This is a genomic window from Undibacterium sp. FW305-107 (assembly GCF_058788535.1).
In genome coordinates, this window is sequence record NZ_JBYTAV010000004.1 from 1 (window position 1) to 115343 (window position 115343).

Annotated in this window: 100 protein-coding genes; 58 read left to right on the top strand and 42 right to left on the bottom strand. The window is 50.4% G+C overall.

Going from position 1 to position 115343, the window contains the following annotated elements:
• Positions 1–133 precede the first annotated feature (133 nt).
• Complete coding sequence (gene fahA / locus AC3WQT_RS09620) at positions 134–1465, bottom strand: fumarylacetoacetase (protein ID WP_492703656.1); 1332 nt, start codon at positions 1463–1465, stop codon at positions 134–136.
• Entirely contained in the window at positions 1466–2785 is a 1320-nt protein-coding gene (gene hmgA, locus AC3WQT_RS09625) for a homogentisate 1,2-dioxygenase (RefSeq protein ID WP_492703657.1), read from the bottom strand.
• A 152-nt stretch (positions 2786–2937) separates the two neighbouring features.
• On the opposite strand from hmgA, the gene AC3WQT_RS09630 reads away from it, so the two are divergent.
• A complete protein-coding gene (locus tag AC3WQT_RS09630) occupies positions 2938–3843 on the top strand; it encodes a LysR family transcriptional regulator (protein ID WP_492703658.1) in 906 nt (301 codons plus the stop codon).
• 131 nt (positions 3844–3974) lie between these two features.
• Positions 3975–5111, top strand: coding sequence for an alpha-hydroxy acid oxidase (locus AC3WQT_RS09635; RefSeq protein ID WP_492703659.1), 1137 nt, complete (start codon positions 3975–3977; stop codon positions 5109–5111).
• A 16-nt stretch (positions 5112–5127) separates the two neighbouring features.
• On the opposite strand, the gene AC3WQT_RS09640 is transcribed toward AC3WQT_RS09635, so the two are convergent.
• Positions 5128–6405, bottom strand: a complete 1278-nt coding sequence (locus AC3WQT_RS09640; RefSeq protein ID WP_492703660.1) for a carbohydrate porin — start codon at positions 6403–6405, stop codon at positions 5128–5130.
• Positions 6406–6691: 286 nt separating this feature from the next.
• Positions 6692–7174 carry an Hsp20 family protein gene (locus AC3WQT_RS09645; protein ID WP_492703661.1) on the bottom strand — a complete coding sequence of 161 codons (483 nt, stop codon included), beginning with the start codon at positions 7172–7174 and terminating at the stop codon, positions 6692–6694.
• Positions 7175–7428: 254 nt separating this feature from the next.
• Here AC3WQT_RS09645 and AC3WQT_RS09650 point away from each other — a divergent pair, with 254 nt between their 5' ends.
• Positions 7429–7980, top strand: a complete 552-nt coding sequence (locus AC3WQT_RS09650) for a thymidine kinase (RefSeq protein ID WP_492703662.1) — start codon at positions 7429–7431, stop codon at positions 7978–7980.
• Between the two features lie 52 nt (positions 7981–8032).
• On the opposite strand, the gene AC3WQT_RS09655 is transcribed toward AC3WQT_RS09650, so the two are convergent.
• Positions 8033–9631: a cytochrome C gene (locus AC3WQT_RS09655; RefSeq protein WP_492703663.1), complete on the bottom strand. Its 1599-nt coding sequence runs from the start codon at positions 9629–9631 to the stop codon at positions 8033–8035.
• A 256-nt stretch (positions 9632–9887) separates the two neighbouring features.
• Between AC3WQT_RS09655 and AC3WQT_RS09660 the strand changes: the two genes are divergently transcribed.
• The 5 genes from AC3WQT_RS09660 to AC3WQT_RS09680 all read left to right on the top strand — a co-directional run bounded on the left by AC3WQT_RS09660 (position 9888) and on the right by AC3WQT_RS09680 (position 14496).
• Complete coding sequence (locus AC3WQT_RS09660) at positions 9888–11399, top strand: ATP-binding protein (protein ID WP_492703664.1); 1512 nt, start codon at positions 9888–9890, stop codon at positions 11397–11399.
• Between the two features lie 4 nt (positions 11400–11403).
• The gene (locus tag AC3WQT_RS09665; RefSeq protein WP_492703665.1) at positions 11404–12096 is read left to right on the top strand and encodes a response regulator; all 693 of its coding nucleotides are present in this window, start codon (positions 11404–11406) and stop codon (positions 12094–12096) included.
• A gap of 113 nt (positions 12097–12209) precedes the next feature.
• Positions 12210–13604 carry an ABC transporter substrate-binding protein gene (locus AC3WQT_RS09670; RefSeq protein WP_492703666.1) on the top strand — a complete coding sequence of 465 codons (1395 nt, stop codon included), beginning with the start codon at positions 12210–12212 and terminating at the stop codon, positions 13602–13604.
• Between the two features lie 92 nt (positions 13605–13696).
• On the top strand, positions 13697–14089 hold the full coding sequence (locus tag AC3WQT_RS09675) for a MerR family transcriptional regulator (RefSeq protein ID WP_492703667.1): 393 nt from the start codon (positions 13697–13699) through the stop codon (positions 14087–14089).
• A gap of 2 nt (positions 14090–14091) precedes the next feature.
• A complete protein-coding gene (locus tag AC3WQT_RS09680) occupies positions 14092–14496 on the top strand; it encodes a carboxymuconolactone decarboxylase family protein (RefSeq protein ID WP_492703668.1) in 405 nt (134 codons plus the stop codon).
• On the opposite strand, the gene AC3WQT_RS09685 is transcribed toward AC3WQT_RS09680, so the two are convergent.
• Together AC3WQT_RS09685 and AC3WQT_RS09690 are read right to left on the bottom strand one after the other, a co-directional pair.
• A complete protein-coding gene (locus tag AC3WQT_RS09685; protein WP_492703669.1) occupies positions 14493–14951 on the bottom strand; it encodes an Lrp/AsnC family transcriptional regulator in 459 nt (152 codons plus the stop codon). The genes AC3WQT_RS09680 and AC3WQT_RS09685 overlap by 4 nt on opposite strands.
• Before the next feature lie 87 nt (positions 14952–15038).
• Entirely contained in the window at positions 15039–15614 is a 576-nt protein-coding gene (locus AC3WQT_RS09690; RefSeq protein WP_492703670.1) for a DUF3455 domain-containing protein, read from the bottom strand.
• 398 nt (positions 15615–16012) lie between these two features.
• Here AC3WQT_RS09690 and rlmF point away from each other — a divergent pair, with 398 nt between their 5' ends.
• The 4 genes from rlmF (at position 16013) to AC3WQT_RS09710 (ending at position 20582) form a co-directional block, all read left to right on the top strand.
• Positions 16013–17008 (top strand): 23S rRNA (adenine(1618)-N(6))-methyltransferase RlmF, encoded by a 996-nt coding sequence (rlmF, locus tag AC3WQT_RS09695; protein ID WP_492703671.1) that lies wholly within the window; start codon positions 16013–16015, stop codon positions 17006–17008.
• 225 nt (positions 17009–17233) lie between these two features.
• Positions 17234–18478 carry a nitronate monooxygenase gene (locus tag AC3WQT_RS09700; RefSeq protein WP_492703672.1) on the top strand — a complete coding sequence of 415 codons (1245 nt, stop codon included), beginning with the start codon at positions 17234–17236 and terminating at the stop codon, positions 18476–18478.
• 296 nt (positions 18479–18774) lie between these two features.
• Complete coding sequence (locus AC3WQT_RS09705) at positions 18775–20181, top strand: ammonium transporter (protein ID WP_492703673.1); 1407 nt, start codon at positions 18775–18777, stop codon at positions 20179–20181.
• On the top strand, positions 20178–20582 hold the full coding sequence (locus AC3WQT_RS09710) for a hypothetical protein (RefSeq protein WP_492703674.1): 405 nt from the start codon (positions 20178–20180) through the stop codon (positions 20580–20582). Before AC3WQT_RS09705 ends, AC3WQT_RS09710 begins: the two co-directional genes overlap by 4 nt.
• 74 nt (positions 20583–20656) lie before the next feature.
• On the opposite strand, the gene AC3WQT_RS09715 is transcribed toward AC3WQT_RS09710, so the two are convergent.
• Together AC3WQT_RS09715 and AC3WQT_RS09720 are read right to left on the bottom strand one after the other, a co-directional pair.
• Positions 20657–21667, bottom strand: coding sequence for a DUF2804 domain-containing protein (locus AC3WQT_RS09715; RefSeq protein ID WP_492703675.1), 1011 nt, complete (start codon positions 21665–21667; stop codon positions 20657–20659).
• 60 nt (positions 21668–21727) lie between these two features.
• Positions 21728–22300, bottom strand: coding sequence for a hypothetical protein (locus AC3WQT_RS09720; protein WP_492703676.1), 573 nt, complete (start codon positions 22298–22300; stop codon positions 21728–21730).
• 242 nt (positions 22301–22542) lie between these two features.
• Here AC3WQT_RS09720 and AC3WQT_RS09725 point away from each other — a divergent pair, with 242 nt between their 5' ends.
• The 6 genes from AC3WQT_RS09725 to AC3WQT_RS09750 all read left to right on the top strand — a co-directional run bounded on the left by AC3WQT_RS09725 (position 22543) and on the right by AC3WQT_RS09750 (position 29871).
• Complete coding sequence (locus AC3WQT_RS09725; protein WP_492703677.1) at positions 22543–23844, top strand: TolB family protein; 1302 nt, start codon at positions 22543–22545, stop codon at positions 23842–23844.
• 104 nt (positions 23845–23948) lie between these two features.
• Positions 23949–24722 carry a FadR/GntR family transcriptional regulator gene (locus tag AC3WQT_RS09730; RefSeq protein WP_492703678.1) on the top strand — a complete coding sequence of 258 codons (774 nt, stop codon included), beginning with the start codon at positions 23949–23951 and terminating at the stop codon, positions 24720–24722.
• A gap of 210 nt (positions 24723–24932) precedes the next feature.
• Positions 24933–25844 carry a 5-dehydro-4-deoxyglucarate dehydratase gene (kdgD, locus tag AC3WQT_RS09735; protein WP_492703679.1) on the top strand — a complete coding sequence of 304 codons (912 nt, stop codon included), beginning with the start codon at positions 24933–24935 and terminating at the stop codon, positions 25842–25844.
• A 24-nt stretch (positions 25845–25868) separates the two neighbouring features.
• Positions 25869–27446 (top strand): aldehyde dehydrogenase (NADP(+)), encoded by a 1578-nt coding sequence (locus AC3WQT_RS09740; RefSeq protein ID WP_492703680.1) that lies wholly within the window; start codon positions 25869–25871, stop codon positions 27444–27446.
• A 147-nt stretch (positions 27447–27593) separates the two neighbouring features.
• Entirely contained in the window at positions 27594–28967 is a 1374-nt protein-coding gene (locus tag AC3WQT_RS09745; protein WP_492703681.1) for an MFS transporter, read from the top strand.
• Between the two features lies 1 nt (position 28968).
• Entirely contained in the window at positions 28969–29871 is a 903-nt protein-coding gene (locus AC3WQT_RS09750; protein WP_492703682.1) for an SMP-30/gluconolactonase/LRE family protein, read from the top strand.
• A gap of 103 nt (positions 29872–29974) precedes the next feature.
• Here AC3WQT_RS09750 and AC3WQT_RS09755 read toward each other — a convergent pair whose 3' ends face one another.
• From AC3WQT_RS09755 to AC3WQT_RS09775, 5 genes are all read right to left on the bottom strand, one after another.
• Positions 29975–31858 carry a glycoside hydrolase family 28 protein gene (locus AC3WQT_RS09755; RefSeq protein WP_492703683.1) on the bottom strand — a complete coding sequence of 628 codons (1884 nt, stop codon included), beginning with the start codon at positions 31856–31858 and terminating at the stop codon, positions 29975–29977.
• Positions 31859–31891: 33 nt separating this feature from the next.
• Positions 31892–34609, bottom strand: coding sequence for a pectinesterase family protein (locus AC3WQT_RS09760; RefSeq protein WP_492703684.1), 2718 nt, complete (start codon positions 34607–34609; stop codon positions 31892–31894).
• Entirely contained in the window at positions 34609–35430 is an 822-nt protein-coding gene (locus AC3WQT_RS09765; RefSeq protein ID WP_492703685.1) for a rhamnogalacturonan acetylesterase, read from the bottom strand. Before AC3WQT_RS09765 ends, AC3WQT_RS09760 begins: the two co-directional genes overlap by 1 nt.
• 73 nt (positions 35431–35503) lie before the next feature.
• Positions 35504–38197, bottom strand: coding sequence for a TonB-dependent receptor plug domain-containing protein (locus AC3WQT_RS09770; protein WP_492703686.1), 2694 nt, complete (start codon positions 38195–38197; stop codon positions 35504–35506).
• Between the two features lie 248 nt (positions 38198–38445).
• Positions 38446–39147 (bottom strand): FadR/GntR family transcriptional regulator, encoded by a 702-nt coding sequence (locus tag AC3WQT_RS09775; RefSeq protein WP_492703687.1) that lies wholly within the window; start codon positions 39145–39147, stop codon positions 38446–38448.
• Between the two features lie 400 nt (positions 39148–39547).
• Between AC3WQT_RS09775 and garD the strand changes: the two genes are divergently transcribed.
• Both garD and AC3WQT_RS09785 read left to right on the top strand, forming a co-directional pair.
• The gene (garD, locus tag AC3WQT_RS09780) at positions 39548–41125 is read left to right on the top strand and encodes a galactarate dehydratase (protein WP_492703688.1); all 1578 of its coding nucleotides are present in this window, start codon (positions 39548–39550) and stop codon (positions 41123–41125) included.
• Between the two features lie 56 nt (positions 41126–41181).
• Positions 41182–42003 (top strand): NAD-dependent epimerase/dehydratase family protein, encoded by an 822-nt coding sequence (locus tag AC3WQT_RS09785; RefSeq protein ID WP_492703689.1) that lies wholly within the window; start codon positions 41182–41184, stop codon positions 42001–42003.
• A 50-nt stretch (positions 42004–42053) separates the two neighbouring features.
• Here the strand turns inward: AC3WQT_RS09785 and AC3WQT_RS09790 are convergent, their stop codons facing one another.
• The 4 genes from AC3WQT_RS09790 to AC3WQT_RS09805 all read right to left on the bottom strand — a co-directional run bounded on the left by AC3WQT_RS09790 (position 42054) and on the right by AC3WQT_RS09805 (position 47049).
• Positions 42054–43088 carry a bifunctional nicotinamide-nucleotide adenylyltransferase/Nudix hydroxylase gene (locus AC3WQT_RS09790; protein ID WP_492703690.1) on the bottom strand — a complete coding sequence of 345 codons (1035 nt, stop codon included), beginning with the start codon at positions 43086–43088 and terminating at the stop codon, positions 42054–42056.
• Between the two features lie 33 nt (positions 43089–43121).
• Complete coding sequence (locus AC3WQT_RS09795) at positions 43122–44825, bottom strand: NAD+ synthase (protein WP_492703691.1); 1704 nt, start codon at positions 44823–44825, stop codon at positions 43122–43124.
• Between the two features lie 26 nt (positions 44826–44851).
• Positions 44852–46042, bottom strand: coding sequence for a nicotinate phosphoribosyltransferase (gene pncB, locus AC3WQT_RS09800; RefSeq protein WP_492703692.1), 1191 nt, complete (start codon positions 46040–46042; stop codon positions 44852–44854).
• Between the two features lie 143 nt (positions 46043–46185).
• On the bottom strand, positions 46186–47049 hold the full coding sequence (locus AC3WQT_RS09805) for a cysteine hydrolase family protein (protein WP_492703693.1): 864 nt from the start codon (positions 47047–47049) through the stop codon (positions 46186–46188).
• A 427-nt stretch (positions 47050–47476) separates the two neighbouring features.
• Here AC3WQT_RS09805 and AC3WQT_RS09810 point away from each other — a divergent pair, with 427 nt between their 5' ends.
• The 5 genes from AC3WQT_RS09810 to AC3WQT_RS09830 all read left to right on the top strand — a co-directional run bounded on the left by AC3WQT_RS09810 (position 47477) and on the right by AC3WQT_RS09830 (position 50839).
• Entirely contained in the window at positions 47477–48028 is a 552-nt protein-coding gene (locus AC3WQT_RS09810; RefSeq protein WP_492703694.1) for an RNA 2'-phosphotransferase, read from the top strand.
• Positions 48029–48589 carry a protein-tyrosine phosphatase family protein gene (locus AC3WQT_RS09815; protein WP_492703695.1) on the top strand — a complete coding sequence of 187 codons (561 nt, stop codon included), beginning with the start codon at positions 48029–48031 and terminating at the stop codon, positions 48587–48589.
• Complete coding sequence (gene ybiA, locus AC3WQT_RS09820) at positions 48586–49140, top strand: riboflavin biosynthesis intermediates N-glycosidase (RefSeq protein ID WP_492703696.1); 555 nt, start codon at positions 48586–48588, stop codon at positions 49138–49140. Before AC3WQT_RS09815 ends, ybiA begins: the two co-directional genes overlap by 4 nt.
• A 172-nt stretch (positions 49141–49312) precedes the next feature.
• A complete protein-coding gene (locus tag AC3WQT_RS09825) occupies positions 49313–50194 on the top strand; it encodes a CmcJ/NvfI family oxidoreductase (RefSeq protein ID WP_492703697.1) in 882 nt (293 codons plus the stop codon).
• Between the two features lie 12 nt (positions 50195–50206).
• A complete protein-coding gene (locus AC3WQT_RS09830; RefSeq protein ID WP_492703698.1) occupies positions 50207–50839 on the top strand; it encodes a 2-hydroxychromene-2-carboxylate isomerase in 633 nt (210 codons plus the stop codon).
• A 13-nt stretch (positions 50840–50852) separates the two neighbouring features.
• Here the strand turns inward: AC3WQT_RS09830 and AC3WQT_RS09835 are convergent, their stop codons facing one another.
• Both AC3WQT_RS09835 and AC3WQT_RS09840 read right to left on the bottom strand, forming a co-directional pair.
• Entirely contained in the window at positions 50853–52250 is a 1398-nt protein-coding gene (locus AC3WQT_RS09835) for an MFS transporter (protein ID WP_492703699.1), read from the bottom strand.
• Complete coding sequence (locus tag AC3WQT_RS09840) at positions 52247–53053, bottom strand: alpha/beta fold hydrolase (protein ID WP_492703700.1); 807 nt, start codon at positions 53051–53053, stop codon at positions 52247–52249. Before AC3WQT_RS09840 ends, AC3WQT_RS09835 begins: the two co-directional genes overlap by 4 nt.
• A 209-nt stretch (positions 53054–53262) precedes the next feature.
• Here AC3WQT_RS09840 and AC3WQT_RS09845 point away from each other — a divergent pair, with 209 nt between their 5' ends.
• Positions 53263–53844, top strand: coding sequence for a TetR/AcrR family transcriptional regulator (locus tag AC3WQT_RS09845; RefSeq protein ID WP_492703701.1), 582 nt, complete (start codon positions 53263–53265; stop codon positions 53842–53844).
• A gap of 76 nt (positions 53845–53920) precedes the next feature.
• Here the strand turns inward: AC3WQT_RS09845 and AC3WQT_RS09850 are convergent, their stop codons facing one another.
• From AC3WQT_RS09850 to AC3WQT_RS09865, 4 genes are all read right to left on the bottom strand, one after another.
• Positions 53921–55756, bottom strand: coding sequence for a family 2A encapsulin nanocompartment cargo protein cysteine desulfurase (locus tag AC3WQT_RS09850; RefSeq protein ID WP_492703702.1), 1836 nt, complete (start codon positions 55754–55756; stop codon positions 53921–53923).
• Positions 55731–56660, bottom strand: a complete 930-nt coding sequence (locus AC3WQT_RS09855; protein WP_492703703.1) for a family 2A encapsulin nanocompartment shell protein — start codon at positions 56658–56660, stop codon at positions 55731–55733. Before AC3WQT_RS09855 ends, AC3WQT_RS09850 begins: the two co-directional genes overlap by 26 nt.
• Positions 56661–56768: 108 nt before the next feature.
• Complete coding sequence (gene epsC / locus AC3WQT_RS09860) at positions 56769–57725, bottom strand: serine O-acetyltransferase EpsC (protein ID WP_423005480.1); 957 nt, start codon at positions 57723–57725, stop codon at positions 56769–56771.
• Between the two features lie 31 nt (positions 57726–57756).
• Positions 57757–58245, bottom strand: a complete 489-nt coding sequence (locus AC3WQT_RS09865; RefSeq protein WP_492703704.1) for a rhodanese-like domain-containing protein — start codon at positions 58243–58245, stop codon at positions 57757–57759.
• Positions 58246–58479: 234 nt separating this feature from the next.
• On the opposite strand from AC3WQT_RS09865, the gene AC3WQT_RS09870 reads away from it, so the two are divergent.
• On the top strand, positions 58480–60789 hold the full coding sequence (locus AC3WQT_RS09870) for a sensor histidine kinase (protein WP_492703705.1): 2310 nt from the start codon (positions 58480–58482) through the stop codon (positions 60787–60789).
• Between the two features lie 34 nt (positions 60790–60823).
• Here the strand turns inward: AC3WQT_RS09870 and AC3WQT_RS09875 are convergent, their stop codons facing one another.
• Positions 60824–62095 carry an O-acetylhomoserine aminocarboxypropyltransferase/cysteine synthase family protein gene (locus AC3WQT_RS09875; RefSeq protein ID WP_110254869.1) on the bottom strand — a complete coding sequence of 424 codons (1272 nt, stop codon included), beginning with the start codon at positions 62093–62095 and terminating at the stop codon, positions 60824–60826.
• Between the two features lie 405 nt (positions 62096–62500).
• Between AC3WQT_RS09875 and AC3WQT_RS09880 the strand changes: the two genes are divergently transcribed.
• The 3 genes from AC3WQT_RS09880 to AC3WQT_RS09890 are packed head-to-tail and all read left to right on the top strand — an operon-like array spanning position 62501 to position 64398.
• The gene (locus tag AC3WQT_RS09880) at positions 62501–62980 is read left to right on the top strand and encodes an outer membrane lipoprotein (protein WP_492703706.1); all 480 of its coding nucleotides are present in this window, start codon (positions 62501–62503) and stop codon (positions 62978–62980) included.
• Between the two features lie 15 nt (positions 62981–62995).
• Positions 62996–63613 carry a hypothetical protein gene (locus AC3WQT_RS09885; protein WP_492703707.1) on the top strand — a complete coding sequence of 206 codons (618 nt, stop codon included), beginning with the start codon at positions 62996–62998 and terminating at the stop codon, positions 63611–63613.
• Positions 63614–63633: 20 nt separating this feature from the next.
• Complete coding sequence (locus tag AC3WQT_RS09890; RefSeq protein WP_492703708.1) at positions 63634–64398, top strand: hypothetical protein; 765 nt, start codon at positions 63634–63636, stop codon at positions 64396–64398.
• A gap of 81 nt (positions 64399–64479) precedes the next feature.
• On the opposite strand, the gene AC3WQT_RS09895 is transcribed toward AC3WQT_RS09890, so the two are convergent.
• Both AC3WQT_RS09895 and AC3WQT_RS09900 read right to left on the bottom strand, forming a co-directional pair.
• Positions 64480–65346 (bottom strand): polysaccharide deacetylase family protein, encoded by an 867-nt coding sequence (locus tag AC3WQT_RS09895; protein WP_492703709.1) that lies wholly within the window; start codon positions 65344–65346, stop codon positions 64480–64482.
• A gap of 173 nt (positions 65347–65519) precedes the next feature.
• Positions 65520–66059 (bottom strand): ester cyclase, encoded by a 540-nt coding sequence (locus AC3WQT_RS09900; RefSeq protein WP_492703710.1) that lies wholly within the window; start codon positions 66057–66059, stop codon positions 65520–65522.
• A gap of 142 nt (positions 66060–66201) precedes the next feature.
• Here AC3WQT_RS09900 and AC3WQT_RS09905 point away from each other — a divergent pair, with 142 nt between their 5' ends.
• A complete protein-coding gene (locus AC3WQT_RS09905) occupies positions 66202–67128 on the top strand; it encodes a LysR family transcriptional regulator (RefSeq protein ID WP_492703711.1) in 927 nt (308 codons plus the stop codon).
• On the top strand, positions 67125–67556 hold the full coding sequence (locus tag AC3WQT_RS09910) for a cupin domain-containing protein (protein WP_492703712.1): 432 nt from the start codon (positions 67125–67127) through the stop codon (positions 67554–67556). The genes AC3WQT_RS09905 and AC3WQT_RS09910 overlap by 4 nt, the downstream gene beginning before the upstream one ends.
• A gap of 3 nt (positions 67557–67559) precedes the next feature.
• Here AC3WQT_RS09910 and AC3WQT_RS09915 read toward each other — a convergent pair whose 3' ends face one another.
• Positions 67560–68201: an ABC transporter ATP-binding protein gene (locus tag AC3WQT_RS09915; RefSeq protein WP_492703713.1), complete on the bottom strand. Its 642-nt coding sequence runs from the start codon at positions 68199–68201 to the stop codon at positions 67560–67562.
• Positions 68202–68289: 88 nt separating this feature from the next.
• Positions 68290–68799, bottom strand: a complete 510-nt coding sequence (locus AC3WQT_RS09920; protein ID WP_492703714.1) for a hypothetical protein — start codon at positions 68797–68799, stop codon at positions 68290–68292.
• Between the two features lie 238 nt (positions 68800–69037).
• On the opposite strand from AC3WQT_RS09920, the gene AC3WQT_RS09925 reads away from it, so the two are divergent.
• Positions 69038–69559: an SH3 domain-containing protein gene (locus tag AC3WQT_RS09925; protein ID WP_492703715.1), complete on the top strand. Its 522-nt coding sequence runs from the start codon at positions 69038–69040 to the stop codon at positions 69557–69559.
• 92 nt (positions 69560–69651) lie between these two features.
• Here AC3WQT_RS09925 and AC3WQT_RS09930 read toward each other — a convergent pair whose 3' ends face one another.
• Positions 69652–71703, bottom strand: coding sequence for a right-handed parallel beta-helix repeat-containing protein (locus tag AC3WQT_RS09930; RefSeq protein WP_492703716.1), 2052 nt, complete (start codon positions 71701–71703; stop codon positions 69652–69654).
• 406 nt (positions 71704–72109) lie between these two features.
• Here AC3WQT_RS09930 and AC3WQT_RS09935 point away from each other — a divergent pair, with 406 nt between their 5' ends.
• Genes AC3WQT_RS09935 through AC3WQT_RS09945 form a run of 3 tightly spaced genes read left to right on the top strand, consistent with a single transcriptional unit; the run spans position 72110 to position 74163 of the window.
• Positions 72110–72412: a hypothetical protein gene (locus AC3WQT_RS09935; protein ID WP_492703717.1), complete on the top strand. Its 303-nt coding sequence runs from the start codon at positions 72110–72112 to the stop codon at positions 72410–72412.
• A gap of 57 nt (positions 72413–72469) precedes the next feature.
• Positions 72470–73234 (top strand): hypothetical protein, encoded by a 765-nt coding sequence (locus AC3WQT_RS09940; protein WP_492703718.1) that lies wholly within the window; start codon positions 72470–72472, stop codon positions 73232–73234.
• 35 nt (positions 73235–73269) lie between these two features.
• Positions 73270–74163, top strand: coding sequence for a DKNYY domain-containing protein (locus AC3WQT_RS09945; RefSeq protein ID WP_492703719.1), 894 nt, complete (start codon positions 73270–73272; stop codon positions 74161–74163).
• A 28-nt stretch (positions 74164–74191) separates the two neighbouring features.
• Here AC3WQT_RS09945 and AC3WQT_RS09950 read toward each other — a convergent pair whose 3' ends face one another.
• On the bottom strand, positions 74192–74692 hold the full coding sequence (locus AC3WQT_RS09950; protein ID WP_492703720.1) for a globin domain-containing protein: 501 nt from the start codon (positions 74690–74692) through the stop codon (positions 74192–74194).
• Between the two features lie 282 nt (positions 74693–74974).
• On the opposite strand from AC3WQT_RS09950, the gene AC3WQT_RS09955 reads away from it, so the two are divergent.
• The 9 genes from AC3WQT_RS09955 to map all read left to right on the top strand — a co-directional run bounded on the left by AC3WQT_RS09955 (position 74975) and on the right by map (position 82397).
• Entirely contained in the window at positions 74975–76339 is a 1365-nt protein-coding gene (locus AC3WQT_RS09955) for an aminotransferase-like domain-containing protein (RefSeq protein WP_492703721.1), read from the top strand.
• A 518-nt stretch (positions 76340–76857) separates the two neighbouring features.
• Positions 76858–77487, top strand: coding sequence for a GGDEF domain-containing protein (locus tag AC3WQT_RS09960; protein ID WP_492703722.1), 630 nt, complete (start codon positions 76858–76860; stop codon positions 77485–77487).
• 47 nt (positions 77488–77534) lie between these two features.
• Complete coding sequence (locus AC3WQT_RS09965) at positions 77535–77954, top strand: globin family protein (RefSeq protein WP_423007713.1); 420 nt, start codon at positions 77535–77537, stop codon at positions 77952–77954.
• Positions 77955–78167: 213 nt separating this feature from the next.
• Complete coding sequence (locus AC3WQT_RS09970) at positions 78168–79133, top strand: sensor histidine kinase (protein ID WP_492703723.1); 966 nt, start codon at positions 78168–78170, stop codon at positions 79131–79133.
• Positions 79130–79735, top strand: coding sequence for a response regulator transcription factor (locus AC3WQT_RS09975; RefSeq protein ID WP_492703724.1), 606 nt, complete (start codon positions 79130–79132; stop codon positions 79733–79735). Before AC3WQT_RS09970 ends, AC3WQT_RS09975 begins: the two co-directional genes overlap by 4 nt.
• A 69-nt stretch (positions 79736–79804) precedes the next feature.
• On the top strand, positions 79805–80350 hold the full coding sequence (locus AC3WQT_RS09980) for a CPBP family intramembrane glutamic endopeptidase (RefSeq protein WP_492703725.1): 546 nt from the start codon (positions 79805–79807) through the stop codon (positions 80348–80350).
• 184 nt (positions 80351–80534) lie between these two features.
• A complete protein-coding gene (locus AC3WQT_RS09985) occupies positions 80535–81389 on the top strand; it encodes a DUF72 domain-containing protein (RefSeq protein ID WP_492703726.1) in 855 nt (284 codons plus the stop codon).
• A gap of 31 nt (positions 81390–81420) precedes the next feature.
• Entirely contained in the window at positions 81421–81633 is a 213-nt protein-coding gene (locus AC3WQT_RS09990; protein WP_110254862.1) for a ParD-like family protein, read from the top strand.
• Positions 81630–82397: a type I methionyl aminopeptidase gene (gene map, locus AC3WQT_RS09995; protein ID WP_492703727.1), complete on the top strand. Its 768-nt coding sequence runs from the start codon at positions 81630–81632 to the stop codon at positions 82395–82397. The genes AC3WQT_RS09990 and map overlap by 4 nt, the downstream gene beginning before the upstream one ends.
• A 15-nt stretch (positions 82398–82412) precedes the next feature.
• Here the strand turns inward: map and AC3WQT_RS10000 are convergent, their stop codons facing one another.
• Both AC3WQT_RS10000 and AC3WQT_RS10005 read right to left on the bottom strand, forming a co-directional pair.
• Positions 82413–84530: a metallopeptidase domain-containing protein gene (locus tag AC3WQT_RS10000; protein WP_492703728.1), complete on the bottom strand. Its 2118-nt coding sequence runs from the start codon at positions 84528–84530 to the stop codon at positions 82413–82415.
• Positions 84527–86470: a prolyl oligopeptidase family serine peptidase gene (locus tag AC3WQT_RS10005; protein WP_492703729.1), complete on the bottom strand. Its 1944-nt coding sequence runs from the start codon at positions 86468–86470 to the stop codon at positions 84527–84529. Before AC3WQT_RS10005 ends, AC3WQT_RS10000 begins: the two co-directional genes overlap by 4 nt.
• Before the next feature lie 352 nt (positions 86471–86822).
• Between AC3WQT_RS10005 and AC3WQT_RS10010 the strand changes: the two genes are divergently transcribed.
• The 3 genes from AC3WQT_RS10010 (at position 86823) to AC3WQT_RS10020 (ending at position 91736) form a co-directional block, all read left to right on the top strand.
• On the top strand, positions 86823–87737 hold the full coding sequence (locus tag AC3WQT_RS10010) for a helix-turn-helix domain-containing protein (RefSeq protein ID WP_492703730.1): 915 nt from the start codon (positions 86823–86825) through the stop codon (positions 87735–87737).
• Positions 87738–87914: 177 nt separating this feature from the next.
• Positions 87915–88817: a hypothetical protein gene (locus AC3WQT_RS10015; RefSeq protein WP_492703731.1), complete on the top strand. Its 903-nt coding sequence runs from the start codon at positions 87915–87917 to the stop codon at positions 88815–88817.
• Between the two features lie 276 nt (positions 88818–89093).
• Positions 89094–91736: a TonB-dependent receptor plug domain-containing protein gene (locus tag AC3WQT_RS10020; RefSeq protein ID WP_492703732.1), complete on the top strand. Its 2643-nt coding sequence runs from the start codon at positions 89094–89096 to the stop codon at positions 91734–91736.
• Positions 91737–91787: 51 nt separating this feature from the next.
• Here AC3WQT_RS10020 and AC3WQT_RS10025 read toward each other — a convergent pair whose 3' ends face one another.
• From AC3WQT_RS10025 to glmS, 4 genes are all read right to left on the bottom strand, one after another.
• On the bottom strand, positions 91788–93989 hold the full coding sequence (locus AC3WQT_RS10025) for an OsmC domain/YcaO domain-containing protein (protein WP_492703733.1): 2202 nt from the start codon (positions 93987–93989) through the stop codon (positions 91788–91790).
• Between the two features lie 190 nt (positions 93990–94179).
• Complete coding sequence (locus tag AC3WQT_RS10030; protein WP_492703734.1) at positions 94180–98550, bottom strand: dsDNA nuclease domain-containing protein; 4371 nt, start codon at positions 98548–98550, stop codon at positions 94180–94182.
• A 326-nt stretch (positions 98551–98876) separates the two neighbouring features.
• On the bottom strand, positions 98877–99218 hold the full coding sequence (locus AC3WQT_RS10035) for a YciI family protein (protein ID WP_492703735.1): 342 nt from the start codon (positions 99216–99218) through the stop codon (positions 98877–98879).
• A 61-nt stretch (positions 99219–99279) separates the two neighbouring features.
• Positions 99280–101097 carry a glutamine--fructose-6-phosphate transaminase (isomerizing) gene (gene glmS, locus AC3WQT_RS10040; RefSeq protein WP_492703736.1) on the bottom strand — a complete coding sequence of 606 codons (1818 nt, stop codon included), beginning with the start codon at positions 101095–101097 and terminating at the stop codon, positions 99280–99282.
• 155 nt (positions 101098–101252) lie between these two features.
• Here glmS and AC3WQT_RS10045 point away from each other — a divergent pair, with 155 nt between their 5' ends.
• A complete protein-coding gene (locus AC3WQT_RS10045) occupies positions 101253–101723 on the top strand; it encodes an Lrp/AsnC family transcriptional regulator (RefSeq protein ID WP_492703737.1) in 471 nt (156 codons plus the stop codon).
• Positions 101724–101744: 21 nt separating this feature from the next.
• Here AC3WQT_RS10045 and AC3WQT_RS10050 read toward each other — a convergent pair whose 3' ends face one another.
• From AC3WQT_RS10050 to AC3WQT_RS10060, 3 genes are all read right to left on the bottom strand, one after another.
• Positions 101745–102569, bottom strand: a complete 825-nt coding sequence (locus AC3WQT_RS10050; RefSeq protein WP_492703738.1) for a substrate-binding periplasmic protein — start codon at positions 102567–102569, stop codon at positions 101745–101747.
• A gap of 55 nt (positions 102570–102624) precedes the next feature.
• Positions 102625–103449, bottom strand: a complete 825-nt coding sequence (locus tag AC3WQT_RS10055; RefSeq protein WP_492703739.1) for a substrate-binding periplasmic protein — start codon at positions 103447–103449, stop codon at positions 102625–102627.
• 79 nt (positions 103450–103528) lie between these two features.
• On the bottom strand, positions 103529–104197 hold the full coding sequence (locus AC3WQT_RS10060) for a Crp/Fnr family transcriptional regulator (RefSeq protein ID WP_492703740.1): 669 nt from the start codon (positions 104195–104197) through the stop codon (positions 103529–103531).
• 144 nt (positions 104198–104341) lie between these two features.
• Here AC3WQT_RS10060 and AC3WQT_RS10065 point away from each other — a divergent pair, with 144 nt between their 5' ends.
• From AC3WQT_RS10065 to AC3WQT_RS10075, 3 genes are all read left to right on the top strand, one after another.
• Complete coding sequence (locus AC3WQT_RS10065; RefSeq protein ID WP_492703741.1) at positions 104342–104932, top strand: HD domain-containing protein; 591 nt, start codon at positions 104342–104344, stop codon at positions 104930–104932.
• A 219-nt stretch (positions 104933–105151) separates the two neighbouring features.
• Positions 105152–105907 carry a class II aldolase/adducin family protein gene (locus AC3WQT_RS10070; protein WP_492703742.1) on the top strand — a complete coding sequence of 252 codons (756 nt, stop codon included), beginning with the start codon at positions 105152–105154 and terminating at the stop codon, positions 105905–105907.
• Positions 105904–106722, top strand: a complete 819-nt coding sequence (locus AC3WQT_RS10075; RefSeq protein ID WP_492703743.1) for an SDR family oxidoreductase — start codon at positions 105904–105906, stop codon at positions 106720–106722. Before AC3WQT_RS10070 ends, AC3WQT_RS10075 begins: the two co-directional genes overlap by 4 nt.
• Before the next feature lie 74 nt (positions 106723–106796).
• On the opposite strand, the gene AC3WQT_RS10080 is transcribed toward AC3WQT_RS10075, so the two are convergent.
• Entirely contained in the window at positions 106797–107846 is a 1050-nt protein-coding gene (locus AC3WQT_RS10080) for a porin (protein WP_492703744.1), read from the bottom strand.
• 359 nt (positions 107847–108205) lie between these two features.
• Here AC3WQT_RS10080 and AC3WQT_RS10085 point away from each other — a divergent pair, with 359 nt between their 5' ends.
• On the top strand, positions 108206–108943 hold the full coding sequence (locus AC3WQT_RS10085) for a hypothetical protein (protein ID WP_492703745.1): 738 nt from the start codon (positions 108206–108208) through the stop codon (positions 108941–108943).
• Positions 108944–109015: 72 nt separating this feature from the next.
• Here the strand turns inward: AC3WQT_RS10085 and glmU are convergent, their stop codons facing one another.
• Entirely contained in the window at positions 109016–110374 is a 1359-nt protein-coding gene (glmU, locus tag AC3WQT_RS10090) for a bifunctional UDP-N-acetylglucosamine diphosphorylase/glucosamine-1-phosphate N-acetyltransferase GlmU (RefSeq protein WP_492703746.1), read from the bottom strand.
• A gap of 191 nt (positions 110375–110565) precedes the next feature.
• Here glmU and AC3WQT_RS10095 point away from each other — a divergent pair, with 191 nt between their 5' ends.
• The 5 genes from AC3WQT_RS10095 (at position 110566) to AC3WQT_RS10115 (ending at position 115191) form a co-directional block, all read left to right on the top strand.
• On the top strand, positions 110566–111204 hold the full coding sequence (locus AC3WQT_RS10095) for a PepSY-associated TM helix domain-containing protein (RefSeq protein WP_492703747.1): 639 nt from the start codon (positions 110566–110568) through the stop codon (positions 111202–111204).
• Between the two features lie 61 nt (positions 111205–111265).
• Positions 111266–111784 (top strand): DUF2271 domain-containing protein, encoded by a 519-nt coding sequence (locus AC3WQT_RS10100; protein WP_492703748.1) that lies wholly within the window; start codon positions 111266–111268, stop codon positions 111782–111784.
• A 53-nt stretch (positions 111785–111837) separates the two neighbouring features.
• Positions 111838–112647 (top strand): DUF4198 domain-containing protein, encoded by an 810-nt coding sequence (locus tag AC3WQT_RS10105; protein ID WP_492703749.1) that lies wholly within the window; start codon positions 111838–111840, stop codon positions 112645–112647.
• Between the two features lie 22 nt (positions 112648–112669).
• Positions 112670–113686 (top strand): FAD:protein FMN transferase, encoded by a 1017-nt coding sequence (locus AC3WQT_RS10110; RefSeq protein WP_492703750.1) that lies wholly within the window; start codon positions 112670–112672, stop codon positions 113684–113686.
• Positions 113687–113715: 29 nt separating this feature from the next.
• A complete protein-coding gene (locus tag AC3WQT_RS10115; RefSeq protein ID WP_492704144.1) occupies positions 113716–115191 on the top strand; it encodes a sulfite reductase subunit alpha in 1476 nt (491 codons plus the stop codon).
• Positions 115192–115343: the final 152 nt, after the last annotated feature.

Genomic DNA, 115343 nt, shown 5'->3' on the forward strand with positions numbered 1-115343 from the left:
TTATCTCCCTCTGTCTTCGAACGTCATTACGCCGTAAAAACTCCTATTTCTTTGTCCTGATTTACTTGACCACTACAATCTTGTTCTATCGACGGCCAGTCTCAATCACCGAGCGCTGATTAAAAAACGGCTATCAAGTCCTGGCCGGCAACAAAGTCCCCACCACCTCACCAAACCCGATTCGCGCACAACCCTCTTTTTGCGCCCAGCCACGCATGACGATGGCATCTCCATCTTCCATGAAAATACGCTGTTCACCATTACTCAAAGTCAGTGCCTTCTTGCCGCCTTCAGTGAGTTCCAGCAACGAACCAGCCTCTTCTGCCAATGGGCCAGATTGCGTACCCGACCCCAGCAAATCACCAGGATTGAGATTGCAACCGTTGACGGTATGATGGGTAATCAGCTGCGCAATCGTCCAGTATGAATGACGGAAATTCGACAAGGACAAACGCTCGGCAGGCACGCCTGCTGCACGCATTTTTTCTGTCTGCAACAAGACTTCAAGCTGCACATCAAAGGCACCGCTGTCACGCAAATCAGGGTCATCCAGATAGGCCATGGGCTGTGGGTCTTCTGCGTCGCGGGTCCAGGCATGGCGATACGGTGCAAGTGCTTCCAGTGACACTACCCAGGGGGAAATAGTAGAGGCAAAATTCTTGGCAAGGAATGGGCCTAGCGGCTGGTATTCCCAGGCCTGCACATCGCGGGCTGACCAGTCATTCAACAGGCACAGACCAAAGATATGCGATTCTGCCTTGTCCATATTGATGACATCGCCCAGCGCATTGCCGGGGCCGACGAAGATGCCGATTTCCATTTCATAATCCATGCGTTTGGCAGGACCAAACACCGGCGTCTCGGAAGTAGGTGGTTTGGTCTGAGCTACCGGGCGTCGGAATTGCTGACCGGAGACGCCGATAGATGACGCGCGGCCATGGTAGCCAATAGGCACCCATTTGTAATTTGGCAGCAAAGGATTATCCGGGCGGAATAATTTACCAACCGCCGTTGCATGATGGACAGAGGTATAAAAGTCAGTGTAATCACCGATCTGCGCAGGCAAGGCAAACTCTGCCACGCTTTGCGCCAGCAAGCAGGCTTGCAATGCACCTTGCAGGTTTGCACCTTCACGCAAGACACGCGACAGGGCCAGGCGCAAGGCTGACCAGACTGGCGCACCCAGGCCCATCAGGGCATTCAGGTTACTGGCATTGACGGCATTACTGAAATGCCCGCCCTGCAATTCGGTATAACCGGCAAAGGCATGGGCTGCATGCGCGGCTGCCAGATCAAGTATCTGATCACCGATGGCAATACCAATGCGAAATGCCTGGCTGCTGCCCTGGCGACGAAACACGCCATACGGCAGATTTTGCAGCGGGAAATCCGTGCCAGCCTGGTTGGCCGATGCTACCCAGCTGCGCAAGGCGACATCATGGGTTTCGTTGAGTTGTACCGTCATTTATTTTTGCTCCGGATTAAAATTTTTCTTGATACCTTGCCAGCACTGGTAATAGTCAGCCTGCAATTGCGCAGCTTCCATGGCAGCGCGGGTAGGTTTGATGATATTACGCGTTTCTATCATAAAGGCCATCGTATCATCGACTTTATGTGGTTTGCTGGTATCTGCCGCAGATGCCTTGTCAAAGGTTGGAGCATCGGGGCCATGGCCACTCATGCAATTGTGCAGGCTGGCACCGCCGGGACGGAAACCGGTAGATTTGGCATCATACTGACCATGGATAAGACCCATGAATTCACTGGCGATATTGCGGTGGAACCAAGGTGGGCGGAAAGTGTTTTCTGCCGCCAGCCAGCGTGGTGGGAAAATCACAAAGTCTATGGTATCCACACCCGGCGTATCGCTGGCTGCCTGCAAGACCAGGAAAATCGATGGATCAGGATGATCGTAACTGATGGAGCCTATGGTATTGAAGTGACGCAAATCATATTTGTAAGGTGCGAAATTGCCATGCCAAGCCACCACATCCAAAGGTGAATGGCCTATCTTTGCCGACCACAGATTGCCACTGAACTTGGCCAGCAATTCAAAATCACCTTCCTTGTCTTCATACCAGGCAACCGGGGTCTGGAAATCACGTGGATTGGCCAAACCGTTGGAGCCGATGACGCCAAGGTCAGGCAACTTCAATATGGAACCAAAGTTTTCACAGACATAGCCACGCGCTTCACCATCTGGCAGATGCACCTGGAAGCGCACGCCACGCGGTATCACGGCAATTTCTTGCGGCTCTATGTCCAGCAAACCCATTTCGGTGCGAATGTGCAGGCGGCCTTGCTGGGGGATGATGAGCAGTTCAGCGTCAGCGTCATAAAAGAACCGTGTCGTCATGTCACGGTTGGCCGTGTAGATATGGATGGCACAACCTGTCTGGGCATCGGCAGAGCCATTGCCCGCCATGCTCATCCAACCATCGATGAAATCAGTTGCTTCTGCCGGTATCGGCATGGGGTCCCAGCGCAACTGGTTTGGCGTAGTCGGCGTCGCGCCAAAATCATTTGTCATGCGGCCATTACTGGCTTGCTGGAAGGGCTGGTGCATGGCGGCCGGGCGTATGCGGTATACCCAGGAACGACGGTTCACATGGCGCGGGGCAGTAAAGGCCGTGCCTGAGATTTGCTCGGCATACAGGCCGTAGGCACATTTCTGTGGAGAATTCTGACTCTTGGGTAAGGCATCCGGCAATGCCTCGGTTGCGAATTCATTGGCAAAACCGGTCTGGTATTGAAGCTGGACTTCTCTTGCGTCGTGCTTGCTCATGGCGTTTCCTGCAATCTGAGTTTTGTACAGATGCACTTTAATGCAAAGTCTCCCGTTTTACGATATAAATACAAAAATGTAGGACATTCATAAGATCAATAATACTGCGCAATAATGTTGGACAATAAGCTGGACAATAAGAATGGAATATCATGCTGGAACCCAAAGACATAGACTTGAACTTGCTAGTAGTCTTCCAGGAAGTCTACCAAGACCGCCAGATATCTTCTGTCGCCCGCAAGCTGGGTTTGTCGCAGCCAGCAGTCAGCAATGCCCTGGCGCGGCTGCGGCGCAGTTTTGATGATGAATTATTTGTACGTACGGCAACAGGTATGCAACCCACGGCGCTGGCAGAACAACTGGCAGAACCCGTGGCGCTGGCATTGACCCATATCACCCAGGCCCTGAACCGTCAGGAAAACTTTGACCCGGCCAGCAGCAAACGCCATTTCACCATCGCCATGACCGATGTCGGTGAAGTGTATTTCATGCCTATACTGGCGGAACACTTGCATACTCAGGCCCCCCAGGTACAGTTGTCTACCGTACGCGCCAGTGATATTGATTTGAAAACAGAAATGGAGTCAGGCCGGGTTGATCTTGCCATAGGTGCGTTTGATCATTTGTCAGATGCCTGGTACCAGCGCCGTCTGTTCCGGCAAAACTATGTCTGCATGTTCCGGCAAAGCCACCCACTGGCGGCAGACAGGCTGGAGATGAAGGATTTTCTGGCCGCACGTCATTTGATTGTTGCGTCCAGAGAAAACCCTTATGCCAAAGTCAATCAAAGCCTGGAAAAGGCAGGCATCAGTGCGGCCAGCCATTTGCGTGTCCCCCATTTTGTTGCCGTTCCATACATAGTCAGTTGCAATGATTTGCTGGTAACAGTGCCTCAAAAGCTGGCTGAACGCGCAGCAATCCCTTTTGGCTTGCGCTATGTCAAACCACCTTTACGTTTGCCTGCCCTGCAAACCAATATGTTCTGGCACAGACGCTACAATCAGGATGCAGGTAATCAATGGATGCGCAGCCTGATATCTGATCATTTTCTTGAGTGAATGCGCGGTTTTCTTGCCTGCGATGAGAATGATGCTGAAAATCCTTCATCATAAGTCTGAAAGCTTTTCCGCCATGGCAAGTTGCTTATCCTCTACACTTGCCTGATTGTTTAATTAGCCGGAGTAAACCCATGCCTGTCATTACCTGTGTAGAAGACCTGCGCCTGCTCGCCAAGAAGCGCGTCCCAAAAGCATTTTATGATTATGCAGATAGCGGCTCTTACACAGAATCGACTTACAAGGCCAATAGCAGTGACCTGGCTTCCATCAAGTTGAGGCAGCGGGTTGCCATCAATGTTGAACACCGCTCTACCCGCACCACCATGATAGGCCAGGAAGTCAGTATGCCGGTAGCAATAGCGCCAACTGGCTTGACAGGCATGCAATGGGCCAATGGTGAAATGCTGGGTGCGATAGCGGCAGAGAAATTTGGCGTGCCATTCACCTTGTCTACCATGAGCATCTGCTCGATAGAAGATGTGGCCAGCGTCACCAGCAAGCCTTTCTGGTTCCAGCTGTATGTCATGCGCGACCGTGGTTTTGTGAAAGAAATGATACAACGCGCCAGGAATGCCAAATGCTCAGCCCTGGTACTGACACTGGATTTGCAGATTCTGGGACAACGCCACAAAGACTTGAAAAACGGCATGTCGGTACCGCCAAAACTGACGCTGGCAAATATTCTTGATCTGGCGACCAAGCCTGCCTGGGCCTTGCGCGCCTTGTCTGGCCGCAAGACCTTTGGCAATCTGGTCGGTCATGTCAAAGGTGGCGACGGCATACTGACGCTTAGCCAATGGACTGCCAGCCAGTTTGACCCGACCCTCAGTTGGGACGACGTTGCCTGGATCAAAAAAGAATGGGGTGGCAAGCTGATCCTGAAAGGCATACTCGACGTAGAAGATGCCAGGCTGGCGGTAGCCGCCGGTGCCGATGCCATCGTCGTGAGTAACCATGGTGGTCGCCAGCTTGACGGCGCGATGTCTTCCATACAGGCCCTGCCAGCGATTGTTGATGCAGTTGGCCATCAAACTGAAGTCTGGTTTGATGGTGGCATACGAACAGGTCAAGATATCTTGAAAGCCACCGCACTCGGTGCCAAAGGCAGCATGGTAGGCCGTGCCTTTTTATATGGCCTGGGTGCCATGGGCGAAGCCGGTGTCACCAAGATGCTGGAAATCTTGCAGAAAGAGCTGGATGTCAGCATGGCTTTGACCGGTACCAGGGATATTCGTGAAGTGAATGCCTCGAACATCATACGGTCTTAAAAGCGGTCTTAAATTTTCAGAACGCCACTTCCGTCCTTAAGCTCAGTACCCAGGCTTTTTTCAGACTGGCATCCATATTCGGATTGAAGACACATTGCACCACTGGCTGTATTACCAGCCAGGGGCGCACTTGCATTTTATAAGTCGCCTCTACGATAGATTCAAAATTATCGGCCTTGTTGAGCTTGCGGTATTTTTCACTGGCGCGGGCATAGGTCATTCCCAAGGCCAATTGATCCTCTGCATGTCCATCGAAAAAGCCAACATAATTCAAGCCCAGATTAACTGACCAGTCAGATTGATTGATATCTTTTTGTGCCGCACCAAAGCGCAAGAAACCTTGCAAGCCCTGGCCAGGATGGCCCGCTTTTGGCAGCAGCGTGCGTTCAGTCAAGACATACCAGCCATAATTCTTGCGTTGCAAACGCCTGCCATTTGCATCCACACTGCTGAGGTCATCAAAGCTGGTGCTGTAACGCCACATACCTATGGCAGTCTTGTTGAGCGCCTTGTCGTCACCACCAGGTTTTTCGCCAAAATGCCCTGCCTCTGCCATGAGCAGAACACCATCACCCTTGTCAAACCTAATATGGCTGCCGCGTGGATTGGCAGGGTCACCAGGCACACCATCGAGCACGGCCATTTGCACATAGCTATTCTTGTCCGCCGACCTGTAGCGCAGACGTGTACCAAAAGAAGCCATGGGGTAGATAGGCGGGCCATTCTTGCCAGTCTGCCCGACTGAGATATTCATGCCCATGGCAGGTTGCAGAAATACACCTGAACTGTCGGTGACATAAAATTCTGAATCGATGGCATATAAGCCGACCAGCACAGCCAGCCTGTCATCGAGCATGTTCTTTTCCAGCCACAGTGCAGAAAACTGGGCAGTATTGGTCCTGACTTCGATATTATCAACGCCAATGAAGCTGCCGGTTTTTTGCAGGTTTGGTTTGCCACCGAGTTCACTATGGTATTGGGTATAAGCAGTCCAGCCTTCCCATCCCATCAGTTTGCCCAGGTCAAGGCGTATCCTAGCATCGGTATACGACAGCCATCTGGTGCCGGTGGCGATACCACCATCCTGATTGCGCACGATGTCGCTACGATGCGTGAAATCCAGACTGATACCCTGGTCCAGCCAGGCCTGGCGCTGGCCATTCCAGTCGCCGGTGAGGGTAGTCAGATTCAAGTCGGTGCCGTCTTCCGCTGCATGAGCGGATATATGAATGACACAGTTCAGACATAGCAGCAGTCCCATCGAGAAAATGCCAGACTTCAGGGTCTTTCTCATAGGCAGCTCTATAAAATTATTCTGGGCATCAGGAGATCACTTTGTATGCACTTGGTCACCATCAGGTCATAAAAGTATGCTCTTTTATTTTTGATGTGACATGCGCCAAGCCCCTGATTTTCGGCGCTATTCTACCCAAAAATGAAAGACTTGCCTGTAAAAATTTTGTAAACCCTGAACGATATTTTTTTGAGGTGCAGATAATAAAAAAGCATGGGCAAGCCCATGCTTTTTTATTTCATTTTTGAGGCCAGATCCATGCATCAGCATGGATCATGTTGCCTGATTAAGCGACCTGGCGCTGCAATTGATTTTGCGCCTGGTTTTGTGACTCTACCAGTTGCAGATTATCGCCATCAATCAGGATGCGGCGTGGTTTATGTGCTTCTGGAATTTCACGTACCAGTTCGATATTCAGCAAACCATTGTCGAGACGGGCGCTGATGACTTTAACATGATCGGCAAGACGGAAACGATGTTCAAAATCGCGTGAGGCAATGCCACGGTGCAGGAAGTTACGTGTGCCTTCGGCCTTTTGACGGCGACCAACAATTTTCAGAGTATCGCGTTCGGTTTCGATGTCGATTTCGCTGCGGTCAAAACCTGCAACTGCCATGGTGATCGCATACTTATCTTCCGCAATCAGTTCAATATTGTAAGGGGGATAGCTGGGTGCAGTTTCAGCACGTTGAGCATCATCAAATAACTGGGCCAGACGGTCAAAGCCGATAGCGGAACGATACAGAGGAGCGAAGTCAAAATTACGCATGATAATATCCTTATAAATTGAAGCGATATAAATTAAAAGTTTAGAAACTATTTTTGAAAATCTTACTACGGTGATGCCTGTTACTTCTGGTTTGCAGACCTCAGCTTCGAGCATCTGCTGAGTAGAAAATGGCGCTGGTGCCAAGAGTTTCAAGACCCCGATATCAAATTTTTTTTCTTAAATAAAATTTATTCATTTCAGATTATTCTCCGCAGCAATATTTACAACAGTCCAAAGAAAAACAGGAAACAGGCATGGCCAAGCTTTACTTCAGATATTCAGCAATGAATGCAGGAAAATCCACAGCGCTTTTACAAGTCGCCCACAACTACGAAGAGCAGGGACAAAAAGTCCGTCTCTACACAGCAGCCATCGATAACCGTTATGGCGCAGGCAAAGTCACTTCCCGTTTGGGCCCACAAAGGCAGGCTGAAGTTTTTGATGCGCATTTTGATTTTTTGGCAGAAACACCCAAGGTCAGTTGCGTGCTGGTGGATGAAGCACAATTCCTGTCGGCTGATCAGGTAAGGCAATTACATCAGTTGGCGCAAGTACGCGGTGTACCTGTTATTTGCTATGGATTGCGCAGTGATTTTCTGGGTGAGCCATTTACCGGCTCCAGTTATTTGCTGGCACTGGCGGATGACATAGAAGAATTAAAAAACATCTGCGCCTGCGGTAAAAAAGCCACGATGAATATCCGCGTTGATGAAAATGGCAGACGCATGAAAACTGGCGAGCAAATAGATATTGGTGGGAATGAGCGCTATCAACATGTATGTGGCCGCTGTTTTTACGCTGGCTAAAATAAAAGAGCAGACCCCAGAGCCTGCTCTTTTCACCTCATCCAAACCGGCTTTACAGCACCTTCAAAAACTCCGTCAAATCATTAATTTCCTGCGGAGTAAATCCTATATTAAAACGCTTGTCATAAAACTTCACGACATCACTTATTTCTACCATGCCACCATTATGGAAATAGGGTGACCGGGCTTCTATGGCACGCAGGCTGGGTACTTTGAAGCGACCTATATCTTTCCATTTACCAGTCGCCATGGCGCTGCCGGGATCAGTGGTTTCGACTATTTCACCAGTCAGTTTATTCCTGAGCGTGTACAAGGGTATGTCTGGTGTGCGCAGGCTGGCATCTGATACACCGGTATTGAACAGACGTGGTACTGAATGCGAACCCACGTTTCCTACACTATGGCAGCTGGCACAAGTCCCACGCTGCAAGGGCAAGCGCAATTCATCATTGAAGCCAGCAACACGGGTGATATTAAAAGGCTTGTTATTAAATATTTGCTCGCCCCTGGCAATGGAACCTCTTGCAAGATTGATCGCCGTTGGTGGCTGGGGCGGCTGTGGCGGACGTCCCTGAACGGGTGGGTTAGGTGGCGTTGGCCTGTCGAGACCACGCCAGGCCGTAAACATGGTCATGACATTGCGGTCGAATGGAGCACCTGTGACATAGTCACCAACATCCAGGTCATTGATACCGAAATAGAAATTATTTTTTGCCAGTTCAACAGGGCCACCTTTGGCGCCCGCATCAGTCAGATTTCCCGCGACCAGACTGGTGATCTGCGCAGTAAATAATGTCTTTTCAAAATCGACGATGCTACGTTGTTCAGCCACAGTCAAACCTTGTGCCGCTTGCGCATGACCAGTGACTGCGCTATTCGATTGATGCAACAAGTCAAAATCGGTGGAAGAAAAACATTGTAATGGGCGAGTATTGCGTATGCACAAATTGGATCTGGCATCGATGAAGGTTTCACGACCATCCCACATGACTGTGCTCAGGAATTTCAGGTTGGTGGTTGGCAAAGGACGACGGAATAGCGATATCTCTTTGGCGCTGGCATAGCCATAAGGATCATCTACCTTGACCAGGGTAAACTCGGCATCGGCAGGCACTGGCAAGCCCACCCTGATGAGGCCTTTGGTCAGCAACATATTGTATGCCAGGCGTTTTTGATCTATGGTTGCCACCAGGGCATTGGGTGAGTTCGCACCATCCACCAATCTGAAAACTGGATCATCACCATTGGTCTGTGCGAATCTGTCTTTTAAATTGTCAGGACTGATACTCCAGCCCTGGCTTTCCTGATGACAAGTGGCACAACTGCGGCCATTGCCAAAGGCTTTGAAGAAGGCGTTATTTTTATCTATGCTGCCAGTGGTGGAAACGGTCAGAACTGCGCCCTCCTCATTCGCGAAAGGCACCAGCGAAGGCGGATCAGCAGGCGGTGCTGCTGGCGCAGGTGTAATAAGACTTGATGATGTGGCAAGCAGCGGTACAGCTTGCACCGCTGCGCTATTGTTCGACCCTGCCGTGCTGGTATCACCGCCACAGGCAGCCAGACTCATCAGGACGAATATGGCGCCACTTATCTGCACCCTGCGATACATTCCATGCATGTCTGGCAAATTCAATTCTGTATATGATTTCATTTGAAGTCCCTCTTGGAGTTTGATTTTTTCTACTCTGGAAGCCCGGCATTCTCTGCACTAAGTTCTGAGACTGGATAGAGGATGATTTTTGAATGTGAAGAAAAAATGAAGAAAAGGGCTTTTTTAAAAATAGCTGGCACAAAATTCACAAAAATATTTTTTTTAATGATTCTCGTCTTTACTTCATGATTCCTCCATAATTGGCTGGCATCATGGCAAATCAATACAATTCAATACAGTCTGGGAGCCTTGAAGTATGCGTCTGACCATCGCCCGCAAGCTTGCTTTGGCAATTACGGCAATTGTGATTATCAGCATAGGCACGCTGGCCTGGGTCACCAGTCAAAACCTGAAAAGTGGCTTTATTGCCTATCTCAGTGATCTGGAGCGGCAAGACCTGGTCAGGCTCAGTAATTTGCTGGCAGACGATTATCGTCAATATGGCAATTTTGACCGCTTCCAGGCTAACCGCCGCCCCATGCGTGACTTGCTGGATCAGATACGCAGCAAGCCACGTCCAGAAAATGAGGATGCACCTCCGCCACCACCACCGAGAAGAAGACAACGTGAAGGCGAAGCTGAAGATCACAATGACCAGCGCCCGCCTCCCCCGCCACGGAGCCAGGACAGACCGCCACGTGATGCACCACCTGAACAAAGACCGCCAATAGATCCGATGAACTTTGGGCAAAGACTGTCACTGATCGATAAGGATGGACATGCACTGATAGGCCCAGGCGACGCTCCTGGTGGCAGCATCGTGCCTATCATGCTAGGCAATGAGAGAATAGGGATGCTGAGGCTTGCCCCCTTGCGACAAATCTCAAATGCCAGCGCCATGGATTTTGTCAGTGTGCAAATACGTCATACCTTATGGCTGGCGCTGACGTTGATACTGGTATCGCTGATATTTTCGCTATGGCTGGCGAGACATTTATTACGGCCTTTAAAATCGCTGCATCAGGTGACTGCAAAAATTTCCAAGGGTCAGCTCGACGCCAGGGCAGAAATGATCAGTCAGGATGAACTCGGTGACCTGGCGCGTGATATCAACAGCATGGCGCAAAATCTGGAAAGGAATGAAGCACAAAGAAGCAAGATGCTGGCTGATATCTCACATGAATTGCGTACCCCGCTGACCGTGATCCAGGGTGAGATAGAGGCGCTGATGGATGGGGTGCGCCATATCACGCCTGCGGCACTGGAATCTTTGCATGCGGAGGTACGTCACCTGAACAAGCTTGTGGATGATCTGCGTCAGTTAACTTTAGCCGATGCCGGTGACCTGCACTATCAATTCCAGGCCATGGATTTGCGCCCCATGCTGGCAGACTTGTTGCAGCGCTTTGGCTTGCGCATAGAGCAAGCAGGTCTGCGCCTGGAAAGCCAGTTGGGTGACATGCCAGCCTGGATCAATGCCGATGGTGGCCGCCTGACCCAGGTACTTAGTAATTTGCTGGAAAACAGCATACGCTATACCGATAGTGGTGGTGTTATTTTATGTACGCTGATACGCAATGGTGCCTTACTGGAGCTACGCCTGGAAGACAGTGCACCTGGTGTACCAGATGCCAGCCATGCCCTGTTATTTGACCGTTTATACAGGGCCGACAGTGCGCGTGACCGCGCCAGTGGCGGCAGCGGTCTGGGGTTGGCGATTTGCAAGGTCATCGTTGAAGCACATGGTGGACGTATCAGCGCCTCTGCCTCACAATTGGGTGGTGTGAAAATACTCATGCAATTGCCTTTTATCAAGACACCAAATTAATCCCATGGATACCAAGGCCCACATATTCATTGTTGAAGATGACTTGAAAATCGCTGCCCTGCTCAAGGATTATTTGCTGGCAGCTGGATATCAGGTCAGCCATGAAACTAATGGCAGACTGGCGCTGGAACAACTGCGGCTGTCAGCACCCAACCTGATCTTGCTTGACCTGATGTTGCCTGAACTGGATGGCATCAGCATTTGCAATGAAGTGCGCAAATTCAGCCAGGTGCCCATCATCATGCTGACTGCGCGCGTTGAAGAAGTGGATCGCTTGCTGGGCCTGGAAACCGGGGCAGACGACTATGTCTGCAAACCCTTCAGTCCGCGTGAAGTGGTGGCGCGTGTCAAAGTACATTTGCGCCGCAGCATGGCTGGTCAGGATAAGCAGTCCACGGCTTCGCAGTCACGTTTTTCTATCGACAAACAACAACTGCGCATACTGGTGGATGCCCAGCCCTTGAATCTGACACCAGTAGAATATCGCTTGCTGGCCGAATTCATCAGCCATCCTGAACGTGTGTTCTCACGCCAGCAATTACTGGACTTTGCCCATGAAGACCAGCGCGACATCAATGACAGGACAGTAGATACGCACATCAAGAACATACGCAAGAAGATACAGGGAAAACTGCCGGGTAATGAATGCCTGCATTCTGTGTATGGCGTGGGTTATCGCTTTGAACTGCCGCTGTAAATTATTCTGAACACTCAAAAAGAGGCAAAGCGGCGTTTTTGCGAGCCAATACGCCGCTTGCCTGCATAATGGAAAAGCGAGAATAATGTTTTGACTGTTACCCTTGTTAAAACATGACTCTGCACATCGTCACCTTAAAAAAACTCTTCCATATCGACCCGGCCAGGACTAATGCGGTCTGTCATCCGCTGAGTTCCCTGTTGTATCAAACCCTGTTACGCATCAATCGTTCAGGTGATAGCCCTGTTGCTGACCTGGCCAGCAGTTGGGCACATTCTGCCGATTACAGAATATGGTCGTTTGCCATGGCACCTGCCTGCTTCCGTGATGGCAGCCCGCTACTGGCTTCGCATGTAGTGAACAGCTTTGCCCGTCACATCTGGCCATCATCCACCTCCATCTTTGCCGGGTTGTTGCGTGACTTGATTGTGGGTGCCGCAGATTGCAAGGAAGGTGACATCCCGGCGGGCCTGCATGCCGATGATGAGCAGCATCGTGTACTCATACAATTAAAACAGCCCTATTGCCCTTTACTGGAAATCATCGCTCATCCCGTCATGGGGATTTGCCTTTCAAGTGACAGCAATGAAATGACAGGATCTGGCCCTTTGTCTATATCGTCCGCCAGCAGTACAGAAATACAGCTGGAACCTAATCCTGCTTATGCAGGTCTGCGCAAATTGCCAGAGCGAATCTGCATACAGCTTCATGATAAATTTGATGATGTGCTGCTTGCCATGCAAAACGGTAAAGTGAATGCAACCTTACTTGAACGCAAGCATCAACTCAGACTCGATGCCATGCCAGGCATGCATTCCACCAGATTGCGTGACCGCTGGTCAGGCATGTTGATCCTGAACGCGGCAGGCGTATTCAATGAGCAGGCCATGCGCAAGGATTTTCATGCACTGGTACAAAAACAAGCACAAGAAAAGCTTGGCAATTTTTACTACACTGACTTTATTCCAAATGACATTTTGGATGTGCCTGCGGCACCAGTTAGCAACATAACGCGGGAAGAATTTCACCAGCGCTGGGCCGGGCGTTTTTCCGCAAAGCCAGTCCGCATCCTGTATGCCACCGGGCGTGGGGCCTTGACCATAGCACTTGATTGCGCCATTGAGGTATTGAAAGCCTGTGGCATACACTGTGAATTGATACATACGACAAATGCGGAGCAAGTCTATGATTTCGTTGCCAAAGGCGCGTTTGATATAGTCGCACGCGGCTGGATACAAGACTTTGATGATGCTGACGAGTATTTTGGTGTCTATAAAAAACAAGCGCCGCAAGTTGAGGCACAGGCTGCTTATCAGCGCTTTTACGACACTGTAGCGGCGAACCGGCACTTGGCAGATGTGCATGCCAGATCAACTGCCTACGCGCAAGCTGTAAAAGCACTGGATGAAGAATATCTGTGCATCACAGTCTGCCGCGATCATCACCGGATTTTTCATGACAGCAATCTGCATTTGCAGGCGCTTTGCCGCGATCCTTTCGATTTATAAGTTGCAGCCATCATTCCTGCTTGAAGATCACGTCCAAAAAATAAATCCTGTATGCTTGACTTGGAGTGCACTCTAACTTCTATGATCAAACCGTGACCAAACAATTTATTTCCATAAGCGAACTGGCTGCCCTGACAGGCTTGTCTGCGTATACCTTGCGCTTCTATGAAAAAGCCGGGGTATTGCAGGCCGCAAAAAGGGCAGATAACGGCCACAGACGTTACAACAGCCAGGATGTCTTGTGGCTGGAGTTTGTCCTGCGCCTGAAGCGAACCGGCATGCCGCTTGCGGACATACGTGAGTATGCACGGCTCAGGGCAGATGGGGAAATGAGTTTGCAACAGCGGCTGACGATGCTGGAACTCCATCGTCAGCGCCTGGCCACCACCATGTCTGAGCTTGCAGCAAATGCCAGCGCCCTGGATGACAAGATTCAGGTTTATCAGGAAATGATACGCAAGTCTGGCAAGAAAAAGAGGGTCTGATCATGGATCAAAACAGAAGTGAACTTACTAGTGAACGTTACCAGCGCGGCTGGGAGAAATTGAGAGAGATAGATGGCGAAGCAGGAGAAAAAGTCATTGCATCGCTGGCTGATATCGCCCCCGACTTTGCCCGTTACGTGATTGAATTCCCATTCGGGGATATTTATTCACGCCCGCAACTGGATTTGAAATCACGAGAAATTGCCGTGGTAGCAGCGCTCACAGCACTTGGAAATGCTACTCCTCAGCTCAAGGTGCATATACAGGCAGCCTTGAATGTGGGATGTACGCGGGATGAAGTGATTGAGGTCATCATGCAGATGGCGGTGTATGCTGGCTTTCCAGCCGCCTTGAATGGCTTGTTTGCAGCGAAAGAAGTGTTTGCTGCGCTGGATACAGTCGATTAAATCGGCAGACAATAACTTTGCTTGACGGTATCCATGACGACCGTGGTGTGGAACTTGAGGATATTGTCGTTAGTGAAAAACACGGCGCGGGTGAAGCGCTCATAGGCAGCCATGTCTGTGGTTTGCACGATGAGCATGAAGTCAAATTCACCCGCCAGATAAAAACATTGCTGAACCTCTGTCAGGGCTTGCATGTCTTGTTTAAAGCTGTCAATGACATCGCCCAGGCCTTTTTTGAAAGCTACTTCAACCATGACGGTCAAAGGATAACCAACCGCCTGGGGGCTGACTATCGCGACTTCAGCGCTGATCACGCCTTCATCGCGCATTTTGCGTATGCGCCGCTGCACGGCCGTGGCAGACAAGCCTATGTCTGCCCCTATCAGCTCTGCTGAATGGCGGCTATTCTTTTGCAGGTAGCGCAAAATGGCGAGATCGAAGCCATCCAGTATCATTGCTTGAGGATAACAAGTTCATAAAGGGAGACCTATTATGAACCCATATGGAAATCAAATCCTTAACTGGTAGCAATAAAGCGGCAATTAATTTGCTTTAAAGAAATAATATGTGGCTTTATAAGGCGTACGTGTTTCTGCGCCGATCTGGAAATCCGAGCATCCCGTCAAAGGAGCTTTGCCGCCGACAGTGACTACACGCTGTATGCTCGTCACCTTGGAAAAAGTCCCCGTTGCAGAGCTGGACTTCGCTTTCAACAGTAACCAGGGAATGGCGTTGGTATCAACGCTGTCACTCTTGGCGACCACTTCAGCCACTACCTTGCTGCCATCAGCAGCTTCCCAGGTTGGACCTTCATAGTGTTTGCCCAGTTTAGGGCTGGTCGGGTCGTGGCTGGCGTACAGCTCGGCTTCTGGTGAGCGGAATACCCATTCAAACTTCTTGGGGCCGCCTTTATTGGCTCTGCAGTCATAAATCTGCACGCCGGTTGCCGCCATTTGAAAGGCCAGCACTTCACCAGCAGGCGCTTTCAGACTGACTGGCACGCTAACGACCTGCACAGCAGGCACCACAGGGCCAGCTGTATGTTTAACAGGCGCGGTCGAGCAGGCTGACAGGATGGCGGCAGTGGTAATGCTGCCAACGATAGCGATTTTCTTCATTTCTTATACCTTTCAATAAGATGTTCAAGGCGCTCACTCACCGCGACCAACAGATAATTTGATATATCCAGGTGCTCAGGCTTGCATCAAGCACTCGCACGATCATACTCTGCAATGGCACATGCCATTGCTATCATTAGCTGCTGGGGGGAGTGTAAATCTGGATCGGGCAGATTTTAGCAATGCTGTTTTAAAATAAATAAAACACTTACTGAATTTTACATCCTCGTCACAGAAGCACCAGCCCTACTTAAGTATGGCTCGCCATAATGCTGTTTATTCTTGCTCCATATAAATTTGCCTTATGGTTTAACAAACAGCAATGCGTCCTTCATGGGACAATAGGGCTTAGATACCCTGCCTGCATCAGGCATGACGAATTTGTGGATTCAGGCTTCATGAGCAACAAAAACAAGAAGGAAACAAGAAATCAGGGTGGCAGGCCATTGCTGCATGCGCGCAATCGCCATCAGGGGCGCTATGATTTTCCTGCCCTGATCAAGGCAGAGCCTGCGCTTGAGCACGTCCTCATCACCAATCCTGCTGGTGAGACAAGTATCAATTTTGCCGACCCGCTGGCAGTCAGGCTGCTCAACAAGGCGTTATTGCAAAGTAGTTATGGCGTGTGCGATTGGGATATTCCCCCGGAAAATCTTTGCCCACCGGTGCCGGGTCGTGCTGATTATCTGCATTATCTGGCTGATTTGCTGGCTGGCAGCAACCAGGGACGTGTACCGAAGGGTAAGCAGATACTGGCTTTGGATATTGGTACAGGTGCCAGTTGCATCTATCCCTTACTCGGTACCATTGAATACGGCTGGTCATTTTGCGCCAGCGACATTAACCAGGCTTCTTTGGCAAATGCCCAGAACATACTAGACCGCAACCCCAGCCTGGGCAAACAGATCCAATTGCGTCATCAGACGAATGAATTATCCCTGTTCAAAGGCATAGTAGCTGATGATGAATGGTTTGATGTCAGCCTATGCAATCCACCATTTCATGCATCCGCCGAAGAAGCAAGGGCGGGCAGCATACGCAAATGGGAGAATCTGAATAAAAACGGCAAGCCAGAGCAAACTGAACCGGTGCTGAACTTCAGTGGTCAGGCGGCAGAACTCTGGTGTAAAGGTGGGGAGCTGGCTTTTATCGAGAAAATGATCAGGGAAAGTGCAGCTATACCCACAAAAGTCTTATGGTTTTCTACCCTGGTATCAAAATCAGCCAATTTGACCGCAATCCATACGGCATTGAAGCAAGTCAAAGTCTGTGATGAGAAAACCATTATCATGAGCCAGGGTAATAAAGAGAGTCGTCTGGTCGCCTGGACTTTCTTGAATGCAAGCCAACAAGCTGCCTGGGTTAAATTACGTTGGTCAAATGGCAAGAGATAAGGCCTGCACCTGGGTATTTGCCTCTCTTACAGAATATAATCTTAGCTATAGCGCCTAGCCCTGGCTTACAATCTCGTTCGACTGTCGGTTTGCAGCCTGGAATCAACAAGAAATAACAAGAAGTATGCAATATGTATCTGTAGAGTAAGAGTACTACGAGTATTGAGAGAGTACTAAATATAGCGTCGCGTGATTTACTTTTGAGCAAATGTGTCAAGGATAACAATGAAACGTGTAGATGATTTCCGCCTGAAGCTGGGCAAAGATGAGCTGGTTCCTATCATGATCGGTGGCATGGGCGTCGATATTTCCACTGCTGAACTGGCACTGGTTGCTGCACGTCTTGGCGGGGTTGGTCATATTTCTGATGCCATGGTGCAGGATGTCTCTGACCGTCGTTTTGACACCAGCTTTGTCAAGGAAAAAACCAAATTCTACAAATATAATATTAACAACTCTGACAAGACTGACGTCAAGTTCAACCTCGAGCAACTGGCAGAAGCAACCCGACTGCATATAGGCAAGACCATGGAAGCCAAGCAAGGCAAGGGCATGATCTTTGTCAATTGCATGGAAAAACTGACCATGAACGGCCCGCGCGAAACCCTGAAGGTGCGTCTGGAGTCTTCACTCGATGCTGGTATTGATGGCATCACAATGAGCGCTGGTTTGCATCTGGGTTCTTTTGGACTGATTGCTGATCACCCGCGCTTCCGCGATGCCAAGCTGGGCATCATCGTTTCTTCAGTACGTGCGCTGCAGTTGTTCCTGCGCAAGAATTCCCGCCTGAATCGCCTTCCTGACTACGTCATCGTCGAAGGGCCGCTGGCTGGGGGCCATCTTGGTTTTGGCATGGACTGGGCAGAATATGATCTGCAAACCATCATTACTGAAATTGTACAGTTCCTGAAGGCAGAAAACCTGGATATTCCACTGATTGCCGCTGGTGGTATTTTCACCGGTAGCGATGCCGTGTCCTTTCTGGAAAACGGCGCTGCCGGGGTACAGGTAGCAACCCGCTTTACCGTCACCAATGAGTGCGGCTTACCAGCCAATGTGAAGCAGGAATATTTCAAGGCCAGTGAAGGCGACATCGAAGTCAATAATATCTCGCCTACAGGCTACCCTATGCGCATGCTGAAGAATACGCCAGCGATAGGTGATGGCATACGCCCAGGTTGTGAATCTTATGGCTACCTGCTCGATGGCAATGGCAACTGCGCCTACATCACATCGTATAACCGTGAAGTGGCAGCACACCCTGATGCCAAGAAAATCTCAGTCATGGACAAGACTTGCCTGTGCACCCATATGCGTAACTTCAATTGCTGGACTTGTGGGCAAATGACTTACCGTCTGAAAGACACGACCCGCAAACTGCCGGATGGCACTTATGAATTGCTAAGCGCAGAACATGTGTTCCGCGATTACCAGTTCAGTGTAGATCACCAGATTGCCTTGCCGGTTTAATCTGGCAAGCTGAAAACAAGACGCCGCTTTAAGCTTCGGGCAAAGCGGCTTTTTTTATGGTTGCACGCAATTCCCGGGCAAACCGCTTAGCACTCCGCCCGTGCATATTCATGCCACACGGTAATATTTGCTTACATTTTGGTGCGTGCGCATGCACTCACTGAAATCACAAGCAATATATTTCCCTTTAATAGCCCTCAACCGCATCAAATCCACTGGTATCAGCCTTGGCATGAAAAATGCTGCAATGCACATGCTTGTGTGTCATTGACGATGTTTTTGAAAAGGCTAGCTTGATGAAAATACGCGTGCTCTCCAGCTTTTTGCTTTCCCTCTCTGTCAGTCTCTTGCTATGCAGCGGCGTTTGCAATGCACAGGCAGAATTCCCTACAACGGCGTCAGTGAGCGCAAGCACCGCATCTGTACCCACGCCTGCAATTACTGCAGTAGCCCCGCCTGCCATGAGCAAGCCTGGCATGATCGCCGCAGACAAGATCAGCGCTGGCGACACCGCGTGGATGCTGACCTCGACTGCACTGGTATTACTGATGACCATACCCGGCCTGGCCCTGTTTTACACCGGCATGGTGCGCAAGAAAAATGCACTGGGCACGATGGCACATAGCCTTGCGACCACCTGCATCGTCACGGTCTTGTGGGTAGTGCTGGGTTACAGTCTGGTATTCACTGCGGGTTCACCTTATCTGGGCAGCTTGGACAGATTCATGTTGCATGGTGTGAGCTTCTTGAAAGAAGCCGGGCAGCTCAGCGTACATCAACTGGCACCGACGATACCGGAAAGCGTGTTCCTGATGTTCCAGATGACGTTCGCCATTATCACCCCTGCGCTGATTACCGGTGCCTTTGCCGAGCGCATGAAGTTCTCTGCGCTGCTGCTGTTTATCACCTTGTGGTCCTTGCTGGTGTATGTGCCAGTCGCACACTGGGTGTGGGAACCGGCAGGCTGGCTGGCAGCGCGCGGCGTGCTGGATTTTGCTGGCGGAACTGTCGTGCATATCAATGCTGGAGTATCTGGCCTGGTAGCTGCCCTGATCATCGGACCACGCCTGGGTTTTGGTAAAGAACCCATGCCACCGCATAATTTATTGCTGACTGCGATTGGCGCATCGCTGCTGTGGGTGGGCTGGTTTGGTTTCAATGCAGGTTCTGCGGGTGCAGCAGATGGCCGCGCCGGTTTGGCCATGCTGGTGACACAGGTAGCAACAGCGATGTCCGCATTGGCATGGATGATCGTGGAATGGCTGCGCCGCGGCAAACCATCGGTGCTGGGCATAGTCTCTGGTGCGGTCGCCGGTCTGGTGGCAATCACACCTGCATCCGGTTTTGTCGATCTGACGGGTGCGCTGGTGATAGGCGCAGTGGCTGGCGTAGCATGTTACTGGGGTGCGACCTCTCTCAAATCCATGGGGGGCTACGATGATTCACTGGATGTATTTGGCGTGCATGCCATTGGTGGCATAGTCGGCGCGCTGCTGACAGGTGTATTCGCATTGAAGAGCATAGGCGGTGTCGACGGCAGCCTGGTGACCCAGGCCTTTGGTGTCATCGTCACGGTGATTTATTCTGGCGCTATGACTGCCCTGATTTTGTGGCTGGTCAAAGTGAGCATAGGCTTGCGCGTCACCAATGAGCAGGAAAGAGAAGGACTTGATCTTGAACTTCACGGGGAGCATATCTTATGAGTACCAGCAGCCTGATACAGAATGCCATGTCGGATAATCTTGCCTTCTCCCTCATGGCAAGACTGCACGTGATTTTACGGCGGCAAAATGGCCGCGTCACTGACATAGAATACATGCGCGTTAATCCTGGCTATTGCCGCGCCATACTGGATCTGGCGCTGGAACTACCGAATCAGGACTTGCATGAAATCTGCCAAAAGCTTGATGAAATCTATTTTGGTGAAGATGGCCTGTTCGTCGCGCCACCACCAGCCGATCCGCTAATCAACAGACTGGTCGCCAGGAAACAGGTCAGCAACAGGCTGAACGATAGTCCCATGCTTAATATAGCCAATGTGCCCGCGCCAGTACTGGATCACAATGCCATGGTCGACCAGACTTATATAGGTCGATTGCGCTAGCAGGCCAACAGTACATTCAGGCGGTGGATAACTCTGGAATTGCGGGATGATCCAAAAGTGTTAAGACCCGACGACTACCATTTGGAAAAGTGGTCTTCCGTTACGCCCACCAGGTTTTCTATCTGCCGCTTGGGTGCATCCAAGCTGGCCCTGACCCAGCCACTAAAGACACCTATGGGTTGCAGGTAACGGCTGCTGGCGATGATGAGGTTTTTGTTTTCTGCGCGAAAACCTTCGGGATGGAAATGCACATCCAGCAAACCATCATCGGTATGGATATGCCAGTCAGCCATGGCCTGAGTGGCATCAAAGTCAAATTGTGTCGCGCCAAGTGGAATAATCTTTCCATCCAGCCACAGGGCATTTTCATGACTGGAAAAATATCCTGCCTGCAAATTAAAACCTATGTCCAGCGCATGTGCTGATGCCCAGCGCCAGCCTGTTTCGCGTGCCAGAAATCCATTGCTATGGTCATAGCTGCCAACACCATTTTGCAGACTGAAGCTACGGCTACCAACACGTACTTCGCCGGTCAATTGCATGCCTGCCGATTTGACGGTTGCATGCACAGTGCCACCCAGCACCTCACCCACCGCCAGCAAGGAAGGCGCAGCAGGTCTGGCATCCAGCAGAGTATTGATGTTGAATGAACCGCATTGCAGTTGCAATTCATATTGCCTGCTTGCAGGCAAATGTTGAAAGCGAATGTGCTTGCCGAAAAATCGAAACTCCGAACTTGCCTGCTCTGCCGGATGTGCATTCAGTTTTGCAGTCAATCCCGGCAAGCCATCCTGGGAATAACTGGCAATGAGCTTGCCTGCCAGCCTATCGAACACATAGGCAAAGGCAGTGTTAGTCCATCCCACATCGACAATGGCGATGCCGCAAAATATTTCGTCTGTCGCCAGTGCCACGTAATGCCAGTGTTTATGGTGCAAGGCTTGCCATAGCTTGCCACGCCTATGCGGGATGGCCAGCGCCGACCAGTCTATGACTTCAGGTGCACCGGCATATTTGCCAAATCGTACCTGACCGTCAGGATGCAGGACTTGTGTTGGAGCAGGTGGTAGGAAATTGGCTGGCATAGTGTCTTCATTGTTTTTATATGCCAGCGATTCTGCAGTAAATCAGTTAGAGGGTCTATTTCAAACTGCACTCATATTCTGCACTGCAGGAATACCCATGAGTTTCAACAGAGCATAGCCCCATAACAACAGGCCCGCACCCAGGCAGCCATAAGGATCAGCAGCACCTTGGGAAAGTACGAAGGGGTAGCTAAGCGCAAACAGACTCATCACCAGGCCGAACCAGAAATGACCGGGAGCATTAAACAATTTCGCTAACGGCAAAAAATGCAGACCAACTACCAGCATGGCAAAGGGGATGACCCAATCAGCCAGACCCATATTTGCCAGTACATTTCCACCGACCAGGATGGTGATCCATTGAGCGGCATTAATCAAATGGAACAAACGCCCTGCTCTTTGTGCGCCTGGACTATCGTCGTCAGCGTAGGCCTTGTAGTGATGATGACGCTGCACGGCCAGCCCCGCGAGAGTCAATCCCAGAACAGCGATGACCAGATAGACCAGCCAGTTGCCATGCATGCCACGCTGATTCCATAAAGCCAGCCAGGCAGCACCAAAAACAGCAAAGAACATCGCGCCCTTGGCACGGGCAGCGTGAGAAGAAAATGTGGCAGCGTTGATTTCAGACATGATGGACACTCCTTGTTGAACTGTTGCCAGTATGGCGAAAGAGAGTCAGCGATATCAGAGCAAAGTGTCAGGACTTGCGAATGACAAATGTCACGTCTGCGAGTGTGATGTCTGTTTTGGGGTTCAAAATACGGAATTAGCATGGTTGGTACGACTTGCATGCATAATATTGCTTTTGCAATTGCTTGCAGAATTGTTTGCAATGCGGTCCGCGCAGGCGACAAAGGACAGGAGATTCTTAAGTGCACTTACTCATTATTATCATTGCCTTGTTGGCCCTGGCCTATTTTTTGAATCAGGCCATGCAAAAAAACAAGTCAACGCAGGACGGAAAGCCTCTGCCCACAGCTGGCCATGATGCCGCGCATCAAAGCCATCTTGACCGTGCTGCAAGTGCGCAGGCGGTTGCTTTTATCTCGGAAGGCAAATTGTTTTACCGTGCTGCCCATGGCGAAACCAGGCAATTGCACAGTCCGTATGTGCAAGAGATGCTGGACAAGATGGAAAAACACAGGGAAAGGCATGCCTGGAAACAAAACACCAGCTTTGGTGTTTCTGCCTCAGGTGCCTGGCGCCAGTTTGACGGCGAAGCTGCGCAGATTAATGCAACGGCCATGCAATTTGATGAGCAGGGTCGCATCCTGTATTTTTTGCAGGACGCAGGCATGGGTGGCCTGTTTTCATATGATCTGGAAACTGGCACCGAAAAGCGCATATTGCACAGGCAAAACCTGGCACTGACAGACATGCATCTGGACCAGAGCAGTGGCAAATTGCTGGCCTCATCAATGAACAAAACCGGCATCGCCAACCTGGTCATGTGCAATCGTGAAGGTGATGAATACCGCGAATTGACGGGTGGCGATACCCTGGACACCAGCCCCTGCTGGATACCGGATGCAGAAAAGCAGATCCTGTATCAATCTACCGGTATCGCCCGCAATCAAAGTGGTGTCACACTGGCTTATGGCAATGCCAGCATACAGATGCTGGATATTAAAAACGGCGCTGTCACGCCAGTGCTCGATGATCCACAATATGATTTCCTGCATCCACGTGTCTGCCCGCAAGGTAATCTGCATTTCATCCGGCGCCCCTATGAAGTCCCCAGGTACGACACCAGCAATGCGCTGCTGGATACCTTGTTTTTTCCTTTCCGTTTATTGCGTGCGGTGTTTCATTATCTGAATTTTTTCTCCATGATGTATAGCCGCAAGCCTTTGACCAGTGCATCCGGCCCGGCCTTGAATGCAGACTTGAAAGAAATTATCCTCAAGGGCAAACGCATAGATGCTGAAAAAGCCCTGAAAAAAGAAAGCATGGTCAATGGTGTACCCTCACTGGTACCGGCTTCATGGCAGCTGGTGAGCCGCAACCGTCAGGGCAGTGAAACTATCCTGGCGACCAATGTGGCCGCTTATGATATGCGTGCTGACGGCAGTATTGTTTACTCGAATGGACGTGGTGTGTTCTTATTGGGTAGCGGCAGACAATCAAGTCTGATATTGAAAAGTGAGCTGATTGCCGACGTTATCTCACAATAAAGGCCAGAGAAACATGTTATATGTTGTCATACAACTTTGCACTGACTTTTTAAGTTAAAATCAGTCTATAGCCATCAATCACTCTTCAGTACAATACCCGCTTCATGGAAACTCAAGACTACGCCAACGCTCTACCGGCCAAAAGACGGCATAAAAGCCTGTCCCAGGGACTGGTAGAAAGTATTAGCAATAACATCAAGAACGGTATCCTGAAGCCGGGTGAAAAGCTGCCCACCGAGTCTGCCATCATGACTTTGTATGATGTCAGCCGTACCGTGGTGAGGGAAGCCATTTCACATTTGCAGGCAGCAGGGCTGGTGCAAACACGCCACGGCATAGGTACTTTCATCCTTGAGCCCAGTCAGGCGGCCAGCACAGGCATGCTGCGCGAGGCTATCGTCACCGTCAGGGACGTGCTGGACATACTGGAACTCAGGATCAGCCTGGAAACCGAGGCTGCCTGGCTGGCCGCCTCACGCCGCACCGAAGAACAGGCAGTGGCGCTGGGCAAGGCACTGGAAGATATCCTGGCGAACAAGACTGAGGAAAATGCCTCGGTAGATGCTGATGTACGTTTTCACTTACTGATCGCCCAGTCCACTGGCAACCGCTACTTTGTTGACATCCTCAGCAACCTGGGCACCACCATTATCCCGCGCGCCAGATTGAAATCCGCCATGCTGACGCTTGAAGGTAATAATAGTAATAACTCAAGTACCAGTTATCTGGAAAGAGTCAACCGCGAGCATGAGGATATCTACCTTGCCATACAGCGCAAAGACCCAGAAGCAGCACGTGCCGCCATGCGTACCCATCTGAGTAATAGCCGGGAGAGATTGCGTCAGGCACAGCAGCGCATAGAGGCACCCTCAGCGTAATCTCAACTTGCATTTCAGCTGAAACACCAGTTCAAATTTCAGCCCGGATCAAAATTTTTAAAAGTGTGCTTGTCTTCTCTTATTTTAAGTTGTACGATGACGTATGACTTAAAGAAACAATGACGCAAAAATACTTATTTAGCACTTACTTTTTAAAACACGATCAAACCTGGTCATGACGCACGCCAGGTTTCCATTTCCGGAGCTACCATGCACCCTCAAGAACTGAAACAAATCCTGTCCTCTGGCCTGCTGTCTTTCCCTCTGACTGACTTTGACGCGGCTGGTGACTTCAATGCCAAGACTTATGCAGAACGCCTTGAGTGGCTGGCACCCTATGGCGCCAGCGCCTTGTTTGCTGCAGGCGGTACGGGTGAATTCTTCTCGCTGACCGGCGGTGAATATTCCGACATCATCAAGACTGCAGTAGATACCTGCCGTGGCAAAGTACCTATCCTGGCGGGTGCCGGTGGCCCTACCCGCCAGGCCATCGCCTATGCACAGGAAGCAGAACGCCTGGGCGCGCACGGTATCTTGCTGTTGCCACACTACCTGACTGAAGCCAGCCAGGATGGCCTGATCCGTCACGTAGAAGAAGTCTGCGCTTCGGTTAAATTTGGCGTGGTTGTGTACAACCGTGGCAATTCCCGCCTGACTGCTGATTCTCTGGAAAAACTGGCAGCACGCTGCCCTAACCTGATCGGCTTCAAGGACGGCATAGGCGATATCGAATTGATGGTATCGATCTGGCGTCGTATGGGCGACCGTTTAAGTTATCTCGGTGGTCTGCCGACTGCAGAAGTTTATGCTGCTGCGTACAAGGCATTGGGCACACCGGTTTATTCTTCAGCCGTATTCAACTTCGTACCAAAACTGGCAATGGACTTTTATCACGCCATTGCAGCAGATGACCATGCCACATCAAATCGCCTGCTGGACCAATTCTTCCTGCCTTATCTGGAAATCCGTAATCGCAAAGCCGGTTATGCAGTGAGTATCGTGAAAGCTGGCGCACGTCTGGTTGGTCACAGCGCTGGCCCGGTCCGCGCACCATTGACCGATCTGACAGAGGAAGAAGATGCCATGCTGCACAAATTGATTTTGGCACAAGGTCCACAATAAATTCAGAAGCAAAGGGAGTACAGAATGCAAATCACCGGGCAAATGCTGATCGGTAAAAAAGCGGTTTTTGGGTTGGCAGGCAATGTTAAAGCCATAGACCCATCCACCAATCAGGAAATCGAGCCTGTTTTTGGCTTCGCCACGAAAGATGAAGTTGAGCAGGCTTGCCAACTGGCTGAACAAGCGTTTGACAACTACCGCACTACCAGCCCGGAATTAAGGGCACATTTTCTGGAAACAATAGCCACAGGCATCATGGACCTGGGCCCTGCGCTGATAGAACGTGCGGCACAGGAAACCGGCTTGCCCATCGCCCGCCTGGAAGGCGAACGTGGCCGTACCGTCAATCAATTGCGCCTGTTTGCCAAGGTAGTACGTGATGGACACTGGCTGGATGCAACCATAGATAGCGCCCTGCCAGAACGCGCACCACCACGCCCGGATTTGCGTCTGCAAAAAATCGCACTGGGCCCGGTTGCCGTGTTTGGTGCAAGTAATTTCCCGCTGGCGTTTTCTGTGGCTGGGGGGGACACCGCATCTGCCTTGGCCGCTGGCTGCCCGGTCATCGTCAAAGCACACAATGCCCACCTGGGCACAGCCGAACTGGTTGGCCGTGTCATACAAAGAGCCGTGGCAGACTGCGCACTGCATGAAGGTGTATTCTCCATGCTGGTAGGTGCTGGCAGTCAGGTTGGTCAGCAACTGGTTGATCACCCGGCCATCAAGGCAGTGGGTTTCACGGGCTCACGTTCAGGTGGACTGGCGCTGGTAAAAACCGCTGGTCTGCGGAAAGAACCTATCCCGGTCTATGCAGAAATGAGCAGTATCAATCCTGTATTTTTGCTGGATCATGCACTGGCTGCACAAACCACGACACTGGCAAAAAACTTTGTTGATTCACTGGCATTGGGTGCCGGTCAGTTCTGCACCAACCCCGGCTTGGTGATCGCCATAGAAAGTGCAACAGCACGTCAGTTTTTGCAAGATGCCGCCAGCGCATTGGAAGACAAACGTGCGGCGACCATGCTGACACCTGGCATACACCAGGCCTATGTCAAAGGCACTTCGCATCTTGCTGATATAGCGCAATTGCAACTGGTCGCCAAAGGTCAGCAAGCCGAGTCCCCATGTGCCGCACAAGCGATGTTGTCTGTGTGCTCAGGTACTACTTTCCTGAATACACCAGCCTTGCAGGAAGAAATTTTTGGCCCCTCTTCCATCGCCATTTTGTGTAAGGACTTTGATGAAGTAGTCGCCGTCGCATCATCACTGGAAGGACAATTGACGGCGACAGTGCATGCCGTGGCTGACGATCATGCCCAGGCCAGAAAGCTGTTGCCAGTGCTGGAAAGAAAAGCCGGACGCATCCTGTTCAATGGTTTTCCTACTGGCGTAGAAGTGGCACATGCCATGGTACATGGCGGCCCTTTCCCGGCAACTTCAGATAGCCGCAGCACTTCAGTTGGTGCCGCAGCAATCGAGCGTTTCTTGCGCCCGGTTTGTTATCAGGGCTTCCCGGCAGATTTGTTGCCAACGGCGCTGCAGGATAGCAATCCCCTGCAACTTGCACGTATGATGGATGGAAAATTGACACTCGCTTAAACAGAGTCGAAGAGTTGAAGAGTTGAAGCGTTGAAGTTTTGGAATGGCCCGGGCATGCCCGGGCTGTTCTGCAAAATAAGCACATGTACACAGCACACAAAAGAGGTGCAGACATGGCGACAAAAATCATGATCAGGAGACGCTCGCATGAGCCAGCAAACTATAGGAAAATACCGGTGGACTATCTGTGCCCTGTTATTTTTTGCCACTACCGTTAATTATCTGGACCGCCAGGTACTCAGTTTATTGGCACCGGATCTATCGAAAGAATTTGGCTGGACCAATACTGACTACGCCAATATCACGGCTGTATTCCAGTTTGTCTACGCTATTTCAATGCTGCTGGCTGGCCGCTTCATCGACAAGATAGGCACCAAGAAAGCCTACCTGATCGCTATTGCAGTCTGGTCGGTCGGTGCGGTCATGCATGCCTACTCCATCATGCTTGGCGATGGCATGGTCAGTGCCTTGACAGCGCTGGGCATCGCTGCGGTTCCGGTATCAGTCGCAGGCTTCATGATTTCACGTGCAGTACTGGCAATAGGTGAAGCCGGTAACTTCCCGGCAGCGATCAAGGCCACGGCAGAATATTTCCCCAAGCATGAACGTTCTTTCGCCACTGGCATTTTTAATTCAGGTGCCAACATCGGTGCGATTCTTGCGCCTTTGACTGTCCCTTTGATTGCAGCTCAATGGGGCTGGCAGGCAGCGTTTATCGTCATCGGTGCGATTGGCTTTGTCTGGATGATTTTCTGGCAGATGTTCTATGACAAACCCGAACAGCAAAAATACCTGTCAGCAGCAGAGCTCGCTTACATCAACAGTGGTGACATACAAACAGCAGAGACAGCAGCCACAACTAACGATGCCGGTAAAAAAGTATCCTGGTTCAAACTACTGTCTTACAAACAAACCTGGGCCTTTGTCATCGGCAAATTCATGACTGACGGTGTCTGGTGGTTCTTCCTGTTCTGGTTGCCAAAATATCTGGAAGCACAGTACAAGATGCAAAAAACAGAAATCGTCGTGCCACTGGCAGTCTTGTACAGCATGACCATGATAGGCAGTATAGGGGGCGGTTATTTCCCCAGCTATTTCATGCGCCGTGGTGACAGTGCCTACAATGGTCGCATGAAAGCCATGTTGGTGATTGCCCTGTTCCCCCTGGTGGTCTTGCTGGCACAGCCATTTGGATACCTCGGCTTCTGGGTACCGGTATTACTGATCGGCGTAGGCACTTCTGCCCACCAGGCCTGGTCTGCAAATATCTTCACTACCGTATCTGATATGTTCCCGAAAAAATCGGTGGCATCCATCGTCGGCATAGGTGGCATGGCAGGTGGTCTCGGTGGTGTACTGGTCTCCAAAACGGGTGGCTGGCTGTTTGATTATTACGGCCAGCTGGGTCATATACAAACTGGCTACACCATCATGTTTACTTTCTGTGCAGTGGCTTATCTGCTGGCATGGGGCATGATGAAGGCTCTGGTGCCGACACATAAAGAAATCACTGACCTGTAAGATGACTGAATTTTCCCATATAGAGTCGATACCAGCTGTGAACTGCACAGTCGGTGAAAGCCCCTTGTGGTATGCGGAGCAGGCGGCCTGGTATTGGGTCGACATACCGGCGAAAACCATCTGGAAACTCGATACCAGGAATGGTCAACTGACATCCTGGCTGACCACGGAAATGGTCGCCTGCATCGCCCTTAAACAGGATGGCGATTTCATTGCAGGAATGGAAAGCGGTATTTTCAACCTGCATCTGGGTGACGGCCCGCGTGCCTTGCAAACCCGTCTGGCAGTACCTGCAGAACTGGCAGAGTTGGGGGCTGGGATGCGCTTCAATGATGGCCGTTGCGACCGTCAGGGGCGTTTCTGGAGTGGTACCATGTTCATGGACATGGCTGCCGCGAAAGCGATAGGCAATCTGTATCGCTATACCGAGGAGCAAGGCTTGTCAGCACCTGCCGTCAGTAATCTGCTGACCCAGAATGGTCTGGCCTGGTCACCTGATGGCAAGACCATGTATTTGTCTGATTCTCATCCTGCCAGTCAGACTATCTGGACATTTGATTATGATGTGGAAGAAGGCGTGCCACATAATAAACGCGTCTTTGCTGACATGAAACCCATGGCGGGTCGTCCTGATGGCGCGGCCATGGATGTCGATGGCTGTTACTGGATATGTGGCAACGATGGTGCCTGCGTACTGCGCTTCACGCCTGCCGGCAAGCTCGACAGGACGATAGCCCTGCCCATGAATAAACCCGCCATGTGTACTTTTGGTGGGCCGGACATGAGTACCTTGCTGGTGAGTTCTATCGGCGCTGGCAAGGCCGAACATGATCAGTGGGCGGGCAGCCTGGTGCTGGTCAGACCAGGGGTGGCGGGAGTCCCAGAAACAAGATTTTCCAATTGAATTTGCATCAATCCATGAATACCTGAAAGCGCAGCGGTACTTAAGCGCATAAGAGAGACCTTTCTCTTATGCGCATTTTTTTGCCCGGCTTATTCTGCCAGGATTATGCTGAGAGTTGACTGTTGTGCAGCTTGTCACCTATCTGCACATTTTTCAATTCCAGACCCTGCACGTTATACAGATACAAAGGACTGGCGGCATTTACCGGTGTGCCAAACTGGCAATCACTGATGGTCACGTTGGTGACCGGGAAGATCATGGGATTTTTCTCGTCGCCGTTATAGTCCGACGCTACCGGACCAAGAATAACGATGGCCTGGAAACAGGAGAACTTGCCATTTTTGGTCGTGACATTACCCACTTTGACATTCGAGATATGCACATTCGTCACTACTGGCGGCCTGGTCCTGACGTTGTCGCTGACCGGTGCGTAATCACAATCAAAAGTAATCACGGCTCCAGCTGCCGTAGCCACCGTTTTTGACTGTATCGGCGAGCCAGGCAGAGAAGTGTAGAAGGACGGGCTGGTCTGTACACCATTCGGTATGTTGATATTGCGTACAAAGAAATTCTTAAGGTAACCGCCACGGTTCATATTTGTCTTCAGGCGTATCGCCGTATTAAGCGGATTAGTAGCCCAGTTGATATTCTCAAACAAGAGATTTTGCGCATACACATTCTGTATGCCTCCCGCCATTTCACTACCCAGTGTCACAGCACCATGACCACTTTGCATGGTGCAATTCTGGATGACGATATTTTGCGAAGGCCCATACTGTGTGTCCAGATTCTTGCCCGCCTTGATGGCTATGCAGTCATCACCAGAATCAAAAGTACAGGATTCAACCAGCACATGGTCACATGCCTCAGGATCAAAGCCATCGCTGTTGGGGCCATGACTCTTCGCCAGGACATTGCGTATCACGACATTACGGCAGTGCACAGGGTGATGCTGCCAGAACGGCGTATGATTCACCTGATAGCCTTGCATCAACACATTCGTGCAGCTGATGAACTGTATCATCGGTGGACGCAGATTATGCCCCATGCCAAAGATACGCTTGCCCACGGGTACGCCCGCTTCAGACAAGGATGGCAGGTAATTGGCATCGGCACGCCATTTATCATTGTCGCCCTGTATGCGCAGCCTTTGTTTTTCATCCAGTTGTGGTGCAATTTTTTCCAAGCTGGTGGCATTCAGGTCATTCGCGGTATTTTCTGAACGCTTGCCATGCTTGTAATTGGGCGTAGTATTTTGCCCGACTGAATTGATGGTTTTTTGTTTGCCTTTCCAGGTCCACCAGCAATCGCCATTGTCATCAAAGGGGACGCCGCCCTGACCATCGAGTATGCTGCTCCAGTCATCACCAGTCAGGGCAATATTGTCCTGACCATAGGCATACACCATGGGTGAGAAATTCAGGCAGTCATTACTTTGCCAGCGCGAAATCACCAGCTTGCCGTTAGGCCCGCAATCGAAGCTGCCATATCTGGCATAGTCTTCGGGGTTATTACTGAAATAAATATGCGCACCCTTTTGCAAATGCACATTCACGTTCGACAATAAAACAATGGGGCCAGCACAATACCAGTTCCCGGCGGGAACCAGCACACGGCCACCACCGGCTTCATGGCAAGTCTTGATAGCCTTGGTAATGGCAGGATAGATATCCCTGGAATTTGCCGCTGGCGTGGACAAGTTATCCTGTTCTTCAAAAGAGATCCAGGACTTGACCTTTTTCAACTCACAAGTGACCGCACCAAAATCGGTGATGCGGTAATCAGCACTGCGAAATTTCAAAGGTTTGGAAAGACGATCAACGATATCCTGGGCTTTTTGCCATGGGTCTTCTATCAATGTTGCTGCAAGCGCATTGCCTAAGGGTAGCGCGCTGCCAGCAGTGGCAGACAATCCCGTCAGCGACATTTTCTTCATAAAACTGCGGCGCGCAGTCTGGCCCGCGAATGTATTTTTTTCTTGTTTCATCTCGTCTCTCTTTTTCTGTTGCCAGCTACAGGCTCATTCTTCAGTGTTATTAAATTCAGCCAGGAATATACGGACGGGCGAAAACGGACCCGCATATCCCATCTGATTTATCGGATCAATCTTTGCGGCCAGTAAATTCGCCCAGTAATCATCGCTGGAAAATTGTGCAGGGCGATAAGGCAAGGTGCCTTTCTTGTTCCAGTCTGACCAGGGTTGCTTTTTATTGATATGCGCGCCGATGACAGAATTCATGACCACCATCTTGCCTACTGTTTCCAGCGTCTGTCTCCTGATCGTGCCTGTCGGAGAATTGAATACGTCCACATCGCCTATCTGGCAATCATATCCAGGGACAGGCACGGGCGCATACGGCGTGCAGCGTTCGTTGGAGAACCATTGACGGGCGAGGCTGAATTTCCCCGCCAGGGCATTGCTGCTGCCGTCGTGGGTGAAGCGGCAATGATCAAACACAAAACCATAGCGTGTCTTCACATTGGTGCTGGGTGCGCCGACATATGCTGAGTTACGGTCACCCAGGGTCTTGATTTCGGTCTCCAGAAAAAAGGCTGTGGCATCACCAAAAATAAAATCCACATCTCCTTCTACGTAGGAGCGCTGGAAAAAATTCCTGGCAGTCTGACCATCCTTGCCTGATTTCATATACAAGGTATCCTGAAAGCCCAGCATGCGCACACTGTCAAAATGGATTTTGTCTGCACCGTCAAGCATGACGGCAAGCGCCTGATGATGGACCATCTGACTACGCGCATAGATGCCATTTTCATCGGGACAATTACCTGGCTGGCAATCTGCCCTGGCATTACCCCTGTCCTTATTGTATGCATTTTCTATGGTCAGGTTTTTTGCCTGAAAGCCGGGGCTCTTGACCCATAAAACGGCAGTACCAAAAGTACCCAGCGCTGGCCGGTCTTTGAGGCTGTTGTACATGGCTGTGATGCTGGCGTGCAGGCCAGCAAACTGTGCAGAAAATTGCGTGGTGTAAATACTGCCTGTAGTCGCTGCATCAAGATTGGCGCTGATGCGTGTCGTAGCGGCATCGCTACCATACAGGGTGATGGGAATAGTGCTATCAGGTACATACACCAGTTCACGGTAAGTACCAGGTTTGATGAAGATGTGAATACGCTGTTTGTTTCCCTTGCCTTTGTCTATATCGCTAACAGCCTGATTGACTGCAGCCTGCACTTGCCTGAATAAGCTGACGCCATCGGGCGCAGCATTGGCATCGACGATATAGTCAGGTGTTAATTGCGGGTCGGCTGCAACAGGTTCAGACAAGGGATCCCAGGGTGCAACCTGTTCCTTACCCGGAAAACCTGCATATTTCAAGACTTCGGCATAGGCAAAGTCTTTGGCTGCCTGCGCATCGAGTTGTGGACGTTTGTTATTGTTCCCCACGACATAAGCATCTGGATAAGCAGCAAATGCCTGCTCACATTGCCGGGGATTAGCTGCAACAGCATTGAAGACAATTTTTTCATTTCCTGCCAATTGTACATACTCAAACTGGCTGTTACTTTTATCAGCCAGACTGACATCTTTCATAATCAGTTCTATGGGATGTGCGACATCGTAGCCTTGTAAAATGATCTTGCCTGGTGTCAGTGACTGCACATGTTCAAGCGTGATATTGCGGTAATGTGGTATCAGATTGCCAGTCGCAGTCTTACCATAATGAGTATCAAAATCGATGGGGGCTTTGACATTGCGTATGCAAACATTGCGGTAACTGATGTTTTGCACCAGGCCGCCGCGTGAGACATCGCTCTTGATGCGCAGGCCAGAAGTCGTACCGTCCATGCTGAGATTTTCTACCAGCACATTGCTGACACCGCCATTGGTTTCACTACCTATGGACATACCGTGACCAGAATAAAAATGGCTATTGCGTATGCTGATATTTTCGGTAGGACCATTATTGCCAGCCTTGATGGCGACGTTGTCGTCACCGGTGCGGATATAACTATTGGCGATGGTAATATTGCGTGAAGAAATCGGGTCTATGCCATCGGTATTCCTGGCGTTAGCAGGTGTATCTATGCGCACACCCCAGGCAGTGAAGCCATCAACCTGATTCAACGTGACATGGAAGTTCGGCGAGTTTCGCAGAGTAATATTATGCAAGGTGAAGTCCGTTGATTGCGCGACCTCGATCAGCCTGGGTACATTCTGGCGATTATTTTCTTTCTGGGCGCGCCGGGCAATCTGCCACCATGTTTCTTCTTTACCGCTGATGCGCTCCCCACCCTGACCGTCAATGACACCCTCGCCATAGATACCACTGCCTTTGGCACGATCAACTGTGATGAAAGGCTTGCAACCTCTGCCCTTGTCATCATTCGTGCCACAAGTACCTGAGCCGCGGTCATAGTCCAGCGGATGTGTGGATGCATACAGGGTCACACCGGCATCAAGCAATAGCGAAACACCGCTACGCAATTGCAAGGCACCGGATAAGAATGCAGCCTTGCCATTACGGCTGCGCAAACGTACTGCCTGCCCAGGGTGGCAGGCATCTATTGCCGCCTGCAGGGCCTGGGTATCGGGTGCCCTGCCCGCTGTTGCATCTTGTTTGCCACTATCCCGTTGTGCTGCAAGCACGCTGCAGATTGCAGGTATCTGGGGTTCTTTTACCTGGCGGCTGTCTTGCGCATATATGGTGTTGGCAAACAACAAACCTGATATCGCAACAGCCAGGCGAATTGCCGGCAAGTCTTTTTCCCTGTCCATTATCTACTCTCCGCATTCACACGTGTTTGCAAGGAGGGAGCGACCATCAGTAGTTCTTTCAATACCATGGCAGAGAAATAAGCTGCACCTTTGCTACCCAGATGGGTACGGTCAAAAGCAGATTTTGCAGCACCCGCTCTTTCAGTCTTGGCCAGGTCAGTTGTTGCAGCCGGTTGTACAGCAGGTGGTGGTGCCATTGCCAGCGTATCAGCTTCAGCCTCACCCATGGCTTGTACAGCGCTGTAACTGATGGCATTCAAATCTATCATGGGCACATGCTTGTCCGCTGCTACTTTTATGCTGGCTTCTGCCCACGGACGCAAGTCATTTTGCAATTGCGTGCCTTTGAAGCTGCGCCTGGTCAATGGCGTTACCAGCACGGCTTGCGCACCCGCTGCCTGTAAGTCGTCAATATAGCCTGCCATATTGACGGGAAATTCTGTCGCCAGATCAGTAGATCGCCCTGGCTTGCCGGGCTGGTCATTATGCCCGAACTGTATCAGTACCAGGGTCTGGCTGAATTGTGCATTGCTTGCCATTAATTTCTGTACTATTTCCCATGAACCCTCGGCACGATAGCTGCCAGAGCTACGCCCGCCTTTTGCCAGATTCAGGCAGGTTACATCAGGCTCGAAGCGCTGGCACAAGGCATCACCATAACCACTTTTGGGTGCCATGGTAGAGTCGCCGACGAGTATGATACGGCTAGCTTTTGTGGCCAGGGCTGGAGTCTGGGATTCAGCCTGTTTTGGTTGACTGCAAGCGCAAAACAACAGTGCGCTGATCCCGGTCATGGCGATAGTGCGGAGTATAGGTTTCATGGGATTTCTGAATTCTTAAAAAAAACAGGGTCTGCGAACAAACCCTGTCTCTGTCAATTAACTACATCTACACTTAGAAGTTATACGTCATACGTGCATTGAAAGCGCGACCGATAGGGCTGGCTGCACTGCTCAGGTAACCGTAGGTATAACCACTATGATTGGTGACAGGTGGTTTGGCATCCAGCAAGTTGGTGATACCAGCTGACAAAGTCAGATTTTTGAAACCACGATAACTTGCTGTCAGATTCCAGACCTGGTATGGCTCGATGTCCCTGAAGTATTCAGCCGCAATCAAATTCTGGTCATGGTAGCCAGTGTTATAGTTTTGCGTCAGTTGAGAACTCCAGTTACCATAATTCCATGCCATCGTCAGTGTATGTTTCCAGCGGAAGGTAATGATAGGCAAGCTGCTGGTCGTACCATTGCTGGCTACACCAAAACGACCCACGTTGGAGACATAGGCGCTGTCCTTTTCCAGTTGGTTATCGAACTGCGTCAGGTAAGTACCATTCAACTCAAACTTGAAATTACCCAAGGATGTTTTAGGAATGGAATAGGCCAGGGCAAGGTCAATACCAGAAGCTTTTTGACCACCCAGATTCATCGTGATGTTCTTGATGTAAGCCAGTGAGCCATCAGCATTACGCACAAACAGGTCTGCATACTTGGTTGGGTTCAGGAAGTAGACTTGCTCAGGCAGGTTAGCCAGCATGTCCTTCATCTCTATATGCCAGTAATCCGCAGATACTGTCAGATTTTGCACTGGTTCAGCAGCGATACCCAGAGTAAAGCCCTTTGAAGTTTCTGGCTTCAGATCAGGGTTACTACCGGTTTGACGTGGCAGAGATACATTACATACCGCTGACGCCACCAGACCAGGCAAGGCTTTACCGGTGCCCGCTACGCCAGGCGTGCCGCCTGGACATTGCAGAGGATCATCCCATTTGGCAGCAGTGGTGGTGTTCGCACCTGCTACGCGATAACCATAGCGGTCAAACAATGTCGGTGCACGGAAACCGGTATTGGCAGAACCACGGAACATCAAAGACTTCATGGGCTGATAGCGGAAGCTGGCCTTGGGATTGATGGTATTGCCAAAATCACTGAAATGATCGTCACGTACGGCCACGTTGAAATTCAATTCCTTGGTGACAGGAATTTCCATTTCAGCATAAAGCGCCGCAACATTGCGTGCACCCTGACCATGCGATGGCCCAGAAGCTGCATAGGTAACAACAGAGGTGATATCGGTCTTGGTATCTTCTGTTGTATCCCTGTGCAGATCAGCACCCAAAGCAAGTGTCAACGGTCCGCCAGCGAGTGTAGTCAATTCGGTGGAGGCCGTCAGGTCTATGCCTGTAAATGTACTGATGGAGTGGCGATTCAATGCGCCGTCTACCGAGATACTTGCCAGGTAAGCTTTACCGGCAGCATCTTGCAAACCGAAAGGATTGAGTGTGCCATTGGCAAGACCGGTCAACAGGCCAGGACCATTCACATAACCTGCTTCGTAATAATTATCACGCTGGCTGTGTCCGTAGACAAAACCGGCTTTGTAATCCCAGTTACCAAAACGGCCTTCATCATTCACGCTGATTCGTTGGTTGACTTGTACGTCCTTGGTGGTGGCTTCGGCCAGGTCTGCCGCACTCCAGGTAACGGTCAGCGGCTCCCCCTTCAAGCCAGCAACTGCGGGTACGCCACCACTACCACCGGGGTACCATTTACTGGTCGATGGCAATAAGGCAGCAACGCCATTTGCAGCCAGGCTGGTAGTCGGATTTTTTGTGCCGAGTATGTGTTCCTGACCGCGCATGTAATCAATAGTCAGGATATGGTCGTCACTGAATTTCTTCGTGCCCTTGGCATAGAAAGTAACCTGTTCGTTACCGTACAGTGCCGTGCCGTAGTAAGCCGCGTTCAGGATGCAAGTATTTTTTGCACCTTGTATGCTGTATGGGCCCTGGCAACCAGTTGCATAGTAAGGATTGGCAGCAGTTTTATTGGTGGCTGTGGTGAAGTTGGCAGGCATGGCATAGCCACCGCTGCCCAGTGTCGGTGCACGGCCTATACTGGTCAGTATTTCTGTTGTACTCAGTTCGGCGCGGTCAGAAGCCAGCAAGCGGCTGCGGCGATGTGCATCTACCGTACCATACAAATTCCAGCCATCTTTTTGCAGATCACCGACACCAACCGTAGCGCTAACGCGCTGCTCATCACCGCCACCAGATTTCTGTGGTTTGACATATTGTGCAGATACGGAATTACCGACGACGGTACGCTTGGTGATAAAGTTAACCACACCACCGATAGCATCAGATCCATAAATTGAAGAAGCACCGTCGCGCAGGATCTCTACCCTGGCGATCGCACTCATCGGGATGACATCCAGATTGGCATAGCCATCGGCAATCGCTTCATTGGCGAGGCGACGGCCATTCAGCAAAACCAGAGTACGGTTGACGCCCAGACCACGCAGATTGATATTGGTACCGGAACCGGCATTCGATGGTGCCAGTGAGCTTGACTCAGGCAAGGACATCATCAAATCAGCCAGAGTGGTCATGCCGCGTTTTTCCAGCTCTTCACCAGTTACCATGGTGACCGGCAGTGATGCTTCTGATGCCAGACGCTTGATGGATGAACCTGTTACTTCCACCCTTTGTATTTCTTGTGCCTGTGCCTGATTGACCATAGTCAGCACTGCCAGGGCAATGGATGACAGTACAAACATAGGTCTTTGGAATTTCTTATCGTGTTTCATTATGCAGTCTCCTCCAGTTTTCATAGAATTCTCGCGTCCATGCCTCGTGGGACATGGAGCACTAGTTGGAGCACCTCGCGTACTCTGTGCCACTGCGACGAAGATGGGCGCAAAAAGCCCCGCCGGGGTCGCAGCCGGTCAAAAAATATAAAACCCGATTACTGCAGATAGAGTCGCAAATGTTTTCTTTGCTTTATGACTGACCTGCTTATTTGTATATGCACTTGGGCGCTTGTGCGCTTATTTGCTCATCCGCGTGAGAAAGTCCTTGTTACCCTTTCCAGATGCGCACGCATCGCTTTGCGTGCAGCTGCCGGATCATGAGAGGCAATCGCCTCCAAAATATTTCTATGATCAGTCAGTGTTTCCTGCCGCAAGTCTTCTGTCTGGAAATGCTCCTTCAATTTGTGCCACAAACGGCCCCGCTGATTCCACAGATACTCCACCGTACCTACCAGTGCGCTATTACCTGTCGCCCTGGCGATGGCCAGATGAAAATTCCTGTCAGCGTTTTCATTACTGGAGTAATTGGCATGATGCTTTTCCATCTCCAGTACTGCCTTCAAAATCTCATCAATCGCAGAGTCAGTTGCCACTCTCGCTGCAATTGCCGCTACTTCTGCTTCTATCAAACGCCGGGCCGAAAGTACCTCAAATGGCCCCGGCCCTGCTTCAGGCACATTAGCCTGCGCTTCTGGCAGTTCACTGACATATACACCTGAACCACCACGTACCTCAATCACACCACCCAGTTCCAGCGCAATCAGTGCTTCACGTAAAGATGCACGGCTGACACTGAGCTTGGTCGCCAGATCGCGTTCGGACGGCAAGCGCTCTCCAGCTGCAATATTCTCTTCAGCGATCAGGGCTTGAATCCTGTCTGCCACCACGCGGTACAACCTTGGCTCATGTGGTGGCTGTTCGTTCTGTGAACTATTTTTTTTCATCATGGTGTTTGCTACTCATAGAAAAGCTTAATAAAAGCAATTCGGTCAGGCCATTCTAATGTGGTCAGACCAAATTTGCAATGTGGACTAGCCAGATTTTTTATTTGGTGGCATACTCGCCACAAATGATACGAGAGGGATTATAGCGGACTCTGCATTTCCTCCCGTAAAAAAAGAAAAATCTGACGGTATAAAAAAACGGATTTTCATAGGAGAAACTGGTTTCTTGGTAGTAACGATACAAATTACCAACGCGGCCACAAGTCTCTTTGTAAATGTTCAAGTCAAAACCTTTTTGGTATGACCAATTTCATGAAAATCAGATTTCTCGACAAAAATAATTATGCGCAGCTCAACTCTTTGTGCATTGAAAGCCACAATTGGCAAAGAAGGGGAAAAGAAAATGACGATATCCAGCACCAGCCTGCCTGTCAGTTCACCACTGTATATACGCATGCATGGTAATGACAACGTTGCCATTGTTGCCAATGATGGCGGCTTACCTGCAGCCACGGTTTTCCCCTGTGGCCTGAAATTGCTGGAGCACGTCCCCCAGGGCCACAAACTGGCCTTGCAAGACATAGTAGAAGGCACAGCAATCACCCGTTACAACGTCACCATAGGTTATGCGGTGCGCAACATCCCCCAAGGCAGCTGGGTAGAAGAATCCTTGATACGCATGCCTGCCGCCAGAGAGCTGGTGGATCTGCCTATCGCTACCGTATCGGCCCCTGAAACCGAGCCACTGGAAGGCTATACCTTCATGGGCTATAAGAATGCGGACGGCAGTGTAGGCACACGCAATATCCTGGCCATTACGACGACAGTGCAATGCGTATCCGGTGTGGTGGAACATGCTGTCAAACGCATCAAGGAAGAGCTTTTGCCCAAATACCCCCACGTCGACGACGTGATCGGTCTGGAACATACTTATGGCTGTGGCGTTGCCATTGATGCACCAAATGCCAATATCCCGATACGCACTGTGCGTAATATCAGCCTGAACCCGAATTTTGGCGGGCAAGCCATGGTGGTCAGCCTGGGCTGTGAAAAACTGCAACCAACACGCTTATTCCCAAAGGGCAGCATTCCTATTAAAAAGGGAGATGAAGGCAGCGGCGAACCTGCGCTGGTATGTCTGCAGGATCAGGCACACGTGGGTTTTAATTCCATGATCGCCTCCATCATGCACACGGCAGAAAAACAGCTGGCAGAACTGAACAAGCGCCGCCGTGAACCCTGCCCCGCATCAGAGCTGGTTGTGGGCGTGCAATGTGGTGGCAGTGATGCATTCTCAGGTGTGACCGCCAACCCGGCAGTCGGTTTTGCAACCGATCTGCTGGTGCGTGCTGGTGCGACAGTGATGTTTTCTGAGGTGACAGAAGTACGCGATGGCATAGACCAGTTGACTTCACGCGCCGCCAATCCGGAAGTGGCAGCAGCCATGATCAGGGAAATGGCCTGGTATGACGAATACCTGAAACGTGGCGGCGTCGACCGCAGCGCAAATACCACACCGGGCAATAAAAAAGGCGGGCTGTCAAATATCGTTGAAAAAGCCATGGGCTCTATTGTCAAGTCTGGCAGCTCCACCATTTCTGGTGTCCTGTCGCCGGGTGATAAGCTGACACAAAAAGGCCTGATCTATGCCGCTACGCCTGCCAGTGATTTTGTCTGTGGCACCTTGCAACTGGCTGCAGGCATGAACTTGCACGTATTCACCACTGGACGCGGCACACCCTATGGCCTGGCGGCAGTCCCCGTCATTAAAGTCGCTACCAGAAATGACCTGGCCAGACGCTGGAATGATCTGATGGATATCAATGCCGGCAAAATCGCCAGCGGCGAAGCCACGATAGCGGATGTAGGCTGGGAGTTATTCCAGATGCTGCTGGATGTCGCCAGTGGCAAGGAAACCTGGGCCGAACACTGGAAATTGCATAATGCACTGGTCTTGTTTAACCCGGCACCGATCACCTGATAGCCTGGCCTGAGCATAGTTGCGCATCAAGAATTCAATAGAAGAGAAGGAATCCCATGAATACCAATATTACTGAAAAACCATTTAACCGCATCTTACTGACTGGTGCTGCGGGTGGCCTTGGCAAGATTTTGCGTGAACGTATCAAGGCATGGGCCAACATCGTGCGCCTTAGCGATATTGCCGATCTTGGTCCTGCAGGCGAAGGCGAAGAGGTCGTACAGTGTGATCTGGCCGACAAAGCTGCTGTGCTGGCATTGATGGAAGGTGTGGATGTGGTACTGCATTTTGGCGGCATTTCTACCGAAGCCAATTTTGAAGCCATCATGCATGCGAATATTCAGGGCACTTACAATATCTATGAAGCAGTGCACAAGCACAAGGTAAAACGCGTCGTGTTTGCCAGCTCGAATCATGCCGTTGGTTTTTACCGTACTACGGATTACATCGATGCAGACATGCCTACCCGCCCTGACGGCATGTATGGCATCAGCAAATGTTTTGGCGAATCACTGTCCCGTTTTTACTATGACAGGTTTGGCATAGAAACCGTCTGCATACGCATAGGTTCATCCTTCCCTGTGCCAACTACACGCCGTATGCTGGTGACTTATTTCAGTTACGATGATCTGGTTGAAATGCTGCGCTGTTCTATCTTTGCCCAGCGTGTGGGTCACACCATCGCCTTTGGTGTTTCTGAGAATCCGGGCAAGTGGTGGGACAATAAAAAAGCCGCACATCTGGGCTATAAGGCAAAAGACAGCTCCACGGTGTTTTCTCACCTGTACCCAGACAGTAGTGAGTATCCAGAAAAAGACGACATCACCACCATCTACCAGGGTGGTGGTTTCTTGCTGACTACCCCACAGTACAAGTAAGCGGGGGCTTAAATCAAAAAGGCAGACACTTTATCGTGCCTGCCTTTTCTTTATTCACCAGCCGTCAGATTAAGAAACTGATCAAGGATATGGAAATGATCGTCAAAGAATAATTCCTCCATCCCTTCCAACTTGTCTATGCTGACCCAGGCTGCCTGGGCAGCATCGTCAGCGGCGCGGATATCGGGTAAGTGATCAGTCTGCAAATCAAAATAATGTGCATGGGTAATGGTACGGCCACGCAGGCTGCGGCCTGGATGGTCAAACACTTTGACATCGACCAAAGAATGTTCAAGCGTAGAGGCCAGCACCGCCAGATTGGTTTCTTCAAACAATTCGCGTATCGCCCCCTGGAACAGGCGTTCATTCTGGTCAAGGAAGCCACCAGGCAACGCCCACAAGCCCTTGCCAGGGAAACCGCCGCGCTGCACCAGCAAGATATGACCAGCCGCCTTGACCACTGCATCCAGTGTGACGAACATGGGGGCGTAAGGTGCCGGTTTCCACGCGGCCTGGTAAGCCAGCAATTGTGCATGTTCTTTCACCAGCACGGCATAATGCGGCAAGATACTCCAGGCCTTCAGGTATTGGCGTATGCTGAGTGGCAGGTAATGGGCAATCACATCGAGTGACACGCGCATGTCTTCCGCCTCGAACAATACCCGGCGTATGACTGTGGCATCAATCGCCAGCAATTGCTCTGCCGCGACCAACTGCCATTGCGGGAAGCGGTTCAGGTAATAGCTGGAAGCATCCTTGAAGTGGCCTATCAAAGCGATGCGCTTTGCATAAGGGAAGTGTCTTTCCACCTTGCCACGCACTGCTGTTGCCCAGCGTGCATCATCATAATAATCACGTACGGCAATATACGACACCCTGTCACGCTCTGCGGGTGTGAGCGCTGCATTGATCATGTCTGCCCGCTCTTGCCAGGTGAAAGGGTTCTTGGTACTGCGTGCATGGAAGGATGAACCAAGTATCACGACCACTTCTTCGGCAGTTTCCAGCGCCAGCTGCAAGAGCGTGGCATGGCCATTATGAAAAGGTTGAAAGCGTCCTATCAGTACTGCAACGTCGATTTGCATGGATGACTTCATAAAATAAAACTTTGATTAATCTTAATTGCTGTACTTTGCCGCAATCGGCATCTGGCGTCCACTACCAAAAGCACGGGCACGTACGCGGATAATGGGTGGCGCCTGGCGGCGCTTATATTCATTGCGCGCTACCATGCCTATTATGCGGCTCAGGCTTTTCTGGCCAACTTCTGTCTTTTGTAATTGTTCTACAAAAGCCTGCGCTTTGGCAAATTCATGGGCAGGCAGGCGCTTGCCTTCTATATGCCATTTCAGCATTTCATCGAGCTCATCATACGGTGGCAAGCTATCCGTATCAAGCTGGTCAGGTGCCAGCTCTGCTGAAGGTGGCTTGGTCAATACATCTTGCGGGATAATTTCGCACCCGGCTGCATTGTTGACATGTTGCGACAAGGCATACACTTCTGTCTTGTACAAGTCGCCGATCAAACCCAGGCCACCATTGGTGTCGCCGTACAAAGTACAATAGCCGACCGAGATCTCGCTCTTGTTACCCGTCGTCAGCAAAAGTGCGCCAAAAGCGTTTGAGTATTCCATGAGGATGGTGCCGCGTATGCGTGCCTGCAAATTCTCTTGCGTCAGGCCGCGCAAAGGCGAGGCAAACGCATCCTCAAAACCCTTGGCATATTGCTCTACCAGACTGAGTATAGGATGCGTATGCAGTTTGACTTGCAGGTTGTCGCATAATTTGACTGAGTCAGATACTGAGCCTGTACTTGAATACGCTGATGGCATGGTGATGGCGATAACGTTTTCTGCACCCAGTGCCTGTACTGCCAGGGCGATTGTCAATGCCGAGTCAATACCACCTGAAGAACCAACGACGACCTGCTTGAAACCACAACGGCGCGCATAATCTTGCAGACCCAGGACGATCTGGCGGCGGGTAAATTCCGGTACGGATAAACCTGTGCTATCCGGCTTGGCTAATGCTGCGCCATCAATTGCGGTGAAATGGAGGTCTGAAAATCCCAGCAACTGAAAGTCTTCTTCAAAACGTGCTGCCTCAAAAGTCACCCCATGATCAGGTGTGACCGCAAATGAAGCGCCATCAAACACCAGTTGATCTTGTCCGCCTACCTGGTTCACATACAGCAGGGGCAGTAGATGATGCGCTGCCGCCTTGGCAAACATCGCATGTCTTTGCTGGCGCTTGCCTATATCCGAAGGACTGGCATTGATACTGATGATCAGATCCACCTTGGCTGCTGTCAGTGCGTTGAAAGGATTAACCTGGTAATCATGTTCTTCATCATTCCAGCCATCTTCACAGACCATGAAACCCAGCTTGAAACCAGCCACATCCAGTGTGCTGGCAACTTCCTGCCCCGGTTCAAAGTGGCGGCGCTCATCAAAGATGCCGTAAGTGGGCAGCAATTGCTTGTAGTATTCAGCAACGATCTCACCATTGCGTATCGCCAGCAAGGCATTATGCAAAGCTTTGCCCTGAGCTTTGTTTGGACGCACGGTACCAATCACGCTGACGAGATCGGGGTTCTCTCTGGAAGACTGCATGATGCTGGTCAATGCCTGCTCAGCCTTCGCAAGGAAAGCACTGTCTTCGAGTAAATCACCGGGGTAATAGCCACAAACACAAAGTTCACTAAACACTGCAACATCGGCATTTGCCGCCGCAGCTTTTTGCATATGCCTGATGATCGCGGCAGTATTGCCAGCAAAGTCACCAACCATATAATTTAATTGTGCAACTGCCAGTTTCAACATGATGATATTCCTGGATACAACTTCATTTACATTACGGGATGATTGAAAACCTGACGCATATAAGCAAGGAAGGTTTCATCCGTGCACAAGGTCTTGCCAGCAGAGTCAGATAATTTTGCTACTGGCTGTCCATTGCATGACTTGAGTTTCATGACGATATTCAGCGCCTTGATACCAGTATCATTCGTCAGATTGGTGCCTATGCCAAAACCTGTCATGGTGCGGTCAGCAAAATGGCGGTACAGGCTAAATGCAGTTTCCAGGTCCAGCCCATCAGAAAACACCAGGCGTTTGGTATGCGCATCGATACGCAATTTGGCATAATGCGCCAGGGCCTTCTCACCCCAGACCACAGGATCACCAGAGTCGTGACGCAGGCCATCAAACAGTTTGGCAAAGTAGAGATCAAAGTCAGACAGGAAGGCATCCATGCCGACCACATCTGTCAAGGCAGTGCCAAGATCACCACGATATTCCTGCACCCAGTCTTCCAGTGCCGCTTTCTGGAAATCACGCAGACGCACGCCAAAAGACTGATAAGACTGCAGGTACTCATGTGCCATCGTACCGATGGGCACCAGCTTGTGTTTCTTGGCCAGGTACACATTCGATGTGCCCTTGAAGAATTGTGGCACTTCACGCGCCAGCGTGGCGACGACTTCATCATGCCATTCGCCAGAGAAACGCCTGCGCAAGCCAAAATCAAAGAATTCAAATGGATGGGCTTTGGGTGCTTCTTTTCCAAATTCACGGATTTGTTCTATCTTTGCTGCCAGCCTGCGCCTGCCTTCTTCCAGAGTATCTGCTGTTTGCAAGCGGCGGAAATATAATTCATTAACGATATGCAGTACAAAGATTTCATAGCCCATGACATGCACTTGCGGGCCCGTTGCCACGATTTGCAGGTTGTCACCATCTGTACTGACCTTGATGAATTTACGCTGAAAATGAAAGACCGTTAAGAAGTCAGTGAAGTCACTTTTGATGAAACGCAAGGACCGCAGATAATCGAGTTCATCTTCAGTAAAGTTCAGTGCACACAAATGATCAATTTCACGTTCGACATCGGCTTTTAACTCTGCCAGCGGATAAGCAGTGGAATTGCGGCAAACGAAAGCATATTCAGTCTGGGTATTCGGGTGGCTATGCAGCAAGGCTTGCCACATGGTGAATTTATATAAATCAGTTTCCAGCAAACTTTGAACTACGGGTTTCATATTTTTCTTTTCTAGTGTCACTTAAGTAGGATGCGCCATGCGCAGCATTGCTTGACACACCCACAAACAATCATCAGCTCGCGATTTTTTGACAAAAGGGTGAAGCGCACGGCGTACCCTGCACATTTATCTTTTTTCGGTCTCTATACATTCGCCAGCAACTCAGGCAATACATCTGCCATCTTCGCAATCTGCAAACCCCTGGCGGCCATGTCGCGCACAAAACCTTCAAACTGAGCATCAAATCCCGTGACTGCACTCATGCAATCAGTTACCAGTACCAGCTTGTGCAAATCAGCTGCGGCAAAGTTTTCTACCAGATGTTCAGTGGTAGCCTTCACACAATGACTGCCTGCTTCTCCAGTAATATACACGCGGTCAGCTTTACTCAGTTCAGTAATCAATTGCTGATTCAGTTGCGTATCCGGGTCACTGGCATCCGGCACTTCTGCTTTGACTGCTGAATAATGCTCGGTCCAAGGGTTGGAACCCTTGTTGATCTTGTTGACCACACCCAGTTGTTTTTCTTCCCAGGTATTATAGGCTGCACGCACATCGGCATGCACATTCTGTCCCCATGAGCCAATTTCGCAATGCACAGGCCATATCATCAACTGATAACGTCCTTCCGCCTCCAGTGCATCCAGATAGGCCAGCGCACGTGGCAAGGCTTCAGGCTGGCGTGGCTGATATTCGCCAGCGCGTACCGCCTCTGCAGAGATGCTGGTGAAAGGAGCCACTGCCGCGCCCTGCCCTGTCATCCAGAAAGTGGGATGGGCAATGTCATAGCGATGATGTGCGTCCAGAGTGATGCTGATACCGCTGATGCCATCTGCGCCTTTATTGATAAGTTCAGCCACGCGCAACATGTCGGCATGGGCACCAGGCACAGGCAGGGCTGGCGATAATGGCTCTGCACTATGCGCATCCCTTGCCAGATAAGCTGGCGGCAAATCACAGAAATCATTTTGCGGATCAATGATGAGGACTTGCAAATTGCGTTTCATGATATTTCCTTTTTCTTGTGAGGCTGATTCCATTGTAGGCCACTTAGTTATTTTTAGCAACTAAGTAGCCATATATTCTTTTATTTCATTAATCGGTGTCAAAGACGCTGCTGGCAGCCAAGAATAAGTTATTATTTTCAATAACTTAGCATAAATCGCTAGTTTCGCTCTGCGCCTGCATCTCTGCCTCTAGTGATTACAATTTCTTGCAAATTCGAAAAATGCAATAAATACATACTCAATGTATTTACCTTCCAATGTCGCTTAATTGTGATCGGCTATTTACTTCCATCTCAAACATGCGCGAAAACAACAAATGGACAATCTTAGTTACATTACGAAACTATCTTAGTTGATTTATATAACTAACTTGATTTATAGTGCACTTAATCCTGCAAGACAGGTAACTCATAAAAAGAAAAATAAAATGCAAATAACTCAATCTCAAAAAAACTTCAGCAAATTCCTCAGCTACGTACTGCGCCACCAGCCCGACTCCATAGGCATCACTCTGGATGCACAAGGCTGGACAGAAATATCCACACTAATGAGCCAGGCCGCGAAGCATGGCAAACGTTTCAAGCTGGAAGACTTGCATGAAGCAGTGCGCATTTCTGACAAGCAGCGCTTTGCCATCAGTGAAGATGGTTTGCGCATACGTGCAAACCAGGGGCATTCGGTAATGGTAGATCTGGCTTTGCCTGTGGAAGTACCGCCGGATGTTTTGTATCATGGCACGGCGAGCCGTTTCATTGCTTCCATCATGAAAGATGGACTGCGCCCGGGTTCGCGTCATCATGTCCATCTTTCGGCAAATACGACAACGGCGCATACCGTTGGTGCGCGGCACGGCACGCCGGTTATCTTGCAGGTCATGGCAAAACAGATGCAGGAAGATGGCTTCCATTTTTTTGTATCGGCGAATGGCGTATGGTTATGCGACAGCGTGCCACCAACATATTTGATCAGGATGAATTGAATGATGATGACAACCAAGCGACCACATCAGAATACTTACTGGGTAAGGCCCGGACAATTACTGGCAGGAGAATACCCGGGCGCACTGGATGCAAACACGGCAGCGCAAAGGCTGGGGCAATATCTCGATTGCGGCGTCGATTATTTTATCGACCTGACAGAAGAAGATGAACTGGCCCCTTATGCACCGCTGCTGATGAAGCTGGCGAAAGAACGCGGCATGCAGGCCCAGCACCGCCGCTTTGCCATACCAGACCGACATACACCATCGTCGCTAGGGCAGATGCAGGAAATCCTGCAAGCACTGCACGAAGCACTGGCAAAGCAGCATACCGTGTATGTGCATTGCTTTGGCGGCATTGGCCGCACCGGCACGGTCATAGGTTGCTATCTGGCGGAACAGCATCAGGACAGCAAAGCAGGCTTACAGGAACTGGCGCAATTATGGCAGCAGATGGAAAAGAAACGCTACTGGCCAGAGACACCTCAAACCACAGAACAGCATGCCTGGGTATTAACCTGGCCTGTGGACAGCAATCCAGACAGCACAGGAAAGACATGAATACGCTAGAAGAATTATTAGAGCAGATAGGCGCGGGAAGGCAATTCAACTATCTGCATTTCTGGGGTCATAAGCAACGCGGCCTGCAAGCAGACAGAGCCTGTTTCAGTCAATGGTTTGTTGCGCCGTTTCAGATCGATGGCATCACTTACCCTACTGCTGAACATTACATGATGGCTGGCAAAGCCAGATTGTTCGACGACCAGGTCGTGCTTAAGGAAATCCTGGCGACCAATGATCCGGATATGGTGAAACGCCTGGGCAGGAAAGTGAAGAATTATGAAGAGACATTGTGGGTAGAACATCGCTTCCAGATAGTAGTCGATGGTAACTATGCGAAGTTTTTACAAAACCCAAAACTGAAGCAGTACCTGTTAAGTACCGGAGACAAGATCATCGTCGAAGCCAGTCCACTGGATAAAATCTGGGGCATAGGTCTGGCACAAGACCATCCTGACAGCAATAACCCACAACTTTGGCAAGGCTTGAATTTGCTTGGTTTTGCCTTGATGGAGGTCAGGAGCAGACTACTCGCAGAAAACAGTCGTTAATATTTTTAGCATCTCACAGACTTAAGTGTGCATTCGCATGCATTTCAAGCATGCGAATGGCGCAAAAATCTCGTTTGAATATCAGTCTCACATCCGTTTAAATATCCATAGACGACAGCCCTGAACTTACCATCCGGAAGCCCGGCTTCGTCACAATATGGCCGGAGGCAATATGGATGTCTTTACTGAGCATCAAAGGGAATTTTCACTACCGGTATCAATGCCAGGCAGCAGCTACGTGCTGGCGCCGATGAGCTATGTCCTGCCTGGCGAGCAACGCCCTGTCAGCTATACCTTTGAACCACCCACTGGCATCCCATGGGAAAACGCCACTTATGATTTGCGTGAAGTGGCCATATATGATGCGCGTCAGGCAGAACAGGAACCCCAGCTTGAGCGCGAGGGTTTTGAATTGTGGGATGCGCCTACGTCCGTGAAAAATTTCATGGATCACGAAGAGGTCAGGTCTGATTATTATCAGGAAGCGCGTGAACTGGCGCTGGCAGTTACTGGTGGCAGACAGGCTTATGTCTTCGATCATCTGGTCAGAAGGCGCGAACCCAGAGAAACCACTTTATCCTTCGGCAAGCGAGCAGAGAATGGCCTGGCAGCAGCCAATGGGCGCATACACAATGACTACACCGAGCAATCAGGGCAAAAGCGCCTGGCGCTTGTTGTCAGAGATATGGAAGTGATGGCGCAGATACGGCGCTATTGCATCATCAATATCTGGCGCCCTACCCACAATACCGTGCTGGATACACCGCTGGCGGTGTGTGATGCGCGCACGGTCAGGCAATCTCACTTGCTGGCTTGCGATGTCAAATACCCCCATCGTACAGGTGAGATTTATCTGTCCAGATTTTCGCCCAGACATCGCTGGTCTTATTTTTCGGAGATGAAGCCGAATGAGGCACTGATCTTCAAGCAATATGACAGCCAGTTCAATGGCGTTTCGCGCTTTACACCACATGCTGCATTTGATCATCCACATGCACCAGATGATGCACCACCAAGGGAAAGCATAGAGCTGCGTTGCCTTGTTGTATTTTGAAAAGGAGTCACGATGGATACGCCCGTCACCACCATGCCCGTCATCGATTTTTGGTTTGAATTTGGCAGCAACTACAGTTACCTGAGCGTCATGCGTATAGAGCAGGATGCAGCCAGGGCTGGTGTCAGGGTGCGCTGGCAACCATTCTTGCTTGGCCCCATATTTCAGGCTTTTGGCTGGAACACTTCGCCCTTTGTTTTGCAAAAGGCCAAGGGTGATTATGTCTGGCTGGACATGGAAAGACAATGCCGCAAGTATGACCTGCCCTGGAAAAGGCCTGGCAATTTCCCGCGTTCTGCCATCTTGCCATTGAGGGTCGCTGTGCTGGGTGCGGAACAAAGCTGGATAGCGGAATATTGCCGTCGCATGATGCAAATGAATTTTGCGTATGATCGCGATATTGACAACAAGGATGTAGTGACTGCTGTGTTAAACGATATGGGTTTGCCGGCAATTGAGATCATTGAGCAAGCGCTGAGCGATGAAAACAAATTGAAGCTGCGCAAGCAAACTGAGCTGGCCATGCACAAAGGCATATTTGGTGCGCCAACCTTCTTTGTTGGCGAGCAGATGTACTGGGGCAATGACAGACTGGATGACGCCCTTGCTCATGCTCGTGATCTTTTGATTTATCCTGATGCATGATTTGGTGTCCGGATCAGGCTATTATTGGCACATCGGCCTGTATCTCAGGTTTTTGCACAGCTTGGGTCCTGATGAACATACTTAGCAAAGAAGTCAATACACCACCCGCAACCAAAAAGAGATAAACATAGCGGAATTGCTGCAGATTCTGCACCTGTCCCCCCAGTATGGTCACTGTGAACGCCACACCCAGAGCAGAACCAAACTGGCGGATTGCCTGATTGACTGCACTACCCACACCAAAACGTTTTGCAGGCAAACGCGCCACGGCTGCACCTGAAAGCGATGGCAGCACCAACCCTACACCTATGCCACTAAGCAGCATGCCAGGCAACCAGACCGTAAGATAATCAGCTGTCAGACTGGTGTTCAGGTAAAACCATAAGCCGCTCAGGGCATAGATCAATCCACCTGTTACCAACAAAGGTTTATGACCAAAACGGGCGACATAACGGCCAGAGATAATTGCCACTGGCATGACAATCAAAGGGCCAGGTGTGATACCAAAACCAGCCTTGGTGAGACCGTAATGCCAGATCGCCGTCATGAATAAAAAGAAGCTCAGGAACATGGCGGTAAAAGCTGCACCAAATACCAGGGTGGCAGCATTCACAAAGCGATAATTCCTGTCCTCGAACAAACTCAAATCCACCGCTGCATGTGGCCTGCCTTTAGCCCAATAAATAAAGACAAGAAGTATTGCTACGCCAACGCTGATGGTGGCAAGAGTCGCCGGTGCCTGCCAGCCCCAACTGTCGGACTGGACTATGCCCAGTATCAGCAAGCCACTCCCTGCAATGAGCAAGAACACACCTGGCCAGTCAAAACGATGGCCGGTTTCCAGGTTGCGTGATTCTGACAGGCTTAACGCGGCCCTGATCATGGCAATAATACCTATGGGCACATTGATCAAAAATGCCCATTGCCAGTTGATGCTTTCTATAATGAGCGCACCTGCACTTGGCCCGACTGCCGCTGCCAGCGCAGCAACCGCACCCCACAGGCTGACGGCAATGGCACGTTTCTCGATAGGGAAAGCCTGCAATACCAGCGCCAAAGAAGTTGGCGTCAGCAAGGCCGCGCCTACAGCTTGCAAGACACGGAAGAAGATCAGCATGCCCGTGCTGCCAGCCACACCGCACAAACCAGATGCCAGGGTGAACACGCCTACACCAAGTATGAACAAACGCTTGCGCCCCAATAAGTCTGCCAGGCGACCGGCGGGTACCAGTAATGCAGCATAAACGATGGTATAGGCATTCAACACCCAGGATAGCTCACTGGGCCGTACATCCGGGAAGGCGTGGCGCAATGCGGGAAAGACAGCGAAGCCTATGGTGGCATCAAGCGACACCAGAAATACAGCAACGCTGGCCAGGGCAAAGGTTGGCCAGGGACTGATATTTTTCATGATGTTTCTCCGGCTTCTATCACTCGTTCAACAATATCGGCGGCAAGTTTGTTGATGATGAAGCTGACTGCTGCCGCATGTATCTCTGGCGTGCGCAAGATGCGCCTGTGTCCGGTTCCTGCACTTGCCACCAGACTGGCTTGCGGCCAGGCAGCCGCCAGTGCCTGGCTTTCGGAGTAGGGTATTTCTTTATCTTCAGGGTCATGCAGGATCAGGGCGGGGTGATGCATGCCATGCTGCAACTGGGACAAATCCATGGATGACAGCGGTGCACCTATGCTGCTTGCCAGCATATCTTCCAACTGCTGCCTGGCTGTCTCATCCAGGCCACCAGCCCTGGCTGCATGCTGGAATACGCGCGTCAACGAAGCAGGGCCGCACAGATGCACGCTGGCCTTGACTTGTACGCCTTGCGCAAATGCATGCAGACTGGCGGCTGAGCCTACTGAATGGGAGATCGTGGCGGTGAGTGCTCCCAGATGCTTTGCTACTGCGACAACGGCCTTGCCATAGTCGAGTACATTGGTCGTTTCGCCTTGCGATGCACCGTGTGCCGGTGCATCCAGCGCAGTCACGCTAAAACCTGCCCGCAGCAAAGGGGCGACAAAACCTGCCATGTGGCTGGCACGGCTTTCCCAGCCATGCAGGAGCAGGACTTGCGGCCCCTGCCCCCAGGTCCAGGCGCGCAATTCCAGGCCTGCATAAGGAATACTGACGCGGCGCGCATGCGCCAATGCCTTTTTATCATCCTCAGTTTCCGCCTGCCTTTGTGGCCGGGTGAATGCCTGCAAGATCATGTCCATGATGGGCTTATTAGTTGCCTTATTTATTGGATTGCTTGTTGCATTATTTATTGCTCTGGCTGGTGTATTCATACTTCCCCCGAAATTAGATGACGAATATAATCCAATAGATGTTGATTATCATCTAAAATAGAGATTCATGTCAAACCTGATTAAAACCAGTATTAAAATGAAAACTCTGGTTGGCAGATTTTTTAGGAATAGAGCAAATGAGAACTACCCGCGAACAAGCCGCGCAAACCCGTGAGCGCATAGTGGAAACCGCTGCCCGCCTGTATCGTGAACATGGCATCAATGGCATAGGTGTGGCCGACCTGATGAAAGAAGCCGGGCTCACGCATGGCGGCTTTTACAAGCACTTTGAATCCAAGGAAGCCCTGATTGCCGAAGCCTGCAGTACCGCGCTGGAAAGCACACGTACAGAACTGCTGCGCAAGACAGAACTGGTCAGCGACGAAGAAGCCATCGCCAGCCTCGTGCATAGCTACCTGAGCCGGGCGCATAGTGAACATCCTGGCCATGGTTGTGCGATTGCGGCAATGGGGGCAGAAGCCGCGCGCGGCGAGACAGCAAGCAAGGAAGTGATGGCGCAAGGGGTTGATCAATTGCTGGCCATTATCAGCAAACAATTACAGCGTTCAGGTGTCAAGGATGATGCTGCTACCGCGCACGGCGTCTTGTCTTCGCTGATAGGTGGCTTACTGTTGTCGCGCATGATGGACAAGCCAGCAAACGCCAAGGCAGTATTGCGTGACACCAGCGATTTTGTATTGAAGGCAGTACAGAAATAATAATGAAGTAAAAAAACTGCCCGTTATTTCTAACGGGCAGATAGTGCATCAAATTCAATTACCTCACTTACTAATTTCACTTGCGATTATTCGCCAGCCTGCGTACGACAGCCAGCAAGCGATCTATCTCTTCACAGGTATTGTAGAAAGCAAATGAAGGCCGTACCGTTGCTTCTACTCCAAAGCGACGCAAGATGGGTTGGGCGCAATGATGGCCGGAACGTACCGCGATTCCCTCTTCATTGAGCGCCTTGCCCACTTCTGCCGTTTCATAACCCGCCAGCACGAAAGAAGCAACACTGGCTTTTTCATGCGCCGTACCGATCAGGCGCACACCAGGTATGCTCTTCAGCCCATGCGTTGCATATTCCAGCAAGGCATGTTCGTACAGGGCGATATTTTCCAGACCTATGCGTTCGACATAATCAATCGCCGCACCAAGGCCAACTGCATCGGCGATATTGCCAGTACCGGCTTCAAAGCGGGCCGGTGCTGGTTGATAACGGGTGTGCTCGAAAGTCACATCTGCAATCATATTGCCACCACCCTGCCAGGGTGGCAGTTGTTCCAGCAAGGCCTTCTTGCCATACACCACACCTATGCCAGTCGGACCAAATATCTTGTGACCTGAGAAGACATAAAAGTCAGCATCCAGCGCCTGCACATTGACGCGCAGATGTGACACGGCTTGCGCCCCGTCTATCAGCACGCGGGCACCAGCAGCATGGGCCAGAGCCGTGATCTCATGCACAGGGGCGATAGTACCCAGGGCATTTGACACTTGCGTTACTGCCACCAGACGGGTCTTGCTGTTCAAGAGTTTGCGGTACTCGTCGAGCAAGATCTGGCCACTGTCATCCACAGGAATGACGCGTATGACTGCACCCTTCTCAGCCGCCAATTGTTGCCATGGCACGATATTGGCATGATGTTCAAGCTCAGAGACAATGATCTCGTCACCAGCACCGATGAACTTCTTGCCGAAGGTTTGCGCGATCAGATTGATACCTTCAGTCGCACCGCGTACGAAGATGATTTCCTGTTCAGTGGCAGCACCAAGAAATTTGGTTACCTTTTTACGCGCAGACTCATAAGCATCGCTGGCACGTGCTGCCAGTTCATGTGCCGCTCTATGTATATTTGAGTTTTCATGCTCATAGAAATAGCTGATGCGGTCTATCACAGCCTTTGGCTTGTGCGTCGTGGCTGCATTATCAAACCACACCAGTTGCTTGCCATTGACGCGCTCGGCCAGGATAGGAAAGTCCCTGCGCACAGCATTGATGTCGAAGGGTGCTGCCAGTGATGGATTAGCTGCCCTTGGTGCCTGATCCCAGTAGTCTTGTTCCCCTTGCTGGAAATAATATGCAGGCTGTGTAGCACTGCCACCGGGTTGCGGTACAGGCGCAGACGTGGTTGGCGTGGCTGGCGTGGCTGGATATAGCTCCCCGAGTATGCGTTGCAATTGCTCTTGCCCCGGCACGTTGAAAGCATTGGCCCCGGATTGCTTACCCGTTCCCTGTGCCGCCAGGCTGTCAAGATTATTGTCAGCAATTGGATAGCCGTGTTCTTGCCCGACAAAATAATAGGGCGTGCTGGAACTGGCACCAGCCGCTTGCGGGCGTGATGGTGCAATGCTGCTACCACCATTTTGCGGCACGCCACTGACAGAGACAGAAGGCTGACTTTGTACTGAGCTGCTATCGTGCACAGGCGTACGGGCTGAAGGTGGCGCTTCAGGCGCATTGCCCTGGTTAAAGCCCGGCAAGAATTGCGCAGCCGCTTGCGCTGCACCTGGCACCAGTGCAAAAAATTCTGATGCCATGCGGTTCAGTGCAGCTTCATCCGGCAAACCGGAGTTTGCCGGAGCGGTATTACCGCCTTTATCACTTATAGGTGTCAGGATAGTCATGGTATTTACCTATCTCTACGTCATCGAGAACAGCCACTGCATCATCTGTCAGCACTGCCAGCGAGCAGTACAGGGAGATGAGGTAAGAGGCAATCGCATTGCGGTTGATGCCCATGAAGCGCACGGACAAACCAGGGCTTTGTTCACCCGCCAGGCCAGGCTGGAACAAGCCAACCACACCCTGGCGTTTTTCACCAACGCGCAACAAAATTATTTTTGTCTTGCCATCTTCGATCGGCAATTTGTCAGACGGTACCAGCGGTACACCGCGCCATGTCAGGAATTGCGAACCGAACAGGCTGACTGTTGGTGGTGGTACACCACGGCGTGTGCACTCACGGCCAAAAGCGGCAATCGCCAATGGGTGGGCGAGGAAGAAGCCAGGTTCTTTCCAGACCTTGGTCAGCAAGTCGTCAAGGTCATCCGGTGTAGGTGCACCTGTCAGGGTGGAGATACGCTGATCGTCATGCACATTTGCCAGCAAACCATAATCAGGATTATTGATGAGTTCACTTTCCTGTCTTTCCTTGATAGTTTCTACCGTCAGGCGCAATTGTTCCTTGATCTGGTCATGCGGACTGCTGTACAGATCAGAAATGCGCGTATGCACGTCCAGCACAGTAGCTACCGCATTGAGGAAATATTCGCGCGGCTGCTCGTCATAATCGACAAAGGTTTGCGGCAATTCAGACTCATCACGCTGCGAGCAGGCTACTCGCACGTCCTTGGGGTTTTTTACCTTGTTGAGGCGATAGATACCTGCCTCTACCGGCAACCATTGCAGCAGGTGCACCAACCAGCGTGGCGAGATGGTGGATAACTGCGGGACGGTCTTGGTCGCGTTCGCTAACTGCCTGGCGGCATTGTCGCTGAGCGCAAAATTACTGGAAGTGACATCTGTCATTGCTCTACTCCATTAAAGTCAGTGCATCGAAAAATAAACATGAACAGGCGTGCGGGGATAAGCAGCCGTGTGATGTAGTTCACGGCTGTTTATTTGAAGCTCACTTATTCAAACCAAAGAAACGGGATTTTGCTGTTCGTGTCGCAAACTGGCCTGGCTGACATGACTGCCTGCCGCGACATCGCTGGTAACCCAAACATTGCCACCGACGATGGCGCCGCGGCCTATGGTGACACGACCCAGTACCGTGGCACCGGCATAGATCACCACATCATCTTCAACAATGGGGTGACGTGGCAAACCCTTTTGCAGCTTGCCATCGTCGTCGCTGGGAAAGCGTTTTGCACCCAGCGTGACGGCCTGATAAATACGCACACGCTGGCCGATGACGGCAGTCTCACCTATCACCACACCAGTGCCATGGTCGATGAAAAAACCTGCGCCTATACTGGCACCGGGGTGGATATCTATACCGGTCTGGCCATGAGCGATCTCGGCAACAATACGCGCCAGTAATGGCACGCCTAACTGGTACAGTTGATGGGCAATACGGTGATGTATCATCGCCAGTATGCCGGGGTAGCACAGCAAGACTTCATCGACAGTGCGTGCTGCCGGGTCACCCTGATAGGCTGAGATGACATCGCTATCCAGCAGTGAACGTATGCCTGGCAAGGCACGTGAAAATTCGCGCACTATCGTCAGGGCACGGTCATCTATATGCAGGCCCTCTTCTTCGTGATAGCGTGAGGCATAGCTGAGTTCCAGCCTGACCTGGCTCAGCAGAGAATGCAGGACAGTATCAAGCGTATGGCCGACATAGAAATCTTCACTCTCTTGCCGCAATTCAGGCGGCCCCAGGCGCATGGGGAACAAGGCTCCACGCAAGTCATTGAGGATTTTTGCCAGTGCATCACGCGATGGCAACTCACGCCCGCCAGGTTCCGCCGATCTTTGCTGACGCCGCCGCCAGGCATGGCGCACTACTGCCAGTTCGCTGACAACCTGTTCTATACCGAATAGCGAAGCGCGTATCTCTTTAGTCTGTTGCAATGCCTGTCCCATGATGCTCTGCCTTTTCAATTCTTCAATTATTTCAATCCTGCACCCAGGGCAACTTATGAAAGCGCCAGCCACCGTTATGCCCACGCTGCAACGCTTCATCCAGGTCACCTTCAAAACCCTGTTCTATATTGAAGACATTTGGCAAACCCGCCTTGCTGGCCGCTTCGGCTGCCAGTGCCGAGCGTTTACCACTTCGACACAGAAGCAAGACCACGGCCTGCTTATCCTTGAGCTTACCTTCCAGTTCCTTGACAAAACGCGGGTTGCGCGTCAGTGCCGTGCCCGTCGCCCAGGCTACATGCAGGCTGTCCGGCAGGTGGCCAACAAATTTGCGCTCTTCATTGGTGCGCACGTCAACAATCACTGCCAGTCCTTGCTGATGTAATTGCCAGGCGTCTATAGGAGAAACGCTGCCAGCAAATGTCAGGCTGGCGTCGGTGGCACGCTGACGGGCTGCAGCAAGCAGAGGATGCTCAACAGACTGCAGGATTGAGGATGCAATTAATGTGGTAGCTGTCATACACGTTCTCTGTATTCATGTTTTTCGTCACAGAGATTGAATGTACAGAAAATACCTAAGACAGAAAACGAATAAAAATGAAGTTAATTATCCGAATTTCAAATATGCTGTGATTAGCGCCACTTACTAACTCAAGGCAGATACTTGCTGCGGTGCGCAAAATATCGCATCGCGGCTCGTTAAGCGTATGATGTTAATGAGCAAGTTTAAAGACCCGACTACATTATCGCTACTATGGTTACAGATAAATCTACTTCGTATCCTCGACTGGCGACTTTACTGACCCTGGGGGTCAGTGCCGTAGTTCTGATTACTGTTTTATCTGCCCTGTTGCTGGTAGACCATTTTGCCAAAAATTACGCACAGAAAGAAGCAGAGCAAAGACTGCAGCAAGTGGCATGGCAAATGCGTGATGCTCTTGATCAGGTCATGCAAAAATCCGTCAGTGATGTGCAATTACTGTCGCAACTCAATGAAATCAAGGATGGCAAAGACCCGGCTGATGCACGCCGCATCCTTGATCATCTGCAGCACAACTTTTCCGACTATGCCTGGATAGGCCTGGCCGACCCTGAGGGTAAAGTGCTGGCGTCCACCAAGGGTATGCTGGAAGGCCAGGACGTCAGTAAACGGCCCTGGTTTATAGAAGGGAAAAAAGCCCTGTATGCAGGTGATTACCATCCTGCCCTGCTGTTGCAAAAACTGCTGCCTTACAGCGTGGACCCCTGGCGTTTTGTGGACGTATCTATTCCCGTGTATACCTCGGACGGCAAGCTGCGCGGTGTGCTTGGTGTACATCTGAGCTGGAACTGGACACGTAATCTGGTACAAAACATACTGGCTCCAGCAGATAAACAATATGCGGCAGAAGTCCTGGTGGCGCGTGAAGATGGTACCGTCCTGCTCGGTCCACTGAAGATGGAGGAAAGCAAAATAACAACGAACAGCCTGAAGTTGTCACGTTCAGGCAAGAGTGGTGTTACCGAAGAAGTTTGGGAAGGCAGCCAAAAGTATCTGACCGCCTATACCATGACAGGTCAGGCACGCAATTATCCAGCCTTGCAATGGAGCATACTGGTGCGTCAGCCCAAAGACGTTGCCATGGCAGCCTTGCGTAATCTGCAGCGCGAAATCATGATATCTGGCGGCATACTGTGCGTGGTACTGGCACTGCTGGCGTCATTGATGGCGCGCCGCATGTCATCCTCATTGATCAAACTCAGCTCCTTCATGGAACAGCGTAGCCAAACCCGTAACGCTCAGACAGTGCAAGCCAGCCTGCCCGTGGTTCACGGATTTCATGAAGCCCATCTGCTGTCGGCAACAATAGCCGGAATGCTGAAAAAAGAAGAACAATACCTGACCAAGATCGAGCGCAGCAACCAGGACCTGGAAGCCACGGTGATCGCACGCACCCGCGAAATTGAGCTGAAAGCCAGCCAGTTGGAACATGCCTTGCAAGAACAACGCAGCGTGCAAAGCCGCCTGCAGGCAATAGCCGACAATCTGCCCTGCATCATCACTTTCATGGACAGACAGGAACGCTATTTATTCGTGAATGCTTTCGTGACGACGGAATTTGGCGTCAAGCCCGAACATCTGTTAGGCAAGACCTTGCGTGAAGTCGTCGGCGATGAATTCTATAAAGCCCATGCGCCACAAGTGCAAGCAGTGCTGGCAGGCGAGCGGGTCAGCTTTGAAGGCGAGGGCAAATTAAACAAGCGCACTTACTATTATCAGTCTGTGTATGTACCTGCTTATGACGATACCGGGCAAGTCACTGGTTTTTATGCCATGAGCTTTGACATCGCTGACCGCAAACGGGTAGAGATGATGATGAATGAATTCGTCTCCATGGTCAGCCATGAACTGCGCACACCACTGACATCCATCAATGGTGCCCTGCGTCTGGTAGCAGCCGGTGTAACCGGGCAGGTTCCAGAGAAAGCCCATGAATTGATCACGGTGGCAATGCGCAATGGTGACCGTCTGCTACATCTGATTAATGATATTCTCGATCTTGAAAAAATCGCCTCGGGCAAAATGGAATTCAATTTCCAGATCAGCCAGATTGGACCATTGATCCAGGATGCCATCAGTGTCAACAAGTCTTATGCCGATGAATATGGGGTCAGCATCAACTGGCATGAGGCCTATGCCGGGATGATGGTGAATGTAGACCGCCACCGCGTCGCCCAGGTACTGGCCAATTTACTGTCAAACGCCATCAAGTTCTCGAACAAGGGTGGCGAAGTGGAAGTAACGGTAGAAATGAACTTGCCAAAACAAAGGATCAAGGTCATCGTCACCGACCATGGCTGCGGCATTCCGCCTAATTTCCATAGCAAGATATTCCAGAAATTCAGCCAGGTTGATGGCTCCAATACCCGTAAAAAAGGTGGTACTGGCCTGGGCCTGAATATCTGCAAAACCATCATAGAAAAAATGGAGGGCAGCATAGGCTTCACCTCCACTGTGGATGTTGGCAGCCAGTTCTTTTTTGAATTGCCGTTGGCTGGCACCGCTACAATTGATGACAACTAATGACAGTGAATGCTGCCAGCCTTATTTAAGGGAATCAAGCTGCTGCCAGTGCCTGTTCCAGGTCAGCAATCAAGTCATCGACGTGCTCTATGCCTATCGACAAACGCACGGTGTCTTCAGTGACACCGGCTTTTGCCAGTTCATCAGGATTCAATTGACGGTGCGTGGTACTGGCCGGATGGCAAGCCAGGGATTTGGCATCGCCGATATTCACCAGACGGGTAAATAACTGCAAGGCATCCTGGAAGCGACCACCGGCATCACGTCCGCCTTCCAGGCCAAAGGTCAGGATGCCGGAAGGTTTTCCACCCAGGTATTTTTGCGCCAACGCATGATCTTTGTGCTCAGGCAGGCCAGCGTAATTAACCCACTTCACCTTCGCATGCTTGTCCAGATAATGGGCAATCTTGATGGTGTTGTCGGTGATTCTATCCAGACGCAAGGCCAGGGTTTCTATGCCCTGCAAGATCAGGAAGGCATTGAAGGGCGACAAGGCTGCACCAGTATTACGCAAAGGTACGACGCGGGCACGGCCTATATAAGCAGCTGCACCCAGTGCTTCGGTATACACCACGCCATGATAAGACACGTCAGGCTCGTTCAGGCGTTTGAATCTCTCTTTATGCTCAGCCCAGGGGAATTTGCCTGAATCAACAATGATGCCGCCTATGGAATTGCCATGTCCGCCCAGGTATTTGGTCAGCGAATGAACCACGATGTCGGCACCGAACTCTATGGGCCGCAACAGATAGGGCGACGGTACCGTATTATCGACTATCAGCGGCACGCCGTGCCTGTGAGCTACCTTGGCAATCGCTTCGATATCAGTAATATTGCCGAGCGGATTACCTATCGATTCAACAAACACCGCCTTGGTCTTGCCGTCAATCAGTTTTGCAAAGGATTCAGGATCACGGTAATCAGCAAAGCGGGTCTCTATGCCGAATTGCGGAAGTGTATGGGCAAACAGATTGTAAGTACCGCCGTACAGGGTAGAAGCAGAGACGATATTGTCCCCTGCCTCAGCAATGGTTTGTATCGCATAGGTAATTGCGGCCTGACCTGAAGCCAGCGCCAGACCAGCAATACCTCCTTCCAGTTCAGCCACGCGTTTTTCCAGCACATCATTGGTAGGGTTCATGATGCGTGAATAGATATTGCCTTGCACTTTCAGATCAAACAGATCAGCGCCATGCTGGGTATTATCAAAGGCATAGGCGACTGTCTGGTAGATAGGCACGGCAACTGCGCGCGTCGTCGGATCAGGCGTATAGCCACCGTGTACAGCTATGGTTTCCAGCTTCATCAAAATGTCCTTTTGTTTGTAAGTGCGTTTGGAAGTGAGTTTGAATAATGAAATTGATCATAAAAATACTGCCTTTAAATAACAAGGAAGCATTTCGAGTTTGCATATTAAGAAAATTCAAGAAAATGAAGCTGACATCACTCTGGCTGTGAGTTGCCCTTCAGGCAAAGTTTATAAAGAGCAGTTGATGCCATCACCGCCCCCTATTCAGCAAAATGCATCGTCAAAAAAGTGATTTATATTACAATAATATCATTATAAAAAAGTTCATTAATCATGAATTTGAAATACAAACTTACAATATAAAACGACAATTATTTATAGTTTGATATTTATAATAGCTTGGAAAAACACAATCAAATTTCCATGAAATCCCATGAAATCCTGTATAAGGCTGCTATATAAATGAAAAAATATATCCCGCTGGCAATGTTTATTCTCGCTGCATCGGCTTGTACAACTACGCCTGCACAAAATGAACCCCGCAATGTCAGGGCGGGGGGATTTCAAGATCAGCAGGCTGGCGAGGTAGGCGACATCCAGGACATGCGCAGGACTACACTGCAAAAACAAGGCAGGACTGGTGCCACTGGCGCCGTAGTAGGTGCAGTGACAGGAGCAGCACTGGGCAATCAGATTGGCAAGGGTAACGGCAAAAAAGTCAGCACTGTATTAGGTGGTGTCGTTGGTGGTGTAGTTGGTAATGCCATCGCAGAGCAAAATTCCATGGTGAACGTACCAGGACTGGAAATTGTGGTCCGCCTCCGCAGCAACGGCAGCCTGATCACTGTCACCCAGGAACAACAGGGGCGCGATTCCTATTACATAGGTCAGCCAGTAAGGGTAATCTACACGCAAAATATGGCGCAAGTTCTGCCCATGTAGCACGTCGGAGTCATTATGGTCTTGCTGAGTTTGTTTAAACGTCCCAATATACGTACGATATTGATTGCATTGGCTTTGTTTTACCTGATAGGGCAATTCACTAGCCTGCAATATATGCGCAATATTCTAGGGCTCCCGGTTTTACTCTGGATACCTTACAGCTTCTACTCCAATTATCGTAAAGCCAGACAAGCTCATCAGGACATGATCAAAGCGATACGTGACATGTCGCAAGTCACCAATGAATCATGCATAGACATCTGTGGCGATAATGCCATGGCCATCAATTACAGCACCAATACACTGTTTCTGATCGATGGAAAAACCAGGAAAACTGTGCCTGCCAGCCAATTTTTGCGTTGGGAAATGACCCCGGCGGGAGGGGGTGAAATCACAGGCGTCGTGGTTGGCGGATCAACCAGTACCCCTCAGGGCCAGGCAGTGTTGGGGGCGGCCATAGGTGCCGGGATATTTCATGTCCTGATCAATATGTTCATCAAACGCAAGGACATAGGCTTTATCAAGTTCTGGATCAATGATGCTGAGCGCAGCATTGTCAGCGTCTATGTTTCCAAGGCAGCGTTCGTGGACCAGCTTGAGCATTTCACGATGACGATAGGCCAGAAAATATAATCGCTTTTGATGGATACCGAATGAAAATTTCTCACCAGTTGACCGCGATTGCATTTTGTTGTCTGAGTACTGCCGCACAGGCACAAATGTGGACTGATCTGCCACGCATGGACCAAGATGCCAATGTCATCACGCAACGCGCTGACAGCCCGATTTACAGCCGTATGGCAACGGACAAAAAATTCCGCGAGTTTGCCTACTCTGCCATCAATATTAAAGGTGAGCAGCTTGGCTATAAACTTGTACTTGAATCACGTGAGGCATTGTTCGCGGATAATAAGTTACGAAAGGTATATGAGGCCAGGGCAGGCCAGTATTTTGTCTCGTACTGGGTCAGGGAAAGTCCCAACTTCCGCAAGATGCCATTCAAGCGCAATGCTCATGTGCTGCTGGTCGTGGTCGACACGGTACCTGCAAATAAAGACAACCCAGAATTCAAGGCTGGTGCCAGCAAGCTGCCGTATGTGACGTATCAGATACGCTGGGAACAATTCAAAGGCAATCACATTGGCGGCATAATCGGCGACGACACAGGTTCAGCAGTCAAATGGAATTGCAAAACCAAGGAAGGCCAGATAATGCCGACCATGATACAAACCGTTATCATCCACAAGCCCAACTTCAAAAAAGAAGAAGAATGGTACCGCACAGCGTATTACATTACCGATGCGGGTGAACTCAAGGACAATGGTGCGGGCAGAAGAAATATCTGCACTGAACGCAGTATCGGCCCTGATGATGAAGTATCGAGCTGGGTGCGTTTTTTTGGTGGTGTTGGCGGCTGATACTAACCAGGGAAATAAAGCTTGCTGAGGATGCCGTACTTTATGCAACGAACATCCTCACCCATCCCCAGCACTGTCAGATTATTTGGCAGGCACGTCCGGCAAACTCAAGGCCAGCTCAGCAATCTGATCCTTGCGCATGAAGACCACGCCCGGATGCTGCAAAGCATACTGCAAGAATTCCCCCATGATCTTGACACGCGACGGGGTGCCGCCTATGCGGTCATGCAGGGAAACCGACATCATGCGCCGCCTGTATCCTGATTCCATATACAACTGATCAAATTCATCCCGCAATTCCTGGCCAAAAGCTTGCGAAGTCATCGGTCCCTCAGCACCAAAGCGGGCAATATCGTTATTGCGCAAAGTGTAGGGAGCGATGGCAAAATCCTTGTCATTGACCATGGTCGTCATCGGTTCATCCGCACTGAGATCATCAATGTGATAAGTGAAACCCAATGACTGCAATATCCCCAGGGTACGTGGCGTGCCACGCAACCAGAAGGCATTAAAACCGACAGGACGCGTGCCTGTTGCCGTTTCTATCGCTGCGATATTGGCGATATACGATGTACGCTTTTCAGCATCACTCATGGTCCAGTGTGGCGTCCAGCTATGTCCATGCGCTGCTGCTTCATGACCGCGCTGCACGATCTCCCGGGCAAGTTCTGGTCTTTGCAATACTGCCTGCCCCACCATGTGTGAAGTCACGGGTATCTTGAATCTGTCCCACAAATCCAGCATGCGCGGTATGCCTTCACGTGCGCCATATTCAAACCAGGTACGGGCTGGCAAGTCAGGCAGACTGGTGTCTGCCATGGCAGGGAAAGGTGAGCCATTCTGGTGTTCTGATTGAGCACCGGCTTCAAACTGCATAGAAACAGAGACCACCATGCGTATGCCATCTGGCCAAAAATGACCATCAGGCAGATTGATTTTGTTTTTCATTTCAAGCTCCTTAGAACCTGTTTACGATCTGTAGCGAGCGTGCGTCAGCGGGGTCAGGGTAACAAAAACGCAGCGCAAAAAGCGGAATGTACTCTCTAGTACATGAGCATTTTGAGCAGCACATGAACCCCGATCACGAACGCGCAGTAAGATCGGAAGCTGGTTCTTATATATCATTGTTTGATGACGCCCAATTGCTGCAACAGCGTCAGGTTATCTTCGAGATGCCAGTTTTCTGCAATACGGCCATCGGAGACGCGGTAGATATCAGTTGCAATAAAATCGACCTTGCGGCCATCTCCTTGCTGACCATGGAAGCTGCCGCTGAAGTGTCCGGTAAAATGCAGACGACCTATGACACGGTCACCGACCAGCAGCATTTCCTCCACTTCCAGTGTCAGGTCAGGCACAGCAGCACGAAAATTTTTTGATGCAAACAATGGCCCCTGCGGGCCTTGAGGCCGGCCTGCGGGTAAATTTCTGTCCATAAAATTATCTGCCAGTGCGGCTTGCGCAAACTGTGCCTCACCGGTATTCCAGAAAGCGTAATAACGCCTTGCTGCGAGTGACATGCTTTGCTGTTGCGCTACCGGGATGGACTGATCAGCAATGATGTGGCGCGGCTGCGGCAAGTTGTCTTGCGCATAAGCGGTGCTTGCGTAAGTGTTAATGGCTAGTAACAGACCGAGGCCTGCTAAAAATTTGGCATGCATGATATTCCTTCCTGTTTGGTTAATCCTGATATGTAAAGCGAATTTCGCCTGAACACTACTGTGCTACCATTCCAATCTATTGAAAATAGGCTTAATAATTAAAGCATCTATTCCAATTTAGAAAAGATAAGGTGATTTGTGCATGATAGAACTGGCTGATATGAAGCTGTTTGTGCAGGCGGTAATCAGCGGCAGCCTGTCTGCTGCTGGCCGTGAACTGGGGTTTTCACCAGCCGTAGGCAGCAAGCGCATGAGCCGGCTGGAATCCGCCTTGGGGACGAGGCTACTGCAACGCAGTTCGCGCCGGCTTAGCCTGACGGAAGAAGGTGCGCTGTATTTCGAACGCTGCCAGGCCATTTTGCTGGATGTTGCCAATGCCGAAGCTGAACTGGGGCAAGGCCAGGCAGAGCCACGTGGCATGCTACGCGTCTCCTCGCCGGTCGCTTTGGGCAGGCACTACATAGGCCCCGCATTGGCAAAATTTGCCAGTCAATATCCAGAGCTGCAAGTACAGCTTTCGCTGAGTGACCAGTTGATTGATCTGCTTGCATCCGGCTTCGATTGTGCCATCAGGATAGGTGCAAACAACGATTCACGCCTGGTCGCACGCACACTGGCAGCCAACCGCCGTGTCATTTGCGCGGCTCCCGCGTATATCGTCAAGCATGGCAAACCAGATACACCAGCCGATTTACTGCAGCACAGTTGCATACTCATGCAATCGTCCAGCGTCATGTATGCAGACTGGCATTTTCATTCCCTCGCATCACAAGAAGAACAAACCATCAGGGTACGCGGCAACTGGCTAACCGATAATGGTGAGCAGGCGCATGACTGGGCAATCGCAGGTCTGGGGTTGGTCAGACGATCAGTGTGGGATGTGGCAGCAGCTTTGGCAAGCGGTGAGTTGATTGAAGTTTTGTCAGAATGGGCAGATATCAGCGCACCGATACAAATCATGTATCCATCGCGCCGCTATTTACCGCTGCGCACTCGCTTGTTCATAGATTTGCTGGTGGCAGAATTTGCAGCAGCAGAAAGTAACAACCATCCACAGAGAAATAAATGAAAATATCCACATCATTATTTTGCATACTTGCCGCTGGCTGTCGCTTATGCATGGCCACACCCGCAGACACTGCGCATGCCATGGTCGTCATCAATGAGGATGATGTCAAACGTGATGAGCCACCACCGCACGGTGCAATTGGCATGTCAACGGCTTACCGCATCAGTGATGCCGCACCTGCACCACGCAGCATGGAATTCAGGAAACGTATTTTGCATCCCAAGGCAGAGATAGGTTTGCACCCAATTGCCCATGACGAAATTTATTACGTGCTTTCTGGCGAAGGCACAGTCAGTTCAGACGGCAAGACTGCAGCTTTAAAAACCGGCATGGCCGCCTACTTATACAAGGGTGCAGTAGTTGGTATAAAACAAGTGGGGACTGCGCCGTTGAGCATTATTGTCAGCTATCCCAATGCTGCACATTAAAGCTCAGTCGCCCAGCTCTATCAGGCCAGACAAAGGCAGGCCTTGCGGCTTGACATACATGGCAAGTATCCAGGCCTTTGCTGTATCTGACGCATAATGATTGAGCATACCCACAATAAAATCAATGGATGACTTGTCCAGGGCAGCAAAGGGATCATCAAGCAAACTGACTGTGGCACCAGCAGCAAAAGCCGCGGCCAGCCAGACCTTGCGTTTGCTCCCGGTAGACAGCATGAATATCTGCTTGTTGATATGTGGACTCAAACCAAGGCCCTCAATGGCTTGCGCCAAAACAGCATCATCAAACCCTCGATATGCGCTGCGCACGGTAGCGAAATATTCAGGCACAGGCAATTGGTCAAACTCATCTGTACGTGGGTCTACCCAGAATACCTGGCTGCGATAGGCATCAGGCTGTGCATGCAAAGATGCATCTTTAATCTGTAATTGCCCGCTTTGTGCACTTAAGTCACCTGCCAGCAATTGCAACAAACTGGTCTTGCCGCGACCATCACCACCCAGAACCAGCGTAATGCCTGCGGGTATATCGCAAGACCAGTTGGTGAACAAAGGCTGGCCGGGATAATGAAAAGTCAGATCAGTCGCTTGCAGGATCGTGTTTCTCTGGTTGCTCGTGGTTGTCATTGCGCAGGCATCTATTTATTTGGTGATGACGCATAGTATAAGCTGTCATCACGAAAAGACACTGGCAAAGCGGCAAGCCCTGACTGCTTCACTCTTTGACGAGATAACCCCGCATGATCCAGCTCAGCGTTGCATTACCACCATTTTGTGGAACATAAGCATTCCAGAACATGCCATAACCACCGGGAACACGGATACCAGCTGCCAGTAACTGGGTTTTCATGGGATAGCCGGTACTGGCCTCCAGCGGCACCCGTGCCAGGGTGACAATGCCAGAATTTGCTTGTCCGGGCGGGCTCAGATACAAGGTGGCTGTGCCCGCCAGTGCCAATGGATTCTGTATCGTTTCTATCTCCAGTATCACCAGTGAATAGCCGTTAGGGACGGAATATGAACTGGTAGTCCCTGGCGGCAATTGGCCACCTTGCCACACACTCCATTGTGCAATACCGCCGCCATAAAAAGATTTGTTGCCGTTGATGGCGATCATGCGTGTGGCGGGTACACCGAGATGCGTCAGCTCCTGCGCTTGCACAGCCGGGCTGGATAAGAAATAAAAGCTGCTTGCCAATAACAGGCATTTAAGTTTGTTCAACATTGAGAGTGCCCAGATAGAGATGAATGAGTGACTACAGCAGTCAAGTACTTCGCATGGTCACAGAGTTCATGGTCTGCAGTAAGTGTTCCTTGTCACAAGAATGTATGACTGATGTCATATTCTCATTTTCAATTGCCTTATCCGCCTCAATCTCTGTCTTGTCCTGAATAAAGCGTGCTAGACTTTTTTGAGTTTGTTTCTGATCCACTTAATCCAATTGCACCTGTCTGCGGTGACCATGAATACACCATTCTCTCTATCAAAAAGCACCGTTTGCAGTTTTCTGCTTGTAATGGGCGCGCTGTACGGCAATGTGGCACATGCCGAGCCTGAAGTGACCGCATGCAAACTCAAAGTTTTTTCCATTGATCCTGACACCAGGGGCAGCAATATCCGCAGCGGCCCGGGCTCCGAACACAAGGTGCTGGCCAGCATCAAAGACAGCGATTCACAAATGGAAATCACAGGCTCAGCCGGGAAATGGCTGCGTGTTCGCCAGGTCAGTGGCATGGGTGGCGAGGTGTATTTCAAAGGCGAGGGCTGGGTATTCGCACCCTTGACTGGCGTCAATGCGCGGGCAAGTGTGAGCCTGCGTGCCAACCCGCTTACGCAAAGTGCCATGACAGGAAAAGTTCCTGCCGATGCAGGTGCATCAGTGCAAAGCTGCCATGGCGAATGGCTGGAGATACAATATAAAAACATGAAGGGATGGATGCCTCCTCGCTCATATTGCGGCAATCCTGTGACGACCTGCTCATAAAAAATACTGTCATACAAAAGCCCCATAATTGCTGTAGCACTATGGGGCTTTTTCCATCAGAGAACGTCAATTAATACTGGCTTTCCCTGTCATCAAAATTCAAAGGCACCAATATCGATCATGCCATCCTGCTTGCGCAAGATCGCAGCGCCGGGTTGTGCCACTGGCAGCAAACTGGATGTCAGGTTACCCAGACCATTGCCAGCATTGATCAGAGGCGAACCAATTGCCGGGCGATAATCATGCTGTGCCACGTTCGCCAATACCGGATTATTATTGGCACCCAGATTGCTATTCCAGCCATTCACGACTGCACCTGTCAGATGCCCGACCCAATACTGCGCAGCATTTGGCGAAACCCAGTTATTTGTCATATTGACGGTACCCTTGCCCAGTGCCATGGCCTGTACTTTACCTGGCGAGCCCGGCGTGACTGGTAACGCATAAAACAGATTATTCCTGACATCGGCAACAGCATTGGGCATGCCCAGATTAAACATCAGGGTCTCTGGATAAATGCCATGGGTGGCGTCACCTCTTACCACCATCGTATTATTGTAGAAGAACAGGGTACCCTGACGATAATTTGCCGTCAGACCACTGTCACCGCCATAATTGACCAGGTTGGTACTATTGCTACCCGGCGTCACATCAAACAGATTGCCATAGACATAGGTCGATGCATAATTTGGCTCACCATAAATGAGTGCATTACCACCAGTAGAATCCATCAGATGCAGTTGCAGTCCACAGCTTGACGCAAAGGTGTTGTAACGGACAACCAGACCCGATGAACGGTCTTTTAAACAATCACCAAAAGCACCCGGGCGCACATCACCGAAATAGTTGTACTGGAAGATGATATCGCGCGCTTCTGTATAGCTATTGTGCTCAGAGTAACCGTTAGTCACATTGGGAACAGGTGCATTGCCGTTGTTGTAGAAGGTATTAGCTTCGATCAGCACATCTTGCGACAACTCCACCAGCGTGCCGTTTTTTGAATTAATGAAAAGGCCATTACCGCAATTGTGCATGACATTATTCTTCACCACCAGATGTGCCGCAGCTTCGACGAACAGGCAAGTGCCGAAGGCAGCATAGCTATCTGTTTTCTGGCCCTGCGCATCAGAGAAGGAATTGCCATACACTGAATTGCGGATGTCCAGATTCTCAATGCCGATATAACCCACCGGTCCATTATTGTAGTTGTAGCCAGCCTGCGGCCCCACCATGACCAGACCCAGCTTATACAGTGCACGGGGAGTGCTGGCATTGTCATGATATTGCAGGGTGCGTGCAGCCTGGCCTGGCAATGTCTCCAGCTGTGTTGCCAGCTTGCCCTGTGCATCTGGCGCACCATCAATGATGGGCCGCGCACCGGTCACGGGGTCAGGCACGCCGATAACACGCATGAATTTATTCGGTGCAGTCGGTGCCAAATTGGTACCTGCTGAAATCAAGATCATTTCATGGTAAGGCACATTATTTGGCTTGGCATAAATCCTGACCGTGTCGCAGCCTTTTAACTGGCTCCATGGCAACTGGCCCAAGGCGGTATAGGTTTTGCCCACGCCTACGTCATAATAATTGATGACAGCACAGGCAGACTGATCTGCATTCATGGTTGGCGTGGTCGCCCTGTTGATGGTGGATGAACCGGAAGCAGGCGGTATGCCGGTACTGGCTGCCGTGATGACAAATACCCGTGAACGGCTATAAACAACACCCGCTACAGTAGCGCTGGCTGTAATAGTGGCGCTGCCTGAGGGTGCATTGGCAGGCACTGCCAATAAATAATTGCCTAGTGCATTAGCGACAGCGACCTTGCTGACTGTCATCAGCGCAGGGTTACTGCTGCTGACCGTGATGGCCACTGATGTGTCTGTCGCGCCGGTCTCGCTTATAAATTCGATGAGCGCATATTCCAAGGAACCAGCATTGCGCGCATTGCTGGCTTCAAAACCCACGGTTTTGGATGAGAACCCTATACGAGCCGGGGTAGTGACTGCATTTGCTGTCTGTGCAGACAGTGAAATTGCGGTCACTGAAACGACAACCAGACAAATGCCAAAAGCCAGTACCCTGATCAGCTTTTGATGCAGCTTTTGATGCAGCTTTTGATACAGTTTTTGATGCATTTTCATACTATTTCTCCTGACGACGCGACTTTACAAATGAAGGCAAATGAAATCAAATGAATGTTGTCGCAAAAAATTGAATATGCGGATTTCAAATCTGGCGAGTATCATCACAAGTCTGCGTTCATAAAATAAGTGTCTGTCGTCAGGTATTTATATGACATTGAGCATATTGAATGCAGACTCTGTTTGTGAAGACCTGATACGGAAAATAGATTCTGTCGCAAACAGGCTGCCTTGCTGATTCATCGGAAAGGATGCTGGAAAGAAAAATCTGAGAAAACCTTCTTTTTTAACTTGCATCTCGCCTGTATCCATGCACTAGGGCAAGGCTTGTATCTATTCCGGACGACAGCGCAGGTGCAAACTTATCCAATCTTAATTTCAATCCTTCAAGAAAGAGACATGCATCATGATCAAACTGACCCGAATGAAACTGACCCACTTGATACAGGCACTGGTGCTGACCTCCGTCGTAGCCACTGGCAGCGCGGGTGCTGCCGATCCAAGTTCCGCCAATGAAAAAGACCAGCTGCGCTCTACCCTGCTTGAAAGCAAAGAGAAAAACAAGGGCATTACCATCCATACCAGCGGCAACAATGTCGCCATGGTGGTCACTGCGCTGGAAGAAAAATATGTCATCGGACGTAACCAGCAAGCCAGCCGCATCGTCATCCGTCTGGACCGTATAGACGGCGTCTCTGCAGCATTCTGATCCATATTGCCAACGTCAGGCATCGTCAAACGAAGCGCAAAATCAAGGAGAATTACGATGTCTGACTGGGTATTTGTGGCAACGGGGCTGGCCGCAGCTGGCTTTGTGTATGGCTGGCGGCGCAAACCTCCTGGCGCTGGCAAGCATTCCTATCTGAGCTGGATCATGGCTTTTATATTCGGCGCACCAATAGCTAGCCTGCTATTGGCAAACCTGTTTGGCAGCGCTGTATTGGGTTGGATTTTTGGCTTGTCGTTGATGTTCGTGTGGCCGCTGGCCATCCTGTTCATCGCAGGCAAGGCAGCTGGTTCGCTGCTGGCTCAGCGCGATCAGCATAACAATCATGAGCCTCCCATGTTGCACATACGTATCGACAGGGACAGTGTGCATGCAGGCGATGACACCGTGTCACATGCCGAAAACATCGCCATCCCTGCCAACACCAGCCTGGCAAGCTTGCTCGAGCAAATCCGCGCAGGCAATTTCCTGCCATCCATCAGCGGCGGCAAAGCAACGTGGATGATAGAATCTTCAGGAAGCCAGTTCAAGACCATAGGTGTACTGGCCCAGCAATGGCAAGACCCCTGCATGATCATAGATGCAGCGGAAAATGTAACGCAGCACTTTGCAGGCCACCAAGCCAATCTGTTCTTCCGTTATCGCTGCCAGATTGACCCAGGAACCGTACATGCAGAATTGCAGGCTTCGTATGCAAACAGTATTAGCCAGACACCAATACATGGCCCTGGCGGCATCACCAGCCTGGTAAAGCATGCAAGCTATCTGCGCAGTCTGATGAATCCGGGTTCAGACAGATGTTAAGGAAAATCAGAAAATACCCACCCTGGATCATATTAATGGGCATCATCTCTTTCTTGTTCGGTTGCGGTAATGAATCAGCCTATTATAAAAAAAATGGTAAATGGCATTACGATGGCACGGTCATGAATAGCCAGAATGAGCTCGTCAATTTCACCCCCATAGACGACTATTTTGCCAAAGATACGCGTTACGTTTATTACAGAGGCGTGCCGATTTTTAACGGCAATGATGCGAGTGACAGTGCCAGCTTCCAGGTGTTGAGTAAATACTATGCCATGGACAAGGCCATGGTATTTTTTTGCGATACTGAACGTGACAGCAAAGAATACTGGAGCATCAAACGTACTGTCGTCAAAAAAATCAGGGATGCTGACCCAGCCAGCTTCCGCATGATGAGCGACGGTTATCTGGCCAGAGATAAATCACATCTCTTCAGACAAGACAAGATCGTGCCGGTGCAGGATATTGACAGTTTCGTCCTGCTGGAACATTTCTTCGCAAAAGACAAATTACGTGGCTACTACCGTGAAACTGAGATTGCAGGCAGTGACGGGCTTACTTTCACAGCGCTGGATGCACACTATGCAAAAGACCGGTCAAAAATTTACTACGTCGATGGATTCAATGTGGGCGGAAGTCTCAGGAGCGTCAGTTACGAAACATTCAGAGTAATAGAAGAAGGCTATGCCCTTGATGGCAACAAAGCCTATTACCATGGTGATGTCATCAGCAAAGAAGATGTAGTTTCATTGCAGTATCTGGCGATGGGATATGCAAAAACTTCACGCCAGGTTTTCTATTATGGGAAACTGCTAAAGGGTGCAGATGCGCCCAGTTTTGCCATGGTCGAACGCTTTAACGGCAATTTTGATGCGACAGATAAAACCGGCCAATACAGTGCAGGGGAACGCGTCAAGGCGTCACCGTAAAACCTGTGCACTACTTTGTATATATAGCTTAGTTTTTTGCAGCGCTGGCCATGCCATGCCGCATGACCGTCGCCATATGATCAAACAAGCCTTCCCAGGCACTGCGATGCGCGGCAGTAAACCTGGCACCGCCGCGTTCTGCCAGGGTATCAATCAGGACATTGCGCATCACACCAAAGTAAGCCTGCTGAACCTGATAATGATGATGGCGCACGCCGGAAGCGCGCAATAGCAACAGCAATTGCTCGGGCTGATGTACCAGTGCCACGGTTTCTTCAAGCGTGTGGGTCAAGCGCCCCTGTTGCTCTGTCATGTCACCGGAAAATAACTCGATCACCGCTGGTGCAGCGGCAAACAGCTTGCGATAAAAATCAACAGCCAGATCACCAGGCGCAGTAATTGCCGCAGCCCAGCCCGATGTGATCAACGCAGCGATTTCGCCTTGAATAGTCATCAGCCATTGTTCAGCTGCGGCCAGCTGAGCTTTATTGGGTGCACGAGAAGTTGGTGCTGATGGTGCCTTGGTCATCGGTAGGGCTCTTGTTTTCAGGGTTAACAGTCTTTGGACTTTGGAATGAATAGATGTTAAGTATATCCGGTATCGTCACTGGCATAGAAGAAACTGGCTATACAGACAAATACATACTTCAGTATGCATGGGCAAAATCACTATTTGATACTCAAGCCTGTACCGGATATGTTATAAGTATTGGAGGCAATGTTGCACTGCGAGTTTCATCAGATTCTATTGCCTTCCCCTTATTACATCAGCGGATGGCCTGGTAAATTCTTGCAAAATTGAGGATTTTTTGTGACAAAGAACAAGTATCAAATATTGGCAGATGAATTGGCTGATGCGATATTGAGCAAAAAATTGGCCGTCAATGCACGCCTGCCCTCAGTACGCGAACTCATGCAACAACATCAGCTCAGCCTGGCGACTGTCACCAATGCCCTGCATACCCTGGAAGAAAAAGGCCTGGTCGAACCACGTGGCAAGGCAGGCTATTTTGTCAAACCAGCAGCCCGGCAAGAGATATCAACCTCTCAGCCACATACTCAGGCAGATTTGCAAAACATGTCTGCCAGCGTACTGAAGTGGGGGCCAGCTGAAGACCTGTTTCCTCAACAACGCTGGCAAAGTCTGTTGGGCAGTGTGATACGCCGCCACCCATTTCTGTCTACGCGCCATGCCCACGCCTATGGCCATCCTCGCCTGCGTGCTGAATTGGCAAAACGCAGTGCTGAGAATGGTTGTTTTCTGAAGGAAGAAGAATTAATCGTCACACAGGGTGCGACAGAAGCCCTGTTACTGGCCTTGCGGGCAACCAGTGAAGCTGGAAGCAAGGTATTGGTGCAGGCCCCCGTCAGCGTTCTGTATAGCCGTCTGCTGGAAACCTTTACCCTGACACCGGTAACCGTGCACAGCAGCGTAGACGCGCCAGATTTTCTGGCGGAAGTACAGGCCATACTTGAAGGAGACGACCCACCCAAGGTTTTTCTGCTGGTCGCCAATTACCATTTTCCAACCGGTGCACTGATGCCTTTGCCAGTGAAACGCAATCTGCTAAGACTGGCAGAAAAGCATGGCGTCACCATCATAGAAGATGATGTTTACGGCGACTTGCAACATGATGGTGCACGGCCACTGACCTTGAAATCCTTTGACCTCAAAGGCAATGTCATTTACGTCAACTCCTGCTCTAAAACCCTGGCACCCGGCTTGCGCATAGGCTGGCTGGCGGCGGGTAGCTGGCGTGAACGCATAGAATATTTGAAAAGCGCATCAGCCAGCAGTGTCAATGAATTATCACAACTTGTTCTGGCAGAATTTCTGGCCCAGGGCAGCCATGTGCCGCACTTGCGCAAATACCGCCAGCAATTAAAAACACGCACCGGTGAATATTTATCCATACTGCGTCTGGTGCTCGGCAATACCGTCAAACTGGCCGATATGCCAGGTGGCTATAGCTATTGGCTACCCTTGCCAGGCAAGATCAGTTCAGAAGAAATACAAACACAAATCCGCGCCAACTGGCCTTTGCTGGATGAAGCTGAGACACCACAGATTGCACTGGTCTCAAACGGCGTTTGCGTAAATACTTCAATCCCGCTGACTGATCCCCTGCGCCAGTCACTGACTGCATTTTGCTTTTATCTGCGTGGATTCTATTAGCGCTTTTTTATGTGAATAAAGCAGTAAAAAAACGGGCTCTTACCCGCTTTTTTATTTTGTATCTACCGACAAGATCCCTGCTTGTATCTATCTGAAAAATCCGCTCTCCAACATACTTCTTCCCATGCCAAGGCATGATCAGGCGCATTTATACACCACTGTCTGATACTGCATAAGAGCATCTGAGCACGCTGTACTTTCTGAACACTCTTGTATTCATACAGAAAGCACTACCTTGTATCTAACAATGCGTCCGTCTGTAATCAATACTAGGCAGACTCGAACTCATTTCATAAATAGGATGAGTGCGAACAAGGCGATTTGGGGTGCAGTGCAAGGCGTGACGCGCAGCTAAGGCGTCTGCCCTAGCAAGCGGCACAACGCAGCAATTCACCCAAATCGTCAGTTCCCGAAGGGTTTGCCTCATAACGCGTGCTGGACTGCGTTATGAGGCAAACGCATCTCATCCTATTTATGAAATGAGTTCGAATATTCATCTGCTTATGAAAAGAATTTTTATGCAAACTTCACAAAAATTATTTTACAAAAGATATCAACATGATTTCATATGTTCCGCATCGACCGGTAAAAATGAAAGCAAGACCACGGCTGTATTGCTGAAAGAAATTTCACGCCTGAAGCGTTTTATTTCCGATCTGGAAATTGAAAACCGCACTGACATCCTGACTGGATTATTGAATCGTCGCGGCTTCATTGCAGAATTGAATATGGCCTGGGACCGATGGGTACGTTATGCGGTGCCAACCACGCTGATCATGCTGGACATGAATCGCTTCAAACAGATCAACGACACTTATGGACATGATGTCGGTGACAAGGCATTAAAGCTCATCGCTGTCTATCTGCAAAACAATTTGCGCTCAACCGACATTCTTGGTCGTCTTGGTGGTGATGAATTTGCCGTGATTTTGCCGCATACCAATGCTGAAGAGACCCAGCAGATAGTCAGCAAACTACTGGAAGCCAGCCCTGTCTTACAGATAACTTGGCAGCAGCAACATATCACTATCCCACTGGAATTTGCTCTCGGCTTTTCTGAAGTAAATACCGCTCTTGGCCCGCCCCGGGCCTGGCTGCAAGCTGCTGACTTGCAGATGTACCAAAGCAAAGCTGCCACTGCAGACTAAACACAAACTTTCAACAAACCAACTGCCATTTCAACCGGAGATTTAAAATGAACCAACAAACCGTCACACTCGTACAAGACTCATGGAAACAAGTAGCGACAATTGCCCCTCAGGCAGCTGCCTTGTTTTATCAGAATTTGTTTGCAGCAGATCCGTCACTGAAGCCGATGTTCAGAGGTGACATGACAGAGCAGGGAAAAAAACTCATGCAAATGATAGGTGCAGCTGTTGGCAAACTCAATGACCTGGATAATCTGGTGCCGGTACTGCAAGGCCTGGCCGTGCGTCACGATGGTTACGGAGTCAAAGAATCCCACTATCAGACAGTTGGTGCTGCTTTGTTAAAAACACTGGGGCAAGGTCTGGGCGATCGTTTTACCAACGAAACCAAAGATGCCTGGGCAACAGTATATGGTGTGATGGCGAATGTGATGATTACGGCATCACGTGCTACTGTCGCCGCTTGAAGAAAAATTTGTACTCTCTTTAAGAGGAATGTCAAAGTGAACTTTGTATCTGGAAAGACTGGTGATTTTATCCCTGCCTCAATGACACTATCAAACCGCAAAAGAAAAAACGGAGGTACCAGAGATAACACCACGTCTTTTTTTTGGTTGATCTTGCTAGTCTGGTTTTTGTTGAAATATACAAAAACTATTCCACACACTGGCGAGCTGCTAATGGTAACCGTGACATTGGCCGGTTTCATACTATTGTTTGAATACAGCTTAAAGTTTGATGACCGCCGCCTGGTGGCCTGCATTATCGTTGCCACCATCACGGGTATATTGTGGGCTAACTATAATGCAGGTGCTACCGCATTTGTCATGGTCGGTGTCGGTATGTGCTCGCGCATTGAAAATCCCCGCTCTGCCTATGCAGTCTTGTATATAGTTTGCGCAATGTTATTGATGGCTGATGCTGCCTGGCAGTTGCCTTCTGATTTTCTAATACCAACATTGTTATTTTGCATGCCGGTTGGCCTGGTCGGCATACTATTGGAAAAGTCTGCACGCACAGACGAAAAATTTCTAAGTACACAGGAAGAAGTAGCAAACCATGCCCGCCTCGCTGAGCGCGAAAGAATTTCACGCGATATTCACGATGTGCTTGGCCATACGCTGTCAGTCATCGCCTTGAAGGCTGATCTGGCACGCAAGCTGATCAAGACTGACCTGAGCGCTTGCGCCCATGAACTGATCGACATAGAACACAGTGCACGTAACACCTTGAGAGAAGTGCGTACCACCGTGCGCAACTGCCGTGTGAGCAGTTTGAATGCAGAATTGGCTACTGCAAAAAAAACATTGCAGGCGGCCAATATCCACTTGATTTCCCTGATTGAGCAATGCAGCATCCCCCCGTCAATGGAAAATGTTATCGCACTTTCTTTAAGAGAAGCCGTTACCAATATTATCCGGCACACCAAGGCGAGCAAATGCAAAATCACCCTGTCTTCTGATTCAAAAAATATCAAGCTGACTATTGCAGACAACGGTGCTATCCAGGCAGGCAGCACCATCAAGAAAGGCTGCGGCTTAAGCGGCATGACAGAACGCATTCATGCTCATCAAGGAACAATCAACATCCATCATGTCAATGGCCTGAGCATAGAGATTTTTCTCCCCCTCAAAGGTGCGACATGATACGCATCGTGATCGCAGAAGACCATGCACTAGTATCAGGCGCGCTTGCTGCACTGCTGCGTTTTGAGCCTGATATGCAAGTCATCTCGCTGGCAAAGAATGGCCAGCAGGCACTGGAAGTCTGTCAGAAAGAATGCCCTGACATCCTGTTAACTGACATAGAAATGCCTGTCATGACAGGGCTTGAACTGGCTGCCTGTATTGCAGAACAAAAATTGCCTTGCAAAGTCATCATGCTGACCACCTTCGCCCGCGCTGGCTACTTGCGCCGTGCCACTGCCAGCGGCGTGCGCGGCTACATCCTGAAAGACACGCCCTCAGACAGTCTGGCAACCGCAATCCGCACGGTACAGTCAGGTGGCCGCGTGATTGCACCAGAACTCGCCATGGAAGGCTGGAACGGCCCGCACGACCCCTTATCAGAACGCGAACGCCAGGTACTGCGTCTGGCAGGTTCAGGCGCTGGCAATGCCGACATTGCCAGGCAAATCCATTTATCGGAAGGCACAGTGCGTAATTACCTGTCAGATGCCATTGGCAAGCTGCATGTAAGAAACCGTGGTGAAGCTTACAGGATTGCCAGTGATGCGGGCTGGCTATAGTCACACTCTATAGTCACACTCTATAGCCACACTTCATCCTGTAACTCTTCATTCTTCAAGGTATTTTCCATGATTGATCAAACCTGGATGTCGGCACTGACAAAGCTGGCCATTCCTGCTGCAGGCATCCTGCTCATGTTGCTGATTGCGCATTACCGTCAATTTTCATTACGTGAAGATTTTGGCTTTCGCGTCTTCAGCACATCTACTGCCACTGTATTTTTACTTCTCTGGATATTGCTAATCATCTTGGAAGAAGTCATGAGTGAGGTATTCAATCTCGCCCAGGCCAGGCACTGGCCCGCGTTGCCATTGTCTGTCGTGTTGATACGCATACTGGCAATTGGGGTGATAGGGCCAATATCTGAGGAAATGGCCTGGCGAGGCATTTTCTTTAGTTGGATTAACAAGAAGTTGGGAGCAGTCGCAGCCATCATCCTTCCATCACTCATATGGGCACCCTTGCACCTGCAATATGAAGGGGCAACGCAAATCATACTCATCATCGACGGTATATTTTTAGGTTTGGTGCGCTATAAAACACGATCAGTCTGGCCACCTATCATCTTGCACATCATCGGCAATCTGTTTTCTATCTATCAGTCCCTGGCCTGAGTAGCCTCAATGACAATCCGATAAACGAAGAAGCCAGCTTTGGCATCCCTTAATTCGGAGTTTAAAAAATAACAGAAGCTAAGACGGCCTGTTTTCTTACGCGTCTTTCAGACACCGCTGATACTGAAAACAGCATCCTCGCCCTACCATTTTCAATTATTTATTCCAATCATGCGTCTACTATATGAGCCAACCGCTAACGCCGTCCCTTATTTGCGCTTGTGCAGGCTGGAATGTACCAGGTCTGATAAATGAACAATTATTAGAACAATTTCCATCTTTAGCTCAGGTGCAGGACGAAATAAATTTCTCAAAAAATACGGCATCTGCCCTGACACATTTAGAGCGGTATGCACGATTTCTCACAGGCGTTGAGATCGATTCTTCATTTTATCGCTCACATCTGCCATCAACCTATGCACGCTGGCGCAATAGCGTCCCTGCAGAATTTCGTTTTTCAGTTAAAGTGCCCAAAGCCATTACTCATGTTCTGCGCTTAAAAAACTGTGAATATGAATTGCAAAAATTTACTCTGGAAACTTCCAGGCTGGAAAAAAAATTAGGCTGTTTGTTGATACAGCTTCCTCCCAGTTTGCCATTCGACTATGGGATTGCGCACAAATTTCTTTGTCAGATAAAACAACTTAGTAAAACACCGCTTGCCTTAGAACCACGTCACGCAAGCTGGTTTGAGCCTGCTTCATTCGACTTACTGACTGAAAAAGAAATTTGCCTTGTCGCAGCAGATCCAGGTATTGCAGGATATGACGCGTTGCAAGATAACTTCCCCATCACAGCGTCTACTGTGTATTTACGGCTGCATGGCAGTCCACACATGTATAAATCCAGTTATGACAAAGCCTATCTGGAAAACTTGTCGCTGCGCATTGCTATTTTATTAAAACAGGGACGGCATATTTGGTGCGTGTTCGACAATACTGCAGAGGGAGCAGCATTCCCAAACGCCGTAACTTTACAAAGACAGCACAGCCTGATCTCCAATAAGCCTCTTGCGCAAGCACTTAAAGCGACTATATAATCCATATACGTTTCATATATAAGGATGTCACATGGGCATAGTCAACATCGACGATGATCTGCACGACCAGATGCGCAAAGCCAGCTCTGTGGCTTGCCGCTCCATTAATGCGCAAGCTGCTTTCTGGATCAAGATAGGCATGTTGTGCGAAATGAACCCAACCATGTCTTTCAATGAGATTGTGGTACATGAACTGAAAGCCGCGGGCGTAGAACCCCTGGCTTTCAGGGGAGCATTGACATGACCAAACGACCGGAAGAAATTGCCCTGATGGCAGAATCAGGCAAGCTGCTGGCGAGCGTGTTTACCCATCTGGATCAATTGAACCTGATCGGCATGTCCACCATGCAGGTGAATAACCTGGTCGACAGCTTCATCGTCAATGAACTCAAGGCCCGTCCGGCAAGCAAGGGCCAGTACGGCTATGCCTATGCCTTGAATTCATCGCGCAATAGCGTGGTGTGCCATGGCGTGCCATCTGCAACAGAAATTCTGCAAGACGGTGATATCGTCAATTTTGATATCACCCTGGAGAAAAACGGCTTTATTGCCGACTCCAGCAAAACCTATCTGGTCGGCGAAGTAACAGCATCTGCCAAACGGCTGGTGCAAGTGACCTATGAAGCCATGTGGAAAGGCATCAAGGCTGTACGACCTGGTGCCAGGCTGGGTGATATAGGCCATGCCATTGAAAGCCATGCCAGGAAAAATGGTTACTCTGTCGTCAGAGAATATTGCGGTCACGGCATAGGCCGCGAAATGCACGAGCCGCCCGAAGTGCTGCACTGGGGGCGGCCAAGCACAGGCCTGATATTAAAGGAAGGCATGGTGTTCACCATAGAACCCATGATCAACCAGGGCCGTCATGATGTCGAGACCGAAGATGATGGCTGGACAGTGGTTACCATAGACGGGAAATTATCTGCACAATTCGAGCATACCGTGGCCGTCACAAAAACTGGTGTGCAGGTTTTGACGCTGCGCGCCGGAGAAAGAGCCTTGAACTGAGACCGGATAATGCACTCAGGGTCCAAGACGCACAGGTATGCCAGCCGCAGCACCAATATTGAAATAAGGTCTGGTCGCCAATTGCAAGCCACGGGCCGCCTGCGCATTGGCGAAAGTCCCTGGCTTGAATTCAATCTCCACTTCCTGTCCTGAGACCTTGAATGACTTTATCTGATAGTCCGGAAGGATTTTTCCGTTGGCTTGTTTGAGCAAGACATGCTCTTTACTCAAACGTGAACGTTGAAGAACAAACCAGTTTGACTTACCTACCGCTTGTTCCACATCAACCGTAAAATGCAAATCCCTGAGCTTGTGCAGACGCGCATTTGCCAATGTGACCTTGCGGCTCAGTTGTGCATTGCTGCGCTTGATGACAGTCAATGATGCCGTGTCTTCATCCGTATAAATACGGCCATCTGCTTTTGATGTATCAGTGCTACCAGCAATACTGTCTATACGGATAGTCACTCCCGTTGCCGGGTCTGAAAACACATCACCAGCTTGCCAGGTCGCACCCTGCTCATAGCCATCCAGGCTCTTGTTGACTGGACGCCAGACACCGGTCAAATTACGTTCGCCGCCTACCTCAGGACTATGGTAATACTGTCTGGATATGATCTGCAGCACAGGCTGCTCACCGCTTTCAGGCAGCGTGGTATCCAGCCTGTACAACAATACTCCTGCCTGCTGGTTCTCACTATTCACGCCCAGCCTGGTGCGAAATTCAGCGACGTAAGCCGTAGCCAAACCCGTGCGTATCACGACCATCTTGCTGCCACCTGGCGTTTCAACCGGGCTGATGACATGATGACTGGGCAGCTCGCTGGCCTGGCTGACGACATCGACCTGATCGTCGCGTATCCAGTGCATTTTCCACTTGTGCCAGGCGAGAAAATCTGTGGACTGCCCTCCTATATTCCCCATCATGTCCCATCCACCAACATAGAAGAAGCGATCAACTTCTTCACCCTTGATCTCAGGCTTGTACATATATAAATCAGGCAAGCCAAAAGTATGACCAGTCTCGTGGATCAGCCAGCGATAGCCCCAGATGAACAAGTCATTCCCGGCGGTGACGAAGTTGTCCAGCGTATGGGCTTTGCCATCGCGCTCGACCAGTACCACACGAGAAGGCACTTGCGCCTGCCCCATGTACTGGTCATTGATCGTAGCCGGGCCATTGGGCAAACCAGACTTGCCTTGCGCTGGAATGATCAACAGCAGATCATAGGCATCCACGCGTATGCCATAACGCTCATAGGCGAGTTGCGCGACATCGTGGGCGTAGTGAAACATGTCACCGGTATCTTCCGTATTGCCACCCCATTTATAGTCCTTTGCTTTCTTCCCAAGCATCAGCCAATCGAGCTTGCGGTTGTGCTGAGGCGAGGCCAGTTTAAGTTGCAACTGGCCATAAGACGAGGTGTTGAACCAGTTAGCTGCTGGTTGCAAATAATTCAGATAGGGGCCGAACTGGCTATATTGCTTGTATTGTGCTTCTGCATCAGCCGCTTTGCGGTCAGGGAATTCCACAAACAAGACCAGCATGGTTTTTGTGCGCAGAGTGGGTGTGTTTGTCGCTGTAGCATTTTTTGCGATGAGATGTCCGCCAGTGTCGCGATCTGGTCTGGTATCGCTGAAGCGGTACATACCACGCTGCCCGGTCTGCGTATCAACAAAAGCTGGATCAGTGACGATGGTATTCCAGCCTTCATCAGTCCAGCCGCTGGTACCAATAAGATAGCCGTTCTCAGTTGGTTCACCGGTCTTCAATACAGGTATGGGCCGGGTCGCTGCGTACTTGCCAAATGCGCGGGTCGCGACGGTCGTTCCTCTGGCGCTGATGCGGGCAAAAACTGTAGCGCTAAGTGAGATAGCTAACTCGTCACCCTTGATCTTGACATCAAGAATATCATTGGGAGCGACGATCAAACCATCAGGACGCCTGACCAGAACGTCTGCACCTGTGATGCCGCTCAAGGGCGCATTGCTGCGCAGCTTGATACCAGTAAGCCCGTTGAATACAGCCTGCTCCAGCTTTACATTTACTGTCGATTGTGCGGATGACGGCACGCACAGCGATATCACACATAACGCAAGCGCGTACTTCAGTATCTGGAAAATCCGACTCATGCCACTGCCTCATCCAATTTCAGATACTTTTCAAACCAGGCAATGCGACGCAACCAGCTATCTATGCGGTGGGCGTGTTCACGAAAACTGCCATGGCCTTCACGCGGATAAATTGCCAGTTCGGCAGTAACGCCATGTTCCCGCAAGGCTGCATAAAATTGCTGGGCCTCGCTCACTGGCGTGCAGCGATCGTCACTACCATGTATCAGTAAGGTAGGGGTAATAGACGCATTTGTTTGCCTCAGTATCTGCATCAGCGGAGAACGCTCAAGGGCAACGTGCATATTGGCTTTATCCGTCAATGGCCCGCCATTGATGAAGTTATGGAAATCATGTTCACAAGCGTAATGACAACTGACATGGCTGGAAATCGACGACACCGGCACGGCAGCCTTGAAACGCTGTGTGGTCGCCACCGCCCAGTTGCTCAGGTAGCCCCCATAACTACTGCCAGTGACGCCCAGACGTTCTGCATCGGCAAATCCAAGTGCAATGCAATGATCGATACCGGCTTGAATATCATCAAATTCAGCCCCTGCCGGATCACCGATATTCATGCGGGCAAACTCCTGCCCCCAGCCTGTATTGCCACGATAATTGGGCAAGAAAACTGCAAAGCCAGCCAGCACATAGGGCAAGGCACTGCCAGGATTGAAGCTGTATTTGTTTGCATAGCTGGGGCCGCCGTGGATATCGACTATCATCGGTAAAGGTGATGATCCACGAATAAGCGGCAATAAGACCAGACCCTCAAGCGCCAGACCATCCTTGCCACGCCATGCGATATGATGCACTGCAGGATAATCAGGGAGCGCAGAAATGACATCTGAATTCAAGTCACTGATGCGCGTCCATTCAGCTTCATGCATTTGCTTCCAGCAAACTTCTGGCGGCATGCCTGTAGATTCGCGCACGGTAGCGATCATCTTGCCATTGGCTGACACTGCAATGCGGGCTGTATAGCTATTTTCACCCAGCGTTGCATCTTCTTGCTGTTGCCACTCTACATCACCATCAACTGACATCACGCCATACACTGTACCCAGTCCTTGCCAGCCAGCAAACCATAGCCTGTTATTGCACAGCCAATGAATAGAGCTCAGGTTGAATTGCTGGTCGCGACCATGAATAGCTACTTGCCCGGTCGCGAGATCAAGTATGCGCATTTCACCTGCCACCAGGCCACGATCACTGGCCCAGGCTTCCACGAAAGCGAGCTTGCTGCCGTCGGGGCTTGCCGCAAGTCCCTGCAACTGCCAGACAGGGGTATGCAAGACCGTGATTGCACGGCTGTCAAAATCAACGCGCAGCAATTGCGCATGATGCCAGCCACGCTCGCTGGCATCGCGCGAAGCTATGACGATTGCACCGCCGGGTAGCAGATCAAATTCCCATACGCTATGTTCACTCGGCCCGACTTCTTCTGTCGTGCCACAAGCGAGCGTGATACGAAATAGCCGGCGGCGTACACCATCACCCGATGTAAGTTCGGGTTCTTGCGCATCGCCCCACCAAATCCTGGTAGCGGCACGGGTTGCGCCACCGTTCAGGCCACGGTCGGCAGCAAGCACGACAATAGAATTACCGTCAGCAGACCAGCGTATATCCTCTATCGTGCCGGGGATCTGACCTATGCCTTTTACTTCACCAGACGTCTCCCGCAGGAAAAGTGCAAACTTACCCGGGCAATCATCATCCGAAGCGAATGCCAGCCTGTCGTCGCAGGGAGATGGTCTGACAAGTATGGCAGTGTGCGGCCCGTCTGTGAGTTGCTGCGCACCTGCCGCGTCGAACCGCCAGATACGGCTGGGATTAGGCACTCCGGCCTTGCTGCTGGCGCTGCGTATGCTGGCGAACACGGCATCGCCAGTACAATTGAAAGAAAGATCGGATGCAAAGCGCAAGCTGGCAAGTACGTCGAGAGCGGCTTCTATTGTCATTGAAATATTTCCCTGGTGATGGAGAGCGCAAATCGCTTGCCTTCCCTTAACGGCGGCCCTTAACGGCGTCCCTTAACTGCCGCAAAGTTAACCATCGGATGCAAAAAAGGGCTTGATGCTTTTACTCGATTATTTTCAAGAAATCGGCACAGCCACTACATCATCGTGGGCCGGTACATCACTGTGCTGATTTCGGCATGCCAACTAATGAGAATAATCAAGACTTGCAGTAAAACTGCTGCAATACTGGTACAGCACATGAAAAACAATTGTAATGCGAGAAAATTTGTATCCGCCGTGTTTTTAGAACAAGTCAGATTTGCCGCAATTGAAACCTGAGAGGGGTCTCAACATGTCAGAACCTACAATTGATAACCCTGAAGGTCTGGTTGACTGGTTCCGGCGCGGCGGCGTCACAGGCCCCTTGCGCAACTGCATAGGCCCGCTGCCCATGTCCAGGGCATCCATCGTGCGCTGGTCTTCCGACAAGCCGGATACGACCATACAAACCATAGGCACGCATGCCAATAATTACCGCATTGCGGTCTTGCTCGAACCCCTGGAATCACAAATCTGGAATGGCGAACGAGCAGTCTGCGGTGGGATGATAGGCGCAAATCGCTTTCGCATCTGCCCACCTACATCACAAGGTCGCTGGCGGCGTATGAGCAGCTGCGACATAGTCAATATCTTCATCCCCACCAATGCCATCAGTGCCCTGGGTCGCTTGCGTGATTCTGAAGCACCGTCCTTGCTGGCAGACATCCCATTCACGCCAGACCGCATGGTCATGGACCTGGTCGGAAAATTGCTCAATGCGCAGATGCTGGCCGGGCCACTCGAGCAGCAGTTTTGCGACAGCATGATCACTGCCCTGGCGAGCTATTTGCTGGAGAATTATTCCCAATCAGTGCCCGGACAAAAGCCCAGCAGCCTGTGCGGCACACGCCTGCAAAAAGTGCTTGCCCATATTTCCGAGTGTGTGGCCGAAGATGTGTCGATTGCTGCCCTGGCTGATTCCTGCTCCATGAGCGAATCACATTTCTCTAGAGAGTTCCGCAAAGCCGTCGGGCTTCCACCTCATCAGTACGTCATGAAATTGCGCCTGGAGCGCGCCAGCCTGGCTTTACTGGAAGGCGATGCGCGCATCATTGATATCGCATTTTCCCTGGGCTTCAATAACGTCAGCCATTTTTCACGCGCTTTTGCCATGCGCTATGGCTTGCCACCTGCCAACTTCAGACGGAATCACGCCAGCTGCGCCTGACAAACGATAGGCACTTAGTACAACAGGATTTTGCAATTTTGGCAGGATTTGTAGCGTAGTTGCGCCTTTGGCACTGCACAATGCGACAGACTGTCTGTTCGGATAAAATGCTCACGCTGCAAAGACAAGTATTTTGCAGCCACATTCTCCCACTCTGCCAAATTGCCTGAAGAAAGTATGCATCCTATGCGCCATCGCTTGTCAATTTTCTATGCTGCTGTCGCCTCGCTTTTTATCTCAGGCTGTACCTCGATGGCGACTACGGAAAGCAATCGCAGCCAGCCAGAAACCGACAGCTTGCGTGCCGAGTGTCCCGCCGAAGTTCGCTATGCAGCAGTCGCCCCGGCAACAGCCACGCTGGCTGAATTCAAAGCATTGGCAGAAACCCGTCTGGCGGCCCTGCATCTGAAGGCCGTATGGGCCATACCTGAAGCTGAAACCTTCATCGATAGTCAGGCCGACAGGCTGCGCCTGCAACGCCTGCTCAGCGTCGTTCTGCCTGCGCTGGAGCGTTATCCCTCCGTACTGTTTGAACGCATGCGCCTGAGCGATATCGCCCTGGTCAAGAACCTCAGCGTGGCCGGTCAGCGGCGGCGTGCCATGCCAGCACCGCAAACTGCCAGCGTGGTCTATTCCGACAACGATGAAGACATCTGCCTGGCGGGCATGGAGCTGCGCATACATCACGAGTTCTATCACTTTATCGAACACCGCACCTACGCCGACTTTTATTATCGCGATCCACTCTGGCTGGCCCTGAACCCGGCTACCGTGTCCTACGGCAGTGGTGGTGCAACAGCCTATGGCAAAGGCTTCGTCAACCTCGGCCACCCTGCTGCTGGCATGGTGAGCCGCTATGCACTGTACGGCCCGGAAGAAGACAAGGCAGAAATGTTTGGCTGGATGATGACGCCAGGCTATGCCCAGCGCGTGCTGCAATGGACTGCTGACGACACCGCCCTCGCCAGCAAGCATGGTTTCATGATGCGCTTCTTCCAGGATCAGAGCGGCGGCGCGATGGGACAGGATTATTTCATGCAAAGAGCGCAGGCGGTAGCTGCCACTGCAGTCTATAAATAAGCCTCTGAGTGACTCTCTAAATGGCATAAATTGACTAAAGCTTTTTGAGCAGGTTTCGATAACTTCAGCAAGAAATGCAAAGCAGGGATTTTTTCCCGCGGCAATACTCGGCTCCATCGTATTTGCGTGATTGATGTTGAATCACAATGTGGAGTTGATGTATGCAATGGGTAAGTATAGTCATTGGCATCACCATCGTCTTCATCACGCAGCGATATCACGGCACACCAAGAGGTGCCGGTGATTCACTCAAATAGCAAGAAGACTGGAGACGCAGTGATTAAGAAAAGTTTACATTATGGCAGTGCAATTCTGCTATTGGGCGGCATGACTGTTAACGCATCAGCCCAGGAAACCGATAAAACAAAAGAAGCAGAAAAGGTAGAACGCGTTACCATCACGGGATCGTCAATCAAGCGTATCGACGCCGAAACGGCGTTGCCCGTGACCGTGATCAAGGCGGATGAATTTGTAAAGAAAGGAATGACAACGATAGAAGAAGTCATGACCTCTTTGTCGATGAATCAGCAAACCACAGTAGCGGCAGGTAACGTCGGCGCAGAAACCGGCGGTAAATCTTCTGCCAATATGCGTGGCCTGGGCGACGGGCGTACGCTGATTTTGCTGGATGGCCATCGTCTGCCAAATCACCCTTATGACGGCAGCAGCGTTGACTTGTACAGTATTCCTTTTGCCGCCATCGACAGGATAGAAGTATTACGTGATGGTGCTTCACATATCTATGGCACCGATGCGATTGCCGGTGTCATCAACTTTATCACCAAGCGTTCGGTCAAGGGTACGACCGTGACACTGGAAACTGTCGTGCCGCAACAAAGCGGTGCCAGGGAAAAACGTTTCAGCATCACCTCTGGCTTCGGTGATCTTGATAAAGATGGCTACAATATATTCGGTTCCATCGATCATCATGAGCAGGCGCGGATGATGGTGACAGAGCGTGCATTTTCAGCCACTGGAATCTTGCCCGACAAAGGCATCAGCAAAACCAGTGGCACGACCTTTCCTGCCAATTTCTTTTCTACCGCAGGCATTTCTGGCAACCCAAGTTTTGCGTCTGGTTGCCTGCCGCCAGATGCCATCAAGAGCACAACAAACCAGACCTGCCGCGAGGATTATGCGCGCTTCGTCGATGGCATTCCTGAAACCAAGCAAAGCAGCTTCCTCGGCAAAGCTTCAATGAAAGTCGGTTCGGATGGCATTGCCGGCCTGGAGCTGCTGCATAGCGAAAGTACCAATATCAACCGTATCGCGCCGCCACCGATGACCGGCCTGATCATGCACTCCAGCAGCAAGTGGTACCCGGGCGGCACAGGCGGCACGCCAGCCGTTGCCGGCCTGACCGGTGAAGACCTGACAGTCAGTTGGCGCACGGTCGAAGGGGGCCGTCGTGAAGCGACCAATCTCGGCGTTTCTGACCGCATTGTGGCGTCTTTGTCAGGCACGGTAGCAGGATGGGATCTCAGCGGCTCCATCACCAGTGCGCGCACCAGGGTGACCGAGGATCTGAGCGCGGGCTACCTGAATGATGAGGCGATACAGAACGGCATCAATAACGGTATCCTGAATCCCTTCGGTATGCAGGATGCTGCCGGGGCAAGCTTGCTGGCAAGCTCACAGGTACGCGGCCAGGTCATTGCCGCAACTGCCCGCAATACCGGCTTCGACATGCGTGCGACACGCGACCTGATGCAGCTTCCTGCCGGTCCGCTGGGCTTTTCTGTAGGAGTCGAGGGAAGGCGCGAGACTTCGGAATTTATTGTCAAGCGTGGCCCCCTGGACCAGATGATGATATCCCGTGCCAGCGGCCTGGTTGCAGCCAAGGATACCAGCGGCTCCCGCAGTCTTTCAGCGGTCTTTGCAGAAGTCAATATTCCCATCACCCGTGAACTTGAAACACAGGTCGCCGCGCGTTATGATCGCTACAACGATGCAGGCAACAGCTTCAATCCCAAGATTGGCTTTCGCTATCAACCTTCCAAGATGTGGCTTTTGCGTGGTTCCGTGAATACCGGTTTTCGCGCACCTACGCTCTACGAGTTGAATGGTCCTATCGTCAGCAGCATTACGTCCACGCAATACAACGACCCCCTGCTGTGTCCGGGCGGCGTAGCAAAAGCTGGCGTGAATCCCAATATCTCCTGCAACATGAATTTGCCAACCCACGTAGGCGGGAACCGTGATCTCAAACCCGAGCGTGCCAAGTCATACTCGCTGGGCATGGTATTTGAACCCAATTCAAAACTGACCATGTCGCTGGACTATGCCAAGATCTCGATTCGCGATCAAATCGGCCAGGTGTTGTACGAAGAGGTAATACTCAACGACTTCGACAAGTACCGCGATCGCTATCACTACAATGCTGCCGGCACCGCGCTTGACTACATCAATGTGTCATCGCTGGGCAATTCGGGAGAAGTCATGACGCAGGTAGTGGATATGACGGCCCAATGGCGTCTGTCACCATTCTCCTTCGGCACCATCGACGGCTGGTTCAATGGTTCTTATGTATTGAAGAATACCTATACGACCATCGATGGTGAAACGCCTGACAACATAGGCGTCTATAACGGGGTGGTACGCTGGCGCCATAATGCGGCTATCCGCTGGTCTCAAGGTCCATGGTCGGCCACCTTATCCCAGCGATATTCGGGAGGTTACACCGACCAGAACCTGGTGGAAGACAAGTTCAAGCAAAACGTGTCCGCCAATTCCATATGGACCCTGGCGACCAGTTACACTGGCTTCAAAAACCTGACGCTATCGGCTGGCATCAAGAACCTGCTCAACACCAACCCACCATTCTCGAATCAGACGCCGAATGCACAAACCGGCTATGACCCGAGGTTTGCTGATCCTATAGGCCGTTCGTTTTATGTGCGGGCTAGTTATAAACTGTAAGACGCTCAAAAATCATGCATGCACCGAGTTGTGCATGCATGATGTTCTCATTTACTGGGATGCCGCAGCCTTGCTGCGCGCCACATGCAATTTCTTGTAGCTGTCTATCAGGCGCTGGTGTCTTTCCAGCCCTTCCAGTTTCATGCTCGTTGGCGTCAAACCGTAAAAGCGCACACTGCCATCGACTGATCCCAATACCGCGTCCATACGCTCGTTGCCAAACATGCGGCGGAAGTTGACGAAGTAATCATCCAGTTCCAGATCGTCATCTAGCGTCACTTCCAGCACTACATTCAAGGCCTGATAAAACAAGCCGCGATCAACCGTGTTGTCGTTGTACTGCAAGAAGGTTTCGACCAGTTCTTTCGCCTCTTCAAAGTCCTGCAAGGCGAGATTGATCAGCAGCTTCAATTCAACGACCGTGAGCTGGCCCCAGATCGTGTTCTCGTCAAACTCTATGCCTATCAGGGTGGCGATGTCGCTGTACTCGTCCAGCTCATTATTCTCCAGACGCTCCAGCAAGTCTTCCAGTTGTTCATCATCCAGCGTATGCAAGTTCAGGACATCTTCGCGGAACAGCAGGGCCTTGTTGGTGTTATCCCAGATCAGGTCTTCTACCGGATAAACCTCGGAATAACCCGGCACCAGGATACGGCAGGCAGTGGCACCCAAGTGATCATACACCGCCATGTAAACTTCTTTGCCCATCTCTTTGAGTATGCCGAACAAGGTCGCGGCTTCATCCGCATTTGAATTTTCGCCCTGGCCAGAAAAATCCCATTCAACAAATTCGTAATCAGCCTTGGCACTAAAGAAACGCCATGACACCACGCCGCTGGAATCAATAAAGTGTTCAACAAAATTATTTGGCTCAGTCACCGCATTGCTGACAAAGGTAGGCTGAGGCAAATCGTTGAGACCTTCAAAACTGCGGCCTTGCAGCAGCTCAGTCAGGCTGCGTTCCAGCGCCACCTCCAGGCTGGGGTGTGCGCCAAAGGACGCAAACACGCCACCCGTGCGCGGGTTCATCAGCGTCACACACATGACAGGATATTGACCACCCAGCGATGCATCCTTCACCAGCACAGGAAAGCCCTGCTCTTCCAGGCCTTGTATGCCAGCCAAAATTCCAGGATATTTCGCCAGCACTTCTTGCGGTACGTCTGGCAAGGCCATCTCACCTTCCAGGATTTCACGCTTGACGGCACGTTCAAAAATCTCGGACAGACATTGCACCTGTGCTTCAGCCAGGGTATTACCGGCACTCATGCCATTGCTGGCGTACAGGTTTTCGATGAGGTTGGATGGGAAGTAAACGACCTCACCGTCTGACTGACGCACATAAGGCAGCGAGCAGATGCCGCGCTCTGCATTGCCAGAATTGGTATCGATCAGATGCGAGCCACGCAACTCACCCTCAGGATCATAAATCTCCCGGCTATACTCATCCAGAATATCTTTAGGTAGCGCATCTTTTTTACCAGGCTTGAACCAGCGCTCTTCCGGGTAATGTACAAAGGCCGCATTGGCGATATCTTCACCCCAGAACGAACCCGCATAAAAATGGTTGCAACTTAGGCGCTCGATATACTCACCCAGGGCCGACGCCAGCGCGCTCTCTTTGGTCGCGCCCTTGCCATTGGTAAAACACATGGGCGAATGCGCATCGCGTATATGCAGCGACCACACATTAGGAATAATATTGCGCCACGAAGCAATCTCTATCTTGATACCCAGCCCCGCCAGCAAGCCAGACATATTGGCAATGGTCTGCTCCAGCGGCAAATCCTTGCCCAGGATATACGTGGCCGCATCCGCAGTAGGGTTCAAGGTCAGCAAAGCCTGCGCATCAGCATCGAGGTTCTCGACCTCTTCAATCACAAACTCCGGCCCCGCCTGTACCACTTTTTTGACCGTACAACGGTCGATGGAACGCAAGATACCTTCACGGTCTTTGGCAGAAATATCCGCAGGCAACTCCACCTGTATCTTGAAAATCTGCGCGTAACGGTTTTCCGGATCAACAATATTATTCTGCGACAGCCGTATATTCTCGGTAGGGATATTGCGCGTATTGCAATACAGCTTCACAAAATAAGCCGCACACAAGGCCGACGAAGCCAGAAAGTAATCAAAAGGACCAGGCGCAGAACCATCCCCCTTATAACGGATAGGCTGATCAGCCACCACCGTAAAATCATCGAACTTGGCTTCAAGACGAAGCTTATCGAGAAAGTTAACCTTAATTTCCATGGGGGGAGTTCCAAAAGAGTGTACGAAAACGTGTAGGCGGTATTATCCGTGTTTTCTTGGGTGGAAGGGAAGACTTGTAGGCGGCCCGTTATTAAGCGCAGTGACCGGAAGAGATAAGTAAATAGGACTTACTGGCTAAATTCATCATGTGACAGATAATCTACATGCAAGAATATTCACCAAAGTAGAATTAAGGCCATGTTCGACACGTAGACATAATTTTTTGCATTACTGCAACTACAAGATCTCCTCCGCCAGTTTCATGCAAAATCGCTCCCATATTTGTCCATGCTGTGAGTACCGTCGAACGCGGCAAAGTTACCCCAGATGTAATGATATCAAGTACTCCTAGCTGCTCTGTCCTAGAGGGTAAGTGTGGTATTACCCTTGTTAATGCTGTAAAACGAGCGTCCTGTGGCAATAAATCAGCAGTTGCACGAGCAGCCAATATAAGAGCATCTTTTTTAGACGTATCGTCTACAATTGAAGCAACTGAAAGCAGTACATGATTGCGCTCACGCAACTCCGAACGTTCAGCTGCTTCAATCGCTTCGTTGACAACTGATTCTTTTATTGTGGTGGGCAGACAAGGAAATAGTGAAATCAGTGCCCGTGCTTTAGTCGCTCCTTCAGATGCTACTCGAACTACATTAAGAAAATCCAAGACATTGCTTGTCAAGGAAGTATCTTGACTGAGAATTTGGTATGCATTTGCTAAATATCGCGCTTTGGCTGATATTTCGTCAACCTGCTCGGCACTCTTGAATGCAGCAAGCGCAATATCTTCTCGACCATATCGCTTGCCAATCGGTGCTAGTGCCCCGAGCAATTGTGCCCTTGATCGAAAATCCTCCACTTGATCTGACCTTGAATATACAGCTAACACATCCTTCTCTAACCATAAATCGGGAACATATTCCGCTAATAGTTGACCATTTAACCAAAAATTTATGTGATCATTCTCTTGACTAGCAGCTAAGACCGCTTGTAAGCATTGACTGAATGTCGCGCGTTGTAAAGCTAAGGGTAATTTCCCTATTACATTAATCAATGCCCCTTTGCGAAAATCTAAAAGTCCGCCTACATGTATGAAATGAAGACCATCAACACAAAGCTGCATCTTGTTAATGCCAACTGTATGCACGGACAAATTAATTAATAATTCTCCTCTTGATATGTAATCTTTTACCTTCAACACTCGATCAAGAATAATCGTTTCAAGGCAAGATTTCCGCTCGGCATCAAGTGAGCCGAACAAGGAAACCAATGTCAAAGCTTCTGAGTGTATGTCTTCAATTAGAATGCTATGTTGTAGCCCTTCACGGATTAAAGAAGTACGAATAGGTGATTCCGCCTTATTTGCAAGCGATAATAAAGAGTGTGTTCTATTATTTCCAGAGACTAGCGATAGAGCTAAGTGAAATCCAAATTGAAACGCCGCATCTTTGCAATGTGCAGGGAAAAGCAAGATATTTTCAATGAATACTTGTGCTGCAATATATGGGTCCCGTATTTGCTGCACCAGTGCAATAATATAGTCCAAAAGTCCTTCAGAATTTTCCTTTTTTGAACGCTCCAATATTTCTTGAGCCACATAGATTTCTCCAATATTACTTAATTTGGACCAATCGCGTATATCAAAGTCAGTGCTATTCTGTTTCTCAAGCAGTCCATTAAATTGTGTGCTGAAATTCTCTTTTGATTTGATCACTTCCTGCACTGTGATTAAATCAAGTACGGCAGGATATTCACGAACGGCATTAATAACTGCAAGAAAATTTTTGCTTCGTGTTAAATATTCATGACATTTTTTTTGTATTTTTGAATCTATATTGAGCTTATGCTGCGCAAGATATTGAATTAACTTAGCGTATAAATGCGCCAAAGTCGCTTCGTCATTCAGTGAAGCAGGAAACTTACTAAATACCTCAAGTGTAGTATCAATAAATTTCTTATCACGGTAAGGAAGCCAATCCACCAGCAACACAAGATAGGAAATCGTGACATCCAATGTTGCTAAAGCGTGCTCAATAATTTCATTCAGACTGTCTTTCAAATCACCTTGTGCGTGATGTAGTGCCGTCAAAGCAAATTGTGCTCTTTTCATCATATCCGGAACAGATGCTATATCATTCACAACAATGAATGCACGCTCATATGGAAGATGATGGAAGATCATACCGTAGGCCAGCAACTGATTTTCAGGAATCTGTAATTCGACGTGATGCAGTGCTTGCTTGATATTAATTACCCCTTCATCTAATGCCAAGGCCATCAATGACAAGGGCTGCGTTGAGCCAAACGCAGTGACCGTACTCATACATAAAGAAGCATCTAATCGAGCCAAGAGATGTTGTTGGACTCCAGGAAAATGTGACGCGAGTGGTCCTATGAAATCAATTATCGTTTTGGCGTTTTCTGAGAAACCACGATATCCTCCCTCAAAACAATCCCACGCCTGCTGCCATTGATGTGACAAGATACCGCAAAAATCTAACAGTGGCGCATCAATACATGCAAGATGACGGAGATGATGTTGTAAGAGATAAGGATCGACTTTTTCGGGCGCTAGTTGCCCTGCATTCAACGCCTCAACGGTTTCACGCCCCCATGCTGAAAATAACCTATGTGTTTGCAATTTAGCGCCGTCAAGAAAATAACTTTCTTGAAAATATTGTCCCAATTTTGGATGATTAAAGACATATCCATTGGTGATAGAACCATCTCCAATTACGAAGCGCTCTATCGGACGTATAAGGCTATGTGTCGATAAAGCAGGCTGAGTGCCGCTAACTGACGCAACAAGCCTAACAAGTGAGGTGCTACTAAGTGGCCCAAATGCGCAGGATAAAACAATAAGTGTTGCTTCTATTACTTGATCATCGAAACGTTGATTTTCTTGCCTCCAAGCTTTACGCTGATCATTAATCCAATTTTCAATGAATGAACTGAAACCAGGCTGTCGTACTTTCAAATACTCCAGGTCATAACATCCATGCAGATGCATTTTCTGGCGAATATCCTCGACATACAGCATTGCCATAAGTGGCTCACCCTCAGTCAAGTCACATAACAATTTCACTATTTCGTGCTGTTCTTCATTTTCACTAGGTGCAATATGTATTTGCTCAAGCAAGTCACGTATATTTTGTTGTGACAGCAAGGGAATATCGAACGTGCGGGCATCGCGTGTACCTTGCCATCCCAACTTCTTTAACCAGCCTGTCGGCCCTTTATCGTTCGCCAACTCCCGTGCGCTAAGGACGATCTTCAGATTAGGTGGAAGTGGTTCTGGGAAAATGAGGCTACTAAAACTCTGGTCTAAAGCTTCATCAACTCCATCAATAATAATCAAAACTTTAATCTGGAAAAACTGTATTTTGGTGATTAATTCAGTGCATTTGTCTGCGTAATAATTGCTGGCATCAATAGCTGGTGGGGTAATAGTCTCGTTTAATAGTTCACTAAGCTGAAGTGCAATTCCATGATAAAAAACTCCAGGTAAGTTTGTGCCATAACGCATGCTAATTGGCATAAAGACTGTTCGCCACTCATGAGTCATTGGAGTATCTTGAATGTGAATCATCCAATGAACAAGCAGGGCACTTTTTCCTCTTCCTGATGGTGCAACTATGAGGGCACGCTGTATCTCCTTATCGTCGCTCAACCACCTAGCCAATTCCTCTAAGATAGCAAGACGCCCGCCAAATGGCACATCTCCTTTGTCAGATATCAAATAACTCCTTTGAAATGCCAAAATCTTTTGATACGGACCGTACTGTTGGGAGCTTAATGGAGAGCACTGTTCCCATTTTTCACGAAGAAATGCGCGTGTGATCTTACTTTCGTGGTCCGCATTCCAGCGCGCTGCACTCGCATTTCTGACTATTTCAAGCAACTTTAATCGAAATTCAATTGCGTGCGTGTAGTTGAGAAATCGACGCTCGCGTACGGCTAAATCCATCAATGCATTTAGGTTGGCGTGAATTAGGCTTTCTCGACCTCGTCTCACGTCCCAAAAACATTGCTTCAGCCAAAATTCGGTGCTATTCCTTTTGCGTGATTGATAGCCATGCACATAATGAGTTATTTTTTCATTCAAATCAGTTAACTCAACTTTTTTCTCTTCAGTATCGCGAGAATCGACTGGTGTACACAGGACTGATAGATCACTGTTGACTGGTGCATTAGTCACTATACGAAAACGAGATTCTTCGAGAAATTGATCTTGTCCCAAGGACTTTTCAAAAATCGAAATTCCACTTCCATTACTTCTTTTACACAACATTGCTACGGACCAGTATTGAAATGGCTCCTCGCCTTTCACCTGAACAAATTCTGCTACTGTGCCATTTGGCTTATTCCAACAGATAACGAGATCGTCATGCGTTTCGCACAACACGCTTTGCATCGTGACGTCAGACAGCATTTCAATAAGAAGACTTACAGCAAATTCGTCCTGATAATCGAAACCAGTGCGCGCAATTGGCCCGCCCTCTTCCAATGGACGCGCATTCAAGACAGATGGTAGATACTTTATGGGATCAGCAGGTGAAGGCATAAAAGGACGAGTCAAATGAAAGGTAAATAACTATCTATTAGCGATGTAAATTTTCCTATTTCGCGCCTTTAATGAATTTAATTGCATGAAATAATAGTGTCAACCTTTTAATGAATATGAAGTATGCCTGATTTATAAGAAGCACTTCAGTGAGTACAGTTTGCTAGGAAGGCTTGAAAGTTGCTCGATAGACGGGGAGTGAATGACGTTGGTTGAGGCAGATCAGACGATCAATATCAATCCAAAACTTAACTATAATAGATCAAACTCACCGCCCCGGAGCGGACATTTCATCAGCTGGCAGAATGCACAACAACACTCCAGCCTCACGACTCCGGATCAACCCCAAACACCCTAAGCTCCTGCTCACAGCGACAGGCTTTGGCAATACGTGCGGCCCAGGCGATAGCGTCTTCTCTTGTAGGAAGCTCAAGTACAGTGAAGCCGCCATTGAGTGGAGGTGCCCAGGAATAGCCGCCCTCTGCGACTGCGCCATTGGCTGATACCAGAACGGGCGGTGCTGTTTCATCGATGCCGCCGGCGAAAACGTAGACGCCTGCTTCCTTGGTCTCGCGTATCACGGCATGGGCGTCTCGCCCGACCGTCTCCATCTCACTGTCGGGCACTTTCATTGCAGCACTGGGGAATGAAATGAGGTACTTTGCCATGATCTGCTTCTCCAAAAATTGGGGGTCTGGTGATCATGGCAATGTAACTCAATGTCCTGCCCTATTCAACTGTCACGCTTTTTGCCAGGTTGCGTGGCTTGTCTACATCCGTCCCTCTTGCCAATGCTGTGTGATAGGCCAGCAATTGCAGTGGCACTACGTGCAGTATCGGTGACAGTTGTCCGTAGTGTTCTGGCAGGCGTATCACGTGTACGCCTTCGCTGGAAGTGATGCGGGAGTCGGCGTCGGCGAAGACGTAGAGTTCGCCGCCGCGGGCGCGGACTTCCTGCATGTTGGATTTGAGTTTTTCTATCAGGGTGTCGTTGGGGGCGACGGTGACGACCGGCATTTCTTTGGTGACCAGGGCCAGGGGGCCGTGTTTGAGTTCACCTGCGGGGTAGGCTTCGGCGTGGATGTAGGAAATCTCTTTGAGTTTTAATGCACCTTCGAGTGCGATGGGGTAATGCAGGCCGCGGCCGAGGAAGAGTGCGTTTTCTTTACGGGCGAATTCTTCTGCCCAGGAAATGATTTGCGGTTCCAGTGCCAGCACGGCGCTGATGGCGACGGGCAGGTGGCGCAGGGCGCGTATGTGTTCTGCTTCGTCAGTTTCGCTGAGGCGGCCTTTGCTTTGTGCGAGCGACAGCGCCAGCAGGAAGAGTGCTGCCAGTTGTGTCGTGAAAGCCTTGGTGGATGCCACGCCCACTTCTACACCGGCATGGGTGATGTATGACAAGGCGCATTCACGCACCATGGCGCTGGTGGCGACGTTGCAGACTGTGAGTGTGTGCAGCATGCCGAGGCTGCGCGCATGTTTCAGCGCGGCCAGGGTGTCTGCGGTCTCGCCACTTTGCGAGATGGTGACGACGAGAGCATTAGGGTTGGGCACGCTTTCGCGGTAGCGGTATTCGCTGGCGATTTCTACATTGACGGGGATTTTGGCGATTGCTTCTATCCAGTATTTTGCTGTCAGGCCAGCGTAATAGCTGGTGCCGCAAGCAAGTATCAAAACTGAGTCTATCTGTTTGAAGACTTTGTAGGCACCGTCACCAAACAGTTCGGGCATGATGCTGATGACGCCTTCTAGCGTGTCGGCAATGGCACGTGGTTGCTCGAAGATTTCTTTTTGCATGTAGTGGCGGTAAGGGCCGAGTTCTGCCGCGCCGCTGTGGGCGTGTACGGTTTTCACTTCGCGCTGGACTGACTTGCCTTCGCTATCGACTATCCATACTTTTTGCAGTTGAAGGTCTACTACATCACCCTCTTCGAGATAGATAATCTGGTCTGTGGTGCCTGCGATTGCCATGGCATCTGATGCGAGGAAGTTTTCGCCCTGGCCTATGCCGACGATCAATGGGGAACCCTGGCGTGCGCCGACGACGCGGTGTGGTTCGTCGCGGCAGAAGACGGCGATGGCAAATGCGCCGGTCAAACGCTTGATGGCGATTTGCACGGTCTCGAACAAATCACCGCGGTACAGGTGGTCTATCAGGTGGGCGATGACTTCGGTGTCGGTCTGGCTTTCAAAGACATAACCAGCTTGCGTCAGTTCTGCGCGCAGTTCTTCATGGTTTTCTATGATGCCGTTGTGCACGAGGGCGATGCGCTCGCGCGAGAAATGCGGGTGGGCATTGGATGAAGAAGGTGCGCCATGGGTGGCCCAGCGGGTGTGGGCAATGCCGGTGAAACCAGCGAGGCCGGACTGGTCTATCTGTGCCTGCAAATCTGCCACGCGAGATGTGCTGCGTGAGCGTTGCAAATGGCCATCTACATGCAGGGCGACGCCGCATGAGTCATAGCCACGGTATTCAAGCCGCTTCAAGCCTTCCAGCAAGACGGGAGTGATATTGCGTTGAGCAACTGCGCCGACGATACCGCACATAATGACCTCTGATAAAGAATGAATATGTGTTCATGCTAAAGCAGATGGCCTGATATTTTCTTTCAAAATTAATCTATTATTGAAATTTATGGAACATCGATTTTCTATTTGAACTATTATTTCAATATATAAGATAATTTGGAATTATTAATCACATGCTTACTGTCAATGAGTTGGATGAACTGGATAAACGCATTTTGCAGCAATTGCAAAAAGATGCCTCGCTGACCAATCATGAGCTGGCCTTGCGGGTGCACGCGTCTGCACCGACCTGCCTGCGCCGCGTCAAGCGGCTGACAGATGAGGGCATCATCAGCCGTCAGGTAGCGTTGCTGGATGCCAGCAAGCTGGGGGCGAGCCTGACTGCCATCGTCGAAATCACGCTAGACCATCAGGCGACGGAGAAGCTGGTGGAGTTTGAGCAACTGGTGGCGCAGGAAGGGGCGGTGCAACAATGTTACCGCGTGTCGCAGGGGCCGGATTTTGTGCTGGTGATACAGGTGGCAGACATGGCGGCTTATCATGCGTTGGCGCACAGGCTGTTTGCCACCCATGCGAATGTGCGCAATGTGCGTAGTTTTTTCTCTATATTGCGCAGCAAGTTCGAGACCGCGATTGCCCTGTAGGTTTTTTTCAATCATGCCTGCTCAGCGCGGGCGTATGCTCTCCTTGAGTACATGTGCAGGGTAATAACGCTGAAAGCCTTTCCAGACCATCCCGGATTTGGCGACTTGTTCAAGCAAATCCTTCAGCGCAACGGTGTCTTCCGGGCTCAATGACTTCTTGGAAATATAGGCACCGCTGTCCCCCCATGGCAACTCGGGAATAGGTTCGAAACGCAGCTTGTCGAGCATGTCCTGCACACGCACATCATCCATGATGACACCGGCCAGTATGGAAGGTGCCATGATAGTCAGGTCGGCAATACCTGCCTTGAGCAAACGTGCTACGGACAGGGGGTCGCTATCAAAATATAGGCGCTTCTGTCTGGTCAGATCCCTGATCAGGTCTTGATAGGCGGGGCCATAATCAAAACCACGCACCAGGGCGACTTTCAAGTCTTTCTTGTCAAGCAGGTCTTGCGCCGATGTGATAGCGGGGCGATTGCCATCAATGGAAATAATCGTGGCCCGGTTATAGATCATGGGGATGAAAATGCCGTGCTCATCTCGCTTGGGAGTACGGCTGGCGGGGATCAACAGGTCTGCCCGCCCGGTTTCAAACAGGAGCTCCAGCCTGGCCCTGGGCACAGCGGACAAGGTAAATTTGCAGGCTTCTTTTTCTACCAGGCCACGCAGCATATCGGGATAAATGCCGTCAATCTGCTCTCCATTGATGATGACACTGCGCCCTGTCGGGGCGAAGGGTACATTGATCGCGCGCGAACAGGCAGCATGGGCCTGCGCTGCAAATGCTACCAGTCCCGCAAAGAATACTGCTCTGAATACTGCTGTATATATCTGAAACCTCATCAATATTTGCCCACTCATGTTCATACGTTAACCATTCCAAGCAACTGCTGCTTGTCTAACGCGGGCGATTTCCTTCTTTCAGCACTTCTGGTTTGTAGTAGCGTAAAAAACCTTTCCAGACCACGCCTGAACGGGCTGCGCGTTCCATCATTTCCTGCAAGGCGTTACGGTCATCCTGGCTCAGGCTTTTCTTTGACAGGTAGATGCCGCTGTCGCTCCAGGGTAATTCAGGCAGAGGGTCAAACCTGAGTTTGTCGGCCATGTCTTCTACCCTGACATCCCCCTGCACCGCACCAGCAAAAATATAGGGCGCCATGATGGAAAAATCAGCTATCCCCGCTTTTAATACCCGGGCTGCAGATACGGTATCGGCCTCGACCACCAGCCTGCCCTGTTTTTGTAATTCTGCAATGATGGCCTGATATGCCTCGCCGTAGTCAAAACCACGCACGACAACAACTTTCAGATTCTTTTGTTCCAGCAATTCTTGCTGGTTATGTATGACAGGGCGCGCAGACTGCAATGAAATCAGAGTTGCCCGCGTATAGATCAAGGGGATGAAAAAGCCAAGCTCATCCCGTTTTGTTGTGCGTATGGCAGGAAACAATATATCGGCCTGGCCGTTTTCAAACATCACTTCCAGGCGCGCACGCGGTACTGCCGAAAATTGAAATTGACAGGTTTCTTTGGAAGACAGGCTGCGAAAGATATCAGGATAAATACCCGTGACGCTATCACCATTGACGATCACGCTAAAACCCAGCGACGTGACAGGTGCATTGATAACACGTGAACAGGCAGCCTGGGCATGCAAAGGGAGCTGGCTCAGTAACAACACCAGGACGATACGCACAGCATGGCACTTTGTCAGCATACTCATCAAGACTCACCTTGATCATGAACCAGTACACGATAGATCATAATGATGCTTTACGGCAAGCACGATTACGGTCAAAAAGTCACTCTTTGTCACATAGAGCAAATAAACTGCTTTCTGAAAGAATTTCTATCTTGCCATAAGCCAGCCTGATCAAACCATCTTGCCTGAAAAATCTTAGTTCTTTCGATAAAGTCTGGCGCGTCATCCCCAGCATCATGGCCAGCGCTTCCTGGGTAACCGGTACTATGGCGTGACCATCTTGTTGACGATACGCCACCTCGGCCAGCAACAGCAGCCGACGGGCCACTCTGGCACGTACCGACCGCAAGCCCGCGTCTTCGACTATGCCATATAACAAGCGTATGCGTCTTGCCAGCATGCGTGTAATTGCAGTGGCAAAGGAATTGCGCTGCATGAGGTTGCGAAAAACTTGCGGCTCCAGCACCAGTAACTCCACCTCAGTCAATGCTGTTGCATCATGGGTGCGCGGTAAATCATCAATAAGAGAAATTTCACCAAACCAGGTTGCCGCTTCCAGAAAGATAAGTATGGCTTCGCGCCCTTCTGCGCTGAGGGTAGACATCTTGATGCTGCCGCTGAGCAGGGCATAAAAACCGCTGGGCTCATCCCCCTGACGAAACAACATTTCACCAGGCCGCAAGCGCAAATGTTCACAAGAGACTAACATGGTCTTACGGTCTGTCGCAGGCAGGCTGGCAAACCATGGATCGGCCAGCAAGATGCTCATCAAGTTTGCTTGTGATGCCATGAAAGATAAGTCGTTCGCATGAATAGTTGAGATGAATTGTAAAGTATTTGACAGTTTGAGTTGAAAACTGCGTTTAAGGTATATCTGTTATATCTCTACTACGCCTAATCAGGGAGTATTCAAATGCAACATCGCGCGCAATTTGTCCGCATGGAGGACAGCACCCAGGAAGACTGGCAAATCATAGCTGGTGAGTTCCGGCATTTTGTCCAGGGATTGCCGGACAGGGTCATGCAACATCTGCGTTTGCTGGAGGGCGACTATGGCGGTTTTCCGGTAGACCGCTTTACCCATTCACTGCAAACTGCCACGCGCGCCTTGCGCGATGGTCGTGATGATGAATATGTCTGTTGCGCGCTATTGCACGACATAGGCGATACCTTGGGATCTTTTAATCATCCGGATATTGCTGCAGCCATCCTGAAACCTTTTGTCAGCGAAGAAAACCTGTGGATGGTGCAGCACCATGGGATCTTCCAGGGTAATTACTTTTTCCATCACATAGGCATGGACAGGGATATGCGCGAGCAATTTCGCGGACACCCGCATTTTGATCGTACGGCAGAATTTTGCGCCTTGTACGACAACCCTTCTTTTGATGCGCATGCTGAGACTTTCCCACTGGTGGAATTTGAACCCATGCTGACCAAGCTGTTCAGCCAGCCGCGCAATACCATTTACAAAGCAGCCATCAGCGCCGACAACGACAAGTAATAATCAATAGGGCTTACACAAAATTGTCCCAACAAGGCTATCGCTGTGGGAAACCGCTCTTGCAGGAGCGGTTCGTTAGGTTGGCAGACAACATGTTGTCTGAAACCCCAACTACACCGTGGCGTCGACGACAGTACTTTTAGTACGGCTAGACGCTACAACGCAGTGGGGGCAGTTTTGTGTAAGCCCGAGTCACAAAAAAACAACACTGGAGACAATATGCATATACCCTCAGTCAAGGATCAGGTCAGCGCAGAAGAATGGCAATTACGCGTTGACCTGGCCGCCTGTTATCGTCTGGTTGCCACTTATGGCTGGAGCGATCTGGTGTTCACCCATATCAGTGCACGCATTCCCGGACCGGAGCATCATTTCCTTATCAACCCATATGGTTTGATGTTTGATGAAATCACGGCATCCTCTCTGGTGAAGGTGGATCAGCAGTGCAATAAGGTGATTGATTCTCAGTTTCCAGTGAACCCGGCTGGCTTTGTCATCCATAGCGCAGTGCATGCTGCCCGTGAAGATGTGCAATGTGTTTTGCATACGCATACACGGGCCGGTGTTGCCGTCAGCGCACAAAAATGTGGGGTGCTACCGCTGTCGCAGCAATCGACTTTTGTGCTGGCATCACTGGCTTATCATGATTACGAAGGGGTTGCCTTCAGGGAAGATGAAAAGCCGCGCTTGCAAGCTGACATGGGACAGGCTAACTTCCTGATGTTACGCAATCATGGTTTATTGACAGCGGGCAAATCGATCGCTGATGCCTTCCTGTCGATGTACACCTTTGAAGCGACTTGCCAGATACAACTGGCAGCGCAGGCTGGCGGTGAACTGGTGCATGTGAATCCCCTCATCGTCAAAGGGGTGTCGGAAGCCATGCGCGTGCAGACAGGTGGTCTGGGGGGTGCCTTTGTCTGGCCTTCCCTGATACGCAAACTCGATCGCATGGATGAAAGCTATAAACTATGAAGGCAAAACACAAGGTCGTTGTCATTACCGGTAGTTCGGATGGAATAGGAGCAGAAATCGCGCGTCAACTGGCCAAAAAATACGGCCCCAGCCTGGCACTGGTGCTGGCCGCGCGCAATGAAGAAGCACTCAAGAAAGTCGCTGCCGAATGCAAGACCTTCGGTGCAGTCTCACTGGTCGTCAAGACTGATGTCAGTGTAGAGGCCAATTGCCGCCATCTGATAGAAGCCGCAGTAGAACAATTTGGCAGCATTGATGTACTCATCAATAACGCGGGCAAATCTGCCCAGGCGCTGCTGGAAGAAGTAGACAACCTGGGCTGGTATCAGGAGCTCATGCGCATCAACTTCTGGGGCAGTGTCTGGTGTACCCATGCTGCCCTGCCCCACCTTAAAAAATCACGTGGCAGCATCGTCGCCGTATCTTCACTGGCTGGCCTGATCGGCGTGCCTGGACGCACGGCCTATAGCGCCAGCAAATTTGCCATGGGCGGTTTCTTTGAATGCCTGCGTTCAGAATTGAAAGAAGCCGGTGTCAAGGTGACTCTGGCTTATCCTGGCGTAGTTGCTACCCAGATACGCTATAACGGTTATAACGCGGCGGGTGAGGCAGCGGGCAAGAGTGGTTTGAAAGAAGATGATGCCATGTCGATAGAAGAATGTGCATCACTGATCATCCGTGGTTATGAACGTGGAGACCGCGAAGTGGTCATGAGCTTCAAGGGCAAGCTGGGACGCTGGTTGAAACTGATAGCACCAGGCCTGGTTGAAAAAATGGCGATGGCGGCCTTGAAGAAAGAAGTCAGGCCACACTGAACCAGCCACATGGAAGCACAAAAGCCCTGAACTGTCTGGCAGTTCAGGGCTTTTGATTTTATAGCACCATACGATTAAAAGCGGTGTTGGATACCAACTGTCGCCGATGTCTGGTTCGTCGCAAAACCTGCATCATCACGTGATACGCCAGTCAGCTTGTTATTGCTGGCCTTGGCATAGCCAGTAGCGATATAAATGTCAGTACGTTTCGACATCGCATACTTGGCGCGCAGCACCAGCATGCCAGGATCAGCATCTGCACCTGAAGCGACATTCTTGATGTCCTGATAGTAGTAGACGCCAGTCAAAGTCCAGGCAGGTGTAACTGCATAATTAGCGCCGAGCCACAATGTATCACTACGCTGATCTGCCGCACCTGTCGCCAGGGTTTTCTTGAAATTGCGGTAGCCGGCAAACACTTTGGCAGGGCCAAAATCATACGAGCCACCCAGGTGCAATACTTTGGCCTGGTCGTAAGAACCATTGGCTATCGGTGCGCTATTGTTTTGCTCGTAAGTGATGACTGCAGCCCATGGCCCATCGAATGCGCTTGCAGCAACAATGTATTTGGCATTGCCCGAAGTATTGCCCGCGACTTCACCAAAGCCATAGGTTGCACCGAGTTTGTAACCTTTGCCGTCATATTGGTACTTGAGCAAATTGGATACACCAGTCAGCATGCCGTCTTTACGGTTGCCAGTGGCACCGGCAGAAGTTGCCCAGGAATATTGCGGCGCATAACCCATAGGGTCAAATGGCAAGATGAAATCATAGGTGGTGCTGTAAGAACGGCCAGCAATGATGCGGCCAAAATCACCTTGCAGGCCGACATTGGCCTGACGGCCAAAGATGTCACCATCAGACGCACCGGTATCGAGCAAGACGCCGCCTTCGAGTTGCATGATGGCTTTCAAGCCGCCGCCCAGGTCTTCACTGCCGCGCAAACCAAAACGCGAAGTATTCATACCACCACTATTGAGCTTGAACTGGCTGCCCTTGTTGGCATCCGCATTGTTGTTGTAAGTGATGTTGGCATCAATGAGGCCGTAGATTGTGACACTGGTTTGCGCATGCGCTGCTGTTGCCATGCATGCCAGCGTGGCCGCGCCGAGTAACTTCTTCATCGGTGTTCTCCTATAGAAATTTTTGTTTTGCAGACAACATGCGTGTCATGTGGTCGGTTCACATGCTAAGGAGTGCAAGCTTTCAGTTGCCTTTCTAAGCCGGGCTCACTTGTCAAACCGGCATCATACTGTTGCGAAATTGCCTCTCTACAGGCTCTCCCGAAGCCTTCATACACCATAGACAGAAATTTCCTGTTTTGCCAGAACTCATTTCACGCCAGTTTTTTCAGGCTTCACACCAGATTCCTGCCGCTGATCTCATACCGGTGGCAGCTTGCGCGACCAGCCCTTAATCTGACATTGCCGTACCAGACAACACACGAACAAACACACAGATTATTAACTTACTGGAGTCCACCATGAAAAACCTCTTTACTACAACTACGATCAAAAACATGCTGCTTGCCGCAGGCATCGCTACCCTGTCCATCAGCAATGCCATGGCCTTTTCTGAAACTGAATTCAAAACTGCCGTCAAACAACTGGTGAGTACCTCAAGCATCAGCCAGGAGCAATACGTTGCCAACGCAGTCAGCGCCTGGTTGAACCAGGATTACATCAATTCCCTGGCACAAGCAGAAATAGATGCCAGCGGAACAACCAACCTGCAAGCGGCCAGTACCTTTAACAATCTGCTGCAACAGGAACCTGGCAATCCTTTGCTGATGTCATATGCCGGTGCGGCGACCGCCAAGTCTTCACTGGATAAATTTGCCAAAGGTGAAAAGACGACAGCACTGGAAGACGGTACAGCGATGGTGGAACAGGCTTTGCAACTGGCCAATAACAGCCAGGCCATGCATGGCAGCGTACCTGTGGCACTGGAAGTGCGTTTTGTCGCTGCCAGCACTTACCTGGCTGTGCCAAAAATCATGAATCGTCATGACAAAGGTGAGCAGTTGCTGAAAGATGTTATCGATGCCCAGCAGTTTGCACAGACTGATGTGAATTTCCGTGGTGCGGTATGGATGCGCGCGGCAACTTTGGCAGCAGAAAAAAACCGTGCAGATGAAGCGAAAAAATACCTGAATGAGATATTGAAAAACAATGCGCCACAGTCCGCAAAAGCTGCGCAGTTATTGCAAACATTGTCCTGATCTGTTGATGTGTATTACTGTGTAGCGGCCAGCCGATATGACTGACGTAACTGACCGCTACACCATGAATGTTTACTTCTTGATTTTGACTGGACGCTGCCAGCCATCTATCGTGATTTGTTTTGCACGAGAGACTGTGAGCTTGCCTTCAGGTGCATCCTTGGTCAGCGTCGTACCCGCCCCCAGCGTCGCACCCTTGCCTACCCGCACAGGTGCCACCAGTTGCGTATCACTGCCGATGAAAGCATCGTCCTCGATGATGGTGCGGGATTTGTTCACGCCGTCATAATTGCAGGTAATCGTACCGGCACCGATATTGACACGGCTGCCTATGGTGGCGTCACCGATATAGGCCAGGTGATTGGCCTTGCTGTGCGCGGCGATCTGGCTGTTTTTGACTTCAACAAAATTACCGATATGCACGTCTTCTGCCAGCTCTGTGCCCGGGCGCAATCTGGCGTAAGGGCCTATCTGTGATTTGGCGCCAACGATGGCATCTTCTATATGGCAGAAGGCCTTGATGGTGCTGCCTGCTGCAATGCGTGCATTATTGATGACGCAATTCGGGCCTATCGTCACGCCATCTTCCAGTTGCACATCACCGATAAAGACGCAACCCACATCGATAGACACGTCACGCCCGCATTGCAGGCTGCCACGTACATCGATACGCGCCGGGTCATACAAACCCACACCTTGTTCCAGCAATCTGAGGGCAATGTTTTTTTGATGCGTGCGCTCCAGCTCGGCCAGTTGCACCTTGCTGTTGACACCCAGGGTTTCCCATACTGCGTCGGGCTGGGCTGCAACAACTTCCACACCATCAGCCACTGCCTGGGCAACGATGTCGGTCAGATAATATTCACCCTGGGCGTTCTTGTTGGATAAATTGCCCAGCCACTTTTGCAGATGTGCCGTCGGTATGGACATGATGCCAGTATTGGTTTCTGTGATCTTGCGTTCAGTCTCATTCGCGTCTTTTTGTTCGACGATGCGTTTGATGATGCCGCTCTCTCTGACGATGCGACCCAGTCCGGTAGGGTCAGCCATGTCCACGGTCAGGATGCCCAGCTTGTCCTTGCCAGCCGCCGCGATCAGACGTGCCAGGCTGGCTGGGGTAGTCAAGGGTACGTCGCCATACAAGACCAGGGTAGGCTGGTTGACATCCAGCACAGGCAAAGCCTGGGCGACAGCGTGGCCAGTACCCAGTTGTGGTTCTTGCAATGCAAAGCGCAAGTCTTCTGCAGCGACAGTCGTTGGCACCTGCTCGCCACCGTGGCCATAGATCACACAAATATTGCTGGCCTGGAGTTGCCGCGCCGTCGCAATCACATGGTTCAACAAAGGCTTGCCTGCCAGGGTATGTAAAACCTTGGGCAAGGAAGACTGCATGCGTTTGCCCATGCCTGCAGCAAGAATAACGACGTTCATATGGGGTAAATATAAGTTGATATCGGTAAAAGTTTATCACGTGCAGCTTTGCCGGACTTTATGAAAGACTTGCCAAATTGCTTACTAGCCTTTATTCAGGAAACAAAAATGTACAATTCGACCTGCTTTTTGAGCTTGACTCCATGTACAATTGAGAATAATTATCATTTAGAATAAACCGAAATAATTCCATGCAATCCGGTACGGACAATTTATCGCAACAACAAAGCAGGGCTTTCTGGTTGCGCCATTTACATCAATGGCATTGGATCAGCTCAGCACTTTGTCTGATCGCCATGATCCTGTTTGCTGCCACGGGTATCACCTTGAATCATTCGGCACAGATAGAAGCTCACCCTGTTGTCAGCAAAAAAGAAGGCAAGCTGCCGCTGGCTTTGTTGTCGCAATTGAATGCTTTGAAAAATACTGATGATGCCCCCATACCTGGCGACGTCAGCGACTGGCTGGCGCAGGACCTGGGTATCAAGCTGAGTGGTCAGGTACCAGAATGGTCGCCGGAAGAAGTGTATGTAGGCTTGCCGCGCCCTGGTGGTGATGCCTGGTTGCGCATTGCTTTGGACAATGGCGAGATTGAATATGAGCTGACCAGCCGTGGCTGGATTGCCTATTTCAATGACTTGCATAAAGGCCGCAATACCGGCACTGCCTGGAACTGGTTTATTGATGTCTTTGCCGTGGTCTGCCTGATTTTTTGTGTGACGGGCCTGTTCCTGCTGAAGATGCATGCAGGCAAGCGTCCGGGTACCTGGCCGGTGGTTGTATTTGGCCTGGTGCTGCCACTCTTACTCGCCCTGATGTTTATTCACTGATTATAAAAAATTTAAAAGATTTAAACCGTCCACTCTTTGTCCATAAAAAGGTTGTATATCCATGCGTAAATTGCTCCCGTTTGCCATCACCAGTTTGCTGGGTGTCCCGGCCATGAATGCTGTCGCGGCTGATCTGACCCTGAAAGTCGAAGTACCGCGCCTGAATGTGGCTGAATATCACAAGCCTTATGTTGCCATCTGGGTGGAAAAACCAGACCAGACATTTGCTGGCAACCTATCAGTCTGGTATGACTTGAAAAAACGCGACAATGAAGGCACAAAGTGGTTGAAGGACTTGCGCCAATGGTGGCGTCGCAGTGGTCGTGAATTGCAGATGCCGGTTGAAGGTGTCAGTGGTGCTACCCGTACAACAGGTGAACAAACCCTGAGTTTTGCAGGCGACAAAGGTGTGTTGGCCAAATTGCCAGCTGGTGAATATCAACTCATCGTAGAAGCTGCGCGCGAAGGTGGTGGTCGTGAAGTCGTCAAGGTACCATTCCAGTGGCAAGCCAAAGGTGAGCAAAGTCTGAAAGCACAGGGCACCAGTGAACTGGGCGCGATTGCTGTCACCATTAAATAATCGATACGCGAATAGACACGCTCATAGACATGTAAAAAGGCTCAAGAACCATCATGAAAAATTTTAAAAAAATCGCCCTCTTCTCAGCTCTGGCTTGCGCGGCTTTCACGGCTCAGGCGCACCGTGCATTTCTGGTGCCGTCTTCCACCATTGTCGCTGGCAATACGCCATGGGTAACCGTTGATGCAGCGGCTGCTACCGATGTCTTCGTTTTTGATCACAATGCCCTGAAACTGGATAACCTGTTTATCACAGCACCAGATGGCTCGGCATTAAAACCGGAAAACGCCAGCACAGGTAAATACCGCAGCAGCTTTGATGTCAAACTGAGCCAGATCGGCAGCTATAAAATCGGTATCCTGAATGAAGGCCTGTTCGCCAGCTACAAGGAAGAAGGCAAGGTAAAACGCTGGCGCGGTACGGCAGAAACATTTGCCAAGGAAGTGCCCGCCAATGCCGAAGAACTGCAAGTCACACAACGCAGTGGTCGCGTAGAAACTTTTGTCACCAATGGTAAACCCGGTGGCAAGGCCATGGATATTACTGGCAGTGGCCTGGAATTGAGCGGTGCCACTCACCCTAACGATCTGGTCGCTGGTGAAACAGCCCAGTTTCGCCTGACACTGGATGGCAAACCAGCAGCCAAAGTCAGTGTCACCCTGATTGCTGGTGGCTTGCGTTATCGTCAAAAACTGGATGAAAAAACTTTCGTCACTGATAGCGACGGCAAGTTCAGCGTGACCTGGGCAAATGCAGGCATGTACTGGATGGAAGCAGAAATCAAGGACGACAAACAAGTCAAAGCTCCAGCCAAATCCAGAGTTGCCAGTTATGTAGTAACGCTGGAAGTCTTGCCGCAATAATAGCTATTTATACTGTGTGAATATGCGTCGTGTTTTTATACCGCTGGATGTAGCGGCACCACAAATTCCGCCTGCCCATGCCATCAGCCATACACTCGGTGGCAACAGCATGGGCACCAGCTGGACTGTGCAACTGCTCTGCCTGCCGGCCCATGACGCGCACGAATTGCAGGCAGGTATAGAGGCTGAGCTGAACCAGGTCGTCATGCAAATGAGTACCTGGGATCCCTCCTCACATTTATGCGAGTTCAACCGTGCACCGGCGCATAGCTGGCAATCTTTGCCAGCAGAGTTTTTCAAGCTGGTTGACTACAGCCTCTATCTGTCACAACAGACAGGCGGAGCTTACGATATCACGACAGGCAAGCTGGTTGATCTGTGGGGTTTTGGCCCTACAGGCAAACGCGCAAACAAACCTACCGAAGCTGAGATCAACAGCACCCTGCAAGCGGGCAACTGGAAATCACTGGAGCTTGACCACCTGGAGCAACGCTTGCGCCAGAATGGCACGGGTACCAGCAACGTCGCTCTGGATTTGTCGTCGATTGCCAAAGGCTTTGCCCTGGATCAGATTGCCCGTTACCTTGATGCGCAAAAAATCACCAGCTACTTGATAGAACTGGGGGGAGAGCTGCGCGGACTGGGCATGAAAAAAGACCAGTCACCCTGGTGGGTCAGAATAGAAAACCCTGCAGACAATGGCGGCAAACTGGACAAGGAATATCTGGTCGCCCTGCACGGCTTGTCGATTGCGACATCAGGCGATTATCGCCAGTATTTTGAACAGGATGGCCACCGCTATGCGCATACCCTGGACCCGCGCACTGGCTACCCGGTAGACAATGATCTGGCATCTGTCACTGTATTGCATCCAGAATGCATGGTGGCTGATGCCATGGCAACTGCGCTGACGGTACTGGGTTGCTCTGCCGGGCTGGCATATGCCAATCAACATCAGATCGCTGCCTTGTTCCTGCAAAGAACAGCATCTGGCTTTGAAGAAAAAATGAGCCAGGCCCTCATTGCCATGCTGGATTAAGCAAGATGCGCCTGCCTTCTTTAAGCTGGATGAACCGTATCTGCCTGGCCCTGACGCTCTTGTGCCTGGCCAGTTTTTTTCTACCCTTGCCTGCACAAAGACAATCCAGCACTGCCCTCGTCGTCATAAGCTACCTGAGTTTTTGCCTGCAAACCATGCGCAGGCATAAAGACGAATTAGCTGCCCAGCACAAAGGTTTTAGTTCGGAACTGGACCAGAATAATGAGCAAAGCATACTGATCGCTTATGCCAGTCAAACAGGTTTTGCGGAACAGATCGCCCTTAAAACTGCGCAACATTTGCAAGATGCCGGAATGACAGTTGCTATCAGCAGCATGGCCAGCATCAAGCTGGAAACCCTGAGCAAGAGCAGCCGCATGCTGTTCATCGTCAGCACTACCGGTGAAGGCGATGCCCCAGACAATGCAGCAGCCTTCACCCGCCTGGTAATGAGCCAGAAAATCGATTTATCACATTTGCATTTTGCCGTACTGGCACTGGGTGACAGGCATTATCAGCAATTCTGCGCCTTTGCCCACAGAGTGGATCTTTGGCTCAAGCATCAGCAGGCGCATAGTCTGTTTGACATGATAGAAGTCGATAACGGCGATGAAGGTGCGCTACGTCATTGGCAACATTATCTGGGCCTGCTCAGTGGTCACACCGAGATGGCAGACTGGAGCAAACCTGGTTACCAGGAGTGGATATTGACAGAAAGAGAATTGCTTAACCCCGGCAGCCTGGGTGGTCCTGCTTATCGCATCGCCTGTGTCCCGGCACAACATGCTGGCAGTGCTGATTATGCGTGGCAAGCTGGCGATATCGCCGAAATTGGCCCTGATTATCCCCCGGACACAAATCAGGTAAATAAGCAGATAAGTAATATGGCCGAACGCCCTGCCCTGCCACATCGAGAATATTCGATCTCGTCCTTGCCTGCCGATGGCAAACTGGAATTGCTGGTGCGCCAGATGCACAGACCCGATGGCAGCCTGGGCATAGGTTCTGGCTGGCTGACCGCTTATGCAAAAATCGGGCAACCCATCAAACTGCGCATACGCGAGAACCGCAACTTCCACGCGCCATCGCAAGACCATCCACTGATACTGATCGGTAACGGCACCGGACTGGCAGGTTTGCGTGCCCACATCAAAGCACGTACTGCGAATGGTCATTTACACAATTGGTTGTTTTTTGGCGAAAGAAATGAAGCACATGATTTTTTCCATCGCGAAGAAATCCTGGCTTGGAAAACAAATGGTGCGCTCAATAAAGTGAGCCTGTGCTTCTCGCGCGACCAGGCTGAGCGCCGCTATGTACAACATGCCTTGCAAGAGCAACAGGCTGATATCCGGCTGTGGGTAGAGCAAGGGGCTGCCATACTTGTCTGCGGCAGCCTGCAAGGCATGGCGGAAGATGTGCACCAGACCTTGAGTAATCTGCTGGGTCTGGATAAACTGGAACGCATGGCAGAGTTGGGGCTGTACAGACGGGATGTGTACTAAGCGCAGAACGCACTTTTCTGATCGTGCTGGGATCATCAGAAAATGAACCGTCAGTATCGCAATTCAATTTTGCAACACTTGTTGCAATTCCCTACATGAAATTCATGTCTTTTTTCATATACATTGTTGTACGATAGCGTTTGCCCGTTTTT

What these genes read in the sequence shown, in the direction of transcription:
- AC3WQT_RS09865 (WP_492703704.1), bottom strand. Translation starts at nt 58,245, where the DNA reads ATGACAGCTACCACATTAATTGCATCCTCAATCCTGCAGTCTGTTGAG.
- epsC (WP_423005480.1), bottom strand. Translation starts at nt 57,725, where the DNA reads ATGGGACAGGCATTGCAACAGACTAAAGAGATACGCGCTTCGCTATTC.
- AC3WQT_RS09645 (WP_492703661.1), bottom strand. Translation starts at nt 7,174, where the DNA reads ATGCGTAATTTTGACTTCGCTCCTCTGTATCGTTCCGCTATCGGCTTT.
- pncB (WP_492703692.1), bottom strand. Translation starts at nt 46,042, where the DNA reads ATGAAACCCGTAGTTCAAAGTTTGCTGGAAACTGATTTATATAAATTC.
- AC3WQT_RS09640 (WP_492703660.1), bottom strand. Translation starts at nt 6,405, where the DNA reads ATGAGAAAGACCCTGAAGTCTGGCATTTTCTCGATGGGACTGCTGCTA.
- ybiA (WP_492703696.1), top strand. Translation starts at nt 48,586, where the DNA reads ATGAATACGCTAGAAGAATTATTAGAGCAGATAGGCGCGGGAAGGCAA.
- AC3WQT_RS09905 (WP_492703711.1), top strand. Translation starts at nt 66,202, where the DNA reads ATGATAGAACTGGCTGATATGAAGCTGTTTGTGCAGGCGGTAATCAGC.
- AC3WQT_RS09980 (WP_492703725.1), top strand. Translation starts at nt 79,805, where the DNA reads ATGATTGATCAAACCTGGATGTCGGCACTGACAAAGCTGGCCATTCCT.
- AC3WQT_RS10115 (WP_492704144.1), top strand. Translation starts at nt 113,716, where the DNA reads ATGAACCGTATCTGCCTGGCCCTGACGCTCTTGTGCCTGGCCAGTTTT.
- AC3WQT_RS10010 (WP_492703730.1), top strand. Translation starts at nt 86,823, where the DNA reads ATGTCAGAACCTACAATTGATAACCCTGAAGGTCTGGTTGACTGGTTC.
- AC3WQT_RS10030 (WP_492703734.1), bottom strand. Translation starts at nt 98,550, where the DNA reads ATGCCTTCACCTGCTGATCCCATAAAGTATCTACCATCTGTCTTGAAT.
- AC3WQT_RS09960 (WP_492703722.1), top strand. Translation starts at nt 76,858, where the DNA reads ATGCAAACTTCACAAAAATTATTTTACAAAAGATATCAACATGATTTC.
- AC3WQT_RS09920 (WP_492703714.1), bottom strand. Translation starts at nt 68,799, where the DNA reads ATGTTGAACAAACTTAAATGCCTGTTATTGGCAAGCAGCTTTTATTTC.
- AC3WQT_RS09750 (WP_492703682.1), top strand. Translation starts at nt 28,969, where the DNA reads ATGACTGAATTTTCCCATATAGAGTCGATACCAGCTGTGAACTGCACA.
- kdgD (WP_492703679.1), top strand. Translation starts at nt 24,933, where the DNA reads ATGCACCCTCAAGAACTGAAACAAATCCTGTCCTCTGGCCTGCTGTCT.
- AC3WQT_RS09660 (WP_492703664.1), top strand. Translation starts at nt 9,888, where the DNA reads ATGCGTCTGACCATCGCCCGCAAGCTTGCTTTGGCAATTACGGCAATT.
- AC3WQT_RS09950 (WP_492703720.1), bottom strand. Translation starts at nt 74,692, where the DNA reads ATGACCAAGGCACCATCAGCACCAACTTCTCGTGCACCCAATAAAGCT.
- AC3WQT_RS09990 (WP_110254862.1), top strand. Translation starts at nt 81,421, where the DNA reads ATGGGCATAGTCAACATCGACGATGATCTGCACGACCAGATGCGCAAA.
- AC3WQT_RS10065 (WP_492703741.1), top strand. Translation starts at nt 104,342, where the DNA reads ATGCAACATCGCGCGCAATTTGTCCGCATGGAGGACAGCACCCAGGAA.
- AC3WQT_RS09835 (WP_492703699.1), bottom strand. Translation starts at nt 52,250, where the DNA reads ATGAAAAATATCAGTCCCTGGCCAACCTTTGCCCTGGCCAGCGTTGCT.
- AC3WQT_RS09830 (WP_492703698.1), top strand. Translation starts at nt 50,207, where the DNA reads ATGGATACGCCCGTCACCACCATGCCCGTCATCGATTTTTGGTTTGAA.
- map (WP_492703727.1), top strand. Translation starts at nt 81,630, where the DNA reads ATGACCAAACGACCGGAAGAAATTGCCCTGATGGCAGAATCAGGCAAG.
- AC3WQT_RS09855 (WP_492703703.1), bottom strand. Translation starts at nt 56,660, where the DNA reads ATGACAGATGTCACTTCCAGTAATTTTGCGCTCAGCGACAATGCCGCC.
- AC3WQT_RS09885 (WP_492703707.1), top strand. Translation starts at nt 62,996, where the DNA reads ATGGTCTTGCTGAGTTTGTTTAAACGTCCCAATATACGTACGATATTG.
- AC3WQT_RS10095 (WP_492703747.1), top strand. Translation starts at nt 110,566, where the DNA reads ATGCAATCCGGTACGGACAATTTATCGCAACAACAAAGCAGGGCTTTC.
- AC3WQT_RS10050 (WP_492703738.1), bottom strand. Translation starts at nt 102,569, where the DNA reads ATGAGGTTTCAGATATATACAGCAGTATTCAGAGCAGTATTCTTTGCG.
- AC3WQT_RS09650 (WP_492703662.1), top strand. Translation starts at nt 7,429, where the DNA reads ATGGCCAAGCTTTACTTCAGATATTCAGCAATGAATGCAGGAAAATCC.
- AC3WQT_RS10080 (WP_492703744.1), bottom strand. Translation starts at nt 107,846, where the DNA reads ATGAAGAAGTTACTCGGCGCGGCCACGCTGGCATGCATGGCAACAGCA.
- AC3WQT_RS10025 (WP_492703733.1), bottom strand. Translation starts at nt 93,989, where the DNA reads ATGGAAATTAAGGTTAACTTTCTCGATAAGCTTCGTCTTGAAGCCAAG.
- garD (WP_492703688.1), top strand. Translation starts at nt 39,548, where the DNA reads ATGACGATATCCAGCACCAGCCTGCCTGTCAGTTCACCACTGTATATA.
- AC3WQT_RS09765 (WP_492703685.1), bottom strand. Translation starts at nt 35,430, where the DNA reads ATGAAACCTATACTCCGCACTATCGCCATGACCGGGATCAGCGCACTG.
- AC3WQT_RS09715 (WP_492703675.1), bottom strand. Translation starts at nt 21,667, where the DNA reads ATGCCAGCCAATTTCCTACCACCTGCTCCAACACAAGTCCTGCATCCT.
- AC3WQT_RS09680 (WP_492703668.1), top strand. Translation starts at nt 14,092, where the DNA reads ATGGATCAAAACAGAAGTGAACTTACTAGTGAACGTTACCAGCGCGGC.
- rlmF (WP_492703671.1), top strand. Translation starts at nt 16,013, where the DNA reads ATGAGCAACAAAAACAAGAAGGAAACAAGAAATCAGGGTGGCAGGCCA.
- AC3WQT_RS09785 (WP_492703689.1), top strand. Translation starts at nt 41,182, where the DNA reads ATGAATACCAATATTACTGAAAAACCATTTAACCGCATCTTACTGACT.
- AC3WQT_RS10000 (WP_492703728.1), bottom strand. Translation starts at nt 84,530, where the DNA reads ATGAGTCGGATTTTCCAGATACTGAAGTACGCGCTTGCGTTATGTGTG.
- AC3WQT_RS09630 (WP_492703658.1), top strand. Translation starts at nt 2,938, where the DNA reads ATGCTGGAACCCAAAGACATAGACTTGAACTTGCTAGTAGTCTTCCAG.
- AC3WQT_RS09965 (WP_423007713.1), top strand. Translation starts at nt 77,535, where the DNA reads ATGAACCAACAAACCGTCACACTCGTACAAGACTCATGGAAACAAGTA.
- hmgA (WP_492703657.1), bottom strand. Translation starts at nt 2,785, where the DNA reads ATGAGCAAGCACGACGCAAGAGAAGTCCAGCTTCAATACCAGACCGGT.
- AC3WQT_RS09900 (WP_492703710.1), bottom strand. Translation starts at nt 66,059, where the DNA reads ATGCATGCCAAATTTTTAGCAGGCCTCGGTCTGTTACTAGCCATTAAC.
- AC3WQT_RS09845 (WP_492703701.1), top strand. Translation starts at nt 53,263, where the DNA reads ATGAGAACTACCCGCGAACAAGCCGCGCAAACCCGTGAGCGCATAGTG.
- AC3WQT_RS09755 (WP_492703683.1), bottom strand. Translation starts at nt 31,858, where the DNA reads ATGAAACAAGAAAAAAATACATTCGCGGGCCAGACTGCGCGCCGCAGT.
- AC3WQT_RS09670 (WP_492703666.1), top strand. Translation starts at nt 12,210, where the DNA reads ATGACTCTGCACATCGTCACCTTAAAAAAACTCTTCCATATCGACCCG.
- AC3WQT_RS10075 (WP_492703743.1), top strand. Translation starts at nt 105,904, where the DNA reads ATGAAGGCAAAACACAAGGTCGTTGTCATTACCGGTAGTTCGGATGGA.
- AC3WQT_RS09635 (WP_492703659.1), top strand. Translation starts at nt 3,975, where the DNA reads ATGCCTGTCATTACCTGTGTAGAAGACCTGCGCCTGCTCGCCAAGAAG.
- AC3WQT_RS09655 (WP_492703663.1), bottom strand. Translation starts at nt 9,631, where the DNA reads ATGAAATCATATACAGAATTGAATTTGCCAGACATGCATGGAATGTAT.
- AC3WQT_RS09795 (WP_492703691.1), bottom strand. Translation starts at nt 44,825, where the DNA reads ATGTTGAAACTGGCAGTTGCACAATTAAATTATATGGTTGGTGACTTT.
- glmS (WP_492703736.1), bottom strand. Translation starts at nt 101,097, where the DNA reads ATGTGCGGTATCGTCGGCGCAGTTGCTCAACGCAATATCACTCCCGTC.
- AC3WQT_RS09685 (WP_492703669.1), bottom strand. Translation starts at nt 14,951, where the DNA reads ATGATACTGGATGGCTTCGATCTCGCCATTTTGCGCTACCTGCAAAAG.
- AC3WQT_RS09945 (WP_492703719.1), top strand. Translation starts at nt 73,270, where the DNA reads ATGGGCATCATCTCTTTCTTGTTCGGTTGCGGTAATGAATCAGCCTAT.
- AC3WQT_RS09775 (WP_492703687.1), bottom strand. Translation starts at nt 39,147, where the DNA reads ATGATGAAAAAAAATAGTTCACAGAACGAACAGCCACCACATGAGCCA.
- AC3WQT_RS09810 (WP_492703694.1), top strand. Translation starts at nt 47,477, where the DNA reads ATGCAAATAACTCAATCTCAAAAAAACTTCAGCAAATTCCTCAGCTAC.
- AC3WQT_RS09925 (WP_492703715.1), top strand. Translation starts at nt 69,038, where the DNA reads ATGAATACACCATTCTCTCTATCAAAAAGCACCGTTTGCAGTTTTCTG.
- AC3WQT_RS10070 (WP_492703742.1), top strand. Translation starts at nt 105,152, where the DNA reads ATGCATATACCCTCAGTCAAGGATCAGGTCAGCGCAGAAGAATGGCAA.
- AC3WQT_RS09840 (WP_492703700.1), bottom strand. Translation starts at nt 53,053, where the DNA reads ATGGACATGATCTTGCAGGCATTCACCCGGCCACAAAGGCAGGCGGAA.
- AC3WQT_RS09720 (WP_492703676.1), bottom strand. Translation starts at nt 22,300, where the DNA reads ATGTCTGAAATCAACGCTGCCACATTTTCTTCTCACGCTGCCCGTGCC.
- AC3WQT_RS10005 (WP_492703729.1), bottom strand. Translation starts at nt 86,470, where the DNA reads ATGACAATAGAAGCCGCTCTCGACGTACTTGCCAGCTTGCGCTTTGCA.
- AC3WQT_RS09790 (WP_492703690.1), bottom strand. Translation starts at nt 43,088, where the DNA reads ATGCAAATCGACGTTGCAGTACTGATAGGACGCTTTCAACCTTTTCAT.
- AC3WQT_RS09760 (WP_492703684.1), bottom strand. Translation starts at nt 34,609, where the DNA reads ATGGACAGGGAAAAAGACTTGCCGGCAATTCGCCTGGCTGTTGCGATA.
- AC3WQT_RS09740 (WP_492703680.1), top strand. Translation starts at nt 25,869, where the DNA reads ATGCAAATCACCGGGCAAATGCTGATCGGTAAAAAAGCGGTTTTTGGG.
- AC3WQT_RS10105 (WP_492703749.1), top strand. Translation starts at nt 111,838, where the DNA reads ATGAAAAATTTTAAAAAAATCGCCCTCTTCTCAGCTCTGGCTTGCGCG.
- AC3WQT_RS09705 (WP_492703673.1), top strand. Translation starts at nt 18,775, where the DNA reads ATGAAAATACGCGTGCTCTCCAGCTTTTTGCTTTCCCTCTCTGTCAGT.
- AC3WQT_RS10015 (WP_492703731.1), top strand. Translation starts at nt 87,915, where the DNA reads ATGCATCCTATGCGCCATCGCTTGTCAATTTTCTATGCTGCTGTCGCC.
- AC3WQT_RS09890 (WP_492703708.1), top strand. Translation starts at nt 63,634, where the DNA reads ATGAAAATTTCTCACCAGTTGACCGCGATTGCATTTTGTTGTCTGAGT.
- AC3WQT_RS09710 (WP_492703674.1), top strand. Translation starts at nt 20,178, where the DNA reads ATGAGTACCAGCAGCCTGATACAGAATGCCATGTCGGATAATCTTGCC.
- AC3WQT_RS09805 (WP_492703693.1), bottom strand. Translation starts at nt 47,049, where the DNA reads ATGAAACGCAATTTGCAAGTCCTCATCATTGATCCGCAAAATGATTTC.
- AC3WQT_RS10045 (WP_492703737.1), top strand. Translation starts at nt 101,253, where the DNA reads ATGCTTACTGTCAATGAGTTGGATGAACTGGATAAACGCATTTTGCAG.
- AC3WQT_RS09870 (WP_492703705.1), top strand. Translation starts at nt 58,480, where the DNA reads ATGGTTACAGATAAATCTACTTCGTATCCTCGACTGGCGACTTTACTG.
- AC3WQT_RS09700 (WP_492703672.1), top strand. Translation starts at nt 17,234, where the DNA reads ATGAAACGTGTAGATGATTTCCGCCTGAAGCTGGGCAAAGATGAGCTG.
- AC3WQT_RS10110 (WP_492703750.1), top strand. Translation starts at nt 112,670, where the DNA reads ATGCGTCGTGTTTTTATACCGCTGGATGTAGCGGCACCACAAATTCCG.
- AC3WQT_RS09690 (WP_492703670.1), bottom strand. Translation starts at nt 15,614, where the DNA reads ATGAAGAAAATCGCTATCGTTGGCAGCATTACCACTGCCGCCATCCTG.
- glmU (WP_492703746.1), bottom strand. Translation starts at nt 110,374, where the DNA reads ATGAACGTCGTTATTCTTGCTGCAGGCATGGGCAAACGCATGCAGTCT.
- AC3WQT_RS10085 (WP_492703745.1), top strand. Translation starts at nt 108,206, where the DNA reads ATGAAAAACCTCTTTACTACAACTACGATCAAAAACATGCTGCTTGCC.
- AC3WQT_RS09940 (WP_492703718.1), top strand. Translation starts at nt 72,470, where the DNA reads ATGTCTGACTGGGTATTTGTGGCAACGGGGCTGGCCGCAGCTGGCTTT.
- AC3WQT_RS09915 (WP_492703713.1), bottom strand. Translation starts at nt 68,201, where the DNA reads ATGACAACCACGAGCAACCAGAGAAACACGATCCTGCAAGCGACTGAT.
- AC3WQT_RS09910 (WP_492703712.1), top strand. Translation starts at nt 67,125, where the DNA reads ATGAAAATATCCACATCATTATTTTGCATACTTGCCGCTGGCTGTCGC.
- AC3WQT_RS09770 (WP_492703686.1), bottom strand. Translation starts at nt 38,197, where the DNA reads ATGAAACACGATAAGAAATTCCAAAGACCTATGTTTGTACTGTCATCC.
- AC3WQT_RS09730 (WP_492703678.1), top strand. Translation starts at nt 23,949, where the DNA reads ATGGAAACTCAAGACTACGCCAACGCTCTACCGGCCAAAAGACGGCAT.
- AC3WQT_RS09895 (WP_492703709.1), bottom strand. Translation starts at nt 65,346, where the DNA reads ATGAAAAACAAAATCAATCTGCCTGATGGTCATTTTTGGCCAGATGGC.
- AC3WQT_RS09935 (WP_492703717.1), top strand. Translation starts at nt 72,110, where the DNA reads ATGATCAAACTGACCCGAATGAAACTGACCCACTTGATACAGGCACTG.
- AC3WQT_RS09875 (WP_110254869.1), bottom strand. Translation starts at nt 62,095, where the DNA reads ATGAAGCTGGAAACCATAGCTGTACACGGTGGCTATACGCCTGATCCG.
- AC3WQT_RS09665 (WP_492703665.1), top strand. Translation starts at nt 11,404, where the DNA reads ATGGATACCAAGGCCCACATATTCATTGTTGAAGATGACTTGAAAATC.
- AC3WQT_RS09985 (WP_492703726.1), top strand. Translation starts at nt 80,535, where the DNA reads ATGAGCCAACCGCTAACGCCGTCCCTTATTTGCGCTTGTGCAGGCTGG.
- AC3WQT_RS09825 (WP_492703697.1), top strand. Translation starts at nt 49,313, where the DNA reads ATGGATGTCTTTACTGAGCATCAAAGGGAATTTTCACTACCGGTATCA.
- AC3WQT_RS09880 (WP_492703706.1), top strand. Translation starts at nt 62,501, where the DNA reads ATGAAAAAATATATCCCGCTGGCAATGTTTATTCTCGCTGCATCGGCT.
- fahA (WP_492703656.1), bottom strand. Translation starts at nt 1,465, where the DNA reads ATGACGGTACAACTCAACGAAACCCATGATGTCGCCTTGCGCAGCTGG.
- AC3WQT_RS10035 (WP_492703735.1), bottom strand. Translation starts at nt 99,218, where the DNA reads ATGGCAAAGTACCTCATTTCATTCCCCAGTGCTGCAATGAAAGTGCCC.
- AC3WQT_RS10100 (WP_492703748.1), top strand. Translation starts at nt 111,266, where the DNA reads ATGCGTAAATTGCTCCCGTTTGCCATCACCAGTTTGCTGGGTGTCCCG.
- AC3WQT_RS09815 (WP_492703695.1), top strand. Translation starts at nt 48,029, where the DNA reads ATGATGATGACAACCAAGCGACCACATCAGAATACTTACTGGGTAAGG.
- AC3WQT_RS09930 (WP_492703716.1), bottom strand. Translation starts at nt 71,703, where the DNA reads ATGAAAATGCATCAAAAACTGTATCAAAAGCTGCATCAAAAGCTGCAT.
- AC3WQT_RS09970 (WP_492703723.1), top strand. Translation starts at nt 78,168, where the DNA reads ATGGTAACCGTGACATTGGCCGGTTTCATACTATTGTTTGAATACAGC.
- AC3WQT_RS09975 (WP_492703724.1), top strand. Translation starts at nt 79,130, where the DNA reads ATGATACGCATCGTGATCGCAGAAGACCATGCACTAGTATCAGGCGCG.
- AC3WQT_RS09745 (WP_492703681.1), top strand. Translation starts at nt 27,594, where the DNA reads ATGAGCCAGCAAACTATAGGAAAATACCGGTGGACTATCTGTGCCCTG.
- AC3WQT_RS10060 (WP_492703740.1), bottom strand. Translation starts at nt 104,197, where the DNA reads ATGAGCATCTTGCTGGCCGATCCATGGTTTGCCAGCCTGCCTGCGACA.
- AC3WQT_RS10055 (WP_492703739.1), bottom strand. Translation starts at nt 103,449, where the DNA reads ATGAGTATGCTGACAAAGTGCCATGCTGTGCGTATCGTCCTGGTGTTG.
- AC3WQT_RS09850 (WP_492703702.1), bottom strand. Translation starts at nt 55,756, where the DNA reads ATGACTATCCTGACACCTATAAGTGATAAAGGCGGTAATACCGCTCCG.